Below are 113237 nucleotides of genomic sequence, written 5' to 3' on the forward strand. Positions count from 1 at the left end.
CGCCCGGTTACATTCCGAACCCGGAAGCTAAGCCTTACAGCGCCGATGGTACTGCAGGGGGGACCCTGTGGGAGAGTAGGACGCCGCCGAACAATCATTCGAGAGAAACCCCCGCCGGGTGAACCGGTCGGGGGTTTCTCTGTTGTAGGGTCAATGTGCATTGTCGTCACACGGGACAGGAGGCCCCCGGGTGGAGGTCCAGGAGACGCGGGTCCAGACCGATCGCGTCCTCACCATCCCCAACATGCTGAGCATGGGCCGACTGGTCGGTGTTCCGCTCTTTCTCTGGCTCATCCTGTGGCCGGTCTTCGACGGGCCCAACAATGACGGTTGGGCACTGTTGATCCTGGCGTTGAGCGGGGTCAGCGACTACCTGGACGGAAAGCTCGCCCGGCGGTGGGGGCAGATCAGCCGGGTGGGGCAGCTGCTCGATCCGCTGGCCGACCGGCTCTATGTGCTGTCCACGCTGGTCGGATTGACCTGGCGTGAGATTCTGCCGTGGTGGCTCACCGCGATCCTGTTGGCCCGTGAGGTATTCATCGCGGCGCTGCTGCCGATTCTGAACCGGCACGGTTACGGCCCGCTCCAGGTGAGTTTCCTGGGGAAGGCCGCGACCTTCAATCTGATGTACGCGTTTCCGCTTCTGCTGCTCGGAAGCGTGGACAACTGGATCGCCCGGCCGGCCGAGGTCGTGAGCTGGGCCTTCATCTGGTGGGGCACGACGCTGTACTGGTGGGCCGCGATTCTCTACGCGGTTCAGGCGAGGCGGATCGTCCGGGCGAGCAGGGCCGGCGCGGCGTCCACAGTCTGAGACGTGATCTGAGAGAAGCCCCACGCCCCATCGGTGCGTCGGACGATACCTTCCGGGTAGAGAACCCTCTGGAACGGTTTGATGGACCTGCTGGTCCACCACCGCGAAGGAGGACGCACCCGTAATGAAAGCCGTTGTAATGGCAGGGGGCGAGGGCACCCGACTCCGCCCGATGACCTCCAGCATGCCGAAGCCGCTGCTTCCGGTCGCCAATAGGCCGATCATGGAGCACGTGCTTCGGCTGCTGAAGCGGCACGGCCTCTCCGACACCGTCGTCACCGTGCAGTTTCTGGCGTCACTGGTCAAGAACTATTTCGGTGACGGCGAAGAGCTGGGCATGCATCTGACCTATGCCCACGAGGAGACGCCACTGGGCACTGCGGGGAGTGTCAAGAACGCCGAGGACGCGCTCAAGGACGATTCCTTTCTGGTGATCTCCGGTGACGCGCTGACCGACTTCGATCTCTCGGAATTGATCGACTTTCACCGAAGCAAGAACGCTCTGGTCACCGTCTGTCTCACGAGGGTGCCGAATCCACTGGAGTTCGGTATCACGATCACGGACGACGAGGGGAGGGTCGAGCGCTTCCTGGAGAAGCCGACCTGGGGGCAGGTCTTCTCCGACACGGTGAACACCGGTATCTACGTGATGGAGCCCGAGGTCTTCGACTACGTCGCGGCGGGTGAGTCCGTCGACTGGTCGAGTGACGTCTTCCCGCAGCTGTTGAAGGAGGGCAAGCGGGTCTACGGCTACGTCGCCGAGGGCTACTGGGAGGACGTGGGCACCCACGAGAGCTACGGCAAGGCCCAGGCGGACGTCCTGGAGGGCAAGGTCCACGTCGAGCTCGACGGGTTCGAGATCTCGCCGGGCGTCTGGGTCGCCGAGGGCGCCGAGGTGGACCCCGAGGCGGTGCTCCGCGGGCCGCTGTACATCGGGGACTACGCCAAGGTCGAGGCCGGCGTGGAGATCCGCGAGCACACCGTGCTGGGCAGCAACGTGGTCGTCAAGCGCGGCGCGTTCCTGCACAAGGCGGTGGTGCACGACAACGTGTACGTCGGGCCGCAGAGCAATCTGCGGGGCTGCGTGGTCGGCAAGAACACCGACGTGATGCGGGCCGCGCGGATCGAGGACGGCGCGGTGATCGGCGACGAGTGCCTGGTCGGCGAGGAGTCGATCATCGGCGCGAACGTCCGGGTCTACCCGTTCAAGACCATCGAGGCCGGCGCCGTCGTCAACACCTCGGTGATCTGGGAGTCGCGCGGCCAGGAGCACCTGTTCGGGGTGCGCGGGGTCTCGGGCATCCTGAACGTCGAGATCACCCCGGAGCTGGCCGTCCGGCTCGCGGGAGCGTACGCGACGACGCTGAAGAAGGGCGCCACCGTCACCATTGCGCGTGACCACTCGCGTGGTGCGCGTGCACTCAAACGGGCGATGATCTCGGGGCTCCAGACCTCCGCGATCGACGTCAGGGACCTGGAGAACGTGCCGATGCCGGTGGCCCGGCAGCACACGGCGCGGGGGAGCGCGGGCGGGATCTTCCTGCGGACCACGCCCGGAGTGCCGGACTCGCTGGACATCCTCTTCTTCGACGAGCGCGGGGCGGATCTCTCGCAGGCCGGGCAGCGCAAGCTGGACCGGGTCTACGCACGTCAGGAGTACCGGCGGGCCTTCCCCGGCGAGATCGGGGACCTGACCTTCCCGTCCAGCGTCTTCGACTCCTACGCGGGCAACCTGCTGCGGACGGTGGACACCACCGGGGTCCGGGAGGCCGGGCTGAAGGTGGTCGTGGACACCGCGCACGGCAGTGCGGGCCTCGTCCTTCCGAGCATCCTCGGCCGACTCGGGGTCGAGGCGCTCACCGTCTCCAGTGGGCTGGACGAGGCCAGGCCGACCGAGGACGCCGAGGTGCGGCGGGCCGGTCTGGCCAGGCTGGGCGAGCTGGTGGCCTCCTCCCGGGCGGCCTTCGGCGTGCGCTTCGACCCGGTGGGCGAGCGCGTCGCGTTCGTCGACGAGCTGGGCCGAGTGATCGACGACGACCGGGCGCTGCTGGTGCTGCTGGACCTGGTCGCGGCCGAGCGGCGCAGCGGGCAGGTGGCGCTGCCGGTGACCACGACCCGGATCGCCGAGCAGGTCGCCGCCTACCACGGCACCCAGGTGATCTGGACCACGACGACGCCGGACGACCTCGCGAAGGCAGCCTCCGCCGAGGGCACGGTGTTCGGCGGGGACGGGCGCGGTGGCTTCGTGGTGCCCGAGTTCAGCGGGGTGCTGGACGGCGCCGCGGCCTTCGTCCGGCTGGTCGGCCTGGTGGCGAGGACCCAGCTCACGCTGAGCCAGATCGACGCGCGGATTCCGCAGGCGCACATCCGGCGCCGGGACATCGCGACGCCGTGGGCGGCCAAGGGCATGGTCATGCGTTCGGTGGTGGAGGCGGCAGGCAGCCGTCGGCTGGACACCACTGACGGCGTCCGGGTGGTCGAGGCGGACGGGCGCTGGACGCTGGTGCTGCCCGACCCGGCCGAGGCGGTCACCCATCTGTGGGCGGAGGGCCCCGACGACGAGGCCACCGAGGCGCTGCTGGACGAGTGGGCGGCGGTGGTCGACGGTGCGGGGCGGTGACGGCCAGGGCGTGAGCCCGGTGCGGACCTGAGTCCCGGACGACGACCCCGAACGGCGGGGCGCGCGGTGTGATCCGCGCGCCCCGCTGTCCGTTTTCACATCATTCGGAACGGTCCGTCACTTTCCGTCATGTGTGCAGCGTGTGTGCAGCTCAGGGGCCGTGCACGGGCCCCTGCGGCGACATGGGACGATGGTCTCCATGCCAGCGACGCCGACACCGAGTGCTCCGAACGGACGGTACAACCGCCCGGACGCCTCGATGTCCCTGCTGACCGGCGTGATGGACCACAGCCTGGACGAGGGCTACGCGGAGGCGGCTGCCGCGCGCGGCGGGGCCCGCGACAGCCGGATACCCGGCACCCTGTCGGGCCTGCTCACGCTGGGCGCCGGGCTGGCGCTGGTCGGAGCGGTGGTGACGGTGGGCGCGGTGAACGCGCACAAGGCCGAGCCGACGCTGGCCAAGGAGCGGGACGCGCTGATCCACCGGATCAACGACAGCAACACCTCGGCCGACCACTTGCAGAAGCAGGTGCAGGAGCTGCGGCTCAAGGTCGACAGCACGCAGCAGCAGGCGCTCGCCTCGGGTCCCGGTGATCCCGGCGGGGTGACCGGTGCCGTCGGTCTCGGTGAGGTCACCGGACCGGGGGTGAAGCTGGTCCTGGAGGACGCCGCGGGCACGGGCGCCGGCGGCAACGTCGACCCGCGGGCCGGGCAGGGCTTCTCCAGCAGCGGCCGGCTGCGGGACCGCGACCTGCAACTGGTGGTGAACGGCCTCTGGGGATCCGGGGCCGAGGCGATCGCGATCAACGGACAGCGGCTGACCGCGCTGTCCGCGATCCGGGCCGCCGGCGAGGCGGTGCTGGTGGACAACCGGCCGCTGGTGCCGCCGTACAACATCCAGGCGATCGGGGACGGCTCGAAGCTCCTCACCGCCTTCCAGAAGGACATGGCCGGGGAGTACCTGCGGCTGCTCCAGGAGCAGTACGGCATCAAGTCGACGCTCTCCGCGCAGAAGAACCTGACGCTGCCGGCGGCGGTGGGGGTGACGCTGCGGACCGCGCAGCCGGTGACGCCCGAGCCCTCGCCCACGGCGACCCCGGCCGCCCCGAGCGGCACGCCGTCGGGTAGCACCGGAACCCCGGAGGGCTCCGGCGCGTCGCTCTCACCGTCGGCCCCGCCTTCCGCGTCCACCTCGCCGACCACCAAGCGACGTCCGTCGACCGGACCCACCAAGACCACGCCAGGGACAGGAGCAGCCAGACCGTGATTGCCGTACTGGGTCTTGTGATCGGGGTGGTCGTCGGCCTCTTCGTCCAACCCGAGGTGCCGGACGCCGTTGTGCCCTACCTGCCGATCGCGGTGGTGGCTGCGCTGGACGCAGTGTTCGGTGGCGTTCGGGCGATGCTCGACGGGATCTTCAACGACAAGGTGTTCATCGTCTCGTTCCTGTCGAACGTGGTGGTCGCGGCACTGATCGTGTTCCTCGGTGACCAGCTGGGCGTCGGCTCGCAGCTCTCCACGGGCGTGGTCGTCGTCCTCGGCATCCGCATCTTCTCCAACGCGGCCGCGATCCGGCGCCATGTCTTCCGCGCCTGAGCCCGGCCGCGAGGCGGCGGAGGAGAAGCGGGAGCCTGCGGGAGCCGGGAAGGCCGCTGGGAAGCCGGACGAGAAGCCTCCCGCGAAGCCCGTCGAGGAGCCCGAGCCCGGGACGGACGGGGAGCCCGTCGGGGCGCAGGACGTGTCGGAACCGAAGTCTGACGCTAAGGCTGAACCTGAGGCCGGTCCGGTGTCCGAGCCGACGCTGCGGCTCACGAAGGCGGTCGAGCCGGCGCCGGAGGCTGAGCCCGCACCCGCGGCCGAGCCGGTGGCAGCGTCCGAGCCCGAAGCGGTGCCCGAGCCCGAAGCGGTGCCCGAGCCCGAAGCGGTGCCCGAGCGCGAAGCAGCAGAAGCCGCCGAGCAGCCGCCCGCCGTGGACCGGAGTGCCGGCCGGCGGCGGCTGAAGGCGGCGCTCTGGCCGCCGCGGCTGTCGCGCGGGCAGCTGGTGGTGGCGCTGCTGCTGTTCTCGCTCGGCCTGGGGCTGGCGATCCAGGTGCGGTCGACCAACGACCACCACAGTCAGCTGCGCGGGGCGCGCCAGGAGGACCTGGTCCGGATCCTCGATGAACTGGACAGCCGTCAGCAACGTCTCCAGCAGGAGAAGGCGGAGCTGGAGCAGTCCCTGGCGAAGTTGGAGAACAGCTCCAACCAGGCCAAGGAGGCGCAGGAACAGACCAGGAAGAAGGTGACGGAGCTGGGCGTGCTCGCCGGCACCGTCAAAGCCACTGGTCCCGGCATCGTACTCACGGTCGATGATCCCCAAGGGCAGGTGAAGGCAGATATGCTGCTGGACACCCTGCAAGAACTTCGAGCGGCGGGGGCGGAGGCGATTCAGATCAACGATGTGCGCGTGGTGGTCAACACCTACTTCACCGACCTGTCGGCCGGTGGGGTGCAGATCGACGGGAAGAAGGTCTCGCAGCCCTACCGGTTCACGGTCGTGGGGAACCCGCAGGATCTGACACCCGCGCTGAACATCCCGGGAGGTGTCGTCCGCACGCTGGAGAGCCACCAGGCGCGGGCGACGATCACCCAGCAGCAGAAGGTGGTCGTGGACGCCCTCGTGGACCCGAAGTCGCCGCAGTACGCCAAGCCGGCTTCGAAGTGACGGGGCGCCCGACGAACGGCCCGTCAAGGGCGGGCGGCACCCGCCGCGGGGCGCCGCCGTCACATGGGCGAGACTGGTTCGCACCGGTACGCTCCGGAGCGACAACCGCAGTACCGGCGGCCGCAGGACTGGCAGCCGCAGCACCAACAGCCACAGCATCAACAACCGCAGCACCACCGGCCGGAGTGCCACTCCGGCGGGCCCGAGCCGCAATGACCGGGCTCGCAGCATGTCCGAGGTTCTCACCCTGCCCCGCGGGCGGGTCTGTCACACGCAAGGGGATTCGCCCGTGAGTTTCTTCTCGAAGTTGTTCGGTCGCAACAAGGGCCGCGACGCGGCCGCCGTCGAGGCGCCGACCGCTCGCCACCGCCGTCCGGAGGACGAGCCCGCCGTGCCCGGCATGCGACCCGCCCCCGAGTCCGGCCCGTACGCCGGGCAGCAGCTGTACCGGGACGGCGGCGCCGCCCAGTACGTGGGGAATCCGGCGGGCTACGGCGCGTCGGTTGACCCCTCCGGCGAGCCGCGCATAGGTTTCCCGTCAGGACCCTCAACCTCTGGTGGAGGGTTTGCTCCGGACCCGTACGCCGGGCACAACCCGTCGGGTGTGCCGCGCCAGGAGGCTGTGAACATGGCTGGCCCCACTCCGTGCCCCAGGTGCGGCAACCGGAACCCGGCCGCGGCCCGGTTCTGCTCCAACTGCGGTACGGCGCTGCGCGGCGGCCTGCTCCCGGAGGGGGCGGCGGAGACCACGTCGACCATCTCCATCTCCGGCCTGGAGTCGTACGATCCGAGCGCCACGACCGGCACCAGCACCGGCGCCACGCCGGCGCTGTCGGCCGAGGTGCTGTCGGCGATCGACGCGCTGCCGCCGGGCTCGGCCCTGCTGATCGTGCAGCGCGGTCCGAACTCGGGCAGCCGCTTCCTGCTGGACTCGGACGTCACCACGGCGGGACGTCACCCGCAGGGTGACATCTTCCTGGACGACGTCACGGTCTCCCGCCGCCACGTGGAGTTCCGCCGCACCCAGGCCGGCTTCAGCGTCGCGGACGTGGGCAGCCTCAACGGCACCTACGTGAACCGGGAGCGGATCGACGAGGTGTCGCTGAACAACGGCGACGAGGTGCAGATCGGGAAGTACCGGCTGGTGTTCTTCGCCGGCCACAACCGGGGGTACTGAAAACGACGCAGGCAGGAGCCCGAGTGAACACGAATACCCCTTCCTCTTCTCTCGGGGCGGCCACCCCAGCCCCGTCCGGTCCGCAGGCGGACCGCGGCGGGCGCGGGGTGGTCGCGGGCCCGCGGCAGCCGCTCAGGCCGGAGCGGCCGGCCGGGCGCCGGCGCGGCGGTGACGAACTGCTGAGCATCGGCGCGGTGCTGGCCTTCCTGCGCGACGACTTCCCCGAGGTCACCATCTCCAAGATCCGCTTCCTGGAGGCGGAGGGGCTGGTCGAGCCGCAGCGCACGCCCTCGGGGTACCGCAAGTTCAGCCCGGCCGACGTCGAGCGGCTGGCCTACGTCCTGCGCATGCAGCGGGACCACTACCTCCCGCTGCGGGTGATCCGCGAGCACCTGGACGCCATCGAACGCGGGGAGAGCCCGCCCGCGCTGCCCCCCGCCGACGCCAGGCCCGGGCCGCTGGAGGAGGCGGACCGGGAGCTGGTGGCCTCGGGCGAGGTGCCGTCCGGGGTCCGGCTGGGGCGCGCCGAGCTGCTGGCGGCGGCCGAGGCCGGGGAGCGGGAACTCGCCGAGTGGGAGGCCTACGGGCTGGTCGTCCCGGGCTCGGACGGCGGGTACGACGGCGAGGCGCTCCAGGTGGCCAGGCTGGTCGCGGAGCTCGGCCGGTACGGGCTGGAGCCCCGGCACCTGCGGGCCATGAAGGCGGCGGCGGACCGCGAGATCGCGCTGGTGGAACAGGTGGTGGCACCGTTGCGCCGGCACCGGAACCCGCAGACCAGGGCACACGCGGAGGCCACCGCACGGGAGCTGGCGACGCTGTCGGTACGGCTGCACGCGGCGATGGTCCAGGCCGGTCTGCGGACCCGCGGGTAGCGGTCGTGACCGGCTCGCGGCGTCGGGTGCACCGCGCTGACCAGCGGCGTCGGCCCTGCGCTTTCATATCCGGGAGCGGAGCCATAGGGTTGCCTGTGTGAATGAGCTCGACGTCGTGGGTGTCCGAGTGGAGATGCCTTCCAACCAGCCGATCGTGCTGCTTCGGGAGGTCGGGGGAGATCGCTACCTGCCGATCTGGATCGGCCCCGGCGAGGCGACCGCGATCGCCTTCGCCCAGCAGGGCATGACGCCGGTGCGCCCGCTGACGCACGACCTGTTCAAGGACGTCCTGGAGGCGCTCGGCCAGCAGCTCACCGAGGTCCGGATCACCGACCTGCGGGAGGGTGTGTTCTACGCCGAGCTGGTGTTCGCCGGCGGGGTCGAGGTGAGCGCCAGGCCGTCCGACGCCATAGCGCTGGCACTGCGCACCGGCACGCCGATCTACGGGAGCGAGGAGGTGCTCGCCGAGGCGGGCATCGCGATCCCGGACGAGCAGGAGGACGAGGTCGAGAAGTTCCGCGAGTTCCTCGACCAGGTGTCGCCCGAGGACTTCGGGGGCAGCGGTCCGCAGTAGCGGGGACCGTCCGATCGGCTATTTGACCCGCCCGTTTTGCCAAAAATCAGCCACCTACCCACACTAGGGGCACGAAAAACCACTCTCCTGAGTGATGTGGTTTGTCTGACCCGGCGTGGCGATCGTTGACGGGTCATAGGGGACTGCCTACCGTCAGGAGTGGCTGTCCGGGGAGCCGATGCCCGCAGTCGGGTTGCCCGCAGCACGAGTGGACGGAGGCAGGCATGAGCAGCACCGGCGATGACGCGGCCGTGGGAGGCCGGTGCGCCGTGCACATGCCGCGCACCGCTCGCACCGTCACGGATCTGCCCCGGGTGGGCAGGTTCCCGGCCGTACAACCGGGCCAGCCCGCGATCGAGCGGCTGGCCCCGACATCGGAACTGCTCGGCTTCCGCGGCCCGACGGCCTGCGCGGCGGCTGGCATCACCTACCGCCAGCTGGACTACTGGGCCCGTACCGGACTGCTGGAGCCCAGCGTCCGTACGGCGTACCCGTCGACCAGCCAGCGGCTGTACAGCTTCCGCGACATCCTGCTGCTGAAGATCGTGAAGCGGTTGCTCGACGCGGGCGTCTCGTTGCAGAACATCCGGGTGGCCGTCGCCCACCTCCAGGCCGCCGACCCGGCGGCCCTGGCCGGGATGACGCTGCTGTGCGACGGCGCGACGGTGTACGAGTGCTCCACGCCGCAGCAGGTGGTGGACCTGCTGAAGGGCGGTCAGGGGGTCTTCGGCATCGCGGTGGGAGCGGTCTGGCGGGAGCTGGAACTCACCCTCGGGCGGCTGCACGCCGAGCGCACCGACACGGGCGAGACGCTGGTCGGGCACGACCCGGGTGACGAACTGGCGCAGCGCCGCAACCGGGCGGTCTGACGAGGCGTTCGACGGGGCCGCGGGCCCGGACGGGGAACCGTTCGGGCCCGCGGCCCCGTCGTGTTGCCTGGTTGACGTGATCGAGGGAGGGCACGTGGGGATCGGCACCGGGATATCGGGGTTGCTGCGGCGCAGGGCCGGGCTGCTGGGGGCACGGCTGCGTGGGCGGCGGACGCAGCGCAGGGTGTTCCAGGCCGGGACGGTGCTCTGCTCGCTGGCGCTGGCACCGAGCGCCTGGGTGTGGTTCTCCGCCGGGGACCGGGTGGGCACGGTGGAGAGCGCGCCGCCCGCGCCGGTCGCGGTGGTCTTCGGCGCCGGGCTGGACCAGGGCAGGCCCTCGCCGTACCTGGAGCACCGGCTGGTCGCGGCGCTGGACCTGTACCGGGAGGGGAAGGTGCGGGCGATCCTGGTGACCGGGGACAACGGGCGGGCCGCGTACTCCGAGCCCGACGCGATGTACACCTACCTGACCCAGCACGGGGTGCCCGAGGACCGGGTGGTCCGGGACTACGCGGGCTTCGACACCTGGGACTCCTGCACCAGGGCGCGCCGGATCTTCGGGGTGGACCACGCGGTGCTGGTGAGCCAGGACTTCCACGTCCGCCGGGCGTTGGCGCTGTGCGAGGCGGCGGGCATCCGCTCGTACGCGGTCGGGGTGCCGGAGCTGCACGACGCGACCTGGCTGTACGGCGGGCTGCGGGAGGTGGCCGGGGCCGGCAAGGCGGCGGCCAACGCCTGGCTGCGGCCGGACCCGGTGTTCCTCGGGCCCGAGGAGGACGGCATCCCGAAGGCGCTGGCGGAGGCCGCGGGGAAGTAGCGCCTGGGGCCGGCCGGTGGGCGTCCGGCCGGGTTCGTACGCACTGTCGGACCCGTACGCGATGATCGGCGGGTGCGATCTCTGCCGAGCATCATCCACCTCGACATGGACGCCTTCTTCGCGGCGGTGGAGCAGGCGGCCAAGCCGAGCCTGCGCGGCAAGCCGGTGGTCGTCGGCGGGCTCGGCGGGCGCGGGGTGGTCTCCACGGCCTCGTACGAGGCACGGAAGTTCGGGGTGCACTCGGCGATGCCGATGGCGCAGGCGCGCCGGCTCTGCCCCAACGCGGCCTACCTGTCGGGGCGGTTCGAGGCCTACCGGCAGAACAGCGAGATCGTGATGGGGCTGCTGCGGCAGCTGTCCCCGCTGGTGCAGCCGCTCAGCCTGGACGAGGCCTTCGTGGACCTGGAGGCAGGTCCGTACGGTCCGGCGCTGCTGGAGGCGGACCACGGGACCGGCGAGCGGCTGGTGCTCGCGCTGGCGGAGGACCTGCGGGCGGACATCGAGCGGCTGACCGGGCTGACCGGCTCGGTCGGTGCGGCCGGTTCCAAGCTGATGGCCAAGATCGCCTCCGAACAGGCCAAGCCGGACGGGCTGGTCATGGTCGAGCCCGGGCAGGAGCGGGCCGTGCTCGGCCCGATGCAGGTGCGGGCGCTGCCGGGGATCGGCCCGGCCACCGAGCAGGTGTTGCGCCGGGCCGGGCTGAACACGGTGGCCGACCTCGCGGAGGCGGGGGAGGCGGAGCTGGTGCAGCTGGTCGGGCGGGCGCACGGCGCCGGGATCTTCCAGATGTCCATGGGGCTGGACGACCGGCCGGTGATCGCGGACCAGGACGCCAAGTCCGTGTCGGTGGAGGACACCTACGAGGTGGACCTGGCCGACCGGGACCGGGTGCTGCGCGAGGTGGAGGCGCTGGCCGGCAGGTGCGTGCGGCGGCTGCGGGCGGCCGCGCGCTCGGGGCGGACGGTGGTGCTCAAGGTCCGGCGCTTCGACTTCTCGACGCTGACCCGCTCGGAGACGCTCGGCGGGCCCACCGACGACGAGGCGGTGATCACCGCGACCGCGCGCCGGCTGGCCGAGCAGGTGGACATCACCGGCGGGGTCCGGCTGCTCGGCGTGGGGGTCACCCAACTCGCCGACTACACGCAGGAGGACCTGTTCGCCCAGGTGCTGCGGGAGGAGGCCGCGGAGCAGGCGGAGGCGGTGGCCGGGACGGAGCAGGCCGAGGAGGAGCCGGAGGCCGTCGTGGTGCGCCGCTGGATGCCTGGACAGGACGTCCGGCACGAGGAGTTCGGACCGGGGTGGGTGCAGGGCAGCGGCGTCGGGAGGGTCACCGTACGGTTCGAGACGCCGTGGAGCGGGCCGGGGCGGGTGCGGACCTTCGCGGTGGACGACCCGGCACTCGAACCGTCCGGGGCGCTGCCGTTGCGCCGGGGCCAGGGCGGGGACGAGGACGGTCCGGCGGCGGGGGACGGCGGGGCCGATCGGCCGGACCGCGGGCACTGAGACGCGAAAGCGGCCCCGCCCGGTGGGGGAGTACCGGGTGGGGCCGCATCACCGTGCCGGTCCCCGTACGTTCGTGATGCCCTCACGGCGTACGGAGGCCGGGCCCCGCGCCCTGTCCCTGAGCGCGGGGGCCGGACGCCTCGTCAGGCGTCGGTCTTGACCAGCTCGGGGCTGGAGTCCTGCTTGGCCGAGCCGCCGACGACGGTCGGGGTGGCGGCCGACTTGACGCCGCGGATCAGGAACGGGACGACGCCGGCGACGACGCAGACGACGGCCGCGGTCCAGAACGCGTGCTTGTAGGCGTCCAGGGTCGGGAAGGAGAACGGGATCTGCGGCGGCAGCTTCATGGTGTCGCCGGTCAGGATGGCGGCCATGACGGCGGTGCCGATCGCGCCGCCGACGGTGCGCAGCACGGCGTTCATGCCGTTGGCGATGCCGCTCTGCTCGGCCGGGACGGCGCCGTTGATGTAGGCCGGCATCGCGGAGAACGCGAGGCCGATGCCGAGGCCGAAGATCGCCGAGGCGGTGTAGATGTCGGCCTCGTGGCTGTGGCGCACGGCCAGGTAGGCCATCGCGACGGCGCCGAGGACGCCACCGAGGACCAGCGGCAGGCGCGGGCCGCGGCGGCCGATCAGCAGGGCGCCGAGCGGGGCGGCGACCATCGAGCCGAGGGCGGACGGCAGCAGCATGATGCCGGCGTGCAGCACGGTGGCGGTGAAGCCGTAGTGGGTCAGCTTCTCCGGGGTCTGGGCGAAGTTGCTGATGACCATGAAGGAGCCGTACATGCCGAAGCCGATGAGCAGGCCGGCCAGGTTGGTGAACGCGACGGCCGGGCGGGACATCATCTTCATGTCCACCAGCGGGTGCGCGACCCTGGTCTCGATGATCCCCCAGACCAGGGCGACCACGGCGGCGACGGCGAACAGGCCGAGGGTCTTGGTGGAGGTCCAGCCCCAGTGGTTGCCCTGGCTGACCGCGACCAGCAGGGCGGAGAGCCAGCCGGCCAGGGTGAGGGCGCCCAGCGGGTCGGCGCCGCCCTCCTTGTCGGTGACCGGGTCGGACGGGACGCGGAAGGCGACCAGGGCGACCGCGAGCAGGCCGAAGAGCAGGCCCATCCAGAAGATCGACTTGTAGCTCCAGTGCTCCAGCAGCAGGCCGGTGGCGACCAGGCCGAGGCCGGAGCCGACGCCCATCGAGGCGCTGATGGCGGCGACGCCGCCGGTCACCTTCTGCTTGGGCAGCTCGTCACGGACGATGCTGATCGCCAGCGGCAGGACGCCACCGCCGGCGCCCTGGAGGACACGGGCGACGACCAGCCAGGTGAAGGAGTGGGTGCTGACCGCCAGGGCCGAACCGGCGACCAGGCCGGCCAGCGAGATCAGCAGCATCGGCTTGCGGCCCCGGAGGTCGCCGAAGCGGCCCAGCAGGGGAGTCAGCACGGCTGCGGAGAGCAGGTTGGCGGTCATCAGCCAGGTGATGCTGGACGCCGAGACGTCCAGTTCCTTGGCCAGCGAGGGCAGGATCGGGACGACCGCGGTCTGCACCACGCTGAACGACAGCATCGCCAGGATGAGGGCCGGCAGGACCCGGGCGCTGCTCTGCTTCTCGGCCGCGGTGGTGGGCTGTGGTGCCTCACTCACGGTTGCTTCCTCCCGTACATAGTGAATGAACTGAAGTAACTTTGCAGTGGATACTTCAGAGTGTCAAATATCGACTGGTTAAGACTTGGCAAAGCCGAAGGGTCGGGTACGCGACAAGGGCCCCGGACGGTTGTCCGGGGCCCTTGTCGCGCGCGGGTGCGGTCAGACGAGTGGCCGCAGTGAGGCCGGGCGGGGTGAGTCGGGGGACGGGGTGCTGCGGGACACGGCGTCGGGGGGCGGGGAGGCAGAGGCGGGGGTGGTGGTGTCGTGGACCTCGACCTGCTCGCGGCGGAGTTCGTCCCGGATCACCTCCTCGGTCGTGTAGCGCTCGACGACCAGGCGGACCCGCTCGATGGGGGCGAGGAACTTGCGGACCACCGGGTGTTCCTCACGGAGGGTGACCTCCTCGACGGCCTCGGCGATGTCCTTCTCGGTGAGGGTGGCGCGCTCGGCGTCGCTGACCGGCATCCGTTCGACCCGGACGCGCTCGCGGACCACCGGTACGCGGCGCTCGACCTGTTCGGTCGTCACGTACTTGCGCAGCTTCGCGGTGCCCAGGGTGCGCCAGTCGGTGGTGATCTCCAGTCGCTCCTCGCGGCAGGTGATCTCGACCGGGCCGCTGAGGGCGGTCGAGGCGGGGCCGGTGCTCGTGACGTTCGTGGTGGTCGTGGCTGCCGCCGTCGGGGCGGGGGTGGGAGCGGGCTGCGACTGGGGTTTCGGTTCCGCGGTGGGCGCGGCAGGTGCGCCAGGTGTGGTGGAGGTGGTGGCCTCGGGGGTGCTGAGGGTCCGCATGTCGTCCTCCGGGGCGGTCCTGGCGGTGTCCGCGGCGGTGGACGCGAACGGGATGACGGCCGGCTTGGCCGGGGCGGGTTCTGGCGAGCGCTCGGCGGTGTGGAAGGTGAGCGACTTGGCCGGGGCCGCCGCGGCCGTCGTGGCGGCGGCCGCGGTGGTGCCGAACTCCAGGTCGGGCTGCTTGGGGCGGCTCCCGTTCTCGCCGTTCGGGCGGCCGTCCGCCGGTGTGTCGAGCCCGTAGTAGCGGTAGAGCTGGAGCTCCTGCGCGGGCGACAGGTGCTGGCCGACGCCGAAGTCCGGCGACTCCTTCACCAGTGACTTGTCGTACGGCACCCGGAGTTCGTCGCCGGCGAACTCGCTCGTGGTCAGCGGGACGAAGGCGTCCCGGCCGAAGATGCCGGTCCGGACCGCGGCCCACTCGGGCCGTCCGGTCGCGTCGTCCAGGTAGACCTCGTCGACCGTGCCGATCTTGTCTCCGTTGCGGTCGACGGCCTTGTGACCGATGAGGTCCCGGGGGTCGATGTCGGTCTGCACTCATGCCTCCAGTGCGCTGAGCCTGCGGAACTCCCGCAGGAAGGCGGCCGGAGCACCCGTTCCGTCCGCCACTTCACACCAAAAGCCATGAATCGGACGGGCGCGACCGGGGTGCGCCGGACGGGCTGCGCGCTGGACCGTCCGGGGGACGCGCGTAGATCTCAAGCGACCTGACGCACCCGTGATCGGGAGGTCTCCCGCTGGTACCCTGGGCGGCGACCGCAGAGCCCGCTCGGGAGAGTCTCCGACCGCGAAAACCGCTGGTCGGAGCGCCGAAGGAGCAACTCCTCCCCGGAATCTCTCAGGCATCCGTACCGTGTGGGGTAGGTCACTCTGGAAAGCAGGGCAGGACCGTCGGCATGGGAGCCGACGATCACCACCCTCACCGACGGTGCAAGCCGACGGGGCGCCCACAGCGCACCGTGCGGGTGAAGCTCTCAGGTCCCGATGACAGAGGGGGAGGCCTTTCGGGTCGCCCGCCCAGGCTGAGCCGCTGTCCGCAGCGGCGAAGGCCGGCCGGCGTGCGCACCCCCGCCGGTCCGTGACCAGGAGGCCTCGACCACCATGAACGCCCAGCCGAACGCGGGACGCCCCACCGGCGCCTCGACCCTCACCGAGCTTGAGCTGGCCAGCCCCTTCGAGAACCGCCACATCGGCCCCGACGCCGCCGCGCAGGAGAAGATGCTGGCGTCCGTCGGCTACGGCTCGCTGGACGAGCTCGCCGCCACCGCGGTGCCCGAGGCGATCCGCTCCATCACCGCCCTCGACCTGCCCGCGGGCCGGAGCGAGGCTCAGGTCCTCGCCGAGCTGCGCGAGCTGGCCGGCCACAACCAGGTGCTCCAGCCGATGATCGGCCTGGGTTACTACGGCACCTTCACCCCGCCGGTGATCCTGCGCAACGTCATGGAGAACCCGGCCTGGTACACCGCGTACACCCCGTACCAGCCGGAGATCTCGCAGGGCCGCCTGGAGGCGCTGCTCAACTTCCAGACCCTGGTCTCCGACCTGACCGGCCTGCCGACCTCCGGCTCCTCGCTGCTGGACGAGGGCACCGCGGCCGCCGAGGCGATGGCGCTGGCCCGCCGCGTCACCAAGGTCAAGGGCGGCGTCTTCCTGGTCGACGCCGAGACCCTGCCGCAGACCGCCGCGGTGATCAACACCCGCGCCGTGCCGACCGGTGTCGAGGTCGTCGTCGCGGACCTGTCCGAGGGCATCCCGGCCGAGATCGCCGAGCGCGGCGTCTTCGGCGTGCTGCTCCAGTACCCCGGCGCCACGGGTGTGGTCCGCGACCTCGCCCCGGTGATCGAGCAGGCGCACGGCCTGGGCGCGATCGTCGCCGTCGCCGCCGACCTGCTCGCGCTGACCCTGCTCAAGTCCCCGGGTGCGCTGGGCGCCGACATCGCCTGCGGCACCTCGCAGCGCTTCGGCGTGCCGATGGGCTTCGGCGGCCCGCACGCCGGCTACCTGTCGGTGCGCGCCGAGTACGCCCGCTCGCTGCCGGGCCGCCTGGTCGGCGTCTCCGTCGACGCCGACGGCAACCGCGCCTACCGCCTGGCGCTGCAGACCCGCGAGCAGCACATCCGCCGCGAGAAGGCCACCAGCAACATCTGCACCGCCCAGGTGCTGCTCGCCGTGATGGCTTCCATGTACGCCGTCTACCACGGCCCGGACGGCCTGGCCGACATCGCCCGCCGCACCCACCGCTACGCCGCCGCTCTCGCCGAGGGCCTGCGGGCCGGCGGCGTGGAGCTGCTGCACGGCGAGTTCTTCGACACCGTCACCGCCGTCGTCCCGGGCCGCGCCGCCGAGATCGCCGCCACCGCCCGCGCCAACGGCATCAACGTCCACCAGGACGGCGCGGACCGGATCTCCGTCTCCACCGACGAGACCACCACCCGCGAGCACCTGGCCGGCGTCTGGGCCGCGTTCGGCGTCCCCGCCGTCGAGATCGCCGAGGCCGCCGGGGCGCTGCCCGCCGCGCTGCTGCGCGAGGACGAGTACCTGACCCACCCGGTCTTCCACAGTCACCGCTCGGAGACCGCCATGCTGCGCTACCTGCGCCGCCTGTCGGACAGGGACTACGCGCTGGACCGCGGCATGATCCCGCTGGGCTCCTGCACCATGAAGCTCAACGCGACCACCGAGATGGAGGCGGTGACCTGGCCGGAGTTCGGCCAGCTGCACCCCTTCGCGCCGATCGACCAGGCCCAGGGCTTCCTGACCCTGATCCGCCAGCTGGAGCAGCAGCTGGTCGAGGTGACCGGCTACGACGCCGTCTCGATCCAGCCGAACGCGGGCTCCCAGGGCGAGCTGGCCGGCCTGCTGGCCGTGCGCGCCTACCACCACGCCAACGGCGACACCCAGCGTGACGTCTGCCTGATCCCGTCCTCGGCGCACGGCACCAACGCGGCCTCCGCGGTGATGGCCGGCATGCGCGTGGTCGTGGTGAAGACCCTGGTCGACGGCGACGTGGACGTCGAGGACCTGAAGGCCAAGATCGAGCAGCACCGCGACAGCCTCGCCGTGCTGATGGTCACCTACCCGTCCACCCACGGCGTGTACGAGACCCAGATCACCGACATCTGCGCCCTGGTGCACGAGGCCGGCGGCCAGGTGTACGTGGACGGCGCCAACCTGAACGCCCTGGTCGGCCTCGCCAAGCCGGGCAAGTTCGGCGCGGACGTCTCGCACCTGAACCTGCACAAGACCTTCTGCATTCCGCACGGCGGCGGCGGCCCGGGCGTCGGCCCGGTCGCGGTGCGCGCCCACCTGGCGCCGTACCTGCCGAACCACCCGCTCCAGGCGGAGGCGGGCCCGGCCACCGGCGTGGGCCCGATCTCGGCCGCGCCGTGGGGCTCGGCGGCCATCCTGCCGATCTCCTGGGCGTACGTCCGGCTGATGGGCGGCGAGGGCCTCAAGCACGCGACCCAGGTCGCGGTGCTGAACGCCAACTACATCGCCAAGCGCCTGGCGCCGCACTTCCCGGTGCTCTACACCGGCCCCGGCGGCCTGGTCGCGCACGAGTGCATCATCGACCTGCGCCCGCTGACCAAGGAGACGGGCGTGACGGTGGACGACATCGCCAAGCGCCTGATCGACTACGGCTTCCACGCGCCGACGATGTCGTTCCCGGTGGCCGGCACGCTGATGATCGAGCCGACCGAGTCCGAGGACCTGCACGAGATCGACCGGTTCTGCGACGCGATGATCACCATCCGGGCCGAGGTCGACAAGGTCGGCTCGGGCGAGTGGCCGGCCGAGGACAACCCGCTGCGCAACGCCCCGCACACCGCCGCCACGCTGGCCGGTGACTGGGCGCACGGCTACTCGCGGCAGGAGGCGGTCTTCCCGGCGGGCGTGAACCCGGCGGACAAGTACTGGCCGCCGGTGAGCCGGATCGACGGCGCGTACGGCGACCGCAACCTGGTCTGCTCCTGCCCGCCCATGGACGAGTACGGCGTCTGACCGGACCGGACCCGAGGAGGTCCTGCTCGGACCGGCAGGGCCCCGGCGGAGTTTCCGCCGGGGCCCTGCCCGTTGCGCTCGTTCGTCGGCGGCTGCCCCCGCCGTACGGTCCGACCGGGTGGTCAGGCCGCGTGGGCGACGGGGCGGCGCGGGGCGATCACCCGGCCGTCGGGCAGCAGTTCTCCGGTGTCCTCGAAGAGGACGACGCCGTTGCAGAGCAGGCTCCAGCCCTGCTCCGGGTGGCGGGCCACCGACGCGGCCGCCTCACGGTCCTCCGACTCGGCCGACGGGCACTCAGGACGGTGCTGGCACATACGCGTACCCTCGCTTCGCTTCGCGATCCTCCCCGTGATGCGGACGCCGGAGGTCGGGCCGTCCGGAGCCGCCGCGGTAGTCGGATCCTGTCCGCACGCCGGCCAAGTGTGGACCGGCGCTCAAGTGGGTAGGACAGGGGGTCCTTCCACGCTGGTTCCCAGTGTCGGCATCTGCGGACCCGCGCGCAGGGATTTCGTGACATGCGCCACAACTCCCGGGCATAGATCACCCGTTCAGGTGGGACAGCGGGGAAATGGCGCACCAGTGGGTCAGTCGGGACATGGCCCGTTGGGGCCATGGCGGATGGCTCGTCCAGGTGGGTGCCGTTCGGGTGAGGAACGCGGGGGCGGGCGCGCGGGCACGGCTGAGGGCCGCCGGGCGGGTGGGCCCGGCGGCCGGTGGGGTCGCCGGGTCAGGAGGAGCCGAGCAGCAGCGGCCTGGCGAGCGGGGCGCGGGCGAGCAGCGGCAGCAGTTCGGCGGCCGGGCAGGCGCGGTGCGCGGTGACGCCGAGTGGGGCCGGGGCCAGCGGGATCAGCAGGTCGGCGGTCGGATCGGTGTCGGGGCTGTGCAGCCAGAGCGCCGTGGCGTACTGGCCGGGGAAGGTCAGCAGCCGGGGCTGCCGGCGGGTCCTGGAGCCCTGGGCGAGCTGCCAGGCCTCGCGCAGGGCGCGGACCGTCGAGTCGAGGTAGGGGCCGGCGGTGAAGTGGGAGAAGGTGTGACCCTCGGCGCTCTGCACCACCTCGGCGGCGGCGGCGACCTCGGTGCCGTCCTTGATCAGGAAGCGCCAGCCGGTGCGGCGGGCGGCCGGGAGCTCCGGGCGCGGGCCGTTCAGGACGTACACCGCGAGCGGGTGGGCGGGGAGTAGGGGGCCGTTCGGACGGAGCAGTGCTGCGGCGGCGGGCTGGCGCAGTGCGGTCTCCGAGTCGAGCGCGCCCAGGACGGCGCGCAGGGCGCTCGGTGGGGGCTGGGGGGTTTGCAGGGTCATGGCGGGGTCCGCCTCTCCAAGCGAGATCGGCGTGCGAGTGCGGCATACCGGCATGGCGCGGCGACGCGTCCACGGTGACGGGCCTGGCCGTGTCCGGTTGTGCAGGATCGCGGTGCCGGCGCGGTCGCCGCCGTCGACGAGGCTCCGGGGTTCCGGAGCTTCGGGGCAAAGGCGGACCGGCCGGGGGCTGGCGAGATTCGAACAGATGCGCAGGGTGACCTGTTTATCACAGGCAGTGGCGTCGGGCAAGTCCACAGTTCTACTGATTCTCCGTCAGATGCCTTGCAATGCAAGCCAGTAGGCGCATTCGGGTATCGATCTTCGGGGTGGGCATCATGCTTGCACGGTCGGTCGACCGGGTGCTCGACGGGGTGGCTCTGGAGGAGGGGACCGTGGGCGAGAAGGTCGTGGCGACTCGGGCGGAACTGGCGGACCGGCAGCTGTACCGGCGCAAGCTCCAGACCTGCCTCGAAGCGCTCGGACGGATGCTCGGGGAGGACCGCTTCGACCGGCCGCGGGCGGTGATGGGCCTGGAGATCGAGCTCAACCTGGCCGACGAGCAGGGCCTGCCGGCCATGAACAACGCCCAGGTGCTGAGCGCGATCGGCTCCAGCGACTTCCAGACCGAGCTGGGCAAGTTCAACATCGAGGTCAACATCACCCCGCACCGGCTCTGCGGACACGTCTTCGAGGAACTGCGCGAGGAGATCGACACCGGGCTGCGCTACGCCGACCGGCGGGCGGCCGAGGCGGGCGCCAGGATCGTCATGGTGGGAATCCTGCCGACCCTGGAACACGCCCACACCGGGCTGGACGCGATGAGCCACAACCAGCGGTACAGCCTGCTCAGCGACCAGATCCTGGCCGCTCGCGGGGAGGACATCGCGCTGGACATCGAGGGGGTCGAGCACCTCCAGCTGGAGTCGATCACCATGGTGGCCGAGGCCGCCGCGACCTCGCTCCAGCTGCACCTCCAGGTGACCCCGGAGCGGTTCTCCTCGGTGTGGAACGCGGCCCAGGCGCTCTGCGGGCCGCAGCTCGCGCTCGGCGCCAACTCGCCGTTCCTGTTCGGGCGGGAGCTGTGGCGGGAGACCCGTCCGGTGCTCTTCCAGCAGGCCTGTGACACCCGTACGGCGGAGCTCAAGGCGCAGGGGGTGCGCCCGATCACCTGGTTCGGCGAGCGCTGGGTGGACTCGGCGTACGACCTGTTCGAGGAGAACCTGCGGTACTTCCCCGCGCTGCTGCCGATCTGCGACGACGAGGACCCGATGAAGGTGCTGTCCTCGGGCGGTGCGCCCAGGCTCGCCGAGATGAGGCTGCACAACGGCACCATCTACCGCTGGAACCGCCCGGTGTACGACGTCGCGGGCGGGATCGCGCACCTGCGGGTGGAGAACCGGGCCCTGCCGGCCGGGCCGACGGTGGCCGACACCCTGGCCAACGCCGCCTTCTACTACGGGCTGGTGCGGGTGCTCGCCGAGCAGCCCAGGCCGGTCTGGACCCGGCTGCCGTTCGAGCGGGCCGACGAGAACTTCCGGCAGGGCGCCCGGTACGGCATCGACGCGGTGTTCCAGTGGCCCCGCCAGGGGCGGGCCGGCCGCGGCGGCGGGCTGCAGACGGTGTCCGCCGTCGACCTGGTGCTGAACGAGCTGCTGCCGATGGCCCACCAGGGCCTCGACGAGTGGGGTGTGGAGCCCGCGGACCGGGACCGCTACCTGGGCATCATCGAGCAGCGCTGCCTGCGCCGCACCAACGGCGCGACCTGGCAGGCCGCGACCTTCCACCGGCTGCGCGAGCAGTACGGGATGGACCGGCCGGCCGCGCTCGCGGCGATGACCAGGCGCTACGCCGAGCACATGCGCGGCGGCGAGCCGGTGCACACCTGGCCGGTGGGCTGAGACCTCCCCGCCGGGGCGCTGCGGCGGCTGTGTCAGGATGATCGCTCCGGCGGTCGGCCGACGGCCGGAGCGACCGCCCGTCCGCTGGAGCCCCCGTGACCACCGTCCCGACCGCGCCGGAGACCGCGAAGCCCACCCGTCGGCTGCTCGGCGCGGAGCTGCTGATCGTCCTGGGCCTCTCCCTCGGGGCGAGCGGGATCAGTGCGCTGATCAGCTTCACCGGCTCGCTCACCGAACCGCTCAAGCTCGGCCAGCAGGTCGCCACGCTGAACGGCTCGCGGGCGCCGGGGCGGCCCTGGCTGGACCTGGTGTGGCAGCTGTACTACATCGGGCGCGGGCTGATGCCGGTGGTGCTGGTCGGCTACCTGCTGGTGCGCGAGGGCGTGGCGCTGCGGGTGCTGGGCTTCGACCTCGGGCAGAAGCTGCGCGACCTGGGCCGGGGCGCCGCCGTCGCGGCCGCCATCGGCGGGTCGGGGCTGGCGCTCTACCTGGCCTCGCAGGCGGCCGGGTACAACCTGACGGTGGCGCCGTCCGGGCTGCCGGACGTGTGGTGGCGGGTGCCGGTGCTGCTGCTGTCGGCCTGGCAGAACGCCGTCCTGGAGGAGGTCCTCGTCCTCGGCTACCTGCTGCGCCGGGTGCGGCAGCTGGGGTGGTCCTGGCCGGTGGCGGTGGCGGCGAGTTCGGTGCTGCGCGGCTCGTACCACCTGTACCAGGGGGTCGGCGGGCTGGTCGGCAACATGGTGATGGGCGTGGTGTTCTGCCTGCTGTACCGGCGTTGGGGGCGGGTGATGCCGCTGGTGGTGGCGCACGCGCTGATCGACACGGTGGCCTTCGTCGGGTACGCCCTGCTGGCCGGGCACGTCAGCTGGCTGCCGACCCCTTGACCGACAGCGCCTGGCCGCGCGGCGGGCGGGCGAGCAGCCGGTCGACGTGCCGGCGCTCCAGGCCCTGACCGGGGTCGACGGGCAGCAGCAGGCGGTCCCGGCGCCACTGGGAGCGGCGGACCAGCCGCGGTGGGATGACGTCGTCCACCCAGGCGAACGGGCGCCCCTCGGCGTAGCGCAGCAGCGGGGCCCACTTTGCGGCGGAGAAGAGCTCCATCAGCGGGACGCGCGGGTCGCCCGGCTGGGGGGCGTAGCCGGTGAAGGTGACCACGGGGAGCGGGTCCAGGCCGATCGCCGGGGCGATGTGGGTGTTCGCGTGGGTCTCCCAGGTGGTCGCCCACACCAGGTCGTACGTGCGGGCGAGTTCGCGCAGCCAGGCGCCGTGCCGGGCGGAGAGCAGGACGGTGTAGCCGAACATGGTGTGGGCGTCGAACCCGGCGTCCGGATGCGGGCAGACCGGGTTCAGGACGCCGTCGACGTCCAGGAACAGCAGTGGCTTCGGCACCGGTGGCCCCCAGAGACAGTGGTGTTTCCTGACTGTTCGGACGACCCGCGCGCACCTCCGGTTGCTCATGAGGGGTGGGCGCACGCGGGGCGCACAGGGGCTCACGGCGCGGGCGCGGGCTCGCTGACGGACACCGGTGCGTCGGTCGTGCTCCGCCGGCTCAACCGGCGCACCTGCGGTTCCAGCAGGACGACCGCGCTGAGCACCAGGCAGATGACGGCGCACGCCCAGAGCGCGCCGGACAGGCCGAGCGCCACCGCGGCGGGCCCGGCCAGCGCGGTGCCGACCGGGGCCAGCGAGTAGGAGCCGAGTTCGTCGTAGGCGCTGACCCGGGAGAACATCTCCTCGGGTATCTCCTGCTGGAGCGCGACCATCCAGTTGACGCCGAAGACGGTGACGCCGACGCCGGACAGGAACATCGCGACGACCAGCAGCGGCAGCGGCACCTCGGCGGCGAGGGCGAGGGCGGGCACGCCGAACAGGAAGACCCCCCAGTTGCCGACCAGCAGGATCCGGCGGGGCCGCCAGCGGGTCATCAGCACGCCGGTGGCCACCAGCCCGACGCCGTAGGCGGACATCGCCAGGCCCCAGGCGCCCGCGCCGCCGAGCCGCTCCTTGGCGGCGGTCGGACCGTACACCGACTCGACCGCGTTGATGCAGGCGACCAGGACGGAGAACTGGAGCACGATCACCCAGAGCCAGCGGCGGGAGGCGAACTCCCGCCAGCCCTCGCGCAGATCGCGCAGCATGCCGCCGCCGGAGGGCACCGGGCCCTTCTCCGGCTCCAGGAAGTAGCGGAGCGCGGCGGCGGCCAGGAAGCAGAGGGCGTCCAGGGCGAGCACCCAGCCGGGGCCGACGGCGGCGGTGAGCGCGCCGCCGAGGGCCGCGCCGCCGATCTGGGAGGCGTTGAGGCCCATCCGGAAGACCGCGAAGGCGCGGGCGGCGTGCTCCTTGGGGACGGCCTGCATGATCATGCCGCCGGAGGCGGGCGAGTACAGGGCGTAGCCGGCCCCGCCGGCCGCGGAGAGCACCATCATCTGCCAGAACCGGACGTCCCCGGTCAGCACCAGGGCGGCCAGGACGGCCTGGGAGACGCCGCTGAACACGTTGGCGGCGACCATGATCAGGTGGCGCGGCAGCCGGTCGGCGAGGGTGCCGCCGACCACCATGAGCAGCACGGTGGGCACCAGTCGGGCGGCGGTGACGTAGCCGACCTCGGTGGTGGTGCCGCCGTTGCCGAGCACGGCGAAGGCGGTGGCGATGGGGGCTCCGGCGTTGCCCAGGCCGCTGATCACGGTGGCGGCGGTCTGGATGCGGAAGTTGCGGCTCGCCCAGGCGAAACGGCGGGGGGAGGAGGGTGGGGTGGTCGGCACCCGGTGACTATGCCGAAGGGTCGTACGGCTGTCCATACGGTTTTCGTACCGGCACCCCGGAACGGGGGTGTCAGCCGAGGTGGCCCCAGAGGAAGGCGAGCGTGCGGCGCCAGGCGATCCGGGCCTGGAGCGGGTCGTGGGTGCCGATCAGGTTCTCGTCGTTCATGAAGGCGTGCCCGGCCGGGTAGAAGTGGATCTCCGGACGGACGTCGGTGGCCTCGCCGATCCGGATCGCCGCCTCGTCCACGGCGGCCATCGGGATCGAGCCGTCCAGCTCGCCGAAGTGGCCGAGCACGTGGGCGGTCAGACCGCGGTAGTCGAAGTCCGGGTCGGGCGGCAGGCCGTAGAACGGCACCACGGCGGCCACCTTGTCGCCGGCCCTGGCGGCCAGCAGCAGGGCGAAGCCGCCCCCCATGCAGAAGCCGACCACCCCGACCGCGTCGCCGACCACGCCGTCCAGCGCGAGCAGGTGGTCGACGGCCCCGGCGAGGTCCTCCACCGCCCGCTCGACCGGGAGCTCGCGCCTGAACCGGGCCGCCTCGGTGCCGTCGTGGGTGGTGGCGCCGCCGAACAGGTCGGGGGCGAGGACGGTGAAGCCCTCGGCGGCGAAGCGGTCGGCCACGTCGGCGATGTGCGAGGTGAGGCCCCACCACTCCTGCACCACCACCAGGCCGGGACCGACGCCCTGCGGCGGGCGGGCCAGGTAGCCGTGCGCCGTACGGCCGTTGCTCGGGAAGGTGACGTTCTGCCGGGAGCCGCCCTGGTCAGGCATGGCTTCCTCTCGGTGGGTCGGGCCGCGTGCGGCGGGGGTCGGCGGGGCGGTCCCGGTCAGCCCATCTCCTCCAGCGCCCGGCCCTTGGTCTCCTTGATGCAGAAGGCCACGAACGGGATGGAGAGCAGCGCGAAGGCCGCGTAGATGACGTACGTCGCCGAGAGGTTCCAGTCGGCGAGGTCGGGGAAGCTGACGGTGATCGCCCAGTTGGCGATCCACTGCGCCGAGGCGGCGACGGACAGGGCCAGCGCGCGGATCCGGTTGGGGAACATCTCGCCGAGCAGGACCCAGACCACCACGCCCCAGGAGAAGGCGAAGCAGAGCACGAAGACGTGCGCGGCGATCAGGGCGACGGTGGCGTGGGTGTTGTCCAGGGTGGCGGTGTCGCCGGTGCCGTGCCGGTAGGAGAACGCCCAGGCGGCGGTGGACAGCGCGGCCGCCATGCCGGCCGAGCCGGCCAGGGCGAGCGGCCTGCGGCCGATCCGGTCCACCAGGACCATCGCGATCACCGTGCCGATCACGTTGATGATCGAGGTGGAGAGGCTGATCAGCAGCGAGTCGGACTCGTTGATGCCGACCGACTGCCACAGGAAGGACGAGTAGTAGAAGATCACGTTGATGCCGACGAACTGCTGGAACACCGAGGCGCCGATGCCCACCCAGACGATCGGCAGCAGGCCGAAGCGGCCGCCCGTCAGGTCCTTGAGCCGGGGCTTGTGCGAGGACTCCAGCACCGTGCGGATCTCCGCCACCCTGGCGTCCAGGTCCACGCCCTCGCCCTCGACCTCGACCAGCACCTTGCGGGCCTGCGCCTCGCGGTGGTCGGCGATCAGGAAGCGCGGCGACTCCGGGATGGAGAGCGCCATCAGCCCGTACACCAGGGCCGGGATGGTCTCGACCCCGAGCATCCACTGCCAGGCCTGGATGCCGCCGAGGTGGCTGGTGGACTCGCCGCCGGCGGCCTGGTTGAGCGCCCAGTTGGCGAGCTGGGAGACGGTGATGCCGAGCACGATCGCCATCTGCTGGAAGGAGGCGAGCCGGCCGCGGTAGGCGGTCGGGGCGACCTCGGCGATGTAGGTCGGGGCGATCACCGAGGCGATGCCGATCGCGATGCCGCCGATCACGCGCCAGGTGGCGAGGGTCTGGATGTTCGGCGGGAACATCGAACCGAGGCCGCTGGCCGCGAACAGCACGGCGGCCAGCAGCATCGTGCGCACCCGGCCGAGGCGGTCGGCGAGCCGGCCCGCGATCACCGCGCCCGCCGCCGAGCCGAGCAGCGCGATCGCCACCACGAAGGCGGTGGTGCCGTTGCCCACCGCGAAGTGCCGCTGGATGCCCGTCACGGCGCCGTTGATCACCGCGCTGTCGTAGCCGAACAGGAAGCCGCCCATGGCCGCGGCCGCCGAGATGAACACCACGTGGCCGAGGTGGGCCTCTCCGGTCGCCCGATGGCTGTTGACTGAGGACACACGCGCTCCCGGGGGTGGACGGGCCCGCTCCGACGCCGAGTGGGCAGGGCTCGTCTCACATTCGAGCAGCGCGGCGGCCGACCTGCCCGAGTTGGCGACCGATCGGGTGACTCCGGGTCAGTCGGCGGCGCGCGGGTGGTCGGTGCGCCGGTCCGCACCGCGCGGGTGGTCGGTGCGGGGGGTGGTGTCCGAGGGGGCGGTGGCGCCCTCCGGTGCGGCGCCGGGCCCCGCGGTGCGCCGCCGGTGACGGCGGAGCAGCTGGGCGCGGGCGGCGGCGTACTGGTCACGGCCGCGCCCTCGTCCGTCGGCGCGCTCGGCGAGCCGGTCGGCGATCGCGTACTGCGCCTCGGCGGGCTTCTTGTCGTCGTACTTGAACTTGGCCCGCACCTCGTTCACGGTCAGCCGGAGCCCGCGCAGCCCGGGCAGCTGCCTGGCCAGCTCGCCCTCACCGGGCACCACCCGGACCTCAGGCGTCTCGGGCTGGAAGTGCGCCAGCTGGCGGTTGAGGATCTCCGCCTTGCCGGTGGCTGACTCCACCACCTCGGCGGTGCAGTGGAAGTGGACCGAGGCGTAGTAGCTGGTGGGCGTGCCCGGCGCGCCGCGCCAGTGCCCGGGGGCGAAGGCGTAGCCGTCGGTGACCGCGAGGGTGACCTGCGGGTCGGCCCTGACGGCGGCCAGCAGCGGGTTGGGCGCGGCCAGGTGGAGCAGGATCTCGCCGCGTTCGGCGTCCAGCAGGAAGTGCGTCGGGACCAGCACCGGGCCCTCGCCGGCGCCGCCGTTGGCCGCGAGCAGGCCGAAGTCGCGGCCCTCGGCCAGCCAGGCGCGCCACTCGTTCTCGTCGCCGCGGTCCCAGGATCTGATCAGCATGGGTGGACCTCCCGTCAGCGGGGGTAGCCGCGCAGGTGCGCGGGCAGCGGGACGGTGGTTCCGGGGTGCGGCTCGGGGGCGCCGTGCACGGTGGTGACCGGGATCAGGCCGGACCAGTGCGGCAGGCCGGCGTCCTCCGGGTCGTCGTCGGCGCCGTCGGCGCGGGTCTTGGCCGAGACCTCGTCCAGCTCCAGCCGGATGACGGCGGTGGCGGCGAGCTCCTTGGCGTCGGCCGGACGGATCTCGGCGGACCGGCCGGGCACCGCGTGGTCGACCAGGGCGGCCAGCGCGACGTCCCGTTCCCCGGCGTCGGTGACCTGGTGCGCGGTGCCGTGGGCGACCACCGAGCGGAAGTTCACCGAGTGGTTGAACGCGGACTTGGTCAGCACCAGGGCGTCGACCAGGGTGACCGTGACGCAGACCGGCATGCCCTGCTCGCCGGAGGCGTTGCGCAGCGGGCGGCTGCCGGTGGAGCCGTGGAGGTAGAGCCGGCTGCCGACCCGGGCGAAGATCGTCGGCAGGACGACGGGGGCGCCGTCGACGACGAAGCCGAGGTGGCAGACGTACGTGCTGTCGAGGATGGCGTGGATCGCCTCCTGCTCCCAGGTGGCCCGGTCCCGGTAGCGGGTGGGTGTGGTTCCGGGGGTGCGGGAGTAGCTGGGCGAACCTTCCGGGTTGGCTGACATGACATCCTCTATGTACTAGTACATAATTTGCTTTGTGCTAGGAGACTATCCGCTGAAAGGGCGACGCGCCACTGAGATCGCGGCCCACATCGAGCAGGGCGTGAGCAGCGGACTGCTCGCCCCGGGAACCGCGCTGCCCCCGCTGCGCGACCTCGCCGCCGAACTCGGCGTCAACCCCAACACCGTCGCCGCCGCCTACCGGCTGCTGCGCGACCGCGGCGTGATCGAGACCGCGGGCCGCAAGGGCAGCCGCATCCTGCCCAGACCCGCCCTCGCCCCGCGCGACCGGATCCGCGTCCCCGTCCCCCCGCACGCCCGCGACCTCTCCACCGGCAACCCCGACCCGGCCCTGCTGCCCGACCTCACCCGGGCCATCGCGGCCGCCGCCGAGGCCGCGCACGCCGATCCGGTGCTCTACGGGCACGAGGCCGTCGACCCGCGGCTGCTCGCGATGGCCCGCGCCTCCTTCGAGGCCGACGGCCTGCCCGGCGGACCGGTCGTCGTCGCCTCAGGCTCGCTGGACACCGTCGAGCGGATCCTCGACGCCCGGCTGCGCCCCGGCGACGCGGTGGCCGTCGAGGACCCGGGCTGGGGCAGCCTGCTCGACCTGCTGCCCGCGATGGGGCTGCGGCACGCGCCCTTCCGGCTGGACGACGAGGGCCCGCTGCCGGACTCGCTGGCCGCCGCGCTGGCCGAGGGCGCCCGGGCCGTGGTGGTCACCAGCCGGGCGCAGAACCCGACCGGCGCGGCGCTCACCGCGCGACGGGCCGAGGCGCTGAAGGCCGTACTGGCCGAGCACCCCGGAGTGCTGCTGATCGAGGACGACCACGGGCACGGCATGGTCGACCAGCCCTACCACCCGCTGGTCGGCGCCGGCACCCGGCACTGGGCGGTGGTGCGCTCGGCGGCCAAGGCGTACGGGCCCGACCTGCGGGTCTCGATCGCGGTCGGCGACGAGGAGACGATCGGGCGGGTGGCCGGCCGGCTGCGGCTGGGCGTCGGCTGGGTCAGCCACCTGCTGCAGCGCACCGTCGCGGAGCTGTGGCGCGGCGACGCCGCCCCGGCCGCCCTGGTGGCCGGGGCGTACCGGGCCAGGCGGGACGCGCTGCTCGGGGAGCTGGCGGCCCGTGGGATCGCGGCGCACGGGGAGAGCGGGCTGAACGTCTGGGTGCCGGTGCCGGACGAGACCTCGGTGCTGGCGGCGCTGGTGCAGCGCGGCTGGGTCGCGGCGCCCGGCGCGCGGTACCGGATCCAGTCGCCGCCCGGGCTGCGCTTCACCACGGCGCGGCTGGAGCCCGCGCAGGCGCGGGAGCTGGCGGAGGACCTGGCGACGGTGCTGGGGGCGGGCCGGGGCGGATCGCGGCTGGTGTGAGCGCCGGTGCGGTTCGGGGGCGGCGGGTGTGGCCGACGGCCGGGCAGGACGTGCCCGACCTCGCGCCGACCCGGTCGGGCGCGTCCCGTGCCGGAGGGTCAGCCCTTGGCGAGCAGGGACTGCGCGTGGGCGCGGACCTGATCCTTCGTCAGATAGGCGTCGGTGTACTCGAAGTCGCGCAGCCGGGCGGGCTGGCGGGCGAGGAAGCCGGTGCGCACGAAGTCGTCGCCGGCGGTCGCGTTGAGCACCCAGTTGGCGCCCACCCGGAACTTGGCCGCGTTGGTGCGCATCGCCATCAGGTGGTAGCCGCGCGCCACCAGCTGGGCCGGCACCCCGCGCAGCTCCACGCCGAGCGGCTTGGAGACCGCGTCCTTGCCGCCGAGGTCGACCACCAGGCCCAAGTCCTTGTGGTAGTACGGCTCCAGCGGCTGGTTGCGGAGCGAGGCGATCACGTTGTCGGCGGTCGCGCGGCCCTGCCGGGCGGAGTGCTGGGCGGTCGGCGGGCAGACCGCGCCGTCCCCCTTGGCGAGGTCGGGGACGGCGGCGGCGTCGCCGAGCGCGAACACGCCCTCGAACTGCGGCACCCGCATCTCCGCCGTCACGGCGAGCCGGCCGCGGACCGTCTCGGCGTCCAGGGTGCCGATCAGCGGGCTCGCGGCCACGCCGGCGGTCCAGATCAGCGTGCGGCAGGGGAGCACCCGGCCGTCGGTGAACTTGACCGTCTCGGCGCCGACTTCGGCCACCGAGACGCCCAGTGACACCTCGATGCCGCGGTCGCGCAGCACCTCCAGGGCGGCTTCGCCGAGCGGGTCGCCGAGCTCCGGCATCAGCTTCGGGGCGATGTCGATCAGGTGCCACTTGATCTGCCGGGCGTCCAGGCGCGGGTAGCGCAGGGTGGCGGCGGTGGTCAGCCGCTGGAGGCAGGCGGCCGTCTCGGTGCCCGCGTAGCCGCCGCCGACCACCACGAACTGGAGCCGGGACTCGCGCTCCTTCTGGTCCAGGGTGGCGGAGGCGAGGTCGAGTTGGGCGATCACGTGGTCGCGGACGTAGGCCGCCTCGGCGAGCGTCTTCATGCCGCGGGCGTAGTCGGTGAGGCCGGGGATGTCGAAGGTGCGGGTGACACTGCCGGGGGCGAGCACCAGGATGTCGTACTTCTGCGCGACCACCTCGTCGGTGATCTTGCGGACGACGCACACCTTGGAGGCCGGGTCCACGCCGATGGCACCGCCGGGGACGATGTGGGTGCGGCGCAGCGAGCGGCGCAGGGAGATGGCCACGGACTGCGGGGTGAGGACGCCGGCCGCGACGTGGGGGAGGAGGGGGAGGTAGAGCTGGTAGCTGAACGGCGTGACCAGCGAGATCTCGGCCTCCGACGGTGACAGCTTGCGTTCGAGGCGGCGGGCGCACTCCAGGCCGGCGAAGCCACCGCCCACGATCAGGATCCGAGGTCGTTCCATCGTTCATCCCTTTGCCGTGAAGGTCCCCATTACTGCCCGCCACACTCGCACGGAGCAGCGGGGGCTGCCACCGGGGCGGGGCGCAGGGGGGAGCCGGGGGGCGCGGGGCGTGGGCGGGGCAGCGCGGCGGGGAGAGGGGAGCGGGCGTCCCCCGTACGGGGTGGTGGTGGGGGAAAGGGGTGGCGGCACCGATAGGCTGTCGGCCGTGCTACCCCAGGTGACGGCGATCCGGTACGTGACGCCACTGCGAGAAGGCGGCTCGATGCCGGGCCTGGTCGAGGCCGACGACCGGCGGCTGTACGCGCTGAAATGGGTCGGTGCCGCGCAGGGGCGCAAGGCACTGGTCGCGGAGGTGCTGGCCGGGGAACTCGGCCGGCGGCTCGGGCTGCCGGTGCCGGAGCTGGTGACGGTCGACCTGGACCCGGTGCTCGCGCGCAGCGAGCCGGACCACCAGATCCAGGACCAGATGCGGGCCAGCGGCGGGACCAACCTCGGGATGGCCTTCGTCAGCGGCGCGCTCAACTTCGACCCGCTCTGCTTCGAGGTGGACCCGGAACTCGCCGGGCAGGTGCTCTGGTTCGACGCGCTGATCGGCAACGTCGACCGGTCCTGGCGCAACCCCAACCTGCTGGTGGCGACCGGTGGGCTGCGGCTGATCGACCACGGCGCGAGCCTGATCTTCCACCACAACTGGCCGGGCGCCGCCGCCTGGATCCGCCGCCCGTACGACGCCTCCGACCACGCGCTGCTGCGGGCCAGGCCGGACGTGGCGGCGGCCGACAAGGCGCTCGCGCCGGTCGCGGAGGCGGCGATCGAGGCCGCGGTGGCACGGATCCCCGAGGTGTGGCTGACGGACGAGTTCGGCTTCGACTCGCCCGACGAGGTGCGCGCCGCGTACCGCACCCAGCTGACCGAGCGACTGGCCGGTCCGCGCGACTGGCTGCCGGAGGTGCCCGCATGACCGAGTCCTCGCCGTCCGCGCTGCCGGCCACTGTCGAGCTGCACGACTACGAGTACGCCGTGATCCGCGCGGTGCCGAGGGTCGAGCGCGGCGAGTGCGTCAACGTCGGGGTGCTGCTGTACTGCCGGCAGAGTTCGCACCTGGCCGCCCGTACCCACCTGGACCAGGCCCGGCTGCTGGCGCTGGATCCGGTGGCGGACGTGCAGGGCGTGCGGCGGGCGCTGCACGGGATCGAGGCCGTCTGCCTGGGCGGCCCGCAGGCCGGTCCGGCGGCGGGGGACAACGCCGGTCAGCGGTTCCGCTGGCTGACCGCGCCGCGCAGCGCGATCGTCCAGCCGGGGCCGGTGCACACCGGGCTGACCGCGGACCCGGAGGCGGAGCTGCGGCGGCTGTTCGACCAGCTCGTGCTCTGACCCGGGACGGGCGGGAGGCGACTCGCGGACGGTTGCCCTGGTCAAAGCTTGAGTTACTGAAGCACCTGGCCGTACCCTTGCCCCATGGGTTCGACAGCGACGACGACCGTACCGACCAACGCCGAGTTGATGGAGGTGTTGGCCTCCGTCGGTGCCGCGTACTTCCAGGACTTCGCGGCGGCCGCGGCCAGGCACGGCCTCTCCTCCTCGCAGGCCAAGGCGCTGGGCGCGGTGCAGGAGCCGGTGCCGATGCGGGCGCTGGCCGGACGGCTCGGCTGCGACGCGTCGAACGTCACCGGGATCGTGGACCGGCTGGAGTCGCTGGGCCTGGCCAACCGGGCGGCGGCGGCCGGTGACCGCCGGGTGAAGATCGTGGTGATCACGGACGAGGGCCGGGAGATCCTGAACGGCATCCGCGGTGAGATGGCCAGGACCCACCAGGCCTTCGAGGCGATGACCGACGAGCAGCGGATCGCCCTGCACTCGATCTGCTCCCAGGTGCTGCCGGTGCTGGCCGGCCGCCCCGGCGGCGCGCAGTAGGACCCGCGAAGCCCGCTGCCTCCCGGCCGGAGCGGCTCCGCTCAGAGCAGCCCGGCGAGTTCCGGCGGCAGCGGCCGGTGGTGCAGCAGGGTGAGCGAACGGGTGGTCCTGGTGAGGGCGACGTAGCGGTCGCGCGGCGCGAGCGCGGCCGGCTCGACCACCACGACCGCGTCGAACTCCAGCCCCTTGGCGTCCGCAACGGTGAGCGCGTCCAGTCCGGCGGCCAGGGCGTCCGGCGCGATCACGCCCGAGGTGCCGGTGCCGCGGGGCAGCCGGGCGAGCGCGGCGGCGAAGTCGCCGTCCGGGACGGGGACCGCGCGCGGCTGCTCGGTGCCGGGGCGGATGGACTCGGGCGGCCGGTGGCCGGGCACGGCGGTGCGCAGGACGGCGGCGGCGAGGGCCATGACGGGCTCCGGCGTGCGGTAGTTGACGGTCAGCCGCTCTTCGCGCCAGCGGCCGGGCAGGTGCGGGTCGAGCATCTCGGCCCAGCTGCGGGCGCCGGCGGGCGATCCGGTCTGGGCGAGGTCGCCGACGATGGTGAGCGAGGTGGCCGGGACGCGCCGCAGGACGGCGCGCCAGGCCATCGCGGACAGCTCCTGCGCCTCGTCGACGACGACGTGGCCGTACGCCCAGGTGCGGTCGGCGGCGGCGCGCTCGGCGGTGGAGCGGTACGGGCCGTCGTCGCGGAAGCGCCCGGCCAGCGCGGCGGAGTTCAGCAGGACGTCGTCGGTCTGTCCGGTGATGGTCAACACGCCCTGGGCGAAGGCCAGTTCGTCCGGGTCCTCGTCGCAGGCGGCGGAAGCCCGCTGTTCGCCGAGGAGTTCGGCGGCCTCGTCGAGCAGTGGGACGTCCTCGACCGTCCAGGGGGAGCCGGGCGGGCGGAGCAGGACGGACGCCTGCCCGGGGGCCGAATCGGCAAGCAACTCCTGGTCGGTGAGCAGCCGTTCGAGCAGCTGCTGCGGGGTGAGCAGCGGCCACAGCGGGTCGAGCACGGCGCGGACGTCCGGCCGCTGCCACAGTTCGCGCGGGGCGTAGTGGGCCTCCTCGTCGTCGTACGGGCGGCCGAGGGTGAGCGCCTGGGCGATGCCGAGGGCGTCGAGCAGGGTGCGCAGGTAGAAGCCGCGGGCCCGGTTGTGCGGCAGTCGCAGGCCACGGGCGGCGTCCCTGGCCTCGGCGCAGGCCCGGGCGGAGAGGGTCAGCCCCTCGCCGAGGTCCAGGCCTTCGGCCGGGGCCCGCTGGTGGGCGGCCAGGGCGCGGCGGAGCACCCCGGCCATCCGGGGGCCGCCCTTGGCCACGGCGGTGGCGGGGGCGTCGGTGCCGGTGGCGTCGATGCCGGGGAAGAGCTCGCCGACGGTGCGCAGGACCACCTCGGTTTCGCCGAGGGCGGGCAGCACCTCGTGGATGTACCGCAGGAAGCCGGCGTTGGGGCCGATCAGCAGCACGCCCCGGCGCTCCAGGGCGGCGCGGTGGGTGAACAGCAGGTAGGCGGCGCGGTGCAGGGCGGCCAGCGTCTTGCCGGTGCCTGGACCGCCCTGGACCACCAGGGCGCCGGACAGCGGGGAGCGGATCACCCGGTCCTGCTCGGTCTGGATGGTGGCGACGGCGGAGCCCATGCGGCCGGTGCGGTCGCGGGCGAGCGCGGCGAGCAGCGCGGCCTCGCCGACCAGGCCGCGCCGGCCGGAGTCGCTCAGCCCGGCGAGGTCGAGCGCCTCGTCGTCCAGGCCGGTGAGGGTGCGGCCCCTGGTGTGCAGGTGGCGGCGGCGCACCACGGGGCCGGGCCGGGCGGGCGTCGCGGTGTAGAAGGGGCGGGCGGCCGGGGTGCGCCAGTCGAGCAGCAGCGGTTCGTGGGCCTCGTCGGTCAGGCCGGCTCGACCGATGTAGTGGACGGTGCCGTCGCGAGCGTCGAGCCGGCCGAAGCAGAGGCCGTGCTCGACCGCGTCCAGCCGGGCGGCGTGGCGGGCGGCCTCGCGGGCGCGCACCTCGCGTTCCAGCCTGGACTGGTGGGTGCCGCCGGCCGCGGCTCCGTCGTGGGCGGCGTCGGCGGTGCGCCGGGCCCGCTCGCGTACGGTGTCCAGCCGGGCGTAGAGGCCGGAGAGGTGGGCCTGTTCGCTGCGCAGGGCCTCGGCGAGGACGGGTTCCGCTGGAACTTCACTCATCGATGTGGTATCCTTGCGGTGAGAAGATTTCGGTGCGTCACATGAAGGGCGCTCAATCGACCCAGCCTACCCCATCCGCCGACGCCTGGCGTGACCTCGGCTGTTACTCTTGCGAAGCGTGAGCGCGAAGCCCCAGATCCCCAATGTCCTGGCCTCCCGGTACGCCTCGGCGACCCTGGCCCAGCTGTGGTCCCCTGAGCACAAGGTGGTCCTCGAGCGCCACCTGTGGCTCGCCGTCCTGAAGGCCCAGCAGGACCTCGGCGTCGAGGTGCCGGCGGGCGCCGTCGCCGACTACGAGCGGGTGATCGACCAGGTCGACCTCGGTTCGATCGCCGCCCGTGAGCGGGTCACCCGCCACGACGTGAAGGCCCGGATCGAGGAGTTCAGCGAACTCGCCGGCCACGAGCAGATCCACAAGGGCATGACCTCCCGGGATCTGACCGAGAACGTCGAGCAGCTCCAGATCCGCCAGTCCCTGGAGCACGTGCGGGACCGCACGGTGGCCGTGCTGGTGCGCCTGGGCAAGCTGTCCGCCCAGCACGCCGAGCTGGTCATGGCCGGCCGCTCGCACAACGTGGCCGCGCAGGCCACCACCCTGGGCAAGCGCTTCGCCTCGATCACCGACGAGCTGCTGGTCGCCTTCCGCCGTCTGGAGGAGCTGATCGCCCGCTACCCGCTGCGCGGGATCAAGGGCCCGGTCGGCACCGCCCAGGACATGCTGGACCTGATGGGCGGGGACACCGAGAAGCTGGCCGAGCTGGAGCGCCGGGTCGCCGGGCACCTCGGCTTCGACCACGTGCTGACCAGCGTCGGCCAGGTCTACCCGCGCTCGCTGGACTTCGAGGTGCTCACCGCCCTCGTCCAGCTGGCCGCCGCGCCGTCCAGCCTGGCCAAGACCATCCGCCTGATGGCCGGCCACGAGCTGGTCACGGAGGGCTTCAAGGAGGGCCAGGTCGGCTCCTCCGCGATGCCGCACAAGATGAACACCCGCTCCTGCGAGCGCGTCAACGGCCTGGCCGTCATCCTGCGCGGCTACGCCTCGATGGCCGGCGAGCTGGCCGGCGACCAGTGGAACGAGGGGGACGTCTCCTGCTCGGTGGTGCGCCGGGTCGCGCTGCCGGACGCGTTCTTCGCCTTCGACGGTCTGCTGGAGACCTTCCTGACCGTCCTCGACGAGTTCGGCGCCTTCCCGGCCGTGATCGAGACCGAGCTGGACCGCTACCTGCCGTTCCTCGCCACCACCAAGGTGCTGATGGGCGCGGTGCGCGCGGGCGTGGGCCGGGAGACCGGCCACGAGGTCATCAAGGAGCACGCCGTGGCCTCCGCGCTGGCGATGCGCGCGGGTGCCCGGGAGAACGAGCTGCTGGACCGTCTGGCCGCCGACGAGCGGATTCCGCTGGACCGGGCCGCGCTGGACGCGCTGCTGGCCGACAAGCTTTCCTTCACCGGCGCGGCCGGTGCCCAGGTCGCCGAGGTGGTCCGCCAGGTGGAGGCCGTCGCGGCCGCCTACCCGGAGGCCGCCAAGTACGTTCCGGGCGACATTCTCTGACGATTCGTCAGGCCTTGCGTGAGGGCCCTGCCGCCGGACCGCCGGTGGCAGGGCCCTCACGCGTCGCGGTGACGTGGCCGGGGTCGAGCGGCGGGGTGGTGCCGCAGCTCCACTCGGTGTCGGGCTCGGCCACCGGGTGGTCCGCGGGGGCCAGCACGTTGCCCCGTACGGTCGCGAGGGCGGTCAGCCCGCCGGCGGTGAGCAGGCCCGCGCAGATCAGCATCGCGGTGTGGAACGCGGAGTCGACCGAGGCGGGCACCCGGTAGGCGTCGCCGCTCAGCCCGGCCAGCGCCGGCAGGGCGGCCACCGCGAGCAGGCCGGCCGCCCGGGCGGCGGCGTTGTTGACCCCGCTGGCGATGCCCGCGTGCCGGACCTCGACGGCGGCCAGCACCGTCGCCGTCAGCGGCGCGACCAGCAGCGTCATCCCGCAGCCCATCACCGTGACGGCGGGCAGCACGTCCACCCAGTACGAGGAGTCGGCGCCGATGCGCAGCATCAGCAGCACTCCGGCGGCGCACAGCAGCGGACCGACGGTCAGCGGGATGCGCGGACCGATCAGCTTGCCGAGGCGCCCGGCGCGCGCCGACAGCACCAGCATCAGCACGGTGATCGGCACCAGCGCGAAGCCCGAGACCAGCGGGGAGAACCCGGACACGATCTGGAGCTGCACCACCAGCAGGAAGAAGACCCCGCTGAACGCCGCGTACACGCACAGGGTGACCAGGTTCACCGCGGTGAACAGCCGGGAGGAGAACAGTCCGAGCGGCAGCATCGGCTCGGGCGCGCGGCGCTCGACGGCGACGAAGGCGACGCCGAGCACCAGGCCGGCCACGCCGCTGACCCAGACGGCGGGGGACAGGCCCTCGCCGGCGGCGGTCAGCGCGTAGGTGACCGCGCCGAGGGCGAGGGCGGCGAGCACGGCGCCGAGCACGTCGAACCGGCCGGAGGCGCTCTCGTCCCGGCTCTCCGGTACCGACCGGGTGGTGACCACGATCACGGCGGCGGCGAGCGGCAGGTTCAGCAGGAAGATCCAGCGCCAGCCGGGGCCGTCCACCAGCCAGCCGCCGAGGAAGGGGCCGACCGCGGCCGAGACCCCGCCGAGGCCGGACCAGAGGCCGACCGCCGCCGAGCGGTCGTCGGGGTGGAAGACGGCCTGGAGCATGGCGAGCGAGCCGGGGGTGAGCAGCGCCCCGCCGATGCCCTGGACGGCGCGGGCGGCGATCAGCACGTGGATGTTCGGCGCGGCGGCGCAGGCCGCGGAGGCGACGGCGAACCAGACCACGCCGATCAGGAAGACCTTGCGCCGCCCGTAGCGGTCGCCGAGCGCGCCGCCGAGCAGGATCAGGCCCGCCAGGGTGAGCAGATAGGCGTTCAGCGTCCATTGCAGGGACGCCAGGGAGGCGCCGAGGTCGGCGCCGATCCGGGGCAGGGCGACGTTCACCACGGTGCCGTCGAGCATCGCCATGCTGGAGCCGAGCACCGTCGCCAGTAGTACCAGGCGGCCCTGCGCGGTGCCCAGGCGCAGGGTCCCTGCCTCTGAGGTGGTCACGGGCGAATCCTGCGCTGCCGGGACGCACGTGACAAGGCTCACCGGGTGGTGTGTTGGCCGCGAGCTGTCCGTGAGCGGCCGGCCGCGCAGCGTCGCGGATCTCGGCGCAGGGTCGTGGATCAGTGGCTGGGGGTGAATGGATTGTGTACGTATCGTGTGGTCGTCCCTGCGGAGGGTCACTGGGCTCCGGAGGGTTGTTGCTGTTTCAAGAGATCGACATTGCTTCACCCGAACGGATGGGTTTTAGTTCAGCGACCGCCCGGCCAGTCCGGACGGATCCGCCGGGTGGAACGCCGAATCCTGCCGCTGCCCGGTGGTTCGAAACGAACTCTGTACGGCAGGAGCGGGGGACCCACAGGTAAGTCGCCGGACCGGAGTTCGCGCCTCAGGGCGTGGACGACCAGGACCGGCTAGGGGTGAAGCCGCGCATGCGGCCGGGCAACTCCAGCCCGAACCCGACAGCTCACCTCGCAGGCGTCGGAGAGGAAAAATTCCATGCCTGCTCAGGCTCGTCGTATCGCCCTGCCCCGCGCCGTCCGTATCGGCATCGCCACGGCCGTCACCGGTGTCTCCTTCGCCGTGCCGCTCGTGACCGCGGTGACCGCCCAGGCGCACACCGCCCCGGCCCCGCAGGCCGCCGTCGCCACCACCGACGCCCCGCCGGCCGCCGCTGCGGCCACCGGGTCGGCCGCTCCGGCCGCGCCGGAGAGCTACCGCGTCGTCAGTGGCGACACCCTGTCCAGGATCGCCGACGCCAGGAGCGTCGACGGTGGCTGGCAGGCGCTGTACGAGCAGAACCGCTCGGTCGTCGGCGCCAACCCGAACCTGATCTTCCCGGGTCAGCAGCTCGCGCTGCCTGGCCACGCCACCGCGCCGTCCGCTGACGCCGCTCCGGCCAAGCCCGCCGCTCCGGCCAAGCCCGCCGCTCCGGCCAAGCCCGCCGCTCCGGCGAAGCCCGCCAAGCCGGCCGCTCCGGCGACCCAGGCCGCCAAGCCGGCCGCTCCGGCGACCCAGGCCGCCAAGCCGCAGGCACAGGTCCAGGTGAAGACCGAGGCCGCCAAGCCGTCCGCCCAGCTCCAGACCCAGGTGCAGGTCGCCGCTCCGGCCGCGGCCGTGACCGCCACTCCGGTCGCCGCCGCCACCTCCGGCTACGTCGCCCCGCTGGCCGGCCCGAAGCTGGGCACCGCCTACGGCGTGGCCGGCTCGATGTGGGCCTCCGGCCACCACACCGGCCAGGACTTCGTCGCCTCCACCGGCACCCCGCTGCGCGCCGTCGCCAACGGTGTCGTGGTCAAGGCCGGCAACGGCGGCGCCTACGGCAACGAGGTCGAGATCAGGCTCGCCGACGGCCACTACGCCGAGTACGCGCACCTCTCCTCGATCGGTGTGAAGATCGGTCAGACCGTCACCGCCGGCCAGCAGATCGGCCTCTCCGGTGCCACCGGCAACGTGACCGGCCCGCACCTGCACTTCGAGATCCGCAACGGCTCTGAGTACGGCTCGGACATCAACCCGGTCGCCTTCCTCCGGGCGCACGGCGTCGCGCTCTGAGCCTGACGGGCTCCGAGGGTTTCAGGAACCGCCACTGTCGCGGGGTGAACCGATCCTCCGGGATGGTCATGTCGGGTGACCGCTCGACCGGGTGATCGCCGCACGGTGGACATGGGCGAGGGACACGCCCAGGCCGGCCCGGCTGCACGAGGACTTCCTCGGGCAGCCGGGCCGGCCGCTTTCGTTCCCTGGTCTTCCCTGGGCCTTTCCGGGGTGTTCGGTCCAGGTCGAACGCGGCGTCAACTCCGCTGCCCAGATGGGCGGTCGACGCGTCTCCGGTTGCCCGCGGCGCGCCATGCTGGCGGTCGGTCAGTGCCCGGCCGGTCCGGCGGACGGGCGGGTCCTGGAGGCGAGGAGGCCGGATGGCGGTCCGCGGCGGGGAGACGGCGGGGTAGACGGCGGAGCGGGCCCGGCCGGGCGCGGGCGGGGTCGACCGGCTGAAGGCGGACTCGGTCTGCCTGGTCGGCGTGGTGTTCATGGCGCTCGCCACCGCCGCCCCGATCACCGCGATGACCGGCAACCTGCCGATCGTCGTCGGGCAGGGCAACGGAGTCGGCGCACCCGCCGCGTACATCGTGGCGACCGTGGTGCTGACGGTGTTCTCGGTCGGGTACGTGGCGATGGCCCGGCACGTCACCGCGGCCGGCGCGTTCTACGGCTACGTCTCGCACGGGCTGGGCCGGGTCGCCGGACTGGCCTCGGGGCTGCTCGCGGTGCTCGCGTACGTCGTCACCGAGGCCGCGGTCCTCGGCTTCTTCGCGTTCTCGCTGCGCGGGCTGGCCCGTTCACAGCTGGGGGTGGAGCTGGGCTGGGGCTGGTACGCGCTGTCCGGGGCGGTGGTGATCGGAGTGGCGGGCTGGTTCGACCTCCAGCTGACGGCCAGGGTGCTCGGGGCCGCGCTGGTGCTGGAGACCGGGGTGCTGGGCGCGGTCTCGCTGGCGGTGCTGTTCTCCGGCGGCGGTCCGGACGGGATCGTGGCCGAGGCCGTGAATCCGCTGAACGCGCTGAAGGGGGTGGGGAGTTCGGGCATCTCGGCGGCCGGGCTCGGACTGGCGCTCGCGGTGCGCCGGTGGCGGCCCGGGCTGTACGCGCGGATGGGGCGGATCGTGCTGGAGGACACGGTCGAGCGGTGACGGCCGGTCGGCCGGCGCTCAGCCGCGGCGGACCGGCAGGCCGTGCTGGGCGGCGGCCAGCAGCTCGTGCATCCGGTGGCCGAAGTCCTCGGTGTCCCTGGCCGGTTCGGGGAAGACCAGGCGGACGTCGCGGTGGCCGTACGGGTGGTCCAGGCGCAGCACCAGGCCGTAGCGGTCCAGGGCGAGCGGGCGGACGTCCGGGGCGTGGGTGAGGACGGCCGGGTCGAGCAGCCGGGTGAGGACGTCGAGCGCGTCGGCGTGGTCGTCGGCGAGGTGGGTGAGCATCATGGCCTCGTACCTGGCCAGCGGGTCGGGGGCGGCCAGCGCGAGGTCGGCGGAGGTGACCGCGGCGGTGCCGTACGGGGTGGCGAGGACGGCGTGGGCGACGTCCACTCCCAGGTGGACGCCGAGGCCGTCGTCGGTCAGGTGGGCCAGGTGCAGCCGGCCGGCCAGGGTGAGGCGGGCGCGGACGCGGGCGCGGACGGCGACAGGGGCGACGTCGGTGACGTCGAGGACGACGGCGAGGCCCTCGGTGGCTCCGGCGGCGGCCGAGGTGAGCGGGTCGTCGAGGGCGGTGCGCAGCCGCAGCCGGGAGCCGTGCAGGGAGAGCGGGGTGTCCAGGTGGTGGTGCTCGCCCAGGGCGCGGACGGTGAGCGAGGAGGCCGTGCCGAGCAGGCTGTGGATCCGTTCGGCGGTGGTGGGCTCGGGGACCTCGGTGTCGCCGGTGGGCAGGCTCATGGACGGACCTCCAGTGAAGTTAGGTGAGCCTAACCTAATATTCGTCCGAGGGTGTGGCAAGCGGGCGTTCGGCAATCGGCCGACGGGCGTCCGCGCATGCCGAGGGCCCGGACGCGCGGAGGCGTCCGGGCCCTTCGCCGGGCGGGGCCCGGTCAGCCGACGACGGCCTGGGCGTCGATCTCGACCAGCATCGGCTCCTGCGGCAGCTCGACGAAGATGGTGGTGCGGCACGGCTTCACACCGCCGGGCCTGACGTTCTCGTCGATGAACTCGGCGTAGACCTCGTTCATCAGCGGGAAGTCGGCGCGCTTGGTGAGGTAGACGCGGAACATCACCACGTCCTCGATGGTGGCGCCGCCGGCCTCGACGATGGCCTTGACGTTCTCCAGGGTGCGGCGGGTCTGCGCCTTCACGTCGCCGCGGTACAGGTACTCGCCGGTGGCCGGGTCCTGCGGGCCCTGGCCGGAGATCTGGAGGATCGGGCCCTTGCGGACGCCCTGGGAGAACATCCAGGCGGGGGCGGGGGCGCCTTCGGTACGGATCTCGATCTTGTCGGAGGACATGGGTTCCTTGGTCTCTCGGGTTCTCGACGGTTCGTCAGTAGTGGTCGGGGCGGCCGCAGTCGGCCGAGACGGCGCGGGCGGTGGCGAGCAGCTGCGGGAGCAGGTCCAGCACCTGCTCGTACGGCAGGACCACGTCCGGGACGGAGATGGAGGCGGCGGCGACCACCCGGCCGCTGGCGTCCCTGACCGGCGCGGCCACGCAGTTGATGAAGGACTCGTGCTCGGCGTGGTCCTGCGCCCAGCCCTGGACGGCGACCTTCTCCAGCTCGGCGAGCAGGGCCTCGGGGGTGGTCAGGGTGCGCTCGGTGTGCGGGACGAAGTCGATCCCCGCCACCACCCGGCGCCGCTCGGGCAGCGGCAGGTCGGCCAGCAGCACCTTGGAGACGGCGGCGCTGTGCAGGGCGGCGCGCAGGCCGATCCGGGAGTACATCCGGACCGGGTGGCGGGAGTCGAACTTGTCGATGTAGACCACCTCGCCGCCCTCGTACGCGGCCAGGTGCACGGTCTGACCGGTCGCGGCGTTCAGCTCGGCCAGGTGCGGGGCGGCGATCCGGCGCACGCCGCGCTGCTCCAGGGCCAGGCCGGAGAGTGCGAAGAGCCCGGCGCCCAGGTGGTAGCGGTAGGCCGCGTCGCGGTAGACGAACCGTTCCTCTTCGAGGCTCTGGAGCAGTCGGAGCACGGTCGTCTTGTGGACGCCGAGCACCTCGGCGAGCTGGTCGAGGGAGCGCCGGCCCTCGCCGAGCTCGGCGAGGATGCGCAGGGCGCGGGTGACGGTCTGGCTCATCGTGCTCCGCTCCGAGGGCTGGGGTTCCCGCTCATTGTGCCCGGGCCCGGCCGGCGGACGGCGACGGGTCGGCCGTCGGCGCCCGTCCGGCCGGACGGGAGGCGGCGCCGGGGCGCACGGCCGGTCCCGTGATGCCCTCCGCGGTGACCCTGGTGGCCGCCCACTGAGCGGGGGAGGCGTCGAGCAGTGCGGTCACCACGGCGGCGTCCGGCAGCTCGGCCTGGTCGCCGTGCGCGGTCAGCGCGCAGGCCGCGCTCAGATGGCCGAGCCGCAGCCGGCGGCGCTGGTCCAGGCCCCGGACGGTGCCGGCCAGGTAGCCGGCCGCGAAGGCGTCGCCCGCGCCGGTGGCCTCGACCACCTCGACCACGAGGGCCGGCTCGGTGACCGCCGTCCCCTCCCGGTCCATCGCGGTCACCTGATTGGCCGCGTCCTTGACCACGACGGTGGCCGGGGCGGGGAAGCGGCGCCGCAGGGTGGCCGGGTCGCCGGTGCCGAAGGCGGCCTCGGCCTCGTCGGCGCCGAGCAGCAGCAGGTCGGCGGCGTCCAGCAGCGGCGGCAGCACCACCGGGTCGCGGTCGCGCCAGAGCGACGGGCGCCAGTTGAGGTCGAAGCTGACCATTCGGCCCGGGCGGCGGTCGGCGAGCAGCGCCCGCAGCAGGGCGAGGCAGTCGTCGGAGAGCGCGGCGGTGATGCCGGACAGGTGCAGCAGCCGGGCACCGGCCAGCAGGGCGGCGGCGGCCGGGTCGGTGAGCAGGTCGGGGGAGAGCGCGGCGGCCGCGGAGCCGCGCCGGTGGTAGTGGAGCCGGCTGCGTCCGGGGCCGAGGTCGTGGCGGCCGCCGGTGGTGCCGCCGACCTCCTTGAGGTAGAGGCCGGTGGGGCGGTGCGGGTCGACCGCGACCGCCGAGACGTCCACGCCGCGGGCGGCGACCTCGGCGAGCAGCCGGCGGCCGAAGCCGTCGTCGCCGACCCGGCTGATCCAGGCGGTCGGCACGCCGAGACCGGCCAGCGCGCCGGCCACGTTGGACTCCGCGCCGCCGACGGACAGCCGGAAGCTGCCCACCGACTCCAGTGGTCCCGGGCGGTCCGGCAGCAGGACGGCCATCGACTCGCCCACGCACACGGCCGTCGGGGGAGAACCGGGGCGGGTCGGGCCCTGGGTGTCCTGTCGCGGCATGTGCGGGGCTCCTCGTCTGCGGCCGTTCCGTCGAGAGCGGGCCCACCGGGTCGACCCCGTGGCGCGAGAGCGTCGCACGTGAGCCGACCCCGTCGGCCTGGAGTCAGGTCCGTTGACCGTGATCCGGCGCCGATGCTAGAACCGTGTTGCCAGCATGTGCAACCCTCGTTGCGCATGTTGCAACCCTGTGCGGATGGAGGAACACGGTGGAGCAGACGTTCACAAGCAGCGGAACCGGTCCGGGCATCGCCCGCGGCGCGGTGGCCGCCCTGGCCGACGAGCCGCTCGACTGGCGGTTCAAGGCCGCGCCGCCGGAGTCTCCCCCAGCCTGGCGGCCGGGAGGTGCCCCCAGGGGCCGCACCGTCCGGGAGTGGCTCGCCACCGGCCCCACCCTCTCCTCGCTCGGCACCCCGCTGCTCACCCTCGACGGCGAGGCCCTCGCCCACAACGTCCGTACCATGGCCGACTGGTGCGCCAAGGCGGGCGTCGCGCTCGCCCCGCACGGCAAGACCACCATGGCGCCCGCCCTCTGGCAGGCGCAGCTGGACGCCGGCAGCCACGGCATCACCCTCGCCAACCTGCCCCAGGTGCGGATCGCCAGGGCCTTCGGGGTGCAGCGCATCCTGCTCGCCAACGCCCTGCTCGACCCGGCCGGACTCGCCTGGATCGCCGACGAGCTCGCCGCCGACCCGGACTTCGCCCTGCTCGCCTGGGTCGACTCCGTCGAGGGCGTGCGGCTGATGGACGAGGCGCTGCGCGCCGCCGGGGCCGAACGGCCGGTCGAGGTGCTGGTCGAACTCGGCGGCCCCGGCGGGCGGACCGGCGCCCGCGGCGTGGACGCCGCCGTCGAGGTCGCCGCCGCCGTACTGCGCACCGCCACCCTGCGCCTCGCGGGCGTCGGCGGGTACGAGGGCGCGCTCGCGCACGACGCCTCCACCGAGGGGCTGGCCGCCGTCCGCGACTACCTGCGGGAGCTCGGCAGGCTGCACGGCCGGCTCGCCGGCGCGTACCCGGAGGGCACCAGGCCGGTGGTCTCGGCGGGCGGCAGCGCCTACTTCGACCTGGTGGTCGAGGAACTGGCGAACCTGCCGGAGGCGTTCGTGGTGCTGCGTTCGGGGGCGTACATCGCCCACGACGACGGCTTCTACCGGGGCATCTCGCCGCTCGCCAGGGGCGCCGGGCAGACGCCGTTCCGCAGTGCGCTGCACGGCTGGGCCCGGGTCGTCTCCCGGCCCGAGCCGCAGCTCGCGCTGCTGGACGCGGGCAAGCGCGACCTGCCCTTCGACGAGGGACTGCCGGAGCCGCACCTGGTGCGCGGCGGAGCCGAACTGACCGGCACCGCGGCCAGGATCACCGCACTCAACGACCAGCACGCCTTCCTGCGCGACGCGGGCGACCTCGCGCCGATCGGCGCGGTGCTGCGGCTGGGGGTCTCGCACCCGTGCACCGCCTTCGACAAGTGGACGGCGATCCCGGTCCTGGACTCCGCGGACGCGGCCGAGCCCAAGGTCACCGGCCTGGTCAGGACGTTCTTCTGATGGCCGGGGAGAGAACGGCCCCCGGGAGCGGGAGGGCCGGCCGGGGCGCGACGGTCTTCAAGGGCGCGACGGTCGTCGACGGCACCGGCGCCGAGCGCTACCGGGCGGACGTCCGGATCGCCGACGGCCTGATCACCGGGGTCGGCGCAGACCTCGACGCCCCCGAGACGGTGGACGCCGACGGACTGGTGCTGGCCCCCGGCTTCATCGACATGCACGCCCACTCCGACCTCGCCCTGCTGCTCGAACCCGAGCACCCGGCCAAGGTCACCCAGGGCGTCACCTGCGAGGTGCTCGGCCAGGACGGGCTGTCGTACGCCCCGGTGGACGGCACCACACTGCCCGCGCTGCGCCGCCAGCTCGCGGGCTGGAACGGCGATCCGGAGGGCTTCGACTGGGACTGGCGGGACGTCGCCGGCTACCTGGACCGGATCGACCGGGCCGGCGTCGCCGTCAACGCCTGCTACCTCGTCCCGCACGGCACGCTGCGGATGCTCGTCATGGGCTGGGCCAACCGCCCGCCCACTCCGGCCGAACTCGACCGGATGCGGCAGGTGTTGGCGAAGAGCCTGCTGGACGGCGCGGTCGGCATGTCCAGCGGCCTCAGCTACACCCCGGGGATGTACGCGGACACCGCCGAGCTGGTCGAGCTGTGCACAGTGGTCGCGGCCTACGGCGGCTTCCACGCGCCGCACCAACGCTCCTACGGCGCCGGGGCGTTGGAGGGCTACGCGGAGATGGTGGAGATCGCCGGGCGGAGCGGCTGCGCGCTGCACCTGACCCACGCCACGATGAACTTCGGGGTCAACCGGGACCGGGCCGGCGAGTTCCTGGAGCTGGTCGACCAGGCGCTCGCCGACGGCGTCGACCTCACCCTGGACAGCTACCCCTACCTGCCCGGCTCCACCACCCTGGCGGCGCTGCTGCCGAGTTGGGCCACCGAGGGCGGCCCGGCCGCCACGCTGGCGCGGCTCACCGACCCGGCGCAGTGCGCCAGGATCCGGTACGAGGTGGAGGAGAAGGGCAGCGACGGCTGCCACGGCGTGGTCACCGACTGGTCGACGATCCAGATCTCCGGCGTCCGCTCGGCCGCGCTCGCCGGGACGGTCGGCCGCACCGTCGCCGAACTGGCCGTCGAGGAGGAGCGGACCGGCACCGAGGTGTTCCTGGACCTGCTGCGCCGGGACGAGCTGGCCACCACGATCCTCCAGCACGTCGGGCACGAGGAGAACGTCCGGGCGATCATGCGCCACCGCGCGCACACCGTCGGCAGTGACGGGCTGCTGGTCGGTGCCCGGCCGCATCCGCGGGCCTGGGGCACCTTCCCGCGCTACCTCGGCCACTACGGCCGGGAGTTGGGCGTGCTGACGCTGGAGGAGACGATCGCCCGGATGACCGGCCGCCCGGCCGCCCGGCTGGGACTGGACCGGCGCGGCCGGATCGCCCCGGGCCACCACGCCGACCTGGTGCTCCTCGACCCCGAACGGGTCAGGGACGCCGCCACCTTCGAGCACCCCCGGCGGCCCGCCGAGGGCATCGAGCACGTGTACGTCAACGGCATCGCCGTCGTCCGGCAGGGCCGCACCACGGGCGCCCGGCCCGGGCGCGCCCTGCGCAGAACCGACCGAGGAACCCTGGCCATATGACCGAGCTCTCCGCCTCCACCGACCTGTCCGCATCGACCGGCCGTTCCGTCCTGCACGGCGAAACGGTGATCGCGGTGGTCCGCGCACCCCGGATCCCGGACGCCGCCGCGCTCTGCGCCGCGCTCGCCGAGGGCGGCATCAACCTGACCGAATTCACCTACACCACACCGAATGTGACGGATCATCTGCTCCGGGCATCGAAGGCCGGATGGCGGGTCGGCGTCGGCACGGTGCTGACCGCCGAGCAGGCCGGGCGCGGGGTCGAGGCGGGTGCGTCCTTCCTGGTCACCCCCGGCTGCCGCCCCGAGGTCGCCGAGGCGGCGGCCGCCGCCGGGGTGCCGGTGGTGCTCGGGGCGCTCACCCCGACCGAGGTGGCGCACGCGGTGGACCTCGGTGCCGCCGCCGTGAAGATCTTCCCGGCCCGGGCGTTCGGTCCCGGCTACTTCAAGGACCTGCGCGGCCCGTACCCCGATGTCCCGCTGGTGGCCTCGGGCGGGGTGAACGCGGGCAACGCCGCCGAGTTCCTGGCGCAGGGCGCCCTCGCGGTCTGCGCGGGGACGGACGTGGTGCCGCCGGACGTGGTCGCGGCGGGGGACTGGGCGGAGATCACCCGGCGGGCCAGGGCGTTCACGGCGGCCTGTACCGGCGCGGCCGGCTCATAGCGCGCCGACGGCGGGTCCGGGGGCGGGGCGGACGGCGGGTTCGGCGCGCGCCGTCGACGGGTTCGGGGCGAGGCGGGCTGTCGGGGCGGCCGGGATTGGACGAGAATCGGGGGCACCCGGCCCGGCCCCGCCTTCGCCCGGCCGGGCCCCGGACCCGGACCCGGCAGGAGGAACCGCCCATGACCTCGACCCGCCCCGGCCCCGACTGGCTCGCCGACGCCGTGCTCTACCAGATCTACCCGCAGAGCTTCGCCGACTCCGACGGTGACGGCATCGGCGACTTCGCCGGCATCGCCGCGCACCTGGACCACCTCGCCTGGCTCGGCGTCGACACCGTCTGGCTCAACCCCTGCTTCGCCTCGCCGTTCCGCGACGCCGGGTACGACGTGACCGACTACCTCACCCCCGCCCCGCGCTACGGCGACACCGAGGACTTCGCGGCGCTGGTCGAGGCCGCCCGCGGCAGGGGCATCAGGGTCCTGCTGGACCTGGTGGCCGGGCACACCTCGGACCGCCACCCCTGGTTCCTGGCCTCCGCCGAGGACCCGTCCGACCACCGGTACGTCTGGTCCGACCGTCCGGCGGACGGCTTCGTGGCCTCGCCCGGCAGCCGATCCGGCTGGTACCTGCCGAACTTCTTCGACTGTCAGCCAGCGCTCAACTTCGGCTACGCGCGCAGCAGTCCGCAGGAGCCGTGGCGGCAGGCGGTGGACGCGGACGGCCCGCGCGCCAACCGGGCGGCACTGCACGCGATCATGGAACACTGGCTCCGCCTCGGGGTGTCCGGCTTCCGGGTGGACATGGCGTACTCGCTGGTCAAGGACGACCCGGGCAAGGTGGAGACCGCCAAGCTCTGGACCGGAGTGCGCGACTGGCTGGACCGCACCCACCCCCAGGCCGCCCTGCTCGCCGAGTGGGGAGACCCGGCAGCGGCCGTCGGGGCCGGCTTCCACGCCGACTTCTTCCTGCACTTCGGCGGCGCGGACCACGGTCTGCCGCTCCGCTCGCTCTGGAACAACAACGGCGGGACGGTCGAGGAGTTCTGGAGCCAGGGGTCCTGCTACTTCGAGGCCGAGGGCCGCGGCACCCCGCAGCCCTTCCTGGACGCCTGGCGCTCCGCCGCCGAACTCACCGAGGGCAGCGGGCACATCGTGCTGCCCACCGCGAACCACGACTTCTCCCGGCTGGCGACCGGACCGCGCACCGCGGAGCAACTCGCCACCGCCTTCGCCTTCCTGCTCACCTGGCCCACCCTCCCGGCCGTCTACTACGGCGACGAGATCGGCATGCGCTACCTGCCGGGCCTGCCCGACACCGAGGGGAGCGTGCTCGGCCCGCGGTTCAACCGGGCCGGCTCGCGCACTCCGATGCAGTGGACGCCGGGGCCCACGGCGGGCTTCTCCGACGCCCCGCCGGAGCGGCTCTACCTGCCGGTGGACCCGGACCCGTACCGGCCTGACGTGCTCTCCCAGCGCGCCGACCCGACGTCGCTGCTGCACACCGTCCGGCGGCTGATCGCGCTGCGCCGGGCGCATCCGGGGCTGGGCGCGGCCGGCGGTGCCGAGGTCGGGCACGCCGGGTACCCGCTGGTGTACACCCGGGCCGACCGCTACCTGGTGGCGGTCAACCCGCGCCGGGAGCCGGCGTCCGTACGGCTGCCGGACCTGCCGCAGGGCGTGCGGCCGCTGGAGGCGCAGGGCGTGCGGGTCGCGGACGGGGAACTGCGGGCGGACGGCTTCTCGTACGGGGTGTTCGAGCTGGGCTGAGCGCGGGTGAGGGAGCCGGGCCGCGCAGGGGGCCCGGCTTTCGATCGGTGTCGGATGGTTGTAGGCTACATCGATAGATCGATGCATTTGCCACCTATATTGGTTGTATTTGCCATCTTCGTGATCGAGCCGAGAACCACCGGAGGACGGTACGAACCCCATGAGCACACCCCGGAACCCCGCCGCAGCGCCCGCCCTGGGCCACTCGCTCAAACACCTGGCCATCCACCTGATCACCCCGCTGCTGATGTGCCTGGGCATGGCGCTCGCCTACCAGGGCGCCTTCCACCAGCCCGAGCCGCACCACCTCAAGGTGGCCGTGGTCGGCACCACGCCGCAGGCGCGGGGCCTGGCGCAGGCGATCCAGGGCAGGGCCGGGGACGCGCTTGACGTCCGCACCGTGGACGACCGGGCCGCCGCCGAGCAGCAGCTGCGCGACCGGGACCTGGTGGGCGCCTTCGTCCCGGACGTCAGGAGCCCCGAACTGATCGTCGCCAAGGGGAACTCGGAGACCTCGGTGGTGGCCGCCACGGCGGTGTTCACCAATGTCACCGACCAGCAGGGCGTGCCGCTGCACGTCACCGACCTGACCACTCCGGCGGAGGGCGACCCGACCGGGCAGGGCCTGTTCTTTCTGCTGGTCGCGCTGAGCATCGGCTCCTACGCCAGCGTCGCGGTCATCGGCGCGGCCGGCGCGGCGTTGAGCGTGTGGGTCAGGGCGCTGGTCGGGGTGGCGGTCTCGCTGGCGGTCAGCGTGATCGGGATCGTCACCGCGGGGCCGGTCTTCCAGGTCGTCGACCACGACCACGTCGCGGTCTGGGCGCTCGGCTGGCTGTACTCGGCGGGCATCGTGCTGATCGGCATCGGCCTGCACAGCTTCCTGAAGAAGTGGACCACGCTGGCCCTGATGGTGCTGTTCGTGATGCTGAACTTCACCTCCTCCGGCGGCATCTACCGGCCCGAGTTGCAGAACGGGTTCTTCGGCGGGCTGCACGGCTTCTGGACCGGCGCCGGCTTCATGGAGGGCGCTCGCGGCATCCTCTACTTCGACGGCGGCGCCGGGCTCGGCGGGCACGTGGTGACCCTGCTGGTCTGGCTGCTGCTCGGCGGGGCGGCCCTGGTGGCCGCGGCGCTGTACGAGGGCCGCGGGCGCCGTCCGGTGGAGGTGCTGGAGGAGGCCGAGGAGGAGATGGAAGAGGCGGTCGCGGTCTGACCGCGCGCCCCGGAGAACTCCACCCGGTGCCACGGGCATCGGCACCGGGTGGGGAAGGGCGGCCCGCACCCGGCCCCGGACAGGCCGGACGCGGGCCTCGGCGCGACCGCGCCGAGCGTCGGCGCCGGGGGCGGCAGGCGGCGTGGTCAGGTGGGGCGCGGCGAGGTTCCGCCGTCGGCGACCGGGAGGCCGGAGCGTGGGAGCCCCGTCATGCCTGCCCCCTCGTCGGTGCGGCACCGGCCGTCGCGTCGCCCGAGGGGGCGTCGCCGCGCAGGTGCGGACGGGCCAGCGCGAGGTAGAGGCCGCCGGCCGCGAGGACGACCACCGCCGAGAGCAGCACCAGGTAGTCGTCGTACCAGGCGGCGTCCGGGGTGCGGCCCCAGCAGATGTTCACGATCGCGGCGACGCCGTAGACCAGCGCGCCGACGTTCACCGCCAGGCCCCAGCGCCCGAGCCGGAAGTCCCCGCTCGGGCGCCAGCCGCGCAGCCGGGCCCGCAGGGCGGCCAGCACCACCATCTGGAAGGCCAGGTAGATGCCGATGGTGGAGAAGGAGATGATCTTCGTGAGTGCTCCCTCGGAGAGCGCCGAGGCGCCCACGATGATCACCCCGGGCAGCGTCGCCGCGAGCAGCAGCGCGTACGGCGGCACCCGCAGCCGGTCCGAGACGGTGGCCAGCAGCCGGCTGCCGACGATCATCCGGTCCCGGGCGAAGGAGTACGCGAGCCGGCTCGCCGCCGCCTGGAGGCTCAGCACGCAGGACAGGAAGGAGATCAGCACCACGCCGATCACCACCCGGGCGCCGGCCGCCCCGAAGGCGTCGTGCAGCACCCTGGCCACCGGGTCCCCGTCGTCACCGGAGACCACCGCGCCGATGTCCTGGATCGACATCACCAGGGCCAGGCTGACCCCGATCGCCGCCGCGCCGCCGACGTAGATGGTGCGCCGCATCGACTTGGGGATCTGTCGGCCCGGATCGGGCACCTCCTCGGCGACGTCGCCGCAGGCCTCGAAACCGAAGAACAGGAACACCGCGATCAGGCCGGCGGCCAGGAAGGCGTCGGCGTAGCTGCCGTCGCCGCCCGCGCCGAAGCGGTCGAGGACCACGCCGAGGCCGTGGTGGCGATGCGTCAGCAGCAGCCAGGCGCCGACCGCCAGGGCGCCGAGCAGCTCGGCGGCGAAGCCGAACACCGCCGCCGCCGACAGCACCCGGGTGCCGCCGAGGTTGATCACGGTGGCCAGCGCCAGCAGGCCGAGCGCGCACCAGACGGTCGTCGCGGTGCTCGGCTCGACGCCCAGCAGGACGGCCACGTAGGGGCCGGCGCCGTACGAGACGGCCGCGATGGTGGACATCAGCGCCAGCAGGTAGACCCAGCCGGTCAGCCAGCCCCAGGTGCGGCCCCAGAGCCGGCGCGCCCACGGGTAGACCCCGCCGGCCACCGGGAACTGGGCGACCACCTCGCTGAACACCAGGGCCACCAGCAACTGGCCGACGCCCGCGATCAGGAAGCTCCAGACCATCGGCGGCCCCGCGGTGGCGAGGGAGGAGGCGAAGAGCGTGTACACGCCGACGACGGGGGAGAGATAGGTGAAGCCCAGCGAGAAGTTCGCCCAGAGGCTCATGTCGCGCCTGAACTCGGAGGTGTAGCCGAGGGCGGCCAGCCGTTCGGCGTCCGGGTCGGGGGAGTCGAGGGTGGCACGTGCACCGGCATCGGTCATGACCTGCTCCTGGGAACGTGTCGTGAGGCGTGGGGGAGCGCTGCGGGGTGATGCTCGGGCTCGGCGCCGTGCACGTGGCCGAAGTCGCCGGGAAAACATAGGAGATCGGGATTCCGGCGGCAAGGGTGCGCACTCGGCCGAGGGGCACCCCATGGGAATCCGGAAGCGCTTCGCCGGGCAGCACCGGGAGATCGCGGCGAGTGACGCGGTGGCGTGCCGTCCGTTTCCGGAGCCGGCCTCCGCCTGAGGAGCCGTCAGGGCCGGCGCGCGGCTGGGGGCGGCCCCGGTATGACCTTCAGTGGTGAAGGCATCAGCCGCTCGGCTTCCCGCGGCCGGGCGGCGCGCTGAAACAGCAGTCCCCGCAGAGCCCGGCGCCCGGTCCCACCCGGTAGTAGAGGCAGCAGCTGTTCCGCCGGAACGCGGTGCCGCGGGGCCCGGTGCGCAGGGTGCCGGAGCCGGCCAGCGGCGGACGGTCGAGCAGCTCCGCCGCCAACGCCCGGGCAGCGCCCGGCGCATGGCCGTCCAGCACCCGCAGCGTCCCGGCCAGCGCCGAGGCGGCGTTGCCGAGCAGCAGGCGCGGGGAGAGCGGGGCGACGGCCCGGACGGCGGCCGCCAGCGGCTCCAGCCGGCCGAGCAGGACGGCCTCGTGGAGCCGGTCGGCGAGCGTTCCCGCGGCCGGCCCGGCGGGCTCCGGTGGGGTCCACAGGTCGAGCGGGCCCTGGTCGGGGATCCGCATCCAGGCCTGCTCCAGGGTCGGGACCGTCCCCAGCAGGACGGCCGAGCCCAGGCCCACCGACCAGAACCGGGCGGCCAGCCCCAGGTGCAGGATCGAGGCGGCCACCCGGGGTTCACCGGTGCCGAGCCGCTGCGCCACCACCCGCAGCCGCGTCGCCAGCGGCGCGTCCGGCCCGGTGCCGTACAGCTCGGCCAGCGGCCGGAAGCCCGCCGGCGGCCCGTCCCCGGCGGTGTCCAGCGCGAAGTACGGCCCGACGGCGGCGAGTCGGGCGTAGTCGGGCGGCTGATGGTAGAGCGCGGGGTTCAACGGCCCTCCCCTGTGAGGCCGTTGAACCCCGCGCCCGCTTGTGGTGGTGCGGTCGGACGGTCGTGGGACAACGGGGCCTCCGGGTCTTCGGGCGCTCGGGCGGCGGGCAGCCCGGTCGGACCGGAGAGGCCTCGGCAGGCCCGGTCGTTCGGGTGTCAGCCGCGCACGGAGAAGTCGCCACTGGTCGTGCGGATGAACGCTACCGTGCCCTGGCAGTCCGACACCGGTTTGCCGAGCGCGCCCCAGACCCAGCCCATCCGGTCCCCGCGCCGCCCGTTGTCCTCCACCGAGACCGAGACCTTCGAGCCGACCAGCTCCAGGCCGGGGAACCACGGCGCCTCGCCCTTGGTGACCACTCCGGTGGCGATCGCCTCCCGGCCGCCGACGGCCAGGCAGGTGATGTCCCCCTCGAAGTCGGCGACCAGCCGGCCGTCGGTGTGCACGTGGCGGACGTGGAAGTGGCCGCCGGTGCTGCCGGGGACGGAGTCGGTGGTGGCGCGGGCGTCCACCGAGATCCGCACCGGGTCTCCCTCGAAGCCCTGGAACGCGGAGGTGAGGACGGTGTCGCCGGTGCCGCGCACGCTCACCGGGCCGAAGCCGTCCGCCGCGGCGGTGGCGGCCGGTGCCGCGGCGGCGACCGTCCCGGCCAGCAGGAGGAGTGCGACTGCGGCGGTGGTGAAACGGCGGTTCATGGCGGTTGGGTCTCCTTCGGCGCGGTGGTCCCGGCGCGTCGTCCTGCGTGGTGGTTCCGGAGCGGTTCTTCCGACGCCTTCGAGCATGCTCGCGATCGGCCGCGCGGACCTCCCGCTGCGGAGGGGAGTCGACGGCCGGACGCTCCTTCACGAGGAGGAGGCCGACTCCCCCGGGAGAGCTGCCCGTAGGCTCGGCCGGGTGCGCACCGACTCTCCCTCCGTACGCTCCGGTTCCGGTCGGCCGTGGCCGGCCCGGATCCGCCGGCCGCTCGCCGCCGGCTCCGCGCTCGCCCTGCTGGCGCCCGTCGCGCTGGCGCAGCCGGACGCCCGGGGAGCGGCCGTGCTGCTCGCCCTGACGGCGGCGCTCACCGCGCCGGCGGCGCTGCTGCCGTGGCCCGCCGGGCGGATCACCCTCGGCACGGCCGCCGGGGCGGTGGCCGCCGCCTCGCTGCTGGTCGACCTGGTCTACCAGGGGCCGTACCGGCTGCCCGCGTTCTGGCTGCCGTTCGAGTGGCTCGCCCTGCTCGGGCTGCTCTTCCGGGCCGTCCGGCGGCTGCCCGACCGCTCGGTCTGGGCGGTCGGCGGGCTGCTCGGGCTCGCGGCAACGCTGCTGCCGCTGCGGTTCGCCCTGCGGACGCCGCAGGGCGGCGCGGCCGGGCCGGTGGCCGGAGTGCTGGTCTCGCTGCTGCCGTTGCTCGGCGTCGCCGGGGCTGCCCTCTACCTGCGTGTCCTGGACGGCCGTCGGGGGCGGGCGGTCGCCCGGGCGCGGCGCGAGCAGCGGCTGGAGGTGGCCCGGGGGCTGCACGACTTCGTCGCGCACGAGATCACCGGCATCGTGCTGGAGGCCCAGGCCGGTCAACTCCCCGGCCAGGAGCCGGAGGAGACCGGCGCGCTGCTGCGCCGTCTGGAGCAGGCCGGGCTGCGGGCGCTGGACTCGATGGACGAGATGGTCGGCGCCCTGCGCGAGCCGAGCGGCCAGGACGGCTGGGTGGACCAGGGTAGCCGGGACGACCGGGAGACGCGCTCCGACGGTGCGACCACCCGCCGGTCGGGTCTGGCCGACCTTCCCGGACTGGTCGCCCGCTTCGGTGCCACCGGCAGCCTGCGCGCCACCGCGGACCTGGCCGCCGGCACGGCGGGCCGGCTCTCCGCCGAGGCCGAGGCGACCGGGTACGCCGTCGTACTGGAGGCCCTCACCAACATCCGCCGGCACGCACCGCAGGCCACCGAGGTCACTGTCCGGGCGGCCCCCGGCGAGGACGGTGCCGTCGAACTGACCGTCACCGACGACGGTGGCGGCCCCGGCCGGAAGCCGCTGCTGCGCCGCCCCGGCGCCGGCGGCACCGGCCTGGCCGGGCTCACCGCCCGCGCCGCCGCCCACGGGGGCTCACTGACCGCCGGCCCCGGTCTGTCCGGGGGCTGGCGGGTCAGCTGCTCCCTTCCCGGACGCTGAGACGCGTGCCCGCCCGGCCGACTGCGCCGTCAGCCGGGCGGGGCGCGGCGGTCAGTGGCCCCGGCCGCCGCCGCGGGCGCCGCGCGGTCGGGTCAGGGTGAAGCGGTCGACCGGGACGAGCTCCCCGAACGGGCCGCTGACGGAGTAGTAGGTGACGCCGATGGTGGTCTGCCCGTTGCGGCCGCCCGGGTCGACGTCGAAGGACGCGAAGCCGTACGGGTTGTCGGCGTCCCGGAAGGCGGACCAGGGGGCGTCCTCGATCACGTACACCGGCGGGCGCTTGCCGGTGGCCGGGTCGGCGGCGCCGACGCCGGTGATCACCCGGGCCTTGGCGGGGCTGAAGAAGAGCTGGTTGGACGGGGAGGAGGTGCCGCCGCCGCCGATCACCATGTGGACGGTGCCCTTGGTGGTGTCGATGGTCTCGGTGCCGGTCGAGACCGGGACCGGCGTACGGGTGTCGGTCGGCTGCTGGCCGCGGATCGGGTGCGAGCGCTCGTAGTGGTGCTCGTGGCCGCAGACCACCAGGTCGACCCCGTACCTGTCGAACAGCGGCACCCAGGTCTCGCGGATGCCGAGGTCGGCGCCGTTGAACCTGTCGGCGGTGGAGATCACCACCTGGTGCATGCACACCACGATCCAGTCGATCCCCGGGTCCGCGTTGGCGGCGATCAACTCCCGCTCCAGCCAGCGCTGCTGGGCTCCGCCGGAGTAGCCGTGGACGTAGCTGTTGCCGCCGTCCTGGTAGGCCACGTCGTCGTTGTTGAGGCTGATCACGCGCACCGAGCCGGCCGTGAACGAGTACCACAGGCCGCGGGTCTCCGCGTCGGAGCGGGCGTCCGGCAGCTCGAAGTACGCCTGGTACGCGCCGAAGCCGATCGGGCCGTTGCCCTTCTCGTTCTCGTGGTTGCCGGCCGCGGGCATCCAGGGGCGGTGGCGGGCCGAGCGGCTGTTGTTCTCGAACCAGTCGGACCAGGTGCGGACCCGGTCGCTGGCGATGTTGGCGTAGCAGAGGTCGCCGTTGAGCAGGTGGAACAGCGGGGCGATCCGTTCGACCCCGGCGGTGGTGTCGCCGGCGGCGGGGCTGCCCAGGTTGTCGTTCACGTAGCCGTTGGCGGTCTTCCTGCCGAGGGTGGGGGTGCCCTGGTCGCCGAAGCTGGTGAACGTGAAGGCGGAGCGGCCGCGCGGGGCGGTGCGGACGGTGCCGAGCTCGGGGGTGGTGCCGTCGTGGACGGCGGCGTAGACGTAGTCCGTGTCGGCGCGCAGCCCGGTCAGCCGGGCGTGGTGCGCCTGGACCTCGGTGCCGGAGGCGGCGTCCCGGTAGGTGCGGGTCGCGGCCTGGACCGTCCGGCCGAAGCCGCTGTTCGAAGTCCCGTACATCACACGGGGGTTGCCGACGGACGTGGTGGTGTGCCAGGAGACCGCCACCTCGCGCGAGGCGTCCGAGCCGAACTGGAGGTGCAGGCCGCCCACGCGTGGCGCACCGGAGCGGCCCGGCCGCTGCCACAGCACCGGGGAGGCGGCGGCCGGGGTCGCCGAGACACCGGAGAGGGAGACGGCGCCGCCGAGGCCGACACCGGTCGCACCGGCCAGGAGCCCGCGCCTGCTGACGGAAGGACGTCCACTGGATTCGTTCATGACGGCCAGCTCACCGGACGAAGGTGAACCGGGCCCGGTCCGCCGCGTGAATTTTCCCGTCCGGCGGCCGTACGCCACACTGCTGGGCGTGACGAGTACGAACGGCGGGCGTCAGCGGGTGATCCGCACCCTGATCGCGGACGACCAGGAGGCCGTCCGGCGCGGGGTGCGGCGGATCCTGGCGGCCCAGCCGGACATCGAGGTGGTGGGCGAGGCGGCGGACGGGCTGGCCGCGTTGCGGCTGGCGGCGGAACTGCGGCCGGACGTCGCGCTGGTGGACATCCGGATGCCGCGGATGGACGGGCTGGAGCTGACCCGGCGGCTGGCCGGGCCGGGGGTGGCGGAGCCGGTGCGGGTGGTGGTGCTGACCACCTTCGACCTGGACGAGTACGTGTACCCGGCCCTGCAGCACGGCGCGTCCGGCTTCCTGCTGAAACGTTCAGGGCCGTCCCTGCTGGCCGAGGCGGTGCGGGCGGCGGCGGACGGGGAGAGCCTGATCAGCCCGTCGGTCACGGTCCGGCTGCTGCGGCACGTGACGGCGCCGCGCCGCCCGGAGCGCCGACGGCCCGCGTTCGTGGTGCCGCTGACCGAGCGGGAGGTGGAGATCGCCGGGCACGTCGCGGCGGGCCGCACCAACGCGGACATCGCCGCGGAGCTGTTCATCTCGCCGGGGACGGTCAAGACCCACGTCGCCAGCATCCAGCGCAAGCTCGGGGTGGCGAACCGGGTCGGGATCGCGGTGCACGCCTGGGAGATGGGCTGGGCGGCCCGGTAGCCGGCAACGGGTGCGCGTCCAGACGGGTGCGCGTCCACGGGGCCGAGGGGATGCTCCGTGGGCGCGCTGAACCTGTGAGACTGGGGTGGCCTCCGGACGTCACGTCCTCCGGCCGGTAGTTCGATCGTCGACCGAGGTAGTACCCAGCGGCAGACCCTGATCCGTCTCGATCCGTCGCCACTGCCTCCTGCGGTCGAACTATTTCAGCTGCCTCACAGGTCCACCTCCCATCATGCGCCTCCCACGCGCCGTGCACCAGGGGTGGACGGACTGGATTCGGGCAATCTTCGCAACCCGGGCAGGTCGGGACTTCGCCCCGGCCTGCCCGGGCGTGGCGGGGCTGCTGCCCGCGCGGCAGCGACGGCGGTGGCGGGCCGGGCAGTCGGGCACTCTGGATTCCGGTGCGAACCGTCCATACGCTGAGCCGCACGCTGCCCCCTCGCAGTGGCAACCTCACAGGAGGCTCCCGGCATGACCGGACTGCCCCGCACCGCTCCCGCCATCCGGGTCGCCGAGGAGGTCGCCCGGGCGCTCGCCGACGGACGGCCGGTGGTCGCCCTGGAGTCGACCATCTTCACCCACGGCCTGCCGCGGCCGCGCAACCTGGCCGTCGCGCTGGAGGCGGAGCGGCGACTGCGCGAGGCGGGCGTCGTGCCGGCGACGATCGGGGTGCACGCCGGAGTGCCGACGGTCGGCCTGAGCACCGGGCAGATCACCGAACTGTCCGCCACCGACGGCCTGGACAAGGTGAGCCTGCGTGACCTGCCGGTGGTCGTCGCGCTCGGCCGGCACGGCGGCACCACCGTCGCGGCCACCGCCTTCCTCGCCCACCGCGCGGGCATCCGGGTCTTCTCCACCGGGGGGCTCGGCGGCGTGCACTTCGGCGCCTCGGAGAGCTTCGACGAGTCGGCCGACATCACCACCCTGGCCGCCACCCCGGTCACCGTGATCAGTGCGGGCGTGAAGTCCATCCTGGACATCCGGGCCACCCTGGAGCGCTTCGAGACCCACAACATCCCGGTCGTCGGCTACCGCACCCGCAAGTACCCCGGCTTCTACGTCACCGACTCCGGCCACGAGATCAACTTCAGCGTGGAGTCGCCCGACCAGGCCGCCAGGGTCACCGAGGCCCGCGACCGGCTCGACCTGCCGCAGGCCGTCCTGATCGCCAACCCGGTGGACCCGGCCAAGCAGCTGCCGCCCGAGGAACTGGACGGCATCCTGACCCGGGTGCTGGATTCGCCGGGGGCCTCCTGGGGCGGGGAGTGACGCTCGGGCGGGCGCGGCGGGCCCCGGCGGGGGTGGCGGCCCCGTGCGGCGCTACTTCGGCACCGCGTCCTTGCGGAGGAAGTGCTTCAGCCTCTGCCAGGTCCAGGTGTTGACCACGTCCTCGGCGGTGAGCCAGCCGCGCTGCGCCGTGCCGATGCCGAAGCGCGGGTAGGCGAGCTGGCCGGTGGCGTGCGCGTCGCTGTCGACAGCGAAGCGCACGCCGTGCCGCCGGGCCCGCAGGACGTCCTCGTCGCGCAGGTCGAGCCGCTGCGGGGAGCTGTTGATCTCGATCGCGGTGCCGGTGCGCGCGGCGGCCTCGAACACCGCGTCCAGGTCGACGTCGATCGGCTCGCGGCGGCCGATCCTGCGGGTGGTGAGGTGGCCGATGACGTGCACGTACGGGTTCTCGCAGGCGCGGATCAGCCGGCGGGTCTGGGCGGCCCGGTCCAGGGCGAAGTGCGAGTGCACGGAGGCCACGCAGACGTCGAAGCCGGCCAGGAAAGCGGGCGGCCAGTCCACCCCGCCGTCCGGGCCGATGTTCAGTTCGGTGCCGTGCAGCAGCCGCAACTTCTTGTGTCGGTCGGCGAGTTGCCGCAGCTGCTCGCGCTGGGCGAGCATCTTCTCGTCCGTCATCCGCTGCATCACCAGGTCCGGGGCGTGGTCGGTGACGGCGAAGTAGGAGTAGCCGCGGGCGGCGGCGGTGTCGGTCATCTCCTCCAGGGTGGCCAGCCCGTCGGTCAGGTCGGTGTGGGTGTGCAGGTCGCCGCGCAGGTCGGACTCCCGGACCAGGTCGGGGAGCTCGCCGTCCAGTGCGGCCTCGACCTCGCCCCGGTCCTCGCGCAGCGGCGGCGCGATCCACGGCAGGCCGAGCGCCGCGTACACCTCCTCCTCGGTCTCCGAGACCACTTTGGCGCCGCCGTCCACCTCGAACAGCCCGTACTCCGAGAGCTTCAGCCCGGCCCGGACGGCCATCGTGCGTAGCTTGATGTTGTGCGCCTTCGAGCCGGTGAAGTAGACCAGCGCCGCTCCCCAGTCCTCCTCCGGGAGGACCCGCAGATCCACCTGTACGCCCTCGGTGGTACGGATCGAGGTCTTGGTGCTCCCACTCCCGATCACCTCGGCGACGTACGGGAGTTCGGTGAGGGCGGCCATCAGTGGGGCGGAGTCCTCGGCGGTCGCGAGTACGTCGATGTCGCCCACCGTCTCGCGCATCCGGCGCAGCGAGCCCGCGTACGCGCAGCGGGTGCAGCCGGGGATGGCGGAGAGCGCGGCGACCAGCTGCTCGGCCAGCTCGGTGGCGGTGTCCAGCAGGGTGCGGCCGCCGGACCGCCGCATCAGCTCGATGCCGTGCAGGATCTTCTCGCCGCTGCGCTCGCCGAAGCCCGGCAGGTCGGCGAGCCTCTCGGCGCGGGCGGCCGCGGCGAGTTCGTCCACCGAGGCGATCCCGAGGTCGCGGTACAGGGCGAGGGCGCGCTTGGGCCCGACGCTGGGCACGGCCATCATCTCCCGTACGCCGGACGGGATCTCGGCGCGCAGTGCCTCCAGGGCGGGGACCGTCCCGGTGGCGAGGTACTCGGCGACCTTCTCGGCGGTGGACCTGCCGACGCCGGGGATCCGCTGGAGGCCCTTGACGTCCAGACCGGCCAGGTCCTGCGGGTGCTCGCCGACCGCGCGGGCGGCCTTCTCGTAGGCGCGGGCCCGGAAGGCGTCCCCGCCGGTGATGCTGATCAGGTCGGCGTACTCCTGGAGCAGCTCCCTGACCTGGTCGTTGAGCCGGGGCATGGGGCAAGTCTAGGTTCGGCTGGGCCGGTCCGCCGGGTGTGCGGCGTGCGCCCGGGCGCTGTGCGGTCAGCCGGACGCGACGGTCAGCAGCAGGACCACGGTCAGCCCGCCGCCGGGGGTGGGCTCCACCGCGAGCCGGCCGCCCGCGGCCAGCACCAGGCTGTGCAGGGCCGGTCCCACCGGTCCGCCGGGCCGCGCGCCGGCGAGCAGCCACTCGCGCGCCTCGGGCAGCTCGTAGGCGCCCCGGTCGGAGATCCGGATCTCCACCCGGCCGCGGGTCGCCGCGGCCCGGGCGGGCGCCCGCAGCGCGGTCGCGCCGCCCGCCACGTCGGCCCGGACCAGCACCCGGCCGCCCAGCGGGCTGCGCCGGATCGCCTGGTCGACCAGCCCGGCCACGGCGGCCTCCAGCCGGCGGGCGTCCCCGGCCACCACCGGGAGCCCGGGTGTCATCCGGACCGTGACGGCCGCCGCCCGGCCGCCGCCGCGCACCACCCGGCGGACCACGTCGGCCACCTGGACGTGCCGGGCCGTCGGCTCGCAGCCGGCCTGCCGGCCGGTCCAGCGCAGCCGCTCCAGCTCGGTGCGGGTGAGCGCCCTGGGCGCCGCCATCACGCCGGGCGGGAACGGGCCGGGGCCCTGCTCGGCCCCGGCGGTCGCCGACGCGCCCGCGCGTCCCGGCCCGCCGCGGCGCCCCGTCCCGCCCGGGTGGCCGGTGCCGCCCGCGCCGGCGGTGCCGCCGAACGTGCCGAACGCGCCGAGCGCCCGGGCCCCCGATGCGACGTAGCCCCAGAGTCTCCGGCGTGCCATCGTCCTGCCCCTCGTGCTTCCCGGCGGCCGTCATCGGTTCCGCGGCCGACCGGGGCGGGCCGTTGTCCGGGCCCTCCCTGCCAGCCTGCGCCTAGGCCGTCCGGGTGACAATCCCGTTCCGGGACGCGGTCCGCCCACCGGCCCCCGCCGAGCGGCCGGGGGGCACCCGCCGTCCGGCGGGGCCGTGGGGCGGCGTCCTCCTCCTCGGCGCTCAACCGCAGCGGATCCTTCGCAAAGGCCTGTTCGCAGAAAACCCTTTGCAAAGAACCCTTTGCGGTTCTAGTCTCCTGCCATGACCGAAGAGCAGGGCTGGAAGCACGGCGACGACCAGCGCAGCATCGCCCTCACCGCCGAGAGCATGCGGGCGATGGCGCACCCGGTGCGGCTGCGGGTGGTGGGGATGCTGCGCAAGTACGGCCCCTCCACGGCGACCCGGCTCGCCGCGGAGCTGGGGCTCAACTCCGGCGCGACCAGCTACCACCTGCGCCAGCTCGCCGCCGCGGGCTTCGTGGAGGAGGACGAGGCACGGGGCAACGCCCGGGAGCGCTGGTGGCGTTCGGCCCACCGCGTCACGGTCTGGACGGTGGACGACATGGCCGACGACGAGCTGGGCGAGGCCGCCGGCTACCTGCGGTCCGTTCTGGCCGCGCACACCCTGGCGGCCGAGCGCTCGCTGGACGCCTTCGAGGCGCTGCCGCGCGACTGGCGCAAGGCCGTGAACCTGAGCGACCTGGTGCTCCAGCTGACGCCCGCCGAGGCCGAGCGGCTGTCCGGCGAGTTGAACGAGGTGATCAGGCGCTACCGCTGGGTGGGCGCCGAGGGGCCGGTCCCGGAGGGATCGGAGCAGGTATCCGTCGTCTTCCACGTCCTGCCGGACGTGCGTGGCGGCACCGACGAGGGGGGAACCACATGACCGGCGGCACGACCACCGCCACGAGAACCGCCGTCGACGGGCCGGGCCGCAGCTTCCGGCCGCTGGCCGGGGTGCTGACCGCCACGGCCGTCTCCGTGACCGGGACGCGCGTCTCGGCCATCGCCCTGCCCTGGTTTGTCCTGGCGACCACCGGCAGCGCCACCATGACCGGACTGGTCGCCTTCGCCGAGATGGCGCCGTACGTGGCGGTCAAGGCGCTGACCGGGCCGCTGGTGGACCGGCTCGGGCCGCGGGTGGTGTCCTGGACGACGGACGCGGTCAGCGCCGGCGCGGCCGGGCTGATCCCACTGCTGCACGCGCGTGGGCTGATGCCGTTCTGGGTGCTGCTGGTGATGGTCGCGGTGATCGGGGCGATGCGGGGCCCGGGGGACCTCGCCAAGTCCGTCATGGTCCCGGAGGCGGCCGACCACGCCCGGGTGCCGATGGAGCGCGCCACCGGCCTGTCGGGCGTCACCGAGCGGCTGGCCTCGACGATCGGCCCCGCGGTCGGCGGCGGCCTGGTCGCCCTGACGGGCCCGCTGGCGGGTGTGGCGGTCAACGCGGGCACCTTCGCGCTCGGGTCGCTGATCATCGCGGTCGCCCTGCCGCGCGGCATGGGGCGCTCGGCGGTGCCGGTCACGGACGCCGGTCCGGCCGAGCAGGAGCAGACCGCGGGCTACTGGCGGATGTTCCGCGAGGGCTTCACGTTCCTGCGGTCGGAGCCGCTGCTGCTCACCGTGATCGTGATGATCGGCATCACCAACCTGATCGACGCCGGATTCGTCAGCGTGCTCGTCCCGGTCTGGGCGCGGGAGTCGGGCAACGGCCCGGCCGGCATCGGCCTGACCGCCGCGGTCATGGGCGGCACCGCGGTCCTCGGCAGCCTGATCGCGGCGGCCGTCGCCTCCCGGCTGCCGCGTCGGACGGTCTTCTTCGCCGGCTTCCTGCTCTGCGGTGCGCCGCGCTTCCTGGTGCTCGCCCTGGGCGCGCCGATGTGGGTGGTGCTCACGGTCTTCGCGATCGGCGGCTTCGGCTCCGGCTTCCTCAATCCGATCCTCGGTGCGGTGCTCTTCGAGCGGGTGCCCCGCCACCTGCTCGGCCGCGTCCACGCCCTCAGCGGCTCCCTGTCCTGGGCCGGCATCCCGCTCGGCGGGCTCGCCGCCGGCGCCTCGATCGCCCTGGTCGGCCTGATACCCAGCCTGATCGCGGCCGGTGCCGTGTACTTCGCGACCACGACGCTGGCGGGGCTCCGGCCCGAGTGGCGCGAGATGGACCGCCTCAGGGGCGGCGCCTCCGGCGAGGCCGCCGTCGCGCCGGAAACGGCTCGCACCGCCTGAGCACCCAGGGCCGGTCAGCGGGTCCGGCTAGCGAGCCCGGTCGGTTGCGCGGTCGGTGCTCGGAGCGGCCTGGCCGGTCGGCCGGTGGCCGGCCCAGTGGAGCAGCAGCAGGCTGACGAGGGCTGCCAGGGCGCACCAGGTGGAGACGAAGGCGAGACGCCAGAGCAGGGCGCAGCCGACGGCGCCCGCGCCGGTGAGGACACCGAGACGGCGGAGCAGCCGGTCGCCGCTCAGCAGGAGGGAACCGACGGTGGCGAGGAGATAGCCGGTCAGGAGGAGGGCGGGGTGAGGGATGCCGATGGCGTAGCCGAGGGTGTGGCCGCGCGCGGTGGCCGTCACCGGGCGGGAGGCGACGGCCGCGGCCAGCGGAACGGCGACCACCGCGCCGAGCAGGGTGAGGCCGGCGGGCGCCCGTCGCCGCGGCCCGCGGGTCGCGCACCACACGGCGGCGGGGACGAGGACGGGCAGCAGCGGGAGGGCGATCACCGCCCAGGCGGTGCGGGCCGCTCCGGCGAGCCCGTCCGACAGTCCGCCGTCCGTGCCGAGCCAGACCAGCGCCTCGATCAGCTGGTGTACGCCCAGCACCAGGGGGAGCGCGGCGATCGGCAGGCGCTCGGGCCGTCCGGACCAGTGGGCGCGGACCAGGCAGGCCACCCCGACGCCCGCGACCAGCCCTCCGGCCACGGCGTCCGCCTGCGCGCTCCAGCACATGGGGGCCTAACCGGTGCTCCCGGGGCGGTCGTCCTCCTCGGACCCGCCCGTCGGCCTGTCGGCCGATTTGTCCGGCTCCTCCCGCCCATCCGGCTTGTCCGGCTCCTTCCGCCCGACAGGCTCGTCCATGGACCGTTTCTCCGGTGTGTCCGCCGGTTCCGGCCCGTCCTCCGGCGACGCCCCGATGGTCTCCAGGGTGTCCCGGACGGTTCCGGGAAGCGCCGGATGGCGGCCGATCACGATCACCCCGGTCACGATCGCCAGCAGCCCGACCGACTGCCAGGCCAGCGCGCCCGGGGTCACCCGCAGCCGGTCGCCGAGGAAGCCCACCGCGCAGGCGATCCCGGCCAGCGGCTGGGCGGCGGTCAGCGCCGGCAGGGACATCCGCAGCGGCGCGGCCTCGAAGGCGCTCTGCACCAGCAGCAGCCCGACCACGCCCGCCGCCACCACCGCGTACGGCTGCCAGCTGCGCAGCACCACGGCCAGGCCCTCGTGGTCGAGCCGCTGGGTGGTGGTCCTGGTGAGCGCGTCCTGGAGCCCGTAGAGCAGCCCGGCGGCGAGCGCCAGCAGGGTCGCCTCCTCGAACAGCGGCAGCCGCCGGGCCAGCGAGACCAGCAGCAGGACCAGCCCGACCACGGTGCCGACCACCAGCCAGTGCCGCAGCTCCCCGGCCGGTGGCCCGCCGCCCGTCGGACGCCCGGCCACGATGAAGACCGTCACCCCGAGGGCCAGCAGCAGGACCCCGGCCCAGCCGGACCGGCCCAGGGTCTGACGGGTCAGCACCCGGGCCAGCGCCATGGCGAAGATCAGATTGGTGGCCAGCAGCGGTTCGACCAGCGACACCTCGCCCTGGTTGAGCGCGAGCGCGGAGAGGATCAACCCGCAGACCATGAACCCGGTGCCGAGCAGCCACTGCGGCATCCGCATCAGGTCCAGCAGCAGCCGCCAGCGCAGCAGATCGGAGCGCGGGGCTTGCTGCGCCGCGTGCTGCTGGAGGACGAAGCCGAGCCCCAGGAAGCACGCCGCGCTGAGAGCGAGGAGGAAGACCGCCACGGAGGGACCACCAGGTTGTCGCTGTCCGCGCCGTGCCGACGGGTCCGAGGGTGGGTCGGCCGTCGCGGCCGCTCCCGTCAGCCTACCGCCGGGGCGATGGCCGGGCCGGTCGCACCACGCGCGCGTGGTGCGGCGACCGCGGGGCCTTCCGACAGCGCTTGCCGCCGACGGCGGGGCAGGCGCACGCTGGTGTGAGCGGCCGCCGCGGGTCACCGTCCGTGCCGGTCCGGACAGGCGGGCGACGGGGGCCGGCGCCAGGAGGTGTGGCATGCACAACCAGTGGGACGTGGAGCTGAGCTTCGAGGAAGACGGTGTGCACACGGCGTGCGAGGCCAGGCTGACCGGTGCGCGGGCGCCGGGCCTGAGCGCGCGCGGCGAGTCCGAGAAGAGCGCGGACGACCGTCCGCTCGCCAGGATCGGCGAGGAGGTCGCCGCCTCCCGGGCCCTGGAGGAGCTGTCCCGCAAGTTGCGGGTCCAGGCCACCGGGGAGATCGACGACGAAGGGCACCGCCCGGGCTACCTGATCTACTGAGTCCACCGACCGCCGACCGGGCGCGAGCACGTGTGCCGACCCGGTGGCGCGCTGCCTTGTCAGGGCAGGGAGTTCTGTCGTGCCAGGATTTCGCGGTGATGGAACCCGGTCGCGGGTCGATGTTGGGTGACTCCATCGCCGGAGCGTCGTCGCAGCCCCCGGCACCCGTCCAACGGCCTTGCCCGGAACGGTCGGTAGCCGATGCCGAACGCGAATCTGCGGTGGCGCGGCGTCAGGGAGCTTACGGCGAAGGGTGTATCCGGCAGGGGAGATGGGCGAGCGGCTCCAGCCGGTGCCCCCTGCGCGTACCGGCAGCGAGCCGGACCATGCCCTGGCGCTCGGCCGGCTGCGGATCCGGCGAGCGTGGCGCCCGCCCGCCCGGTGGGCGGGGACGTTTCAGCCGAGCCGCTGCCCGGGGCCTGGCGGTCAGGCTCGGCAGCCAGGGCGTTCTGCGAGTCGGACCGTTTTGACCGCCCCCGGGTCGTGCGGCGGCCCGTGTGCTGGAAGTCGGGCCGGCCGACTTCCGGTGGGGATGAAGTGGGGGTGGTTGTCGGGGTGGGTCAGGGACTGGTCAGGGACGGCGGGTGGGGGCCAGGAATTCGGTGAGGCGGGTGTTGACCGTGGGGGCGGCGGCCATGGGGAGGTTGTGGTGGGAGACGCCGGGGAGGACGGCGACGTCCGCCGCCGGGAGGATGCGGCGGGCGGTGGCGGCGACGCGGGCGGCTGAGTGGGGGCGGCTGTGGGCGGCGAGGAGGGTGAGGACGGGCGCGGTGAGGGTGCGGAGGCGTTCGGGGGAGGGGCGGGGGCCGGTGACGACGCGGGAGGCGGGGAAGCCGGCGTGGCCGAGGGCGTACAGCTCGCGCCAGTCGGGGTCGAGGCTGGGCGTGTCGCCGGTTTCCCAGTCGAGGTAGGCGCGGGCGCGGGCCGGGGTGCGCCGGGGGAGGAAGAGGGGGAGGGCGCGCAGCAGGTAGCCGGGACGGAAGCCGGCGAAGCACTGGGTGGGGTCGAGCAGGGCGAGCCGGCCGACCCGGGCGGGGGCGTGCAGGGCGTACTCCAGGGCGATCCAGCCGCCGTACGAGTGGCCGCAGAGGTCGGCCCGCGGGACGTCGAGCCGGTCGAGGACGGCGTCCAGCCAGCCGAGCAGGCCGGGCACGCCGTCGAGCGCGGCGCCGTCGTGGACGCTGCGGCCGGGGTCGCCGATGAGGTCGACGGCGAGGACGCGGTGTCCGGCCTCGGCCCAGGCGCCGGCGTTGGCGAACCACATGGTGGAGGTGGCGCCGCCGCCGTGCAGCAGGACGAGCGGGCGGCCGTCGGCGCGCCCACAGGCGTTGATCCGGGTGGTGCCGTGCGCGGTGCGGACGGTGAGCGCCTCGACCGGGACCGGCCAGCGGGCCAGCAGGGCGTCGTAGGCGGCGAGGAAGGGGGCGGGGGAGACGGTGGTGCGGGCGGACATCGGAGCCTCCGCGGATGTGGTGTGATGGCGTGCCGAATCAGCTGGACCACTCGCTGAACGAGTATCGCGCGGAACAAGTATCTCGCTGAGCGAGAGAATAGTGGCACATGCCTACCGGAGGAAGGACGACAGGGTGTCCGAGGTTGCGGAGCCGATGCGGCTGGTCCACCTGCTGCGTGGTCTGACGGTCGAACTCGACCTTTTCGGAGCCGGGTTCGCGGCCCGCAACGGTCTGCATCCGACCGACCTGCGGGCGCTGATCCACCTCCTGGACGCGGCCAGGGCCGGGGAGGTGGTCACCCCGGGCCGGCTCGGTGAGGCGTTGGGCCTGAACTCGGCGGGCACCACCGGTCTGGTGGACCGGCTGGAGCGGCTCGGGCTGATCCGCCGCGAGCGCGACCCGCAGGACCGGCGGCGGGTGCGGCTGCTGGTGGAGGAGCGGGCGGTGGAGCTGGGACAGGGGTTCTTCGGCGGGCTGATCGGTGATCTGCTCGCGGCGATGCGGCAGTTCGGACCCGGCGAGCTGGAGACGGCCCGGCGCTTCCTGGAGGCCATGTCCGAGGTGGTGGCGACCGCCAGGAAGGAGTGACCGCCTCGGAACGCCGGGCGGACACAGGGCTGACAGGGGAGGCGGACACGGGGCGGACGCGGTGGCGGTGGGCTACGCGGGCCCGAGGGTCCAGCTGATCACCGAGAGCGTCGCCATCGACACCAGCGTCGACCAGAGCACCGCGTCCCTGGCCAGGGCGGCGCCCTGCCGGTACTCGCGGGCGTAGGTGTAGACGTTCTGTGCGGTGGGCAGCGCGGAGAACAGCACCACGGTGAGCAGTTGGTGGGTGGGCAGGTGCAGCAGCGGTCCGGCCACGGCGAGTGCGACGAGCGGCTGGATCAGGGTCTTGAGCACGACGGTCAGCCCGACCTCGGTACGGTGCGGACGGCCGTCCGCCGGCGGGCGGTTGTGCAGCGAGATGCCGAGGGTTATCAGGGCGGTGGGGACCGCCGCGCCGCCGAGCAGCTCGAAGGAACGGTTCAGCTCGGCGGGCAGGTGCACGCCGGTCGCCGAGGCGGCGGCGCCGAGCGCGGTGGCCAGCAGGATCGGGTTGCGCACGGGCAGGGTGAGCAGTGCCCGGCGGCCGGCCGCGCCACCGTCCAGGACGGCCAGGACGGCCGGGGTGACCAGCAGGATCTGGAACAGCACCACGGGTGCCACGAAGGAGGCGTCGCCGAGGACCTGCATGGTCACCGGGATGCCGAGGTTCGCCGAGTTGACGTACCCGGAGGCCATCGCGCCGATGGCCAGTTCGCCCGGCTTGCGGTGGAAGAACAGCCGCCCGGCGAGCAGCCCGAGGCCGATCGTGACGAGGGTGCCGGCCGCGAAGGCGAGCATCGAGGCGTTGGCGAACCGGTCCAGCGGGGTGCGGGCGATCATCAGGAACAGCGCGGCCGGCATCGCCACGTGGAAGACGAACCGGTTGAGCACCGTCTCGGCGTGGGGCCCGATCAGCCCGGTGCGGCCGACGACGTAGCCGACGCCGGTGAGTACCCAGATCGGCGCGAAGGCGGACAGCAGGGGGTGCAGGGCCGGCATGGTTCCTCGGATCGCTCGGGCGGATCAGCCTGGTGCGACGGGGGTCTCCCGTCGGGGGCGTCAACTCCCGGGCGCGGTAACCCCCGAAGCCGTGAACCCCCGGGGCAGTAAACCAGTGGCCGGAGACGGGATGATCAACGGGTCTGTCGCGAGCACGCCAGCCGGTACGGCCGCGGCGCTCCGCCGCCCGGGCATACGATGAGCCGATGGAGGACCAGTACCTGAGCCTGTCCGAGGTGGAGGCGATCGCCCGCCGGGCCCATCAGGGGCAGGTGGACAAGAACGGCCACCCGTACGGCGAGCACATCGCGGCGGTCGCCCACGGGACGGCGGCGCGCGGCGGCAGTGCGGCGCAGGTCGCGGCGGGGTGGCTGCACGACACCGTCGAGGACGACCGGCTGAGCCGGGAGTGGCTGGCCCGGGCCGCACTGCCGGAGGAGACCAAGGCGATCGTGGACGCGCTCACCCGGCGCCCGGACGAGCCGGTCGAGGAGTACACCGGGCGCATCCTGGGCACGCCGGGCGCGCTGCTGGTCAAGCGCGCGGACCTGGCGCACAACTCCGATCCGGTCCGCCTCGCCTCGCTGGACCCGGCGACCGCCGAGCGGCTGGTCGCCAAGTACGCGCGGATGCGCGAGCTGCTCGGGCTCACCGGCGGGCCGTAGCCGACAAGCTGTAACCGACGAGCTGTAACCGGCGAGCCGGGCCCGCGGAAGAACGACCACCGGAGAACCCCGAGAGGGCCCGGACCACGCGGGTCGCGCGGGTCCGGGCCCTCGGGCACCCCGGTGGTCCCTGTCCGACCCCCGGGGTGAGGGGGAGTGGTCAGGTGACGGGCTGAGGCTGGTGAGCCGACGGGGTCGGCTTAGTACCAGTGGTTGGACTGCCAGAAGGACCAGGCGGCGTTCGGGCTGCCGTAGCGGCTGTTCATGTAGTCCAGCGCCCACTTGATCTGGGTGGTCGGGTTGGTCTTCCAGTCCGCACCGGCCGAGGCCATCTTGGAGCCCGGCAGCGCCTGGGCCAGGCCGTACGCGCCCGAGCTCGGGTTGGTCGCGGTGACGTTCCAGCTCGACTCGTGGGCGATGATCTGGCTGAAGGCGGCCAGCTGGTTGGCCGGGACGATCTGGGCGGCGATGGCCTGCGGGGAGGCGGTGGCGGCGTTCGCGGTGGCGGGCAGGACACCCGCGCCCAGGGCGGTCAGACCGGCGGCACCGGCGAGAATCGCGGCGGAAGTACGCATGCGGAGCTTGAAAGCGGGCATGAAGAACAGGACCTCAATCAGGTTGGGCCGGGTCACTCCCCGCCCTGGACCACGGCCGGACAGGGGCCGGAAAGGTCGCGGGGCGTGACTCGGCGGTAAGCCGTTCACCGGCGGGACAGGTGCCGGTGCGGCTGACGACGAGAGCCATTGTTGGCAGACCGGATCGGCCGTCGCCAAGACCCCTTCGTTACGACCCGCGGTCGTACGGAAGGGCCTGCCGTGGATTCGAAGGGGCCGCCGTGCGGAGCCTGCCGACCGGCGTTGAGCTGCGCGAACGCGGGGGCCGCAGGGGCGGGTCCGGCGCCCCGCCGGTGTCTACTACCGTCCGTCGTGGTCGTTGATCACGTGTGAGCGCACTCACCGTCCTGGCCTCCGCCGACGTCACGCGCCGGTCCGGGCGCGGCACGTTGGGTACAGGCGATCAACCCCGTGCTGAGACCGGCGCCACACCGTCGCGGCGGCTGGGCGGCTGGGCGGCCGGTTGGTCGGGTGGCCGGTCGTGGTCGCGCGGGGGTCGGGCAGCGCCGGGGGTCAGCGGAGGTCGCCCAGCCGCCGGTGCCGGGCGGCCCTGGCCGCGAGCAGGTCCGCTCCGGCGGCCGACGCCAGGCCGCCGAGCGCCGTGCCGACGGCCTGCCCGAGCCGGGCGCAGAACGCCGCCGGCTCCTCGGCGGCGTCCGGCAGCTCCGGGACCACCTCGTCGACCAGGCCGACCTCGGCCAGGTGCCGCGCCCCGATCCCCTGGGAACGGGCCAGCTCGGCGGCGTGCGCACCGTCCCGGTGGACGATCGCCGAGGCGCCCTCCGGCGGCAGCGGCGCCAGCCAGGCGTGCTCGGCGGCGATCACCCGGTCGGCCGGGAGCAGGGCGAGCGCCCCGCCGCCCGAGCCCTGGCCGAGCAGCACCGCCAGGACGGGCGTGCGCAGCGCGAGCAGGGTGGTCAGGCAGTGCGCGATCTCCACCGCGATGCCCTCCAGCTCGGCCTGGGCGGACAGCTCGGCGCCGGCCGTGTCCACCACGGTGACCAGCGGCAGTCCGAGCTGCTCGGCCAGGCGCGCGGTGCGCCGTACGGCCCGCAGGTCGGCGGCGGTGAAGGGGCGCTCGTGCTCGGGGGTCCGCCGCTGCTGGCCGACCACCAGGACGGGGTGCCCGCCGAGCACGGCCAGTGCCCGGACCAGCGCCCCGCCGCGCCCGCCGGGGGCGTCCAGCAGCACCAGCTCCTCGGCGGTGTGCCGCAGCAGCTCGCGGGTGCCGGGGCGGTCGGGTCGCCGGGTGCGGAGGACGGAGTCCCAGGCGTCGGGGCGCCCTGGGGCGGCCTTGGTGTCCGTGCGGGGGGCCGTAGGAGGGGAGGGCGGGGTGGTGCCGAGGACGGCGAGCGTGCGGCGGAGCAGCTCGCGCAGCTCCTGCGGCGGCACCACGGCGTCCACCAGTCCCCGGGCGGCGAGCGTCTCGGCCCGCTGGACGTCCGGCGGCAGCTCCACACCGCGCAGTTCCTCGTACACGCGCGGGCCGAGGAAGCCGAGCCGGGCGCCGGGCTCGGCGAACACCAGCTGCCCGAGCGTGCCCCAGGAGGCGAAGACCCCGCCCATGGTGGGGTTGCGCAGGTAGCTGAGGTAGGGGAGGCCGGCCGCGCGGTGCGCCTGGACGGCGGCGGTGATCCGCAGCATGCAGAGGAAGGCCGCCGAGCCCTCCTGCATCCGCGTGCCGCCGGAGACCGGCAGGGCGAGCAGCGGCAGCCGCTCGGCGGTGGCGCGCTCGACGGCGCGGGTGATCCGCTCCGCGGTGGCGACGCCGATCGAGCCGCCGAGGAAGCCGAACTCGGAGGCGACCAGGGCGACCGGCCGGCCGTCGATCAGGCCGAGGCCGGTGAGGACGGCCTCGTCCAGGCCGGTCCGTTCGCGGGCCCGGTCGAGCGAGGCGCGGTAGCCGGGGTCGGCGGGCGGGCCGGCCGGCGGCTCGTCCCAGCCGTGGAAGCCGTCCGGATCGACCAGCAGCCCGATCAGCTGGTGGGCCGTCAGTGCCGTGCCCGCGCCCGTACCCATGCCCACCCCGTCGGAGATCGTTCCGGCCTGCCGTGATCCGTCACTCTATGCGGCGCGATCCGGGTGCGGCGAGCGCCGGGGCGGGCGCTGGGGCGGGCACGGGGGCGGGCGGCCGGGACGGGCCGACGGGACCGCTCCGGCAGGAGCGCGGCGGTGACCCGGCACGTTTCCCCGCCGAGGTCGCGGCCGTCCACGATCCGGCCATCTCGCCTGTGCGGCAGGACAGTTGGGAGCCATCGAAGGCCGGGGCGGCGGCGTCGAGTGGATCCGTCCGGCACTTGCTAGGGTCGGAGGCATGGCACCACCGAGCAGCGCCAACCCCCCGGGGCGGCTCCGGCGAGACGCGCAGCGCAACCGCGACCTGCTGCTCGCCGCCGCCCGCGACATGTTCTCCCGGCACGGCCTGGACGTGCCGCTGGACCAGATCGCCAAGGAGGCCGGCGTCGGCAACGCCACCCTCTACCGGCACTTCCCGACCCGCGAGGCGCTGATCGGCGAGGTGTTCGCGGACGCCGGGGCCGGTCTGGCCGCCGCGGGCGAGGAAGCACTCGCCGCCGAGGACGCCTGGAACGGCCTCGAACGGTACTTCGGGCGGATCTTCGAGCTGGTCGCCGCCGACCGGGGCATCAACGACCTGGTCACCCAGGCCATCCCGGTCATCCCCGGCATGACCGAGATCAGCCGGCAGCACGCCACCACGGTCGGCACCCTGATCGCCCGCGCCCAGGAGCAGGGCAGCATGCGCCGCGACGTGGTCACCATGGACCTGCTGTTCCTGCTCGGCCCGCTCTGCCGTGCGCTGCCCGCCGCCACCGAGCTGCGCCCCGACCTCTGGCGCCGCTACCTCGCCCTGCTGCTCGACGGCTTCCGCACCCGGGCCGCCCACCCGCTGCCGGTCCCGCCGGTCGGGGAGGAGCACCTGGACCGGATGTTCGCGGACCTCTGGGAAGCGGACGTACCGGAGCAGCCTGGGACGGTCGGGCCGCCGGAGGCCTGAGCATGCTCCGCCCGCGCCGCATCAGGGACGCGTACGGAACGCCCGGCCCCGCGTCAGAGCCGCGTCAAGGAGGCGAAGCCGCACCGGTACCCGCCGCTTTGCTGGGAGGCGGACCGGGCGAAGCGACGAGGGACGGGGCCATGACGGACAGTGGTGGTGCGGACGAGGGCCGGATCGTGGTCGGCGTCAGCGGCTCGCTCGGCAGCCTCGCGGCGCTGCACCACGGGGTGGCCGAGGCCCGCCGGACGGACGCCGAGGTGCTCGCGGTGCTCTGCTGGACGCCGCCGGGCGACGAACTCGGGTACCGCCGCACCCCCTGCCCGCCGGTGATCGACGCCGGTCGCGACGCCGCCGTGGCCCGGCTGCGGAAGGCCCTCGACGAGGCCTTCGCCGGTCGCTACGCGGGCGTCCGGCTGCGCTGCCAGGCGGTACGCGGCGACACCGGCCACACGCTGGTGCGGTGCGCCGACCGGCCCGGAGACCTGCTCGTCCTCGGCTCGGGCCGGGAACGCGGCCGCCTCGCCCGGCTGGTGCACCCCTCGGTCACCGCGTACTGCGTCCGCCACGCGTCCTGCCCGGTCCTGGCCGTTCCGCACCCGCCGTTGCAGCGCGACCTGGAGGCGCTGGAGCGCGGCCAGGGACCGGGGGTGCCGGTCGCGGGGAACTGAGGCCGGGGAGACAGGGGAGACAGGGGAGGCCCGGTGACCACGGGGAATGCGGGGTTTCCCTCCGATTCGGTGAACGATCACCTGGCTGATACTGTTCGTCTCGTCGCGAGGGAGTGATTCCTCGTCAGGCGTCAGCGGTGCTACCAGAGCACGTCCTACTTTCAGTAGGAAGAGTCCGTGCGATCCGGGCCTGGCGCTCCATGGTCGGACGGGGTCCGGCGCCATCGAAACGGCGCCGGGCCCCGTTCGCGTGTCCGGACGCGGGACAGCGCCGGCGCTCAGGACGGCTGGCGGTCGGAGCCCAGTTCGCGGGAGATCCGCAGGCCGACCTGAGCGACCACCGGGCCGAGGGCGCGGACCCTGGCGGCGGTCATCCGCGAGGTGAGACCGGAGACGGACAGGGCGGCCGTCACCTCGCCGGTGTGGTCGAAGATCGGGGCGGCGACGCAGCGCACCTCGGGTTCGTTCTCGCGGTCGTCGATCGAGTAGCCGCGGGCGCGGATGCGGGCCAGGTCGGCGCGCAGCCGGGGTTCGTCGGAGATGGTCCAGGCGGTCACCGGGCGCAGGCCGGCCGTGACCACCTCGCCGACGGCCTCCTCGGGCAGCCAGGCGAGGATCGCCTTTCCGGTGGCGGTGCAGTAGGCGGGAGCCCGGCTGCCGACCCGCGAGGCCATCCGGACGTTGGTCTCGTCCTCGACCTTGTCCAGGTAGACGATCCCGGGGGCCTGCCAGACGGTCAGGTGGACGGTCTCGCCCGCCTCGCGCTGGAGCCGGCGCAGGTGTTCGGCGGCGACGCTGCGCAGGTCGAGGGTGGTCAGGTAGGCCTGGCCGAGCCGCAGCGAGCCGTGGCCCAGCCGGAACCAGCCGGTCTCGCGGTCCCGGTCGAGCAGGTGCTCGTCCAGCAGGGGGCCGGCCAGCCGCAGCACGGTGCTCTTGTTGAGGCCGAGTCCGTCGGCGAGCTGGGCGAGCGGGACGCCGCGCCCGTCGCTGTGGTCGCGGACGTAGCCGAGGACGGCGAGCGCGCGGCGCAGCGAGGAGGACTGGTTGCGTTCGGTCGCGGGTTTCTTGGGCGCCGTCTCCGTCATGGGTCCGTTCCCTGATCTTGTTCTGCCGGTGTTCCCCCGCGGGTTGGCGGCGGTTGTCAGAACGTACCCGTTCGCGACCTGATCGCCGTATCTTCGATACAACGTTGTGCAGTGCAAAACTTTGGTCAACCCCCTCTTGTTGGGGCGGATCGCCCCCGCCTAACGTCCCTGCCATCGAGCAGGCGACGTCGCCCCACCCGAGCGCTGCGCCCTGCCGTACCCCCACCACTTCACCCACCATCGGCCCCGGTCAGGGCCTGCTTCGACGCGCCCGCCCCCCGCGGTGCGAGTCTCGGCGGCAGCTGTCGGGAGGGGAGGTCTCCACCATGCGAAACTTCGGACGGACCGCCGCAGCCGTCGTGCTCGCCGCCGGCTGCCTGGCCGCCACCGCCTGTGCCCCCGGCACCGCCTCACCGGCGAGCGGCAAGGCCACCGACGAGCGGACCGGCACCATGCAGGTCTGGCTCTACAACGAGGCGGGCAACGCGGCCAAGGAGGCCGTGATCACCAAGGCCGTGACCGAGTTCCAGGCCTCCCACCAGGGCGTCACGGTCAACATCAGCTACATCGACACCGACGCCTCGGCCCGCGCGGCCAAGATGAAGGGCGCCTTCAACGACCCGAACAGCGCCCCCGACCTGGTCGAGTTCGGCAACACCGACCTGCCCGGCTACGTCGCCGCCGGCGGCCTCGCCGACATCACCGCCGAGCTGGACGGGTGGAAGGACAAGGGCGACCTCGACCCGGCGATCGCCAAGACCGCCGTCGTGGACGGCAAGACCTACGGCGTGCCCTGGTGGGTCGGCGTGCGCGCGCTGTACTACCGCACCGACCTGTTCACCGAGGCCGGCCTCACCCCGCCGACCTCGTACGCCGAGCTGGTCACCGCCACCCAGAAGATCCACGCCGCGCACCCGGACACCTTCGGCATCGCCGTCGGCGGCAAGTACACCTTCGGCGCGCTGCCCCTCATCTGGGACGCGGGCGGCGACATCGCCACCGCGGACGGCGGCAAGTACAAGGCGGCGATCGACTCGCCCGCCTCGCAGGCCGGGATCAAGCGCTACACCGACCTGTTCGGCCCGGACGGGTGCCCCGCCCAGCAGTGCGCTGACCTGACCGGCGGCAAGATCATCGACCTGTTCGCGGCCGGCAAGACGTCGATGGCGGTGATGCTCAACTCCGCCCGCAGCAAGGTGGACGCGGGTCCGGTCAAGGGCCAGTACGGCGTGGTGCCGTTCCCCGGCGAGAAGCCGGGGTCGATCGCCCCGTCCTTCGCCGGCGGCAACAACCTGGGCGTCATGAAGGCGGCCAAGCACCGCACGCTGGCCGTCGAGTTCGCCGAGCTGCTGGCGAGCCCCGCGTACCAGGAGCAGATGTACGACGCGATGGGCAACCTGCCGACGCTCAAGTCCGTCAGCGGCAAGGTCGCGGCCAAGGACGCCTTCCTGAAGCCGTTCACCGACACCATCGCGGCCGGTACCAAGTTCGTCCCGCTCGACCAGGCGTGGGCGCAGATCGACGCGCAGTCGGTGCTCCCGACCATGTTCCAGCAGGTCGTCACCGGCAAGGCGGACGTCGCCAAGGCCTCGGCCGACGCCGCCGCGCAGATCAACTCGGCCTTCGCCGCGCACTGACGGCCGTCCGCCGGCGGCGGCGTGCCACGAGCCACCGCGCCACAGGGCCCTCGGCGCCGAGACCTTCCGCGCCGGGGCCCTGCGCCCCGAGGCTCCGCGCAAGGGCCGCGCCGCCGCCGCCGGCACCGCACCCGCCGGCCACCGGCCGCGTACGGGCGGTCCCACTCCCGGCTCGTCTCAGAGAACAGGTCCCGCACGTGTCCGTATCCACCTCGACCGCCCCGGCGCCGCCTTCCCCGCACAGGCGCCGTGGGGGAAGGGCGCCGGCCGCACCCCCGGGCGGCCGGCGCCGCCGGCCCCCGCTGCTGCTGCTCCTGCCGGCCGCGGTCATCCTGATCCCGCTGGTCGCCTACCCGGTCTACCAGCTCGGCCTGCTGTCCGTCCTGGACTTCGGACAGGCCCAGGCCTCGGGCGGCGTCCCGACCTCCTTCGTCGGCTTCGGCAACTACACGAAGATCCTGGAGGACCGGCAGTTCTGGACGGTCCTGTTCCAGACCATCGGCTTCGCCGCGTTCTGCGTGGTGGCCACCCTGGCGGTCGGCGCCACCCTCGCGGTGCTGCTCACCAAGGTCGGCCGGTGGCCGCGGCTGGTGCTGACCACCGCCGCGATGGCGGCCTGGGCGGCGCCCGCGATGACCGGTTCCACGGTGTGGAGCTTCCTGTTCGACACCAACCTGGGTCTGGTCAACCACACCCTGGAGGGGCTCGGGCTCTCCGGCTTCCACGAGTTCAACTGGTTCTACGACAAGTGGACGGCGTTCCTGATCGTCGGCGCCGTGGTCGTGTGGCACTCCTTCCCGTTCGTGATGGTCACCCTCTACGCGGGCATCCGGGCCATCCCGGAGGAGATCATGGAGGCCGCCGCCCTGGACGGCGCCAACACCTGGACCACCTTCCGCCGGATCACCGCGCCGATGCTGCGCCCGATCCTGACCATCGTGGTGATCCAGTCGGTGATCTGGGACTTCAAGGTCTTCACCCAGATCTACGTGATGACCGAGGGCGGCGGCATCGCCGGCCAGAACCTCGTGCTCAACGTGTACGCGTACCAGAAGGCGTTCGCCTCCTCGCAGTACGGGCTGGGCGCGGCGATCGGTGTGATCATGCTGCTGATCCTGGTGATCCCGACGGTCCTGTACATCCGCACCCTGCGACGGACGGGGAACGAACTGTGAGCACGGCGAACCCCCCGGCCCCCGTGAGGGCGGCCCGGAACACCCGCGGCCGGTGGCGCCTGGCCGCCAACACCAGCGCGATCGTGCTGGCCGTGGTCACGGCCTTCCCGATCTTCTGGATGGTGCTCTCGGCCTTCAAGCCCAAGGGCGAGATCCAGTCGCTCGACCCGAAGCCGTGGACCGCCCACCCCACGCTGGAGAGCTTCCGCCAGGTGCTCAGCGTGGACGGCTTCGGCCGGTACTTCGTGAACAGCCTGGTGATCGCGCTGTCGGTGGTGGTGCTGTCGGCGATCGTGGTCTTCCTGGCGGCGGTGGCCGTGACCAGGTTCAGGTTCAGGTTCCGCACCACCATCATGGTGATGTTCCTGATCGCCCAGATGATCCCGGTCGAGGCGCTGACCATCCCGCTGTTCTTCATGTTCCGCGACGCCGGGCAGGTCGCCCCGGGGATCGGACTGAACACCCTGGCCTCGCTGATCCTGGTGCAGCTGGCGTTCTCGCTGCCGTTCGGGATCTGGATGATGCGCGGCTTCGTCGCGGCCGTCCCGGTCTCGATCGAGGAGGCGGCGCAGATCGACGGGGCCAGCCGGACCCGCATCCTGTGGCGGATCCTGCTGCCGCTGGTGGCGCCCGGCCTCGCGGCGACCAGCGTGTTCTCCTTCATCGCGGCGTGGAACGACTTCGTCTTCGCCAAGACCTTCATCATCAGCGCCACCGACAACCAGACGCTGCCCTCGGCGCTGCTGGTGTTCTTCAAGCCGGACGAGAACGACTGGGGCGGCATCATGGCGGCGTCCACGCTGATGACCGTGCCGGTGCTGATCTTCTTCATCGCGGTGCAGCGCAAGCTGGTCTCCGGGCTGGCCGGCGCGGTGAAGGACTGACCTCGGACGGTCAGGAGTACTCGGGAGTCCCGCGGCCGGCCGGGGACTCCCGCAGTCGTCCGGGGCCCGGCGGGCTACCGGCTCACCGGCCCACCGGCTCAGGGCCTTCGGCCGTCGCGGCTCAGGCCGCCGCCGCGGAACCGCGGGCCGGGACGGCGACCAGCACGAACTCCGCGCCGGCGTCGTCCCTGACCAGCGCGGTACGGCCGAACGGCGTCGGCACGGGCCCGCCGAGCACCCTGCCGCCGAGGGCGCGCAGCCGGGCCGCCGTCCGGTCGGTGTCCTCGGTCGCGAAGTGGGCCAGCCAGCGGGCGCCGTCGCCGGGGCCGCCCGGGCCGATGCTGCACGCGGGCAGGCCGGCGACCCTGGCGAGGGCGTGGCCGGCCCGGGGCCGGTCGTAGGTGTAGCCGAAGACCCTGCGGTAGAAGGCGCGGGCGGCCCCGGGGTCGGGGGAGAGGTGCTCGTTCCAGGCGAGCGCGCCCGGCTCGTCGACCAGTCCGGCGCCGTCGACGGTGCCCGCCTGCCAGAGCCCGAAGCGGGCGCCGAGCGGGTCGACGGCGAGCGCGGCGCGGCCCAGTTCCGGCACCTCGTACGGCTCGCGGAGGGACCGGCCGCCGGCGGCCCGGACGGTGGCGACGGTGCGCGGCGGGTCGGGGCAGGCGAGGAAGGTGGTCCAGACGGCGGACGGGCCGGACCGGGCGGACACGGCGGACGGGCCGGACGGTTCGACCGGCCGGGCCGGTTCGACGGCCGCGACCTGGACGCCGTACCGGGTGGCGACCGTCCCGGCGGGGCCGGTCGGGACGAACTCCCAGTCGAACAGCGCGCCGTAGAAGCGCTGCGCCCGGGCGGGGTCCGGCGTGGTGAGCACGACCCAGCACGGGACGCCGACGTGGTAGGTGCCCGGCTTCGGCATGCGTCCCTCCTGGCGGGCCGGGTGCCCGGCGGCCGCCGTCCGGTGCCCGGTTGCCACCGGCCCCGTCTGCCAGCCTCCGCGTCCGGCGGGTGCGCGGCAAGCGGGGGGTCAGGACACGCCGTGCGGCCGGAACTGGACGCTGATCCGCGGGCCCACCGGGCGGGCCGTCTTGGGGATCGCGTGCTCCCAGGTGCGCTGGCAGGAGCCGCCCATCACCACCAGGTCGCCGTGGCCGAGCGGATGGCGGACGACCGCCGTGCCGCCGGACCGGGGCCGCAGCGCCAGGGTGCGCGGCTCGCCGACGGAGAGGATCGCCACCATGGTGTCCTCGCGGGCGCCGCGCCCGATCCGGTCGCTGTGCCAGGCCACGCTGTCCCGGCCGTCCCGGTAGTAGCAGAGGCCGAGGGTGCGGAACGGCTCGCCCAGTTCCTGCGCGTAGTGCCGGCTCAGCGCCGCCCTGGCCCGGCCGAGCACCGGGTGCGGCGGCTCGGCCCGCGCCGGGTAGGAGGCCAGCAGGCGCGGGACGTCCACCGTGCGCTCGTACATCTCGCGGCGCTCGGCCCGCCAGGGCACGGTGCCGGCCAGCTGTTCGAACAGCTCGTCCGCCCCGTGCAGCCAGCCGGGGAGCAGGTCCAGCCAGGCGCCGTCGCCGAGCTGCTGCCGCCGCAGGCCGTCGAGCGGGCCGAGGCGGATGCCGCTGCGGTCGGCGTCGTCGAACAGCGAGGGCTGGAGGTGGACGGTGCCGTGCATGGGGTCAAGCGTACGCCTTTGTTCGAACATATGCTCGAATCGAAAGCATGGGCTGCGGGTATGGCGATGGACGGCTTCGGGGCTGCCGAGTTCCAGTCGGCCCCAGAGTATGGATATCTCGCCGAGGCGCGGATGGAGCGTGCGCTGGACGAGGCCTTCGGCGGCCTGCCGATCGGCGTGCCGGTGCGGCCGCTGGTCCTGCGCGGGGAGGCGGCCAAGGTGCTGCCCGGGCTCGCCGACCGCCCCGGCGACCTGCTGGTGGTCGGCACCGGCGAGCAGGGCGGCCTCCGGTCCGCGCTGCGCCGGCTGCTGCGCCGCTCGGTCACCCGGCACTGCCTGCACCGGGCCCGCTGCGGGGTGCTCGCCGTCCCGCCGTCCACGCTGCACCAGGACCTGCGGGCGCTGCACCGCGGCATCGACCTGCGGGAACTCGCAGCTGCCTGACGACTCATCAACTCCGGTGGGTGGTACGGCCGTCGACCACCGTTCGGGTGGGCAGCAGCTCGCGCAGCGCGTCCACCGGGCAGTCCAGCGGATCGCGCGGCCACACCGTGAGATCGGCGAACGATCCCGGCCGCAGGCTGCCGCGCACGGCGCTCTCGCCGGTCAGCCGGGCCGCGTTCACGGTGTGCAGCGCGATCGCCTCGGCCCGGCCGATCGCGTGCTCGGGCCCGACCACCCCGGCCGTGGTGCCCCGGGTGGTCATGCCCCACACCGACACCATCGCGCCGTACGGGCCGACCGGGAAGTCCGAGCCGCCGGTGATCAGCGCGCCCTCGTCCAGCCACTCGCGCAGCGGGAAGAGCGCGGCGGTGCGCTCCTCGCCCCAGGCCCGCTGCTGGGTCAGCGCGCCGTCGTGCAGCAGCGGGTGCTGCACCGTCACCGGGATGCCGAGGGCGACCGCCCTGGCCCGCTGCTCCGGGCGGGCCAGGCCGCCGTGCTCGACCACCAGCGTGCCGGGCGGCAGGCCGGGGCGGCGCTCCAGCACCTGCTCGAAGACGTCCAGCAGCACCCGCAGGCCCCGGTCGCCCCAGGCGTGCACACCGACCCGCCAGCCGCGCTCCACCACCCGGTCCACCGCCGCGAGCAGCTCGGCCGGCTCCCAGAGCAGCCGGCCGTGGTAGCACGGCTGCCCCTGGTACGGCTCCTCCACCGCGCCCGCCTCGAATCCGCCGTCGATGCCGAACTTGACGCCCCAGAGCCGCAGTCGGTCGTCGTCCCGGCCGTCGGCGCGCCAGTCGTCCATCCGGTCGAGCAGGGCGTCCACCTGCTCGGGGGTGCGGGCGGCGAAACCGGAGACCAGGGCCCTGACCCGGACGGCGAGGGCGCCCCCGGCCCGGGCGGCGTCCAGCACGTCGAGGTCCTCGACCGGGACCAGGCAGTCGCGGACGGTGCCGATCCCGGTCGCGGCGTAGCCGGCGGAGGCGGCGCGCAGGCCCTCGATCCGCTCGGCGAGGGTCGGGCGCGGCAGCACCCGCTCGACCAGCTCCACCGCCCGGTTGACCAGCCGGCCGGTGAGCCGCCCGTGCCCGTCGCGTTCGATCACGCCGCCGGGCGGCGCCTCGGTGGCCGCGGTGATCCCGGCCAGCCGCAGCGCGGCCGAGTTGAGCACCATGTTGTACGCGCCGCGGCGCACCAGCACCGGGTGCTCGGCCGTCGCGTCGTCCAACTCCCCTGTCGTGGGCATCCGTTGCTCGGTCAGCAGCACCTCCTGCCAGTTGACCGTGGTGTGGATCCACTGCCCGGCGGGGGTGCGGGCGGCGCGCTCGCGGATCAGGCCGAGGAACCCGGGCAGGTCGCGGGCCCGGTGGACGGGCACGCCGTGGACGCTGTGCCCGGCCAGGACCAGGTGGGTGTGGGTGTCGTCGAAGGCGGGCAGCATCGTCGAGTCCGGGGCGTCCACCACCTCGGTGGCGGGGCCGATCAGGGCGTCCAGCCCGTCGGGTGCGGCGGCGAGGGCGGCGATCCGGCCGCCGGTGACGGCCACCGCCCGGCGGGGCGGCTCGCCGGGCACCAGGGTGTGCACGGCGGCGGCGCGGATCAGCAGGTCGGCGGGGGCGGGGTCGGTCATCGCGGCTCCAGGATGCGGGAGAGCCCGGTGACCTTCTCGACGTACCGCAGGCTGGGCTCGGCGAGCAGTGCGTGCAACTCGGTGAACACCGCGCGGGCCGGCACCGCGTTCCAGTCGGCGGGCAGCAGTGGTGCGGGCAGCCCCGGGTCCAGGTACGGCAGCCGGCGCCACCGGGTGAGCATCGGCACGTAGTCGCGGAAGGCCTCGGCCGGGTCGACCGGGGAGCCGCCGCGCAGCTCCTCGGCGGCCGGGCGCCAGGCGTCGGCGAAGGCCGCGTACTGCGCCTCGATCGCGGGGAGGTCCCACCAACCCGCCACCGCGGTGGGGAGATCGGCGAATCCGGCGTACTCGGCGGAGAGGAACAGGTGGACGTAGGCGCTCAGCCCGAGCCGGTCCAGCGTCCGGCGGGCGTCCGGCAGCATCCGGGCGGGTGCCAGCCAGACCCCGGGGGCGGCGTTGCCGAAGCCGAGCCAGCTCAGCCGGGAGCGCAGCTGGTGGCGGTGGGCGCGGGCGGACTCGGGCACCGAGAAGACCGCCACCACCCAGCCGTCGGCGAGCCGGGCGGGCTCCAGGCTGTGGAAGATCCGCCGGTCGCCCTCCTCGAAGACCGGATCCATCGCGGGAGCCAGCCGGTAGCCCGTGCCCGCGCGGCGCTCCTGGAGCAGGGTGCCGGCCTTCTTCAGCCGGGACGTCGCCGAGCGGACGGCCTGGCCGTCGACGTCCAGTTCGGCCAGCAGGGCGATCAGGTCGGCGATGGATATCCAGCCGCCGAGCCGACGGACGAACTCGCCGTAGACGGTGTGGATCAGGGAACTCGGCCGGGGTGTGCTCTCCGACACGCGTGAAGCCTCCTCCCCGAAGGTTGCTGGCGATCATAGCGGCGGCCCCGGTGCCGCGTGTAGGTGGTGCTGCGGGCGGGCTGACCCGGATGGCGGTCGGGCCCGGATGGCGGTCGGGCCCGGGCTGAGGTCGGGCCTACGCGTACGCGCCGGAGAGCAGGTGCCCGGCCCCGGGCGCGAAGGCGGGCAGGCCGAGGGCCCGCAGGAGCTGGTGGGTGGTGCAGACGGCGGTCGAGACCACCGGTTTGCCCAGCTGCTGCTCGGCCTCCTCGACGGCGGACAGCGAGGGCAGTTGCACACAGGCCGAGAGCACCACCGCGTCCGCGTCCGCGTGGGCGAGGGCGCGGGCGATCGCGGGCAGTCGGGCCGGGTCGTGGGCGGCCACGTCCAGGTTGTCGGCGATCTCCAGGGCGGCGTGGTCGAGCACCTCGATGCCCTCGGCGGCGAGGTAGTCGACCACCGTCCGGGCCAGCGGCCGCAGGTACGGGGTGACCATGGCGATCTTCCCGGCCCCGAGTTCGTGCAGCCCGGCGACCAGGGCGCCGGCGCTGGTGACCACAGGCGCGGGGGCGCCGTTGTCGACGGTGCGCAGGTGCAGCCGCCGCTCGGCCTCGCGGTGGTACCCGGGCCCCGTGGCCATCACGGCGACCAGGCAGGCGTAGCCGATCACGTCCATCCTGGCGTCCGAGAGCTCGACGGCGCAGCGGTCGGACTCGCCGTCCATGGCGCGCAGTTGCTCGGGGGTGACCCTGGTCATCCGCATCCGGCTGGAGTGGAAGGTGAACCGCTCGGGGGCGACCGCCTCGCGGGCGCGCAGCAGGGCGGGGACCTCGGTCTCCATGGTGACGTTGGAACTCGGGACGATCTGGCCGATCCGGTAGGTGGTCATCGGACGGACGGTCCTTTCACGGGGTCTGGACGAGCCCCGGACGTTGTCCCGGGCGGGGCCGGGCGGGGCCGGGCGGGTCCGGGCAGGCCCTGGACGGGTCAGCGGGCGTCGATCACGGGGTTGGCGAGCGTGCCGATCCGTTCGATGGTGGCCTCGACGAGGTCGCCGGGCCGGAGGAACTGCGGGGGCACCATCCCGGCGCCGACGCCCGAGGGGGAGCCGGTGGAGATCACGTCGCCCGGTTCCAGGGTGACCCCGGAGGAGATGTCGGCGATCAGCCGGGCGACGCCGAACAGCATGTGCCGGGTGTTGGAGTCCTGCCGCGTCTCGCCGTTGACCTTCAGCGAGAGGTCGAGCCGCTGCGGGTCGGGGATCTCGTCGGCGGTGACCACGACCGGCCCGAAGGGCGCGTAGCTGTCCTGGCCCTTGGAGAAGAACCACTGCCCGGAACGCCGCTGGTCGCGGGCGCTGATGTCGTTGACGATGCTGTAGCCGAACACGTGCCGCAGCGCGTCGGCCTCGGCCACCCGGAAGGCGGGTGCGCCGATCACCACGGCGAGTTCGCACTCCCAGTCGAGCTGCTCGGTGAGGTCGGCGTTGTGCAGGACGGGCGCGCCCGGTCCGGTGACGGCGGTCGATGGCTTGCCGAACAGCACGGGGCGGTCGGGAAGTTCGCGTTCGGTGTCCAGGGTGCGGTGTGACTCGGCCACGTGCTCCACGTAGTTGAGGCCGACGCCGACGATCTTGCCGGGGCGCAGCGGCGCGCAGAGCGACACCTCGGCGAGCGGCCTGGTGGCGGGGGTGCCGGCGAGCAGTTCGCGGGCGGTGGCCAGGGCCGGCTCCCCGGCGCGGATCAACCCGAGGAGGTCCGGCGGCAGTTGGGTGCCCGCGGCGGTGGCGAGGGCGGTCAGGTCGGCGACCCGGTCGCCGTCGATCCTGGCGCCGAGGCGCGGTGCCGCGGTGCCGGTGCCGTCGTCGGCGCGGTAGGTCAGCAGGTGCATGGCGGGGAGGCTCCTGGTCAGGCGGTGGTGGTGGGCTGGTGCCCGTCCGGGTGGGACTCCTCGCGGTACAGGCCGAGCGAGTGCATCACCGGGAAGTCGTCGAAGGAGAACAGGCAGGCGTCCTCGCCCTGGTCGAGGTTCGCGTGTTCGTGCCAGGCCCAGGACGGGACGACGAAGACGTCCCCCTGCTGCCACTCGAAGCGCTGCCCGGCGATCACCGAGGCGCCGCGCCCCTTGGCGGCGGTGTACACCACCGAGCCGGTGTGCCGGTGGGCGCGGGTGGCCTGGCCGGGGCGCAGGAGTTGCAGGTGGGCGGACATGGTCGGCATCACCGGGCCGCCGGTGACCGGGTTGGTGTACTCCATGATCACGCCGTCGTAGGGGGATCCCTCGGCGGCCCGGGCGAGCCGGCACAGCGCCTCGTAGCTGGGATCCCAGGGCCAGCCGAGCAGCGGCGAGTAGGGCCGGGTCCACGTCTCGACGCCGTAGGGCAGCAGGTTGCCGCCGTAGCTGAGCAGCGAGGAACCGGTGACCGGTCCGGGCCGCTGGTACAGCTCGGGGTGGACCTCGTAGAAGTTGGCGTCGAGGGTGTTGACCAGCGGGATGTCCAGGCCGTCCTGCCAGATCACCGGGGCGTCCTCGGCCTCGTTGCCGTGCTCGTGCCAGGTGTTGTTGGGGGTGATCGCGAAGTCGCGCGGGCCGACCTTGAGCTTCTGCCCGTCGATGACGGTCCAGGCGCCGGTGCCCTCGTGGACGAAGCGCAGGGCGGAGGCCTGGTGGCGGTGCGCGGTCATCGCCTCGCCGGGGCCCATGATCTGCAGGCCGGTGTACAGCAGGCCGACGGCGGCGCTCAGTTCGCGGCGGCCGGGGTTCACCAGCATCACCACCCGGCGTCCGGCGTCGTCGGCCTTCACCAGCGGCAGCGCCTTGCGCACCAGCGGGCGGAGGTCGGCGTAGCGCCAGAGCACCGGGACGGACTTCGGCTGGGGGTACCAGGGCTCGATCTCGTTGGCCACCGTCCACAGGGCGCCGGCCTCGTGTTCGGCCAACTCCTGGTAGTAGGCGATCAGTTCGGGGCTGTCGGTGACCCGGGCCCGGCCGATCCGGTCGTCGTCGTGGTTCGTGGCGCCGTCGTGGTCCTGGGTGGCGCCGTGGTCCTGGGTGGCGTCGGAACCGGTCATGCCTCCTCCTCGGGGAACTCCAGCGGCCGCAGCGGGCGGTTGTCCACGTGCAGCCGGAAGACGTCGAAGCGGTTGTAGTGGCCGACGATGTCGTGCATCTGCTTGGGCTGGATGCAGCGGCCGAGGTCGATCTCGGCGTAGACGATGCCCTCCTCGTCCACCAGCGGTTCGGTGACGGCACGGCCGTCCGGTCCGAAGATCCCGGACAACGCACTGTGCGGGCGGGAGAGTTGCTTGCGGACCTGGGGGTCGTCGCCGGCGATAAGGTCCACCATCTCGGGCGAGATCGTGGAGCAGGAGACGACCGAGAACACCTTGCCCTCGAAGCAGTGCGCGGCGGTGCGCAGCGCGATGGAGTCCGCCATGTCGTAGTCCTCGGGGCCCACCGGCAGCGCGATGTAGCAGGCGGCGTGGACGAGTTCGCCCTGGGCCAGCAGCGTGAAGCGGGCCAGCGGGTTGGTGTTCTCGCCGCAGGCCAGCGCGCCGAGCGGGCCGACCGGGGTGGGGTGCACCGTGAGGGTGCTGCCGTCGCCCTGTGCCCAGGTCAGCTTCTCGGCCCAGGTCGGCATCAACTTGCGGTGCACACTGAGCAGTTCACCGTCGGCGTCGATGATCAGCAGGGTGTTGTACAGCCGTCCGACGCCGGTCCGGCCGCGTTCGTTGATCCCGATCACCAGCACCACGCCGGCCTGCCGGGCGGCGGCGCGCAGGGTGTCGACGTACGGGCCGGGGACGTCCACGGCGGCGCGGTACAGGCGCTCGAACCAGGGCGAGCCCTGCACCGGGTTCATGGTCCAGTTCCAGTACGGGTAGCCGGGCACGAAGACCTCGGGGAAGACCACCAGCCCGGCGCCGTGCCGGGCCGCCTCGTGGATCAGCGCGACGGCCTTGTCGACGGTGGCGGCCGGGTCCAGGTAGACCGGCGCGGCCTGGACGGCGGCGGCGGTGAAGCGGGGCAGGTGGGGCATGGCTCTCGTCACTCCTCGGTAAGCGGCGGTGACCAGCGGCGGTGGACGGGGGCGGGCGGCTCGCGCAGCAGGTGCAGGCGCGGCGCGACCCGGTCGGCGTTCGGGCCCGGCGGCCTGCGGCTGCCCGCCCGCCAGGGTTCGGGCCACCGGGCGCCGGGCCCGGTGTGGCCCTGCTCGGCGGCGGCGTGCAGGGTCCAGAGCGGGTCGTACAGCTGGGCCCGGCCGACCGCGACCAGGTCGGCCCGCCCGGCCGCCAGAACGGAGTTCGCGTCGTCGTGGCCGGAGATCGCGCCGACCGCGACGGTCGGCAGGCCGGTGGCGGTGCGGATCAGCTCGGCGAAGGGCGTCTGGTAGCCGCGCCCGTACGGCGGCCGCTGGTGTGCCACCACCTCGCCGGTGGAGACGTCCACCGCGTCCGCCCCGGCTCCGGCGAGCGCGCGGCAGATCGCCACGGCCTCGTCCTCGGTGGTGCCGCCGGGCGCCCAGTCGCTCGCCGAGACGCGCACCAGCAGCGGCCGCCCGGGCGGCCAGGCGGCGCGCACCGCCGTCAGCACCTCCAGTGGCAGCCGCAGCCGGTGGGCGAGCGGGCCGCCGTAGTGGTCGGTGCGGTGGTTGGTGAGCGGGGAGAGGAAGGTGGAGAGCAGGTGGCCGTGCCCGAACTGGAGCTCCAGCGCGTCGAAGCCGGCCCGGCCGGCCCGCTCGGCGGCGGCGGCGAAGTCCGCGGTGACGGCAGCCAGTTGGATCTCGCTCGCCTCGTGCGGCACCGGGCTGTCCGGATCCCACGGGATGGCCGAGGGGGCGATCAGCGGCCAGCCGTCGGCGAGCGGGCGTCCGATGCCGTCGGGCCCGGGGGCGGTGGTCGCGCCCCGGCGGCCGGCGTGGGTCAGCTGGATGCCGACCGGGGTGTCGCTCACCGCCCGCACCGCGGCACGGAGTTCGCGCCAGGCCGCCTCCTGGCGGTCGGACCACAGGCCGGGGCAGTGGTCGGTGGCCCGGCCCTCGGGGCCGACCGCGGTCATCCCGGCGAGGACCAGTCCGGCGCCGCCGAGCGCGTGCCCGGTCAGCTGGGCCCGGTCGAAGCCGCTGGGCAGCGCGTCGGGGGAGGTGAAGGTGGCCAGCGGGGGCACCACGACGCGGTTGCGCAGCTCCAGCGCGGCCAGCTTGAGCGGCCGGAACATCGGCGGCACCCCGGGCGGGCCGCCGGCGGCGGCGTCCACGGCCGCCACGAAGGCCGGGTCGCGGGCCCCGAGGTTGCCGTAGGTGACCCTCCGGCTACGGGTGAGCAGGTTGAGGGCGAACGTGTCGACGCCCTGCCCGGTGCGCCGGCCGATGGTCTCGAACCACTCCAGGCTGGCCTGCGCGGCGCGCTGGGTGGACTCCACCACCGGGCGCCGCTCGGCCTCGTAGGCGGCCAGCGCCCCCTCCAGGGTGGGCTGTTCGCCCAGGGCGGCGGCCAGGGCGAGGGCGTCCTCCAGGGCGAGCTTGGTGCCCGAGCCGATCGAGAAGTGCGCGGAGTGCGCGGCGTCGCCGAGCAGGACCACGTTGCGGTGGCGCCAGCTCGCGTTGCGCACCGTGGTGAAGCGGATCCACCGGGAGGCGTCGGGGATCAGCCGGTGGCCGTCCAGGTGTCCGGCGAGCAGCTCCGCGCAGCGCCGTACGCTCGCCAGGTCGCTCTCGCCGCGCGCCGACTCCGGTGCGGCGAGCGCCTCGAAGCCCGCACGCCGCCAGGCGTCCGCGGCCGCCTCGACGATGAAGGTCGAGCGGGTGGCGCTGTACGGGTAGGCGTGCACCTGGAGCACGCCGAAGTCGTACCGCTCGACGATGAAGGTGAAGGCCTCGAAGACCTTGTCGGTGGCGAGCCACATGTAGCGGCAGTGGCGCTCGTCCAGCTCGGGGCGGAAGCTCTCCGGGTGGGCGGCCCGGGTGCCGGAGTGGATGCCGTCGGCGGCCACCACCAGGTCGTACTCGGCGGCCAGCCGGTCGACGGGCGGGGCGGGGGTGCGGTAGCGCACGTCCACCGCCAGTTCGGCGCAGCGCCGTTGCAGGATGGCGCGCAGCCGGTTGCGGTCCAGGGCGGCGAAGCCGTGGCCGCCGCTGGTGCGGACCTCACCCGCATAGCGGACGTCGATGTCGCTCCAGCGGGCGAACTCGGCGCTGATCGCGGCGAAGACCCGCGGGTCGGCCCTGGCGATGCCGTCCAGGGTCTCGTCGGAGAAGACCACGCCGAAGCCGGACTCGTGCTCCCGGCCGTCCCGTTCGAAGACGGTGAGTTCCCGGTCGGGCGCCAGCTGCTTGGCCAGGGCGGCGAAGTAGAGCCCGCCGGGGCCGGCACCGATCACCGCGATCCGCGCGGGGCGCGGTGCGCTGCCGGTGCCGCCGGTGAGGCGCGGCGCCGCACTCATGCGAGCACCTCGGGGCGCTGCGGCCCGGACTCCGCCAGGGTGCGGCGGACCTGCGCGGGCCAGGGCTCGGCGCCCGCGGCGTGCGGTGCGGCGTGCACCACCGACATCCGCCCGCTCGCGGCCAGGCCGTGCGGGCCGTGCACCTCGAAGGCGTAGTGCAGCGAGGAGCCGCCGACCCGGACCACCCGCAGCTCGGTGCGGACCAGGTCGCCGAACCAGAGCCGCTCGCGGTAGTCGGCCTCGAAGTGCACCCGGGGGATCCGCCCGAACAGGTCGGCCAGCCCGAGCCGGCGCAGCAGGGCCGCCTCCGCGGCCTCGGCCCAGCGCTGCACGGCGGAGAAGTGGTAGTGCCCGGCGGCGTCGGTGTCGGACCACTCCACCCGGCGTTCGACGGTGACGCTGGCCGGGGTCAGCGCGGCCAGCCGGCGCAGTTCGGCGCGGTGCAGCTTGCCGGTCGCGGTGCGCGGCAGCTCGGGCACGAACTCCACCGCCCGCGGGTACTTGTAGGGAGCGATGGTGCGCTTGACGTGCTCCTGGACGGCACGCACCGTCTCGGGCCCGGCCGGCACGCCGGCGCGCAGCACCACGTACGCCTTGACCACCGCGCCGCGCCGCTCGTCCGGCGCGCCGACCACCGCGCAGTCGGCCACGTCGGGGTGGGCGGCGAGGGCCTGTTCCACCTCGGGCCCGGCGATGTTGTAGCCGGCCGAGACGATCATGTCGTCGTTGCGGGCCCGGTACCAGAAGTAGCCGTCGTGGTCCCTGACGTAGGTGTCGCCGGTCAGGTTCCAGCCGTCGCGGACGTAGTCGAGCTGGCGCTCGTCGTCCAGGTAGCGGCAGCCGGTCGGGCCCTTGACGGCGAGCAGACCGGGCTCGCCGTCCGGCACCGGGCGGCCCTGCCGGTCCAGGACGGCGGCCCGGAAGCCGGGCACCGGACGGCCGGTGGCGCCGGGGCGGATCTCCTCGTCGGCGGCCGAGACGAACACGTGCAGCAGCTCGGTGGCGCCGATGCCGTCGATCAGCCGCTGCCCGGTGGCCGCGTGGAAGGCCTGCCAGACGGCGGCGGGCAGCGGCTCGCCCGCCGAGACGCAGCGCCGCACCCCGGCCAGCCGGTCGGCCAGCCCGGCGGCCAGGATCGCCCGGTAGGCGGTCGGCGCGGTGAACAGCACGCTCACCCGGTGCCGGCGGACCTGCTCGGCGAGCTGGTCGGGGGTGGCCTGCTCCAGCAGCAGGCTGGCGGCGCCCGCCCGCAGCGGGAAGACCAGCAGGCCGCCGAGACCGAAGGTGAAGCCGAGCGGCGGGGTGCCGGCGAAGAGGTCCTCGGGGGTGGGGCGCAGCAGGTGGCGGGAGAAGGTGTCGGCGATGGCGAGCACATCGCGGTGGAAGTGCAGGGTGGCCTTGGGGCGGCCGGTGGTGCCGGAGGTGAAGGCGATCAGCGCGACGTCGTCGGCGGCGGTCGGGACGGCGGTGAAGCCGGCGGGTTTGGCGGCGCAGCGGGTGGTGAGGTCCTCGGGTCCGCCGCCGCCGTAGCGGAGGATGCGCAGGCCGGGGGTGGCCGCGGCGTGCAGCTCGTCCAGGAACCGGTGGTCGCACAGGGCGAGGACGGGCCCGGCGATGCCGTGCAGCTCGGTCAGCTCGGCGGCGCGCAGCAGCGGCATGGTGGTGACGACCACCCCGCCGGCCTTCAGCACGCCGAGCCAACAGGCGGCCAGCCAGGGGGTGTTGGGGCCGCGCAGCAGGACCCGGTTGCCGGTGGCGAGGCCGAGGTCCTCGGTCAGCAGGCGGGCTACCCGGTCGGCGCGGTCGCGCAGTTCGCCGTAGGACCACTGCTCGGTCGGGGTGAGCAGGCAGCGGCGGTCGGGGCCGAGGAGGCCGATGGTGTCGTCGAGCAGGGCGGCGGCGCAGTTGAGGCGGTCGGGGTAGGCCAACTCCGGTAGTTCGAAGAGGAGTTCCGGCCACTGGTCGAAGGGTGGAAGGTGGTCTCGGCAGAACGTGTCCACGTGCGCGGAGGGAGAGAGCTCCATGGGCGGGCACCTCATCGGGCGAGCGGGGAGTGAGGCCAGTATGGCGCCTCGGTGACGCCAGTCAAGAGAGCGATACATGCATTCGGGCGACGGCCTGGTGGGGGCGCTTCCGGGGTTGCGCGCTCCGGTTCCGTCCGGGACCCGGCTGCCGTCGCGGTCCGGGGTCGGGCCCACGATGGGGTGGGGTCGGGCACACCTCCGGGCTGACCAGGGCCTCGGCCCGCTCCGCGGGGTGCGGGGTGCGGGACGCGGGGTGGGAGCCTCGAACGGAGAGCGAGGGGCGGGGACCCGGGGCAGCCGGGTCCATGGGCCGAACGCGCCGGGGTGGGGTTCGTCCGGGCGCGCTCGGTGGCGACCGTCCTCGGCTGCCTCGGCAAGCCCCGACGGTCAGCCCGTCACTCCACGCTCAGCCGGCCGTCCCGCGCTCAGCCGGCCGTCCCGCGCTCAGCCGGCTGTCCCGCGGGCGGAGGCGTCCGGGGTGCGGCCGTCCTGCGCCTGCCGGGCGCGGTCGGCGATCAGCCTGGCGAAGAGGGTGAGTCCGGGCGCGGTGAGGGCGGCGCCGGGCCCCTCGTCGCGCACGATGAGCAGCACGCTGCCGACCCTGACCAGCGCGACCGCCGTGCCGGTGCCGAGGGTGCGGGTGGCGCTCCGGTCGCCGGTCCGCGGGACGGCCACCGCCGTCGCCTCCTCGCCGCCGGTGCGTTCGAGCACGGTGTCGAAGGCGCGGGCGGCGGCCTCGGGGGAGGCGAAGGCGGTCACGCCGAACTCCACGGTCTGCACCGAGGCGGCGCCGAACGTCACGGTGGCGTAGGCGAGTTGCTGGTCGCAGGAGCCCGGCAGCAGGCACCGGGCCGGGTCGGCCGTTCCCGTCCCCGACTCCGCGGCCCGCTGCACCCGCCAGCCGCTCGGCATCGCCCCCTCGTCGGGCAGCACCCCCTGGACCAGCGCCGGGTCCCGCAGCGGCTGCGCGGCGCGCGCCAGGCCGGGCCCGCCCGGCTTCAGCAGCGGGCGCGAGCCCAGGTGGACGCCGAGCGCCACCAGCGCGGTGATCAGCACCAGGGCGAGCGCCACCAGGATCCCGGCGCTGCTCCGTCTGCCGGCGAGCAGCCCGGCGCGGGCGGCCTCCGGGTCCAGCCGCAGCTGGACGGTGCTCGGGCTCTCCGGCCGTGGGCCGGTCCGCAGCTGGACGGTGGCGGGGCCCTTCGGCGGTGGTGGGCCGGCCGGGCCGGTGCGGAGCTGGACGGTCCGCGGGCCGGCGGGCCGCCCCAGCTCCGTGGTGGCCAGGTACTGGGCGAACGCCGGGTCGGAGGCCAGCAGGTGGGCGACGGCGGCGGTCAACAGCGCCCGGGCCTGCGGGTCCTGTGGGCTCGCCTCGGCCGCGGTGAGGGCCCGCGCCCCCTCCGGCACCATCCGCAGCCGCGCCCGCACCACGTCCGCGACCGCCCGATGCGGCCCGTCGTCGAGCAGCGCCGTCACCACGGCCGCTTCGGGCCCCCGGCCGTCCCCCATGGCAACTCCCCTTGCCGCACGAGTGGTCGCCTCCACCATCCCGGACCGACGCCCACTTCGTACCCACGCCGAACGGAACGGAGACGCAACTGCAACCCCACCCGGACGAACCGGGCCCGGCCGGGCGCTACCGGACCAGCGCCCTCAGGACCTCGGGCGGCAGCGCCGGGTTCCGCGCGGCGGCCTCGGCGGTGCGCGGGTCGGGGGAGTCAGCGCAGGTCGAAGACCAGGCGGGCGGAGACCTCGCCGCTCAGCACCTCCTCGAAGCAGGCGTTCACGTCCTCCAGCCGGCGGGTCTCGCGGATCACCCGGGTGCGGCCGAGGGCGTGCAGCCGGAAGACCTCGGCGAGGTCCTCGCGGGTGCCGACGATCGACCCGATCACCTTGGTGCCGTTCAGCACCGTCTCGAAGACCGGGAGTTCGAGCTTGCCGCCGGCCGGGAGGGCGACCAGGACGAGGGTGCCGCCGCGGCGCAGGGCACCGTAGGCGGCCTGGAAGGAGGCGTTGCTGACGGCGAGGGCGATCGCGGCGTGGGCGCCGCCGAGGGCCTGGACCTCGGCGGCGACGTCCTGGGTGCGGGCGTCGAGGACGTGGTCGGCGCCGAGTTCGCGGGCCAGGGCGAGCTTGTCGTCGGTGACGTCGACGGCGATGGTCTCGGCGCCGAAGATCCGGGCGTACTGGAGGGCCAGGTGACCGAGCCCGCCGATGCCGGAGACCAGTACCCGGGTGCCGGGGCCGGCGCCGGAGACCTTGAGCGCCTTGTAGGTGGTGACGCCCGCGCAGGACAGCGGGGCGGCGTCCAGCGGGTCGGTGCCGTCCGGGACGGGGACGACGTAGTCGCCGTGCGCGAGCGCGTACTCGGCGTAGGCGCCGTCCACCGAGTAGCCGCTGTTGTGCTGCTGGAGGCAGAGCGTCTCCCAGCCGGTGACGCACTGGTCGCAGCGTCCGCAGGCGTCCGCGAGCCAGGGGATGGCGACCCGCTCGCCGACCCGGACGTGCCGGACCTGCGCGCCGGCCGCCTCCACGATGCCGACGCCCTCGTGCCCGGGGACGAACGGCGGGCTGGGCTTGACCGGCCAGTCGCCGTGGGCGGCGTGGATGTCGGTGTGGCAGAGACCGGAGGCCTCGATCCGGACCCGGACCTGGTGCGCGGCCGGTTCGGGGACCGGGTGGTCCTCGATGGTCAGCGGTGCGGTGAAATCGCGGACGACGGCGGCCTTCATGCGCTTCTCCCTCGGGCGTACGGGCGGGTGCTGCCGGCGGCTGCGCGTACGGCGCAGCCGCCACCAGCTTCACCCGATGGGGTGATCCCCGCCGTCCGAACCGGGTTGAAACTAGGCCGAAAGAGTGATCATTCGTCCACGTATCCCCGCAGGTCAGCGCACCGGCATCGACATGTAGACGGCGCGCCGCCCGTAGGAGGCCGGGACCGCCACCTCCCGGTGCGCCCGGTAGCCGAGCAGCCGCAGCAGGATGTCCGCGCCGCGCACCGCGACCATCGAGATCCGCTCGTAGCCCAGTTCCTCCGCGTGCGACCGGAAGTGCCGGATGAACCCCAGCGCGACCTCCCGGCCGCGCAGCTCCTCGGCGATCACCAGGTCGTGCACGTGGAGGTTGTCCGAGGCGAAGGCCCCGTCCTCCGGATGGGCGAGGTCCGGGCAGCGCAGCGGCGGGTACGGCAGGCTCAGCAGGTAGCCGCGGACGGCGCCGTGGTGCTCCAGGACGAAGCAGGTCTCCGGCGAGCCGAGGGCGCGGGACTGGAGCGCCTCCCGGCCCTCCGACAGGCCGTCGGCGGCGTAGGCGTCGTGCTCCAGCGCGACCACGGCGTCCCAGTCGCCGTCGGCCAGGAGCCGGATCCGGAGGTCCTCGCTCACCTGGCCGAGACCTCGGAAGCGGCGCCGAGCCCCTCCGCGCGGGCGGCGGCCACCAGTGCCGCCCAGGCCTCCACCAGCACCACCCAGCGCCTGGCGTCCTCCTGTGCCTCGTCCAGGAGCTGCTGCCGCTGCCCGGCCACCGCGTCCGCGAGGTCGGCGTACTTGCCGCCCAGCTTGCGGTAGGAGCGGTCCAGGACGTCCAGGCAGTGCTCGTTCCCGGCCCGGTCCCAGTCGACGCTGCCCCGCGCCAGGTCGAGGATCGGCTCGATCCTCAGCCCGTGCCGCTCGTCCAGCAGGCCGCGGCCGAGGTCGATCATCCCGCCGTAGACCGGGTACAGGTACAGCATCGAGAGCAGGAACTTGACGAACCGCGTCTGGTAGGCGATGAAGCCGGCGCCGGTGCGACGTTCGGGCGTGTAGTAGTTGACGATGTGCCGGTTGTGGACGACGCCGGGCATCCCGGAGTGGACCAGGGCGTGCAGCAGGACGTAGTCGCTGCCGATCGTCTCGATCGAGGGCAGCAGCGGCAGCACCTCGTAGGCGCGGTGGTCCAGGGCGGTGTTGCACATGAAGACGTCCCAGATGTCGGGCACGCCGAGGACGGACTCGTCGGTGCTGAACGGCTCGGAGTCGGCGCCCTTGAAGGAGACGTCCACCATCGCGTCCTTCTCCTCGTCCGACCACACCGGCGGGGCCCACAGGCGCACCACCTCGCGGTAGACGGCCGGGTCCAGGTCGTGCATCTCGCTGATGTCCACGCAGAGTTCGCCGACGAAGGAGCCGGCGACCAGCATCACCGGCTTGTCCGCGTCGGCCGGGTCGAGCACGGAGCGGGACACGCCGGCCGCCGCCTCGCCGGCCGGCCGGCCGATCGAGAGCAGCTCGTGGTGGATCGGGAAGACCTTCCGGCCGTCGAGGACCTGGAAGTCGGCGTCGTCGTTGCGCAGGTGCACCGAGGTGCAGTCCAGGGCGGCCGCGCCCAGGAAGAGCCGGTTGACGCAGGAACCGTACGCGACGGCCCGCGGGAGCATCAGGTCGAGCAGCAGTTCGGGGTCGGCGGCGCCGGAGCGCACGCTCGCCCGGCGCAGGAACTCCCGCTGCTGCGCCTCGCCGAGGTGGTGGACGAACACGCCGGGGGTGGGCTCCAGCGCGGCCACCGCGCCCGCGTTCTTCGCGAACTCGACGGCGTCGGTGGTGTCGAGGACGAGGAGGTGCACCTCGACCCCGAAGTTCTCGACGGCGTAGGCCGCCTCCTCGGCGAGGTCCACGATGGTGTCGGGGCAGGGGCGCATGGTGGGCAGGGCGAGGCAGACTCTTTGCATGGTGCGGGTTTCTCCGTCGGATCGTCAGATTCGGTTCCACGGTTGCGAGTTGAGCGCGCACGGAAGCCCCGGGCGTCGGCTCGGACCGGTCCGCCGACCACCGTGGACTAGACCACTTGTGATGTCAATGATTGACAGCCGGGCCTCGGCAGGGTGAAATGCGCCGCGCGATCGGCCGTCCCCGCACGGGCGCCCGAGTCGCACATGGAGGCGAATACCCTCCGCAGAGTCGAACGGCCGGGCGGGCCCGCGGGGTTCACCGCCGCGCATTTGTGCCCTCGGGGTCAATCCGCGAGCCGTACCTGCCGATACCCGAGGTGATGCCCTCACGCCGTTCGGAGGAGACCACGATGCCCGAACTGTGGCTGCCCGGTGCCGAGGTCCACGACCTCGGCGATCACGCGCCGACCGACCAGCAGTACCCGCCGAAGGCCATCGCCCACATCACCTGGGACCGCAACGCCACCGCCACCGCGCCGCAGGACTGGTGCTCCTACGAGGACCTGGTCGGCTACTTCACCGGCAGCGGCGCCGGGAACGCGCCGCACCTGGTCTGGGACCCGTTCAGCGGCCGCGCCACCCAGCTGTTCCCGGCCGACTCCCGCTCGAAGAGCCTGCTCAGCCCCGCCCAGAGCCCGACCCGCACCAACCGGGCCGGGCGGGTGGTGATCCAGATCGAGGCGGTGTTCTTCCCCTACTGCCGCTACCGGGGCGGCACCTACCCGCGGCTCGTCGACACCCCGTGCGCCGGCTGGGACCGGATCCACGCCTGGATCTCCTCCTGGGGCGTGCCCGACGTGTGGCCGATGGGCCGGCCGGCCGACTTCTCCGGCCACCGCGACGAGCGGGCCTGGGAGACCCGCGGCGGCTGGTACGCGCACGCCCACGTGCCCTTCAACGACCACACCGACCCCGGCACCTGGCCCGACTTCACGGGCGGCTCCCCGGACATCCCGCCCTCGCAGCAGCACCCGGTGCCCCCGGCCACGCCCGCCCGCTACCAGGTCAGCATCAACGGCCTGAGGTACGGCTACGGCGCCCAGGGCTACCAGGTGACGACGGTCGGACGGGCGCTGGTCTCGCACGGCTTCGGCAGCCACTACCGCTCCGGCCCCGGCCCGGACTGGACCGACGCGGACACCGCGAACTACGCGGACTACCAGGGGAGTCTGGGCTACTCCGGGCAGGCGGCGGACGGCGTCCCCGGCGAGGGCTCGCTGCGCCGGCTGCTCGGCTACCTGCCCGGGCAGCGGACCGTCTCGGTCTCCCACGTCATCGCGGCCGCCCAGTCCGATCCGGGGGCCGCGCAGGGGCACCTGACGTACGGGGCAGAAGTGGCGATCGTGGAGCAGGCGCTCGTCGACGAGGGGCTGCTCGATCAGCGGTGGGCGGACGGCTCGTTCGGCAGCCTGACGGTCTCCGCGTACGCCGCCTGGCAGCGGCGCTGCGGGTACCAGGCGGGGGCGGCGGACGGGATTCCGGGGCAGGCCTCGCTGCAGCGGCTGGGCGCGGAGCAGGGGTTCGCGGTGACCGACTGAGCCGTGGTGCCGCTCCCGCTGGTGCTCCCGTTGTCCGCGTTGTTCCCGCTGGTGCTCCCGCTGGGACCGCTGCTCCCGAGGGAGTAGCGGTCCGGCGGTTGCCGAGGGTGCGTACTCGCCTGGGAGTAGGCGAGGTTACTTCCACCGTCAGATGCCCGATGAGGCCCGGACGGGAGAGCCTGGGGCCGTCCTGATGACCCCGACTCGAAGGAGGTGCCCGTGCGCTCGCCCACCGGCGCCGTCGTGGCGCCCGACCCGGCGTCCGGTGGCAGGCGGCCGTCCGCCGACCGCCGCCTGCCACCGGGGGCACGCAAACCCCTGGTCGTCCTGCACGTCGTCGCCTCGGTGAGCTGGCTGGCACTGATGCTCTGCCTGCTCACCCTGGCGGTGACGGCGCTGACGACCGGGGACGCCGACCGGCTGCGCACCGCCTACCGGGCGATGGGCCTGCTCGGCGACGCGCTGGTCCTGCCGCTGAGCCTGCTCACCTTCCTGAGCGGGGTGGCGCTCGGGCTCGGCACGTCCTGGGGGCTGTTCCGGTACTACTGGGTGAGTGCCAAGTTCTGGCTGACGCTCGGGGCGATGGCGGCCTCCGTCTTCGCCCTCACCGCCCGGCTGCACGACGCGGTGCGGGTGGCGGAGGCCCATCCGACCGGGCCGATCACCGTCGCGGACCTCGGCTTCGTCCGCTACAACACCGTGATCGTCCCGGCGGTGGCGCTGACGCTCTACCTGTTCAACGTGATCCTGTCGGTGTACAAGCCCTGGGGGCGGCGCAAGGCCGCAGGCACCCTCCGGCGCCGAATACCCGGGGCGGGCTCCTGAGCCGTGGGCCATGAGCCGTCGGCTCCGGCTCCGGCTCCGGCTCCGGTCTTGGCTTCGGTTCCAGCCCTGGCTTCGGCTCCGGCCCGGCAGCCCGGGAATGCCGGTGCGGCGGGCGGGCGTTGTCCACCGCGTGACCAGTGCCGCGCCCAGGACCAGGCTCTCCGTGCTCGACCGCTCCCGGACCAGACAGGGAGAGGAGCCGGCCCAGGCGCTGCGGGACACGGTGGCCTTCGCCCGCGAGGCGGAGCGGCTCGGCTACCACCGGTTCTGGGTCTCCGAGCACCACGGCGTGCCGGGGGTGGCCGGATCGGCTCCCACGGTGCTCGCCGCGGCGGTGGCGTCGGCCACCACGCGGATCCGGGTCGGCACCGGCGGGGTGATGCTGCCCAACCACCAACCACTGGTGGTGGCCGAGCAGTTCGGGGTGCTCGCCGCGCTGTTCCCGGGGCGGATCGACATGGGGCTCGGGCGCTCGGTGGGCTTCACCGACGGTGTACGGCGGGCGCTGGGGCGGGAGAAGGACGTCGCGGACGAGTTCGGCGCCCAGCTGGCCGAACTGCTCGGCTACTTCGACGGCTCGCAGCAGGCGCACCGCGGGGTCCATGCCCGCCCTGCCGAGGGCCTGCACGTCCCGGCCTTCGTCCTGGCCACCGGCGCGGGCGCCGACCTGGCCGCTGATGCCGGGCTGCCACTGGTGATCGCCGCCGCGCGCGGGGAGGACCGGATGCTCGCGGCGATCGACCGTTACCGCACCCGGTTCCGCCCCTCCGCGCAGTCCGCCGAGCCGTACGTGGTGGTCTCGGGCACGGTGGCGGTCGCCGACACGGCCGAGCGGGCGCGTGAGCTGCTCGTCCCGGAGGCCTGGTCCGGCGCGTACTCGCGCACCCACGGGGAGTTCCCGCCGCTGACCCCCGCCGCCGAGGTCCGCGCCCGGGAGATGACGGCAAGGGAGCGGGCCGCGTACGAGCAGTCGCTCAAAGGCCACATCGCGGGCACCCCGGAGCAGGCCGCCGCCGAGCTGGTGGCGCTGGTGGAGCGCAGTGGGGCGGACGAGTTCCTGGTCAGCACCAGTACCTACGACCGGGCCGCGCTGTTCGACTCCTACCGGCTCCTCGCCGAAGCGGTCGGCCAGGGCTGAGGGGTCGGCTCCGGCGAGGAGCCCGGGCAGCCCGCGCAACCGGGCAGCCCGCGCAACCGGGCAGCCCGCGCAACCGGGCAGCCCGTGCAATCAAGGCAACCGGGGCAACCGGGGCAGCCAGGGCTCAGCCTTCGCCGGCCCCGGTGGTCCCCAGCCGCGCGTAGACCTCCGGCCGCCGGGCCCGCAGCCGCAGGGCGATCCCGACGCCGGTCAGGAACACCACCGGAACGATCGCCACCAGCGGCCAGTTGACCTCGGGCCCGGCACTGGTGAACAGGTCGAGCCGCCACACCACCAGCACGGTGGCCCCGCAGAGCAGCACGGTGGCGGCCAGCGGCGCGACGACCGTACGGAACACCCCGGCGCTCGCGGCGGCCGCCCGGTTGCGGCGGAAGAAGGAGAACACCGCGAACGCGGCCAGCGCCTGGAGCACCAGGATGCCGACCACACCGGGGGAGTTCACCCAGAGGAAGAACTGGTCGTACGGGTCGGCCCCGATCAGCGCCGCCACCCCGACAGCCACCGCCGCCAGCACCGACTGCGCGATGCCGCCGATCCACGGCGAGCCGTGGCGCGGGTGGATCCGGCCGAGCGCGGCCGGCGCGGCCCGCTCGGTGGCCAGCGCGTAGCCGTACCGGGTGATGGTGTTGTGGAAGGCGAGCAGCGCCGCGAGCAGGCTGGTCACGATCAGCACCCGCTGGACGTCCGTCGCCCAGCCGCCGACGTAGTCGGTCATCGCGGTGAAGAACATCCCGGCCGGGTCGGCGGTGGCGGTCGCGACGGCTTCGGTGTCGCCGAAGGCCTGCACGATCACCCAGGTGACGAAGGTGTAGAAGAGGCCGAGGAAGGCGATCGCGGCGTAGGTGGCGCGCGGCACGGTCCGGTGCGGCTGCCTGGCCTCCTCGCGGTAGATCGCGGTGGCCTCGAAGCCGATGAAGGCGGCGAAGGAGAGTCCGAGCACCCCGCCCATCCCGCCGGAGAACACCTGCTTCGGCGCGAACGAGGACAGGCTGAGCCCGTGTGCCCCGCCCTTGACCAGCACCGCCACGGCGAGCACCAGCAGGATGCCGGTCTCGGCGATCAGCAGCAGTCCGAGCACCTTGGCCCCGAGGTCTATCGAGCGGAACCCGAGGAACCAGACCACCGCGACCCCGAACAGGGCCCAGACCGGCCAGGGCAGGTCCAGCCCGAGCAGGTCGGCGGCCGTGGTGTGGGCGAAGTACCCGAAGGCGCCGAACATGCCGATCTGGATGGCGTTGTACGACAGCACCGCGAGCAGGGCCGCGCCCAGCCCGGCCGCCCGGCCGAGGCCGCGGGTGACGTAGGCGTAGAAGGCGCCGGCGTTGCGGATGTGTGCGGTCATGGCGGTGAAGCCGACCGCGAAGAGCGCCAGCACCACGCCGGTGGCCAGGTAGGCGACCGGTGTGCCGATGCCGCCGAAGGAGATCGCGAACGGTGCCACGCCGGCCATCACGGTCAGCGGCGCGGCGGCGGCCACGACGAAGAAGACGATGTCACCGGTGCCGAGCACCCCGCGCTCCAGGCCGCCGGGGGCGTCCGGGGAGGCGGGCGAGGCGGGGGAGGACGGAACGGCGTCGGGGGGACGGAGCGCGGAGGAGGAAGCAGCGTCGGAGGGCAGGTTCATGGGGGAGCTCTCCTGAGGTCGTACGGACGAGGGTAGAGCGGTCGGCGGCGGATTCGAGTCGGCCGCCGACCGGGGGAACGGGGCAGGGCCGCCGTGGGGGACGGCCGGAACCCGTCGGGACATCGGTCGGGATGTCGGTGTCGGTCGGAGGGCCTGCCGGCGCGTACGCGCGCCGCCTCAGCGCGCCGATCCGTGGCTGCTGCCGGGCCCACCGTGGCCGCCGCCGGGCCCACCGTGGGTACGCCGCCCGCCGAGCCAGGTGCCGGCCACCTCGATCGAGGCCAGCTCACCGGCCGGCACCGCGTACGGATCGGTGGCCAGGTGCACCAGGTCGGCCCGCAGGCCCGGCCGCAGCACGCCCCACTCGGCCTCCTCGAAGGCCTGGTGGGCCACGCCCGCCGAGTACGCCGCCAGCGCCTCGGTGAGCCCGATCCGCTCCTCGGGCAGCCAGCCGCCGTCCGGCAGGCCGTCCGGGTTCTGCCGGGTGACGGCGGTGGCCAGCCCGGCCAGCGGCTCGTGGCGGGTGACCGGCCAGTCGCTGCCGAAGGAGACCCGGACGCCGTCGCGCAGCAGGGCGGCGATCTGGTACTGCCGGGCACCGCGCTCGGGGCCGATCCTGGGCAGCGTGAGTTCGGTCATCAGCGGGTCGGTCTGCGCCCACAGCGGCTCGAAGTTGGCGATCACGCCGAGTTCGGCGAAGCGCGGCAGGTCGTCCGGGTGGACCAGCTGGACGTGTGCGATCACCGGTCGGCGGGCCCGCACCCCGTTGCGGCGGGTGGCGGCCTCGACGGCGTCCAGGGCGATCCGCACGCCGCGGTCGCCGATCGCGTGGATGTGCGGCTGGAAGCCCAGCGCGTCGACCGCGGTGACCGCCTCCGCCAGCTCGGCGCCGGTCCAGTTGGCCTGGCCGTGGGAGTGCGGGCAGTCGCTGTAGGGCTCCAGCAGCGCGGCCGTACCGGACTCGATGACACCGTCGGCGAAGAACTTGACCGCCCGCGCGGTGAGCCGGCCGCGCCCGGCGGCCTCGACCCGGTCGCGGTCGGCGGCCAGGCGGGGGAGCTGTTCGCGCCAGCCCTCCGGTTCGAGCAGCAGGGCGAGTCCGGCCCGGACCGGCAGGTCCTCCTCGGCGACGGCCGCCAGCCAGGTGTCCACCTGGGCTGGCTCGACCCAGGCGTCCTGGAGCCAGGTGAGTCCGGCGGCGGCGAGCGCGGCGGTGCTCTCCCGCAGCGCGGCGACCTGCTCGGCCACCGGCGGCGCCGGGACGAGCGCGAGGACGGGGTTGAGCGCGCCGAACTCGCGCAGGGTGCCGAGCGGGCTGCCGTCCGGCCGGCGGACGATCTCGCCGCCCACCGGCTCGGGAGTGTCCGGCCCGTACCCGGCCCGGCGCAGCGCCTCGCTGTTGGCCCAGCCGGTGTGGTGATCCATGGTGCGCAGCAGCACCGGCCGGTCCGGGACGGCGGCGTCGAGCAGCCGGGCGTCGAACAGTCCGCCCTCGGCCAGCCAGGGGTCGACGGCGTCGCCGGTGATCCACTCGGCCTCGGGGTGGCGCTGTGCCCAGTCGCGGACGGCCTCCACGACCTGTTCCAGGCTGGTGCAGTCGCGGACCGGCACGCCGCGCAGGCCGATGCCGCCGATCAGCGGATGGACGTGGCCGTCGCCGAAGGAGGGCAGCAGGGCGCCGCCGTCGAGGTCGACGGTCGCGGTGCCTTCGTCGCGCAGGGCGAGGGCGGCGTCGCCGAGGGCGGCGATCCGTCCCGCGCTGACGGCGAGGGCGTGGGTGCGGGGGAGGGCGGGGTCTCCGGTGTGGATCCGGCCGCCGGTGAAGATCGTTTCGGCACGCATACGGGGGTGTGCGTCCTCTCCGGGGCAGGGCAGGACGACGGGTGGACGGCCTGCCTCAACCGAATGGGGTTCGGTTACCGTAGGCACGGCACCGGCGGGTGCGGAAGGGTTTTACTGAAAGCCGTTCAATAACGCTTGGATAACGACGATCTTGGTCTGTCGGGGGCCGACGGTGCTCGGCGACCCCGAAGGTGAGGAACCGGGCATGCCCAGGCCGCGCACACCCCTGCTGGACCGGCAGCGCATCGTGGACACCGCGCTGCGGCTGGTCGACGAGGCGGGGGACCTCACCATCCCCGCGCTGGCCGGCGCGCTCAAGGTCAGTCCCTCCGCGCTCTACCACCACGTCGCCGGCCGCGCCGAGATCGTCGCCCTGATGCGCGCCGAACTGGTGCGCACGATCGGCGAGCAGTCGATGTGGGAGCAGCCCTGGGACGCCGCGCTGCGCACCTGGGCGCACGCCTATCGGGACGCCTTCGCCGAACACCCCGGCATCGTCCGGCTGCTCGCCACCGCCCCGCTGGCCGAATCGTTCATGCACGAGCTGTACGAGCGGGCCGTCGCCACCCTGGAGGACGCGGGCTTCGCCGCGCGGGACGTGATGGGCCTGATCACCGCCCTGGAGAGCTTCGTTCTGGGGTCGGCGCTGGACCTGGTCGCCCCGGACGTCATGGTCGACGCCGTCGACCGTGCCGCGACCCCGCGGCTGGCCGGTGCCCTGGATGCCGTCCCGGTCGGGCGCGAGCGCGCCGACCGGGCCTTCGGGCTCGGTCTGACCGCCCTGATCGAGGGCTACCGGGCGCTGCTGGGCTGATCTGTCCCGGCCTGTCCGCCACCCGTTCCCTCCTCGGCCCGTCCCGCCTCCGGTGCCCCGGCCGCGATTTCTGACCGGCCGTGATGACCTGCTAGTGTTCTGCTCGTCGAGGGGAAGTGATCTTCCGGGAAACAACTCTCGAACAGGCGTCAGCGGTGCTACCAGAGCACGCCCTACTTTCAGTAGGGAGAGTCCGTGCGACCCGGGCCTGGCGCTCCACTCGAAGGGGCTCGTTCCGTCCAGCGGAACGGGCCCCTTCGTCGTGCTCGCGCCTCACAGGCGCGTCCTCTTATCGTACTTTTGGGCGCGAAACTCTTCCTGGCGGCTCGATGTCGGCCAAGGTCGCGTGCCAGGTGGTCCGCGAACACCGTTCCGGACGTTCCGGTCTGCCAGCGCCATTGTCGTCGGGGCCGAATTGATGAACCGTCAGTTCTTGGCTGAAACTGGCCGCCGATGATGTGAATATGCCATGGGAATGTTCGTCGTACGAGATCCGGCAGTAGCCTTCCGTGTCGGACGTGCCACTGCTGGTGGTGAACCGGTCGGGCAGTGCTGTGCCCGGCCGCCCAGACCCCGCGAAGGAGCCGGTGTGCCCGGTATCGACGAATGCCTCTCCGGAGCGATGGCGATCGCCGGGGCCCGCGCCGCGAGCCTGGTCGACTGGAGCAGCGGGCTCGCGCTCGGCAGCCTCGGGCACAGTCCGACGGGCGAGCACGAGACCTCAGCCGCCGAGGCAACGGACTTGGTGCGAGCGGCCGTTGAGAGCCAGACCTTCACCGTGGCGGAGGACCGGCGGGCCCCGCTGGAGGACATCATCGTCACCGCCGGCCGCAGTTACCACCTGATCCGCTTCATCGACACCGTCTTCGACAGCAGGCTCGTCCTGCACCTCTGGCTGGACCGGGCGGAAGGCAACCTCGCCGCCGCCCGCTTCCGCCTCCAAGCCCTCACCGAGGAGCTGGTGTTGGGGTGAACGCGTGATCGCCGCGACCGGTGCCGCGCAGTCGTCCGAGGCGGGGGCCGCCACGCCGAGGACCCCGGGCGAGTCGCTCGCCCTGCTCGCCAGGGGCCGCGCCACCGGCGCCCTGTACGGGCCGCTCGGCAGCCTCCACCTGGTCGACGGCCGGGTGACCGCGGCCGAGTCCGCCCGGGCTCCGGGACTGGCCGAGCTGCTCACCGGCTGCGGCCGGACCACCCCCGAGGAGTGGGCGGAACTGCTCCGGGTCCACGGCCCGCACGAGAGGGTCGGCGAGGCGCTGGTCGAACGGCGACTGCTCACCCGCGGAGAACTCGAACTCGGCCATCTGGGAACGCTGTTCGACGCGGCGTTCTTCGTCCTCGCCGATCCGTCCGGCGGCCGCTGGAGGTTCGACGCCGACGCCCGGCACTGGCTCGGACCGGTCGCGGCGGTCGATCCGGCCCGGCTGCACCGCGAGGTCGAACGCCGCCGGCGGCTGCTCGACGGGATCTGGCCGTGGGGCCAGCTGGACAACGCTCCGGTCCGTCCGGTCGAGCACGGCCGCCGGCCGCCCCACCGTCCGTCCGGCCGACGGCGCCGCGAGCTGCTGGACCACGCCGACGGCCGGCGAACCCCGGCGGACCTCGCCCGGCTGCTCGGCCGCTCGGGCTTCGGCGTGACGGCGGACGTCCGGCGGCTGGCCGCCGCCGGACTGCTGGACGCCCTGCGCCCGCCCGAGGCCCCGGCTGCCGATGCCCCGGTAGCCGGGGCTCCCGCCCCCGAGGGGTCGGTTCCGGCCACCCGGGCCCCCGTGGCGCCCCCACCGGCCGCCGGCGGACGGGCACCCGGGGGGCTGCACCGCAGGGTGCCCGGCGCCGCGCTCCGGGACGCCGGACTCGCCGGCGCCGGCCTCAGGGGCGGCGGACCGGCCGACGCCCCGGCCGCAGCGGCCCCCGCCGCGGCTCGCGCCGCAGCGCCCACGGCGGCCCCCGCCGCGGCCCCGGCCTCGAACCCCACCGGAACCGGCAGCGGGACCGCCGCCCCCACGCACTCCGCACACCCGCCCACCACGGCAGCGGCCCACCCGCTCGCCGTCCCCGACCCGGACATCGCCCTGCTGACCCGGGTCCGAGACCTTCTGGAGGCCCGACTTTGACCCACTCCCCGCCCGCGACCCAGCCGTCCCGGCCATGAGGCGGGCACTCAAGCAGCGTGTCGGAAGGAGGCAACTGATCGCCTTGGAGACCGAGTTGCTCGCCGAACTGCGCGCCGTCAAACACCGTGTCCCGCACCTCGCGGGCGGCCTCGTCGCCAGCGTGGACGGCCTGCTGGTCGCGCACGACACCCATGGCACCGAACCGTCCGGCCTGGCCGCGATGACGGCGGCCTCGCTCTCGCTGGCGCAACGGCTCGCCGACACCACAGGCCAGGGCGAGTTCCGCGAGTCGCTGGTGCGCGGCGAGAACGGCTACGTCGCCACCTACGCGGCCGGCGGCAGCTGCGTGCTGACCCTGCTGGCGCGCCCGGACGTCAACGTGGGCCGGCTGCACCTGGAGGCCCGCCGCAGCGCACAGCGCATCGCGGGGCTGCTCAGCGACGCCCTCGTGCCCAAGGACCCGCGCGACGCGGTCTGACCGGGCCGTCCACCGGCCCGCGGCAGGGCCGCGTCACCGCGGCTCCGCAGCGCCGGGCACCGGGCACCCGAACCAGCCACCACCTCACCACCTCACCACATCACCACCTCACCACCTCACCACCGAACGGGAGTTACCCAGATGACCGACGCAGCCGGCGCGCTCAAGCAGGCCATGACCAGCATCGAGGGCGCCATCGGCGCGGCCCTGGTGGACTACAACAGCGGCATGGCGCTGGCCACCCTCGACGGCCCCGGCGGCCTGGACCTCAACGTCGCCGCCGCCGGGAACACCGACGTGGTGCGCGCCAAGATGCGCACCATGGACATGCTCGGCCTCCAGGACGGGATCGAGGACATCCTGATCACCCTGACCAGCCAGTACCACCTGATCCGCCCGCTCACCGGCCGCACCGGCAAGGGCCTGTTCCTCTACCTCGCACTGGACAAGTCGCGCGCCAACCTCGCGATGGCCCGCCACCAGCTCGGCCGGATCGAGGCCGACCTGGAGGTCTGACGCGCCGCCGGGACGGGCAGGGCGCCGCACCCGGCGTCCGTCCCGCCGTCACTCCCGTGGCAGGTCCGGTCCCACGGCCCGCCCGCGCACCAGCTCGACCGGCCCGCCCGGCCCTTCCCGGGCGGCCAGCGCGGCGGCCGTACGGTCCCAGGACGGGCCGGTCAGCAGCGTCCGCGCCTCGTCCGGAGCGCAGAGCCGCCACTCCACCAGCTCCTCCTCCGGCAGCACGATCGAGCCGAGCATCGGCTCCGTCACCGTGCCCCCGTCGAACACGTACACCAGGACGGCGGTGTCCCGGCCGGTCGCCGGGTCGGCCTCGGGGTCGGCCGCCGCGCCCGGCTGCCAGTCCAACGCCAGCAGCGGCCCCGGTTCGGCCTCCCAGCCCAGCTCTTCGCGGATCTCCCGCCGGGCCGCCGCCCGGGGCATCTCCCGGTCCGCCTCGACCCCGCCGCCCGGCAGCGTCCAGTACGGCGTCCGTCCGCGCGGCCCGTCCCACGGCCGCAGCCGGACCAGCAGCACCCGGCCGGCGGCGTCGGTGAACAGCGCCCGCGCCTTGGCCCGGATCCGCGGCCGGGTGGCGAAGTAGGTCTCCCGGTCCATCGGCGGCTCGGGTGGCTCCTCGGTCGACGGGGACAGCCCCGGCGCCGCCGGCAGTCCGACGTACTCGGGCACCGGCCCGTCGGCGGGCAGCCACCCGAGCGTGTGCCCGACCGGCCGGCTGTCCTCCAGCTCCACCGGCCCGGCGTCGCGGGCCGCCCGCAGACAGGCCGTCACCCGGCGCGACAGCCGGGGCGGCAGCGCGTGCCCGGCCTCCTCCGCGGTCAGCCAGGTCCAGCCGCCGACCTCCGCCCGGTCCGGCCGGAACGCCGCGGTCTGCTCCGCCGTCAGCGGCTCGGCCCAGTACATGTACGCGACGATCGGCCGGTCGCCCTCGCGCAGCAGCGCCCAGTCCACACCGGCCAGCGGCCCCAGCCGGGGCGTGAACCCCAGCTCCTCGTGGATCTCCCGCAGCGCCGTCTCCCGGGGTGACCGGTCCTCCGGCTCCCAGCCACCGCCCGGGATCGCCACCGGATGCTTCCGGTCGTACGGCAGCCGCACCACCAGCACCCGCCCCGCCCCGTCCGGGAACAGCACCCCTGCCGCCGCCAGGACCCCCCGGCCGACCGCGCCCGCGTTCTCCACCCCGGCTCCCTCCGCCATGTTCTCCCCGGACACGACAATCCGGGCCACCCCGATGGTTCCCACCGGGGGGCGGCCTCCACCGCCACGATCGGGGGACCCGTGGGCCCGGCTACCCCAGTGGGGTCATCTCGGATGACTGGAACGGATCCGGAGGTCCGCCACCCGCCTCACCCCAGCGCCGCCAGTGCCTGCGCCGCCGCTCGCGCCATCTGCTCGTCGTGCCGCCCGCTCCCGCCGCGCAGGCGGGCGAGGGCCTCGGCGGCGGCGAGCGCGAGCAGGCCCGGCAACAGGTCGGTGCTGCGGGCGGCGAGCCAGCGGGTGCCCTGGGTGGCCATCCACCAGAGGTCGGCGGCCAGACGCGGCGGGGGTTCCGCCGGGACGGGGGCCGGCGGCGGGCCGAGCGGGTGGCCGGCCTCGGTGAGCAGGTCGTGGAACCGCCGGGCGATCAGGTGGTGGCCCTCGGCGCTGGGATGCAGGCGGTCCACGCTCAGCAGCCGGCGCTCCGTCAGCCAGGGCAGCTCGGCGAGGTGCAGGTGCACCGCCCGGTGGCGTGCGGTGAGGGTGTGCACCACGGTGTTGACCGCCCGCATCCGGCGCGCCAGCGGACGGGCGAGCGGCGCCGGGAGCCGGAGCAGGCTGCCCGGGTCGGGCAGGCAGGCGGTGAGCAACCTGGCTCCGTGGCCGGACAGTTCACCCATCGTGGCGTCCAGCTCCAGGGTGGTGCGCCGGATGTCGAAGCCCGTGCGCAGGGTGTCGTTGCCGCCGACCACCACCGCGGCCAGCTGGGGCCGCAGCGCCAGCGCCGCGCCGAGCTGACGATTCGTCAGTTCGGTGGTGAGTGCCCCGCTGTACGCCAGGTTGGTGAACTCGACGTCCCGCCCCTCGGGCGCCAGCGAGTGGGCGAGGACGGCGGCCCAGCCGCGCCGGACCTCGCCGACCTGGTCCCCGACCCCCTCCGTGAGCGAGTCCCCGAGCGCGACGAAGCGCAGCAGCTCGCCCGCCGTGGGGCGCTCCTCCGCCGCCCGGTCACGCCCGGCGTCCAGTGTGCTCATCCCGACCCCCCGCCGCGGCCTCGTCGTTGTGCCCGTCCACTGCCTCGTCCCCGCGTACGCCCGATGCCTCGTCCCCGCGTACGCGCACCACCGCGTCCCCGCGTACGCGCACCGCCTCGTCGCCGTGCACGGCGTGCACGCCGTGCGCCGCCAGGAACGCCGCCACCGCCGCCGGCCAGCCGTACCGTTCGGCCCGCGACCGGGCGGCGGCCCGCCGCAGCTCCTCCGGCCGTGCCAGCAACTGCCCCACCGCGGAGGCGAATCCGTCGCCCGTGTCGCCGGCCGCCACGCCGGCGAGCCCGACCAGTGCGGGCAGCGCGGAGGAGCGGCTGACCACCACCGGAGTCCCGCAGGCCAGCGCCTCCATCGCGGCCAGCCCGAAGGTCTCCACGGGGCCGGGCGCGAGCACCACGTCCGCGCACCCCAGCAGCCGGGCCAGTTCCGGGCGCCCGCCCAGGTGCCCGAGGAAGCGCACCGGCAGCCGCAGCCGTGCGGCCCGGTCTGCCAGCCGTTCCCGCAGCGGGCCGGTCCCGGCCACCACCAGCACGGCGGGCCGCCGTCCGGCCCGCAGCGCCGCCAGCGCCTCGATCGCCCGCTCGGGCCGCTTCTCCGCCGAGAGCCGTGAGCAGAGCACCAGCAGGGTCTCCTCCGGGGTGGCGTAGCGGGCCCGCTCGGCCGCCCGTTCGGCGGCGGGCAGCGGCCGCATGGTGTCCAGGTCGACCCCGAGCGGGGCCCGGACCAGGTTCGGGACGCCGATCCGGCGGAACTCCGCCGCGGCCCAGTCGGTGGTGCAGAGCACCGCGTCGTAGGCGCGGGCGGTGGCCGCGTTGAGCCGGTCGGCCGCCGCACCCGCCAGCGGACCGGGCACGCCCCAGGTGCGCAGCACCCCGGCGGCGCTCTCGTGCGAGACCATCACCGAGCGCACCCCGTGCCGCCGGGCCCAGGCGCCCGTCCAGCGCAGTGTGGTGCGGTCGGACACCTCCAGCCGGTCCGGGGAGAACCTGGTCAGCTCGCCGGCCACGGCCCGGCGGTCGGTGAGCAGCCGGTAGCCGCCGCCGGCCGGCAGCACCGGGCCGGGCAGGGTGACCACCACGCCCTGCTCGGTCTCCTCCTCGGAGCGCCGCTCGCCGGGGACGATCAGCACCGGCCGGTGCCCGGCCGCCCGGTACCCGGCGCCCAGGTGGCGCAGCGCGGTGCGCAGGCCGCCGGAGACCGGGGTGACGAAGTTGGCGAGCCGGACGATCGTCAGCGCCCCGCCGTCGTGAGCGGGGGTGACACCGGGAACGGAGGTCATGCCGGCAGCTCTTCCGGCAGGGCGGGCGCCACCGGCTCGACCGTCGCCGGGGGAGCGGACGGCAACGGCAGCCCGCGGTGCTCCGCCAGCACCTCGGCGTAGTGCCGCAGCAGCAGGTCCCCGACCGCCTCCCAGGTGCGCGCGGTCACCTCGGCCCGTCCGGCCCGCCCGTACGCGGCCCGCCTGGCCGGGTCGGCGGCCAGTTCGGCCACCGCCCTGGCCACCGCCGCACCGTCCCGGGGCGGCACCAGCAGGCCGGTGCGGTGGTGCGCGACCAAGTCCAGCGGCCCGCCCGCCGCGGGGCCGATCACCGGCACGCCGCTGGCCATCGCCTCCTGGATGGTCTGGCAGAAGGTCTCCAGCGGGCCGGTGTGCACGAAGAGGTCCAGGGCCGCGAAACAGCGGGCCAGCTCGTCACCGGTGCGCCGGCCGAGGAACACCGCGCCCGGCATCGAGGCCTTCAGCCCGGGTGCCGAAGGGCCGTCCCCGACGACGACCACCCGCACCCCCGGCAGCGCCGAGGCCGCCGCCAGCAGATCGACCCGCTTCTCCGGGGCCAGCCGGCCGACGTACCCGACCAGCACCTCCCCGCCCGGCGCGAGCGCCCGATGCAGCGCCTCGTCCCGGTGCCGGGGGTGGAACCGCACCGAGTCCACCCCGCGCGGCCACAGCTGCACCCGCGGCACCCCGTGCGCGGCGAGGTCCTGGGCGGCCGGGGTGGAGGGCGCCAGGGTACGGGCGGCGGCGCGGTGCACGGCCCGGATCCGCCGCCAGGCGGCGGCCTCCCCGAGTCCCCGTCCGGCCCGGTAGGCGTGCGCGTACCCGGCCAGGTCGGTCTGGTAGACGGCCACGGCGGGCACCCCGAGCCGTGCGGCGACCTGCATCCCGCGCGCGCCGAGCACGAACGGGCTGGCCAGGTGCACGAGGTCCGGCCGGTGCCCGGCGATCGCGGCCGCCAGCTGCCGGCTGGGCAGCGCGATCCGCACCTGCGGGTACCCCGGCAGCGGCACCGACGGAATGCGCACCACGGGAATCTCTCCCGCCGCGGCGCCGCCGAAGGTCTCCGGCGGGCACTCGGTGCCCCGCGCCGGCGCGGGGGTGACGACAAGGGGCCGGTGGCCCCGGCGGACCAGGTGCTCGGCCGTCCGCAGCACGCTGTGGGCGACTCCGTTGACCTCGGGCGGGAAGGATTCGGTGACGATGACGACGCGCATGCCAGTGTTCTGTCCGGGTCCGGCATGCGTCCGGCCAAAGGGATCTGTCATAGAGGCGAACGCGGGTCGGCGATTTGAACCGCCGACCCGCGTCCGGGAACCCTCGGTGTCACAGCGACCCTGCGGTCTCCTTGAGCTCCGCGTACGGTGCGAGTTTGCGGATGGACTCGATGCTCTTCAGGCAGTCGTCCTTGCTCTCCTGCGGGTCGCCGGTCACCACGACCGTCCCGTTGCTCGCCTTGAGCCGGAACCGGTGCATGCCGCCCTCGTCCACGTACAGCTCGAATCTTCCAGCCATGCCAGAAACAGCCTTCCGCTCGGATGACCCCCTGGCCGCACCGTAGGGTCGGATCCCCTGTGCGGCCCGTCGGACGGGCCGTCCGGGTGCACCGGAACGCACGCGCCGGAACGCACGCGCCGGGCGCGGCCGGAGCCGGTC

At 73.9% G+C, this 113237-nt stretch carries 99 protein-coding genes, 1 rRNA gene, 2 pseudogenes and 3 riboswitches (1 of these 105 running past the window's edge); of the genes and pseudogenes, 49 read left to right on the forward strand and 53 right to left on the reverse strand.

Annotation, left to right across the window (positions count from 1 at the left end):
- The 12 genes from rrf to ACZ7C5_RS33980 form a co-directional block, all read left to right on the forward strand.
- Nucleotides 1-92: ribosomal RNA gene (gene rrf, locus ACZ7C5_RS33925) — 5S ribosomal RNA — on the forward strand; the annotation flags it as partial.
- Between the two features lie 98 nt (nt 93-190).
- A complete protein-coding gene (locus tag ACZ7C5_RS33930) occupies nt 191-811 on the forward strand; it encodes a CDP-alcohol phosphatidyltransferase family protein (protein ID WP_401085879.1) in 621 nt (206 codons plus the stop codon).
- A 124-nt stretch (nt 812-935) separates the two neighbouring features.
- Nucleotides 936-3431 carry a sugar phosphate nucleotidyltransferase gene (locus tag ACZ7C5_RS33935; RefSeq protein WP_401085876.1) on the forward strand — a complete coding sequence of 832 codons (2496 nt, stop codon included), beginning with the start codon at nt 936-938 and terminating at the stop codon, nt 3429-3431.
- A gap of 199 nt (nt 3432-3630) precedes the next feature.
- Nucleotides 3631-4698: a DUF881 domain-containing protein gene (locus ACZ7C5_RS33940; RefSeq protein WP_401085874.1), complete on the forward strand. Its 1068-nt coding sequence runs from the start codon at nt 3631-3633 to the stop codon at nt 4696-4698.
- Nucleotides 4695-5027: a small basic family protein gene (locus ACZ7C5_RS33945; protein WP_030062488.1), complete on the forward strand. Its 333-nt coding sequence runs from the start codon at nt 4695-4697 to the stop codon at nt 5025-5027. The genes ACZ7C5_RS33940 and ACZ7C5_RS33945 overlap by 4 nt, the downstream gene beginning before the upstream one ends.
- 190 nt (nt 5028-5217) lie before the next feature.
- A complete protein-coding gene (locus ACZ7C5_RS33950; protein WP_470324172.1) occupies nt 5218-6135 on the forward strand; it encodes a DUF881 domain-containing protein in 918 nt (305 codons plus the stop codon).
- Nucleotides 6136-6424: 289 nt separating this feature from the next.
- Nucleotides 6425-7312 (forward strand): FHA domain-containing protein, encoded by an 888-nt coding sequence (locus tag ACZ7C5_RS33955; protein ID WP_188300047.1) that lies wholly within the window; start codon nt 6425-6427, stop codon nt 7310-7312.
- A gap of 179 nt (nt 7313-7491) precedes the next feature.
- Complete coding sequence (gene ftsR, locus ACZ7C5_RS33960; protein ID WP_401085905.1) at nt 7492-8184, forward strand: transcriptional regulator FtsR; 693 nt, start codon at nt 7492-7494, stop codon at nt 8182-8184.
- A gap of 97 nt (nt 8185-8281) precedes the next feature.
- Nucleotides 8282-8758 carry a bifunctional nuclease family protein gene (locus ACZ7C5_RS33965; protein ID WP_030303568.1) on the forward strand — a complete coding sequence of 159 codons (477 nt, stop codon included), beginning with the start codon at nt 8282-8284 and terminating at the stop codon, nt 8756-8758.
- A gap of 224 nt (nt 8759-8982) precedes the next feature.
- Nucleotides 8983-9627, forward strand: a complete 645-nt coding sequence (locus ACZ7C5_RS33970; RefSeq protein WP_188300048.1) for a MerR family transcriptional regulator — start codon at nt 8983-8985, stop codon at nt 9625-9627.
- Nucleotides 9628-9727: 100 nt separating this feature from the next.
- On the forward strand, nt 9728-10444 hold the full coding sequence (locus ACZ7C5_RS33975) for a SanA/YdcF family protein (protein ID WP_401085902.1): 717 nt from the start codon (nt 9728-9730) through the stop codon (nt 10442-10444).
- A gap of 72 nt (nt 10445-10516) precedes the next feature.
- Nucleotides 10517-11947 (forward strand): DNA polymerase IV, encoded by a 1431-nt coding sequence (locus ACZ7C5_RS33980; RefSeq protein ID WP_470324173.1) that lies wholly within the window; start codon nt 10517-10519, stop codon nt 11945-11947.
- A 143-nt stretch (nt 11948-12090) separates the two neighbouring features.
- Here the strand turns inward: ACZ7C5_RS33980 and ACZ7C5_RS33985 are convergent, their stop codons facing one another.
- Together ACZ7C5_RS33985 and ACZ7C5_RS33990 are read right to left on the reverse strand one after the other, a co-directional pair.
- The gene (locus tag ACZ7C5_RS33985; RefSeq protein WP_401085865.1) at nt 12091-13587 is read right to left on the reverse strand and encodes an MFS transporter; all 1497 of its coding nucleotides are present in this window, start codon (nt 13585-13587) and stop codon (nt 12091-12093) included.
- Between the two features lie 162 nt (nt 13588-13749).
- A complete protein-coding gene (locus ACZ7C5_RS33990; protein ID WP_470324174.1) occupies nt 13750-14913 on the reverse strand; it encodes a PRC and DUF2382 domain-containing protein in 1164 nt (387 codons plus the stop codon).
- A gap of 223 nt (nt 14914-15136) precedes the next feature.
- A riboswitch (glycine riboswitch) is annotated at nt 15137-15240 on the forward strand.
- 1 nt (nt 15241) lies between these two features.
- Nucleotides 15242-15374, forward strand: a riboswitch (glycine riboswitch).
- A gap of 103 nt (nt 15375-15477) precedes the next feature.
- Here ACZ7C5_RS33990 and gcvP point away from each other — a divergent pair.
- Nucleotides 15478-18378 (forward strand): aminomethyl-transferring glycine dehydrogenase, encoded by a 2901-nt coding sequence (gcvP, locus tag ACZ7C5_RS33995; protein ID WP_401085859.1) that lies wholly within the window; start codon nt 15478-15480, stop codon nt 18376-18378.
- Nucleotides 18379-18500: 122 nt separating this feature from the next.
- On the opposite strand, the gene ACZ7C5_RS34000 is transcribed toward gcvP, so the two are convergent.
- Nucleotides 18501-18692, reverse strand: coding sequence for a DUF5999 family protein (locus ACZ7C5_RS34000; protein WP_188300053.1), 192 nt, complete (start codon nt 18690-18692; stop codon nt 18501-18503).
- A gap of 413 nt (nt 18693-19105) precedes the next feature.
- Complete coding sequence (locus ACZ7C5_RS34005) at nt 19106-19678, reverse strand: hypothetical protein (RefSeq protein WP_401085858.1); 573 nt, start codon at nt 19676-19678, stop codon at nt 19106-19108.
- Nucleotides 19679-20070: 392 nt separating this feature from the next.
- Between ACZ7C5_RS34005 and ACZ7C5_RS34010 the strand changes: the two genes are divergently transcribed.
- Nucleotides 20071-21576 (forward strand): glutamate-cysteine ligase family protein, encoded by a 1506-nt coding sequence (locus tag ACZ7C5_RS34010; protein ID WP_470324202.1) that lies wholly within the window; start codon nt 20071-20073, stop codon nt 21574-21576.
- A gap of 95 nt (nt 21577-21671) precedes the next feature.
- Nucleotides 21672-22460 carry a CPBP family intramembrane glutamic endopeptidase gene (locus ACZ7C5_RS34015; protein WP_401085855.1) on the forward strand — a complete coding sequence of 263 codons (789 nt, stop codon included), beginning with the start codon at nt 21672-21674 and terminating at the stop codon, nt 22458-22460.
- Here the strand turns inward: ACZ7C5_RS34015 and ACZ7C5_RS34020 are convergent.
- From ACZ7C5_RS34020 to ACZ7C5_RS34045, 6 genes are all read right to left on the reverse strand, one after another.
- Nucleotides 22438-22965, reverse strand: coding sequence for an HAD domain-containing protein (locus tag ACZ7C5_RS34020; RefSeq protein ID WP_401085853.1), 528 nt, complete (start codon nt 22963-22965; stop codon nt 22438-22440). The two genes, ACZ7C5_RS34015 and ACZ7C5_RS34020, sit on opposite strands and share 23 nt — an antisense overlap.
- A gap of 101 nt (nt 22966-23066) precedes the next feature.
- Entirely contained in the window at nt 23067-24338 is a 1272-nt protein-coding gene (locus ACZ7C5_RS34025; protein WP_401085851.1) for an MFS transporter, read from the reverse strand.
- A 70-nt stretch (nt 24339-24408) separates the two neighbouring features.
- On the reverse strand, nt 24409-25110 hold the full coding sequence (locus ACZ7C5_RS34030; RefSeq protein WP_470324175.1) for a dienelactone hydrolase family protein: 702 nt from the start codon (nt 25108-25110) through the stop codon (nt 24409-24411).
- Between the two features lie 56 nt (nt 25111-25166).
- A complete protein-coding gene (locus ACZ7C5_RS34035) occupies nt 25167-26579 on the reverse strand; it encodes a sugar porter family MFS transporter (RefSeq protein ID WP_401085845.1) in 1413 nt (470 codons plus the stop codon).
- Between the two features lie 117 nt (nt 26580-26696).
- Nucleotides 26697-27446: an FMN-binding negative transcriptional regulator gene (locus ACZ7C5_RS34040; protein WP_401085843.1), complete on the reverse strand. Its 750-nt coding sequence runs from the start codon at nt 27444-27446 to the stop codon at nt 26697-26699.
- A gap of 14 nt (nt 27447-27460) precedes the next feature.
- Nucleotides 27461-28132, reverse strand: coding sequence for a pyridoxamine 5'-phosphate oxidase family protein (locus ACZ7C5_RS34045; protein WP_470324176.1), 672 nt, complete (start codon nt 28130-28132; stop codon nt 27461-27463).
- A gap of 34 nt (nt 28133-28166) precedes the next feature.
- On the opposite strand from ACZ7C5_RS34045, the gene ACZ7C5_RS34050 reads away from it, so the two are divergent.
- A complete protein-coding gene (locus tag ACZ7C5_RS34050) occupies nt 28167-29504 on the forward strand; it encodes an aminotransferase class I/II-fold pyridoxal phosphate-dependent enzyme (RefSeq protein WP_401085837.1) in 1338 nt (445 codons plus the stop codon).
- Between the two features lie 98 nt (nt 29505-29602).
- Here the strand turns inward: ACZ7C5_RS34050 and ACZ7C5_RS34055 are convergent, their stop codons facing one another.
- On the reverse strand, nt 29603-30961 hold the full coding sequence (locus ACZ7C5_RS34055) for an NAD(P)/FAD-dependent oxidoreductase (protein ID WP_401085834.1): 1359 nt from the start codon (nt 30959-30961) through the stop codon (nt 29603-29605).
- A gap of 205 nt (nt 30962-31166) precedes the next feature.
- Here ACZ7C5_RS34055 and ACZ7C5_RS34060 point away from each other — a divergent pair, with 205 nt between their 5' ends.
- The 3 genes from ACZ7C5_RS34060 to ACZ7C5_RS34070 all read left to right on the forward strand — a co-directional run bounded on the left by ACZ7C5_RS34060 (nt 31167) and on the right by ACZ7C5_RS34070 (nt 32875).
- On the forward strand, nt 31167-31922 hold the full coding sequence (locus ACZ7C5_RS34060; protein WP_401085831.1) for a HipA family kinase: 756 nt from the start codon (nt 31167-31169) through the stop codon (nt 31920-31922).
- A complete protein-coding gene (locus ACZ7C5_RS34065) occupies nt 31919-32335 on the forward strand; it encodes a DUF3037 domain-containing protein (protein WP_401085828.1) in 417 nt (138 codons plus the stop codon). The genes ACZ7C5_RS34060 and ACZ7C5_RS34065 overlap by 4 nt, the downstream gene beginning before the upstream one ends.
- 84 nt (nt 32336-32419) lie before the next feature.
- Nucleotides 32420-32875: a MarR family winged helix-turn-helix transcriptional regulator gene (locus tag ACZ7C5_RS34070; protein ID WP_188300066.1), complete on the forward strand. Its 456-nt coding sequence runs from the start codon at nt 32420-32422 to the stop codon at nt 32873-32875.
- 41 nt (nt 32876-32916) lie between these two features.
- On the opposite strand, the gene ACZ7C5_RS34075 is transcribed toward ACZ7C5_RS34070, so the two are convergent.
- On the reverse strand, nt 32917-35031 hold the full coding sequence (locus ACZ7C5_RS34075; protein WP_470324177.1) for a HelD family protein: 2115 nt from the start codon (nt 35029-35031) through the stop codon (nt 32917-32919).
- Between the two features lie 118 nt (nt 35032-35149).
- On the opposite strand from ACZ7C5_RS34075, the gene purB reads away from it, so the two are divergent.
- Nucleotides 35150-36580, forward strand: a complete 1431-nt coding sequence (gene purB, locus ACZ7C5_RS34080; protein WP_470324178.1) for an adenylosuccinate lyase — start codon at nt 35150-35152, stop codon at nt 36578-36580.
- 7 nt (nt 36581-36587) lie between these two features.
- Here purB and ACZ7C5_RS34085 read toward each other — a convergent pair whose 3' ends face one another.
- Entirely contained in the window at nt 36588-38129 is a 1542-nt protein-coding gene (locus ACZ7C5_RS34085; protein ID WP_401085820.1) for an MFS transporter, read from the reverse strand.
- A 354-nt stretch (nt 38130-38483) separates the two neighbouring features.
- Nucleotides 38484-38621, forward strand: a riboswitch (cyclic di-AMP (ydaO/yuaA leader).
- A gap of 3 nt (nt 38622-38624) precedes the next feature.
- On the opposite strand from ACZ7C5_RS34085, the gene ACZ7C5_RS34090 reads away from it, so the two are divergent.
- Together ACZ7C5_RS34090 and ACZ7C5_RS34095 are read left to right on the forward strand one after the other, a co-directional pair.
- A complete protein-coding gene (locus tag ACZ7C5_RS34090) occupies nt 38625-39680 on the forward strand; it encodes a M23 family metallopeptidase (protein ID WP_470324179.1) in 1056 nt (351 codons plus the stop codon).
- 476 nt (nt 39681-40156) lie between these two features.
- Entirely contained in the window at nt 40157-40813 is a 657-nt protein-coding gene (locus ACZ7C5_RS34095) for an APC family permease (protein ID WP_470324180.1), read from the forward strand.
- Between the two features lie 18 nt (nt 40814-40831).
- Here ACZ7C5_RS34095 and ACZ7C5_RS34100 read toward each other — a convergent pair whose 3' ends face one another.
- The 4 genes from ACZ7C5_RS34100 to ACZ7C5_RS34115 all read right to left on the reverse strand — a co-directional run bounded on the left by ACZ7C5_RS34100 (nt 40832) and on the right by ACZ7C5_RS34115 (nt 44072).
- A complete protein-coding gene (locus tag ACZ7C5_RS34100) occupies nt 40832-41551 on the reverse strand; it encodes a DUF2470 domain-containing protein (protein ID WP_470324181.1) in 720 nt (239 codons plus the stop codon).
- A 152-nt stretch (nt 41552-41703) separates the two neighbouring features.
- Nucleotides 41704-42114: a RidA family protein gene (locus ACZ7C5_RS34105; protein ID WP_470324182.1), complete on the reverse strand. Its 411-nt coding sequence runs from the start codon at nt 42112-42114 to the stop codon at nt 41704-41706.
- Nucleotides 42115-42148: 34 nt separating this feature from the next.
- Complete coding sequence (locus ACZ7C5_RS34110; RefSeq protein WP_401085808.1) at nt 42149-42898, reverse strand: IclR family transcriptional regulator; 750 nt, start codon at nt 42896-42898, stop codon at nt 42149-42151.
- Nucleotides 42899-42929: 31 nt separating this feature from the next.
- Nucleotides 42930-44072, reverse strand: coding sequence for a sugar kinase (locus ACZ7C5_RS34115; protein WP_401085805.1), 1143 nt, complete (start codon nt 44070-44072; stop codon nt 42930-42932).
- A gap of 206 nt (nt 44073-44278) precedes the next feature.
- Here ACZ7C5_RS34115 and ACZ7C5_RS34120 point away from each other — a divergent pair, with 206 nt between their 5' ends.
- From ACZ7C5_RS34120 to ACZ7C5_RS34140, 5 genes are all read left to right on the forward strand, one after another.
- Nucleotides 44279-45610: an alanine racemase gene (locus ACZ7C5_RS34120; RefSeq protein WP_401085802.1), complete on the forward strand. Its 1332-nt coding sequence runs from the start codon at nt 44279-44281 to the stop codon at nt 45608-45610.
- Nucleotides 45610-47256 (forward strand): N-acyl-D-amino-acid deacylase family protein, encoded by a 1647-nt coding sequence (locus tag ACZ7C5_RS34125; RefSeq protein WP_401085799.1) that lies wholly within the window; start codon nt 45610-45612, stop codon nt 47254-47256. Before ACZ7C5_RS34120 ends, ACZ7C5_RS34125 begins: the two co-directional genes overlap by 1 nt.
- Nucleotides 47253-47918 (forward strand): bifunctional 4-hydroxy-2-oxoglutarate aldolase/2-dehydro-3-deoxy-phosphogluconate aldolase, encoded by a 666-nt coding sequence (locus ACZ7C5_RS34130; RefSeq protein WP_401085797.1) that lies wholly within the window; start codon nt 47253-47255, stop codon nt 47916-47918. The genes ACZ7C5_RS34125 and ACZ7C5_RS34130 overlap by 4 nt, the downstream gene beginning before the upstream one ends.
- A gap of 179 nt (nt 47919-48097) precedes the next feature.
- The gene (locus tag ACZ7C5_RS34135; protein ID WP_470324183.1) at nt 48098-49684 is read left to right on the forward strand and encodes an alpha-amylase family glycosyl hydrolase; all 1587 of its coding nucleotides are present in this window, start codon (nt 48098-48100) and stop codon (nt 49682-49684) included.
- A gap of 160 nt (nt 49685-49844) precedes the next feature.
- Nucleotides 49845-50897: a hypothetical protein gene (locus tag ACZ7C5_RS34140; RefSeq protein WP_401085791.1), complete on the forward strand. Its 1053-nt coding sequence runs from the start codon at nt 49845-49847 to the stop codon at nt 50895-50897.
- 208 nt (nt 50898-51105) lie between these two features.
- Here the strand turns inward: ACZ7C5_RS34140 and ACZ7C5_RS34145 are convergent, their stop codons facing one another.
- The 3 genes from ACZ7C5_RS34145 to ACZ7C5_RS34155 form a co-directional block, all read right to left on the reverse strand.
- Nucleotides 51106-52614 carry an APC family permease gene (locus tag ACZ7C5_RS34145; protein WP_401085788.1) on the reverse strand — a complete coding sequence of 503 codons (1509 nt, stop codon included), beginning with the start codon at nt 52612-52614 and terminating at the stop codon, nt 51106-51108.
- A gap of 310 nt (nt 52615-52924) precedes the next feature.
- Nucleotides 52925-53656: a (2Fe-2S)-binding protein gene (locus tag ACZ7C5_RS34150; RefSeq protein WP_401085785.1), complete on the reverse strand. Its 732-nt coding sequence runs from the start codon at nt 53654-53656 to the stop codon at nt 52925-52927.
- Nucleotides 53657-53811: 155 nt separating this feature from the next.
- Nucleotides 53812-54348 carry a hypothetical protein gene (locus ACZ7C5_RS34155; protein ID WP_401085782.1) on the reverse strand — a complete coding sequence of 179 codons (537 nt, stop codon included), beginning with the start codon at nt 54346-54348 and terminating at the stop codon, nt 53812-53814.
- Between the two features lie 199 nt (nt 54349-54547).
- Here ACZ7C5_RS34155 and ACZ7C5_RS34160 point away from each other — a divergent pair, with 199 nt between their 5' ends.
- The gene (locus ACZ7C5_RS34160; RefSeq protein ID WP_470324184.1) at nt 54548-55801 is read left to right on the forward strand and encodes a sensor histidine kinase; all 1254 of its coding nucleotides are present in this window, start codon (nt 54548-54550) and stop codon (nt 55799-55801) included.
- A gap of 51 nt (nt 55802-55852) precedes the next feature.
- Here ACZ7C5_RS34160 and ACZ7C5_RS34165 read toward each other — a convergent pair whose 3' ends face one another.
- Nucleotides 55853-57436 (reverse strand): purple acid phosphatase family protein, encoded by a 1584-nt coding sequence (locus ACZ7C5_RS34165; RefSeq protein ID WP_470324185.1) that lies wholly within the window; start codon nt 57434-57436, stop codon nt 55853-55855.
- Between the two features lie 88 nt (nt 57437-57524).
- Between ACZ7C5_RS34165 and ACZ7C5_RS34170 the strand changes: the two genes are divergently transcribed.
- Nucleotides 57525-58211, forward strand: a complete 687-nt coding sequence (locus ACZ7C5_RS34170; RefSeq protein ID WP_470324186.1) for a response regulator — start codon at nt 57525-57527, stop codon at nt 58209-58211.
- 471 nt (nt 58212-58682) lie between these two features.
- Nucleotides 58683-59480, forward strand: a complete 798-nt coding sequence (locus ACZ7C5_RS34175; protein ID WP_401085770.1) for a pseudouridine-5'-phosphate glycosidase — start codon at nt 58683-58685, stop codon at nt 59478-59480.
- A 51-nt stretch (nt 59481-59531) separates the two neighbouring features.
- Here the strand turns inward: ACZ7C5_RS34175 and polX are convergent, their stop codons facing one another.
- Both polX and ACZ7C5_RS34185 read right to left on the reverse strand, forming a co-directional pair.
- Nucleotides 59532-61262, reverse strand: a complete 1731-nt coding sequence (gene polX, locus ACZ7C5_RS34180; RefSeq protein WP_401085768.1) for a DNA polymerase/3'-5' exonuclease PolX — start codon at nt 61260-61262, stop codon at nt 59532-59534.
- Between the two features lie 66 nt (nt 61263-61328).
- Nucleotides 61329-62069 carry a histidine kinase gene (locus ACZ7C5_RS34185; protein ID WP_401085765.1) on the reverse strand — a complete coding sequence of 247 codons (741 nt, stop codon included), beginning with the start codon at nt 62067-62069 and terminating at the stop codon, nt 61329-61331.
- Nucleotides 62070-62361: 292 nt separating this feature from the next.
- Here ACZ7C5_RS34185 and ACZ7C5_RS34190 point away from each other — a divergent pair, with 292 nt between their 5' ends.
- The gene (locus ACZ7C5_RS34190) at nt 62362-62982 is read left to right on the forward strand and encodes an ArsR/SmtB family transcription factor (protein ID WP_188301096.1); all 621 of its coding nucleotides are present in this window, start codon (nt 62362-62364) and stop codon (nt 62980-62982) included.
- Nucleotides 62979-64319: an MFS transporter gene (locus ACZ7C5_RS34195; protein ID WP_470324187.1), complete on the forward strand. Its 1341-nt coding sequence runs from the start codon at nt 62979-62981 to the stop codon at nt 64317-64319. The genes ACZ7C5_RS34190 and ACZ7C5_RS34195 overlap by 4 nt, the downstream gene beginning before the upstream one ends.
- A gap of 27 nt (nt 64320-64346) precedes the next feature.
- On the opposite strand, the gene ACZ7C5_RS34200 is transcribed toward ACZ7C5_RS34195, so the two are convergent.
- Both ACZ7C5_RS34200 and ACZ7C5_RS34205 read right to left on the reverse strand, forming a co-directional pair.
- Nucleotides 64347-65030, reverse strand: a complete 684-nt coding sequence (locus ACZ7C5_RS34200) for a DUF6629 family protein (RefSeq protein WP_470324188.1) — start codon at nt 65028-65030, stop codon at nt 64347-64349.
- Between the two features lie 213 nt (nt 65031-65243).
- Nucleotides 65244-66083, reverse strand: a pseudogene (locus ACZ7C5_RS34205) (DMT family transporter); the annotation flags it as partial.
- 268 nt (nt 66084-66351) lie between these two features.
- On the opposite strand from ACZ7C5_RS34205, the gene ACZ7C5_RS34210 reads away from it, so the two are divergent.
- Nucleotides 66352-66615, forward strand: a complete 264-nt coding sequence (locus ACZ7C5_RS34210) for a dsRBD fold-containing protein (RefSeq protein ID WP_188301093.1) — start codon at nt 66352-66354, stop codon at nt 66613-66615.
- 571 nt (nt 66616-67186) lie between these two features.
- Here the strand turns inward: ACZ7C5_RS34210 and ACZ7C5_RS34215 are convergent.
- The gene (locus ACZ7C5_RS34215) at nt 67187-68068 is read right to left on the reverse strand and encodes an alpha/beta fold hydrolase (RefSeq protein ID WP_470324189.1); all 882 of its coding nucleotides are present in this window, start codon (nt 68066-68068) and stop codon (nt 67187-67189) included.
- A gap of 133 nt (nt 68069-68201) precedes the next feature.
- Between ACZ7C5_RS34215 and ACZ7C5_RS34220 the strand changes: the two genes are divergently transcribed.
- On the forward strand, nt 68202-68657 hold the full coding sequence (locus ACZ7C5_RS34220; protein WP_470324190.1) for a MarR family winged helix-turn-helix transcriptional regulator: 456 nt from the start codon (nt 68202-68204) through the stop codon (nt 68655-68657).
- A 72-nt stretch (nt 68658-68729) separates the two neighbouring features.
- On the opposite strand, the gene ACZ7C5_RS34225 is transcribed toward ACZ7C5_RS34220, so the two are convergent.
- Nucleotides 68730-69656, reverse strand: a complete 927-nt coding sequence (locus ACZ7C5_RS34225; protein ID WP_401085753.1) for an AEC family transporter — start codon at nt 69654-69656, stop codon at nt 68730-68732.
- 206 nt (nt 69657-69862) lie between these two features.
- Here ACZ7C5_RS34225 and ACZ7C5_RS34230 point away from each other — a divergent pair, with 206 nt between their 5' ends.
- Nucleotides 69863-70321, forward strand: coding sequence for an HD domain-containing protein (locus ACZ7C5_RS34230; protein ID WP_470324191.1), 459 nt, complete (start codon nt 69863-69865; stop codon nt 70319-70321).
- 200 nt (nt 70322-70521) lie between these two features.
- Here the strand turns inward: ACZ7C5_RS34230 and ACZ7C5_RS34235 are convergent, their stop codons facing one another.
- Nucleotides 70522-70896, reverse strand: a complete 375-nt coding sequence (locus tag ACZ7C5_RS34235; protein ID WP_223245427.1) for an aggregation-promoting factor C-terminal-like domain-containing protein — start codon at nt 70894-70896, stop codon at nt 70522-70524.
- Between the two features lie 552 nt (nt 70897-71448).
- Entirely contained in the window at nt 71449-72954 is a 1506-nt protein-coding gene (locus tag ACZ7C5_RS34240) for a carboxyl transferase domain-containing protein (protein ID WP_401085747.1), read from the reverse strand.
- Nucleotides 72955-73249: 295 nt separating this feature from the next.
- Between ACZ7C5_RS34240 and ACZ7C5_RS34245 the strand changes: the two genes are divergently transcribed.
- On the forward strand, nt 73250-73951 hold the full coding sequence (locus ACZ7C5_RS34245) for a TetR/AcrR family transcriptional regulator (RefSeq protein ID WP_401085744.1): 702 nt from the start codon (nt 73250-73252) through the stop codon (nt 73949-73951).
- A gap of 140 nt (nt 73952-74091) precedes the next feature.
- The gene (locus ACZ7C5_RS34250) at nt 74092-74619 is read left to right on the forward strand and encodes a universal stress protein (protein ID WP_401085741.1); all 528 of its coding nucleotides are present in this window, start codon (nt 74092-74094) and stop codon (nt 74617-74619) included.
- Nucleotides 74620-74897: 278 nt separating this feature from the next.
- Here ACZ7C5_RS34250 and ACZ7C5_RS34255 read toward each other — a convergent pair whose 3' ends face one another.
- A complete protein-coding gene (locus tag ACZ7C5_RS34255; RefSeq protein ID WP_188301086.1) occupies nt 74898-75704 on the reverse strand; it encodes an IclR family transcriptional regulator in 807 nt (268 codons plus the stop codon).
- Between the two features lie 326 nt (nt 75705-76030).
- Between ACZ7C5_RS34255 and ACZ7C5_RS34260 the strand changes: the two genes are divergently transcribed.
- The 3 genes from ACZ7C5_RS34260 (at nt 76031) to ACZ7C5_RS34270 (ending at nt 79400) form a co-directional block, all read left to right on the forward strand.
- Nucleotides 76031-77341, forward strand: a complete 1311-nt coding sequence (locus ACZ7C5_RS34260; RefSeq protein ID WP_188301085.1) for an extracellular solute-binding protein — start codon at nt 76031-76033, stop codon at nt 77339-77341.
- A 197-nt stretch (nt 77342-77538) separates the two neighbouring features.
- A complete protein-coding gene (locus ACZ7C5_RS34265) occupies nt 77539-78516 on the forward strand; it encodes a carbohydrate ABC transporter permease (RefSeq protein ID WP_188301084.1) in 978 nt (325 codons plus the stop codon).
- Complete coding sequence (locus tag ACZ7C5_RS34270; RefSeq protein WP_401085736.1) at nt 78513-79400, forward strand: carbohydrate ABC transporter permease; 888 nt, start codon at nt 78513-78515, stop codon at nt 79398-79400. Before ACZ7C5_RS34265 ends, ACZ7C5_RS34270 begins: the two co-directional genes overlap by 4 nt.
- 121 nt (nt 79401-79521) lie before the next feature.
- Here ACZ7C5_RS34270 and ACZ7C5_RS34275 read toward each other — a convergent pair whose 3' ends face one another.
- Nucleotides 79522-80316, reverse strand: coding sequence for a VOC family protein (locus tag ACZ7C5_RS34275; RefSeq protein WP_401085733.1), 795 nt, complete (start codon nt 80314-80316; stop codon nt 79522-79524).
- Between the two features lie 108 nt (nt 80317-80424).
- A complete protein-coding gene (locus tag ACZ7C5_RS34280; RefSeq protein WP_470324192.1) occupies nt 80425-81066 on the reverse strand; it encodes an alpha-ketoglutarate-dependent dioxygenase AlkB in 642 nt (213 codons plus the stop codon).
- Between the two features lie 132 nt (nt 81067-81198).
- Here ACZ7C5_RS34280 and ACZ7C5_RS34285 point away from each other — a divergent pair, with 132 nt between their 5' ends.
- Complete coding sequence (locus tag ACZ7C5_RS34285; protein WP_470324193.1) at nt 81199-81510, forward strand: universal stress protein; 312 nt, start codon at nt 81199-81201, stop codon at nt 81508-81510.
- 7 nt (nt 81511-81517) lie between these two features.
- Here the strand turns inward: ACZ7C5_RS34285 and ACZ7C5_RS34290 are convergent, their stop codons facing one another.
- The 13 genes and pseudogenes from ACZ7C5_RS34290 to ACZ7C5_RS34350 form a co-directional block, all read right to left on the reverse strand.
- Nucleotides 81518-83137, reverse strand: a complete 1620-nt coding sequence (locus tag ACZ7C5_RS34290) for an amidohydrolase (protein WP_470324194.1) — start codon at nt 83135-83137, stop codon at nt 81518-81520.
- Nucleotides 83134-83976, reverse strand: coding sequence for a PaaX family transcriptional regulator (locus tag ACZ7C5_RS34295; protein WP_401085722.1), 843 nt, complete (start codon nt 83974-83976; stop codon nt 83134-83136). The genes ACZ7C5_RS34290 and ACZ7C5_RS34295 overlap by 4 nt, the downstream gene beginning before the upstream one ends.
- 136 nt (nt 83977-84112) lie before the next feature.
- Nucleotides 84113-84865: a maleate cis-trans isomerase family protein gene (locus tag ACZ7C5_RS34300; RefSeq protein WP_401085719.1), complete on the reverse strand. Its 753-nt coding sequence runs from the start codon at nt 84863-84865 to the stop codon at nt 84113-84115.
- 98 nt (nt 84866-84963) lie between these two features.
- Complete coding sequence (locus ACZ7C5_RS34305) at nt 84964-85866, reverse strand: fumarylacetoacetate hydrolase family protein (protein WP_401085715.1); 903 nt, start codon at nt 85864-85866, stop codon at nt 84964-84966.
- 17 nt (nt 85867-85883) lie between these two features.
- Nucleotides 85884-87047: a cupin domain-containing protein gene (locus ACZ7C5_RS34310; RefSeq protein ID WP_470324195.1), complete on the reverse strand. Its 1164-nt coding sequence runs from the start codon at nt 87045-87047 to the stop codon at nt 85884-85886.
- On the reverse strand, nt 87044-88015 hold the full coding sequence (locus ACZ7C5_RS34315) for a carbon-nitrogen hydrolase family protein (RefSeq protein WP_188298549.1): 972 nt from the start codon (nt 88013-88015) through the stop codon (nt 87044-87046). Before ACZ7C5_RS34315 ends, ACZ7C5_RS34310 begins: the two co-directional genes overlap by 4 nt.
- Before the next feature lie 8 nt (nt 88016-88023).
- Nucleotides 88024-90417, reverse strand: coding sequence for an oxidoreductase (locus ACZ7C5_RS34320; RefSeq protein ID WP_470324196.1), 2394 nt, complete (start codon nt 90415-90417; stop codon nt 88024-88026).
- On the reverse strand, nt 90414-90797 hold the full coding sequence (locus ACZ7C5_RS34325; protein ID WP_317620250.1) for an acyl-CoA thioesterase: 384 nt from the start codon (nt 90795-90797) through the stop codon (nt 90414-90416). The genes ACZ7C5_RS34320 and ACZ7C5_RS34325 overlap by 4 nt, the downstream gene beginning before the upstream one ends.
- A 39-nt stretch (nt 90798-90836) precedes the next feature.
- Nucleotides 90837-92441 (reverse strand): annotated as a pseudogene (locus ACZ7C5_RS34330) (AMP-binding protein); the annotation flags it as partial.
- A 444-nt stretch (nt 92442-92885) separates the two neighbouring features.
- A complete protein-coding gene (locus ACZ7C5_RS34335; RefSeq protein WP_470324197.1) occupies nt 92886-93950 on the reverse strand; it encodes a hypothetical protein in 1065 nt (354 codons plus the stop codon).
- A gap of 209 nt (nt 93951-94159) precedes the next feature.
- Complete coding sequence (gene adhP / locus ACZ7C5_RS34340; RefSeq protein ID WP_401085701.1) at nt 94160-95173, reverse strand: alcohol dehydrogenase AdhP; 1014 nt, start codon at nt 95171-95173, stop codon at nt 94160-94162.
- Between the two features lie 153 nt (nt 95174-95326).
- Entirely contained in the window at nt 95327-95824 is a 498-nt protein-coding gene (locus tag ACZ7C5_RS34345) for a GNAT family N-acetyltransferase (protein ID WP_401085698.1), read from the reverse strand.
- Complete coding sequence (locus ACZ7C5_RS34350; protein WP_401085695.1) at nt 95821-97146, reverse strand: DUF6271 family protein; 1326 nt, start codon at nt 97144-97146, stop codon at nt 95821-95823. Before ACZ7C5_RS34350 ends, ACZ7C5_RS34345 begins: the two co-directional genes overlap by 4 nt.
- Before the next feature lie 350 nt (nt 97147-97496).
- Between ACZ7C5_RS34350 and ACZ7C5_RS34355 the strand changes: the two genes are divergently transcribed.
- The 3 genes from ACZ7C5_RS34355 (at nt 97497) to ACZ7C5_RS34365 (ending at nt 100647) form a co-directional block, all read left to right on the forward strand.
- Entirely contained in the window at nt 97497-98684 is a 1188-nt protein-coding gene (locus tag ACZ7C5_RS34355) for a peptidoglycan-binding protein (RefSeq protein ID WP_401085693.1), read from the forward strand.
- Between the two features lie 219 nt (nt 98685-98903).
- Nucleotides 98904-99509 (forward strand): DUF2269 domain-containing protein, encoded by a 606-nt coding sequence (locus ACZ7C5_RS34360; RefSeq protein ID WP_401085690.1) that lies wholly within the window; start codon nt 98904-98906, stop codon nt 99507-99509.
- A 130-nt stretch (nt 99510-99639) separates the two neighbouring features.
- Nucleotides 99640-100647 carry an LLM class flavin-dependent oxidoreductase gene (locus ACZ7C5_RS34365; protein WP_401085688.1) on the forward strand — a complete coding sequence of 336 codons (1008 nt, stop codon included), beginning with the start codon at nt 99640-99642 and terminating at the stop codon, nt 100645-100647.
- Nucleotides 100648-100771: 124 nt separating this feature from the next.
- Here the strand turns inward: ACZ7C5_RS34365 and ACZ7C5_RS34370 are convergent, their stop codons facing one another.
- Nucleotides 100772-102292, reverse strand: coding sequence for an APC family permease (locus ACZ7C5_RS34370; RefSeq protein WP_401085685.1), 1521 nt, complete (start codon nt 102290-102292; stop codon nt 100772-100774).
- A 177-nt stretch (nt 102293-102469) separates the two neighbouring features.
- The gene (locus ACZ7C5_RS34375) at nt 102470-104134 is read right to left on the reverse strand and encodes an amidohydrolase (protein ID WP_470324198.1); all 1665 of its coding nucleotides are present in this window, start codon (nt 104132-104134) and stop codon (nt 102470-102472) included.
- A 205-nt stretch (nt 104135-104339) separates the two neighbouring features.
- On the opposite strand from ACZ7C5_RS34375, the gene ACZ7C5_RS34380 reads away from it, so the two are divergent.
- The 5 genes from ACZ7C5_RS34380 to ACZ7C5_RS34400 all read left to right on the forward strand — a co-directional run bounded on the left by ACZ7C5_RS34380 (nt 104340) and on the right by ACZ7C5_RS34400 (nt 108056).
- Entirely contained in the window at nt 104340-104948 is a 609-nt protein-coding gene (locus tag ACZ7C5_RS34380) for a TetR/AcrR family transcriptional regulator C-terminal domain-containing protein (protein ID WP_401085679.1), read from the forward strand.
- A gap of 589 nt (nt 104949-105537) precedes the next feature.
- On the forward strand, nt 105538-105921 hold the full coding sequence (locus ACZ7C5_RS34385; RefSeq protein ID WP_401085676.1) for a hypothetical protein: 384 nt from the start codon (nt 105538-105540) through the stop codon (nt 105919-105921).
- A 4-nt stretch (nt 105922-105925) separates the two neighbouring features.
- Nucleotides 105926-107062, forward strand: coding sequence for a hypothetical protein (locus tag ACZ7C5_RS34390; RefSeq protein WP_401085674.1), 1137 nt, complete (start codon nt 105926-105928; stop codon nt 107060-107062).
- Nucleotides 107063-107144: 82 nt separating this feature from the next.
- On the forward strand, nt 107145-107540 hold the full coding sequence (locus tag ACZ7C5_RS34395; RefSeq protein WP_317620158.1) for a roadblock/LC7 domain-containing protein: 396 nt from the start codon (nt 107145-107147) through the stop codon (nt 107538-107540).
- Nucleotides 107541-107681: 141 nt separating this feature from the next.
- On the forward strand, nt 107682-108056 hold the full coding sequence (locus ACZ7C5_RS34400) for a hypothetical protein (RefSeq protein WP_188297664.1): 375 nt from the start codon (nt 107682-107684) through the stop codon (nt 108054-108056).
- 48 nt (nt 108057-108104) lie between these two features.
- Here ACZ7C5_RS34400 and ACZ7C5_RS34405 read toward each other — a convergent pair whose 3' ends face one another.
- The 6 genes from ACZ7C5_RS34405 to ACZ7C5_RS34430 all read right to left on the reverse strand — a co-directional run.
- Complete coding sequence (locus ACZ7C5_RS34405) at nt 108105-109256, reverse strand: NUDIX hydrolase (RefSeq protein ID WP_470324199.1); 1152 nt, start codon at nt 109254-109256, stop codon at nt 108105-108107.
- A gap of 149 nt (nt 109257-109405) precedes the next feature.
- Nucleotides 109406-110290 (reverse strand): SGNH/GDSL hydrolase family protein, encoded by an 885-nt coding sequence (locus ACZ7C5_RS34410; RefSeq protein WP_401085668.1) that lies wholly within the window; start codon nt 110288-110290, stop codon nt 109406-109408.
- Nucleotides 110265-111584 carry a glycosyltransferase gene (locus ACZ7C5_RS34415; RefSeq protein ID WP_401085665.1) on the reverse strand — a complete coding sequence of 440 codons (1320 nt, stop codon included), beginning with the start codon at nt 111582-111584 and terminating at the stop codon, nt 110265-110267. Before ACZ7C5_RS34415 ends, ACZ7C5_RS34410 begins: the two co-directional genes overlap by 26 nt.
- Complete coding sequence (locus ACZ7C5_RS34420; protein ID WP_401085663.1) at nt 111581-112798, reverse strand: glycosyltransferase family 4 protein; 1218 nt, start codon at nt 112796-112798, stop codon at nt 111581-111583. Before ACZ7C5_RS34420 ends, ACZ7C5_RS34415 begins: the two co-directional genes overlap by 4 nt.
- 109 nt (nt 112799-112907) lie before the next feature.
- Complete coding sequence (locus ACZ7C5_RS34425) at nt 112908-113096, reverse strand: YegP family protein (protein ID WP_188297669.1); 189 nt, start codon at nt 113094-113096, stop codon at nt 112908-112910.
- A gap of 139 nt (nt 113097-113235) precedes the next feature.
- Nucleotides 113236-113237 carry a 2-nt sliver of a TetR/AcrR family transcriptional regulator gene (locus ACZ7C5_RS34430; RefSeq protein ID WP_401085659.1) on the reverse strand. 673 nt of this gene lie beyond the right edge of the window, so only 2 of the gene's 675 nt are visible here; the start codon falls outside the window, past its right edge — the gene reads right to left on this strand; its stop codon straddles the right edge of the window (only 2 of its three bases are visible, at nt 113236-113237).

The organism is Kitasatospora sp. NPDC036993 (assembly GCF_055607525.1).

Bases quoted from the DNA above. Each gene is read 5' to 3' on its own strand.
- ACZ7C5_RS34210 (WP_188301093.1), top strand. From the start codon at position 66,352: ATGCACAACCAGTGGGACGTGGAGCTGAGCTTCGAGGAAGACGGTGTG.
- ACZ7C5_RS34275 (WP_401085733.1), bottom strand. From the start codon at position 80,316: ATGCCGAAGCCGGGCACCTACCACGTCGGCGTCCCGTGCTGGGTCGTG.
- ACZ7C5_RS34320 (WP_470324196.1), bottom strand. From the start codon at position 90,417: ATGAGTGCGGCGCCGCGCCTCACCGGCGGCACCGGCAGCGCACCGCGC.
- ACZ7C5_RS34065 (WP_401085828.1), top strand. From the start codon at position 31,919: ATGACCGAGTCCTCGCCGTCCGCGCTGCCGGCCACTGTCGAGCTGCAC.
- ACZ7C5_RS34130 (WP_401085797.1), top strand. From the start codon at position 47,253: ATGACCGAGCTCTCCGCCTCCACCGACCTGTCCGCATCGACCGGCCGT.
- ACZ7C5_RS34260 (WP_188301085.1), top strand. From the start codon at position 76,031: ATGCGAAACTTCGGACGGACCGCCGCAGCCGTCGTGCTCGCCGCCGGC.
- ACZ7C5_RS34315 (WP_188298549.1), bottom strand. From the start codon at position 88,015: ATGCCCCACCTGCCCCGCTTCACCGCCGCCGCCGTCCAGGCCGCGCCG.
- ACZ7C5_RS34285 (WP_470324193.1), top strand. From the start codon at position 81,199: ATGGAGCGTGCGCTGGACGAGGCCTTCGGCGGCCTGCCGATCGGCGTG.
- ACZ7C5_RS34115 (WP_401085805.1), bottom strand. From the start codon at position 44,072: ATGCCGCGACAGGACACCCAGGGCCCGACCCGCCCCGGTTCTCCCCCG.
- ACZ7C5_RS34045 (WP_470324176.1), bottom strand. From the start codon at position 28,132: ATGTCAGCCAACCCGGAAGGTTCGCCCAGCTACTCCCGCACCCCCGGA.
- ACZ7C5_RS34255 (WP_188301086.1), bottom strand. From the start codon at position 75,704: ATGACGGAGACGGCGCCCAAGAAACCCGCGACCGAACGCAACCAGTCC.
- ACZ7C5_RS34335 (WP_470324197.1), bottom strand. From the start codon at position 93,950: ATGGGGGACGGCCGGGGGCCCGAAGCGGCCGTGGTGACGGCGCTGCTC.
- gcvP (WP_401085859.1), top strand. From the start codon at position 15,478: ATGAACGCCCAGCCGAACGCGGGACGCCCCACCGGCGCCTCGACCCTC.
- adhP (WP_401085701.1), bottom strand. From the start codon at position 95,173: ATGAAGGCCGCCGTCGTCCGCGATTTCACCGCACCGCTGACCATCGAG.
- ACZ7C5_RS34405 (WP_470324199.1), bottom strand. From the start codon at position 109,256: ATGGCGGAGGGAGCCGGGGTGGAGAACGCGGGCGCGGTCGGCCGGGGG.
- ACZ7C5_RS34055 (WP_401085834.1), bottom strand. From the start codon at position 30,961: ATGGAACGACCTCGGATCCTGATCGTGGGCGGTGGCTTCGCCGGCCTG.
- ACZ7C5_RS34370 (WP_401085685.1), bottom strand. From the start codon at position 102,292: ATGAACCTGCCCTCCGACGCTGCTTCCTCCTCCGCGCTCCGTCCCCCC.
- ACZ7C5_RS34300 (WP_401085719.1), bottom strand. From the start codon at position 84,865: ATGACCACCTACCGGATCGGCCAGATCGTCCCGAGTTCCAACGTCACC.
- ACZ7C5_RS34095 (WP_470324180.1), top strand. From the start codon at position 40,157: ATGGCGCTCGCCACCGCCGCCCCGATCACCGCGATGACCGGCAACCTG.
- ACZ7C5_RS34100 (WP_470324181.1), bottom strand. From the start codon at position 41,551: ATGAGCCTGCCCACCGGCGACACCGAGGTCCCCGAGCCCACCACCGCC.
- ACZ7C5_RS34235 (WP_223245427.1), bottom strand. From the start codon at position 70,896: ATGCGTACTTCCGCCGCGATTCTCGCCGGTGCCGCCGGTCTGACCGCC.
- ACZ7C5_RS34105 (WP_470324182.1), bottom strand. From the start codon at position 42,114: ATGTCCTCCGACAAGATCGAGATCCGTACCGAAGGCGCCCCCGCCCCC.
- ACZ7C5_RS34190 (WP_188301096.1), top strand. From the start codon at position 62,362: ATGACCGAAGAGCAGGGCTGGAAGCACGGCGACGACCAGCGCAGCATC.
- ACZ7C5_RS34195 (WP_470324187.1), top strand. From the start codon at position 62,979: ATGACCGGCGGCACGACCACCGCCACGAGAACCGCCGTCGACGGGCCG.
- ACZ7C5_RS34200 (WP_470324188.1), bottom strand. From the start codon at position 65,030: ATGTGCTGGAGCGCGCAGGCGGACGCCGTGGCCGGAGGGCTGGTCGCG.
- ACZ7C5_RS34310 (WP_470324195.1), bottom strand. From the start codon at position 87,047: ATGACCGGTTCCGACGCCACCCAGGACCACGGCGCCACCCAGGACCAC.
- ACZ7C5_RS34425 (WP_188297669.1), bottom strand. From the start codon at position 113,096: ATGGCTGGAAGATTCGAGCTGTACGTGGACGAGGGCGGCATGCACCGG.
- ACZ7C5_RS34030 (WP_470324175.1), bottom strand. From the start codon at position 25,110: ATGCCTGACCAGGGCGGCTCCCGGCAGAACGTCACCTTCCCGAGCAAC.
- ACZ7C5_RS33970 (WP_188300048.1), top strand. From the start codon at position 8,983: ATGAGCAGCACCGGCGATGACGCGGCCGTGGGAGGCCGGTGCGCCGTG.
- ACZ7C5_RS34075 (WP_470324177.1), bottom strand. From the start codon at position 35,031: ATGAGTGAAGTTCCAGCGGAACCCGTCCTCGCCGAGGCCCTGCGCAGC.
- ACZ7C5_RS33940 (WP_401085874.1), top strand. From the start codon at position 3,631: ATGCCAGCGACGCCGACACCGAGTGCTCCGAACGGACGGTACAACCGC.
- ACZ7C5_RS34225 (WP_401085753.1), bottom strand. From the start codon at position 69,656: ATGCCGGCCCTGCACCCCCTGCTGTCCGCCTTCGCGCCGATCTGGGTA.
- ACZ7C5_RS34305 (WP_401085715.1), bottom strand. From the start codon at position 85,866: ATGCACCTGCTGACCTACCGCGCCGACGACGGCACCGGCACCGCGGCA.
- ACZ7C5_RS34290 (WP_470324194.1), bottom strand. From the start codon at position 83,137: ATGACCGACCCCGCCCCCGCCGACCTGCTGATCCGCGCCGCCGCCGTG.
- ACZ7C5_RS34410 (WP_401085668.1), bottom strand. From the start codon at position 110,290: ATGAGCACACTGGACGCCGGGCGTGACCGGGCGGCGGAGGAGCGCCCC.
- ACZ7C5_RS34145 (WP_401085788.1), bottom strand. From the start codon at position 52,614: ATGACCGATGCCGGTGCACGTGCCACCCTCGACTCCCCCGACCCGGAC.
- ACZ7C5_RS34175 (WP_401085770.1), top strand. From the start codon at position 58,683: ATGACCGGACTGCCCCGCACCGCTCCCGCCATCCGGGTCGCCGAGGAG.
- ACZ7C5_RS34135 (WP_470324183.1), top strand. From the start codon at position 48,098: ATGACCTCGACCCGCCCCGGCCCCGACTGGCTCGCCGACGCCGTGCTC.
- ACZ7C5_RS34380 (WP_401085679.1), top strand. From the start codon at position 104,340: ATGCCCAGGCCGCGCACACCCCTGCTGGACCGGCAGCGCATCGTGGAC.
- ACZ7C5_RS34375 (WP_470324198.1), bottom strand. From the start codon at position 104,134: ATGCGTGCCGAAACGATCTTCACCGGCGGCCGGATCCACACCGGAGAC.
- ACZ7C5_RS34245 (WP_401085744.1), top strand. From the start codon at position 73,250: ATGGCACCACCGAGCAGCGCCAACCCCCCGGGGCGGCTCCGGCGAGAC.
- polX (WP_401085768.1), bottom strand. From the start codon at position 61,262: ATGCCCCGGCTCAACGACCAGGTCAGGGAGCTGCTCCAGGAGTACGCC.
- ACZ7C5_RS34280 (WP_470324192.1), bottom strand. From the start codon at position 81,066: ATGCACGGCACCGTCCACCTCCAGCCCTCGCTGTTCGACGACGCCGAC.
- ACZ7C5_RS34240 (WP_401085747.1), bottom strand. From the start codon at position 72,954: ATGGGTACGGGCGCGGGCACGGCACTGACGGCCCACCAGCTGATCGGG.
- ACZ7C5_RS34250 (WP_401085741.1), top strand. From the start codon at position 74,092: ATGACGGACAGTGGTGGTGCGGACGAGGGCCGGATCGTGGTCGGCGTC.
- ACZ7C5_RS34350 (WP_401085695.1), bottom strand. From the start codon at position 97,146: ATGCAAAGAGTCTGCCTCGCCCTGCCCACCATGCGCCCCTGCCCCGAC.
- ACZ7C5_RS34355 (WP_401085693.1), top strand. From the start codon at position 97,497: ATGCCCGAACTGTGGCTGCCCGGTGCCGAGGTCCACGACCTCGGCGAT.
- ACZ7C5_RS34215 (WP_470324189.1), bottom strand. From the start codon at position 68,068: ATGTCCGCCCGCACCACCGTCTCCCCCGCCCCCTTCCTCGCCGCCTAC.
- ACZ7C5_RS34140 (WP_401085791.1), top strand. From the start codon at position 49,845: ATGAGCACACCCCGGAACCCCGCCGCAGCGCCCGCCCTGGGCCACTCG.
- ACZ7C5_RS34230 (WP_470324191.1), top strand. From the start codon at position 69,863: ATGGAGGACCAGTACCTGAGCCTGTCCGAGGTGGAGGCGATCGCCCGC.
- ACZ7C5_RS34040 (WP_401085843.1), bottom strand. From the start codon at position 27,446: ATGCTGATCAGATCCTGGGACCGCGGCGACGAGAACGAGTGGCGCGCC.
- ACZ7C5_RS34165 (WP_470324185.1), bottom strand. From the start codon at position 57,436: ATGAACGAATCCAGTGGACGTCCTTCCGTCAGCAGGCGCGGGCTCCTG.
- ACZ7C5_RS34125 (WP_401085799.1), top strand. From the start codon at position 45,610: ATGGCCGGGGAGAGAACGGCCCCCGGGAGCGGGAGGGCCGGCCGGGGC.
- ACZ7C5_RS34005 (WP_401085858.1), bottom strand. From the start codon at position 19,678: ATGACCCTGCAAACCCCCCAGCCCCCACCGAGCGCCCTGCGCGCCGTC.
- ACZ7C5_RS34155 (WP_401085782.1), bottom strand. From the start codon at position 54,348: ATGAACCGCCGTTTCACCACCGCCGCAGTCGCACTCCTCCTGCTGGCC.
- ACZ7C5_RS34070 (WP_188300066.1), top strand. From the start codon at position 32,420: ATGGGTTCGACAGCGACGACGACCGTACCGACCAACGCCGAGTTGATG.
- ACZ7C5_RS34400 (WP_188297664.1), top strand. From the start codon at position 107,682: ATGACCGACGCAGCCGGCGCGCTCAAGCAGGCCATGACCAGCATCGAG.
- ACZ7C5_RS34420 (WP_401085663.1), bottom strand. From the start codon at position 112,798: ATGCGCGTCGTCATCGTCACCGAATCCTTCCCGCCCGAGGTCAACGGA.
- ACZ7C5_RS34415 (WP_401085665.1), bottom strand. From the start codon at position 111,584: ATGACCTCCGTTCCCGGTGTCACCCCCGCTCACGACGGCGGGGCGCTG.
- ACZ7C5_RS34090 (WP_470324179.1), top strand. From the start codon at position 38,625: ATGCCTGCTCAGGCTCGTCGTATCGCCCTGCCCCGCGCCGTCCGTATC.
- ACZ7C5_RS34185 (WP_401085765.1), bottom strand. From the start codon at position 62,069: ATGGCACGCCGGAGACTCTGGGGCTACGTCGCATCGGGGGCCCGGGCG.
- ACZ7C5_RS34110 (WP_401085808.1), bottom strand. From the start codon at position 42,898: ATGAGCCAGACCGTCACCCGCGCCCTGCGCATCCTCGCCGAGCTCGGC.
- ACZ7C5_RS34000 (WP_188300053.1), bottom strand. From the start codon at position 18,692: ATGTGCCAGCACCGTCCTGAGTGCCCGTCGGCCGAGTCGGAGGACCGT.
- ACZ7C5_RS33935 (WP_401085876.1), top strand. From the start codon at position 936: ATGAAAGCCGTTGTAATGGCAGGGGGCGAGGGCACCCGACTCCGCCCG.